Consider the following 101,181-nt stretch of genomic DNA (forward strand, 5'->3'; position numbering starts at 1 on the left):
GCCCGCTCCCACAGAAAAGCAGCTCTGCTTTCGCTCTGGATCTTGCCTCTGCTTTTAACACTCAAGCCGGCCGGGAGGCCGCTGTGCTCTTGCTTTTGATCTGCTTTTGATTTTGATCTGACTGCCCCATTCAGCCCGAGGCCGAACGCAGGTATTGCGGAGCGGGTAAACCGGCAGGACGCCGGTTTAGCCGCGCCGGGCCATGGATGGCCCGTCGCGGCGGCCCGCGGAGCAATGCCGGAGTGAGGGAACACCGAGCCTAGGCGAGGTGCCGACAGGCGGGGCAGAGCGTTTTGGTTACTTTTGCGCTTTTCAAAAGTGACCCGCTGTAAGAGCGGAACCATAGGCAGCCGTTACCGAAGAAACGGATATGTACACCGATCAGCCCTTGCCCCCCTCACTGATAATCTGCCGAATCGCCCCGACAAACGCCTCAGCCGGCTGCCCTCCACTCACCGCATACTGATCGTTAAACACGATCGTAGGCACAGAAGTCACCCCGCGAGACACCCACAACTGCTCCTGCTCCCGCACCTCGGCGGCATATTCATCCGAGGCCAGAATCGCTTCAGCCCGTACGCGATCCAACCCAACACCCTCGGCAATCCCCACCAACGTCCGGTGATCCGACGGGTCCTGCTGATCCGTAAAGTACGCCTTGAACAGCGCTTCCTTAAGGTTGTACTGCAACCCCTCAAGCCCCGCCCAATGCAACAAACGATGCGCATCAAACGTGTTGTAGATACGACTCTGCCCATCGGTGCGAAACGCAAACCCCAACGCCGCGCCCATGTCACGAATCCGCGCCCGGTTAGCCTGGGACTGCTCAGCCGTGGAGCCGTATTTCTCAGTGATGTGCTCAGTAATGTTCTGCCCTTCAGCAGCCATATTCGGGTTCAGTTCAAAAGGCTGGAAATGAATCTCGGCCTGCACCTCCGGGCCCAGTTGGTCCAGGGCTTCGGTCAAGCCACGCAGGCCGATAATGCACCAGGGGCAGGACACGTCGCTGACGAAATCGATCTTCAGGGGAGTACTCATGACTAGGCAACCTCGCTGGCATTAAACGCCGGAAAGGTCCCACGATACACCCCGTCAAGCCCTTACAAAACCTTCGCAGGTACCACCGGGTCGATCTGCGCCCAATGCGCCGCATCCTCACGATGCGCTTGCAAATAGGGCAAAACCGCCGCCAGCAACGGCGCCTTGAACGCCTCCTGAAACCGATGGGCCAGCCCCGGGATCAGCCGCAACTGGCTGCCCTGGATATGCGCCGCCAAGTGCACGCCATGCATCACCGGCAACAGCGGGTCGGCAGTGCCATGCACCACCAGGGTCGGCACCCGCAGCTGGTTGAGCAGCGCCACCCGGCTGGGCTCAGCGAGGATCGCCATGATCTGGCGCTTCACACCCTCGGGGTTGAACGCCCGGTCGTAAGACTGCGCCGCCTGCTGCAGCAACACCTTGCGATCATCCTTCACATAAGGACTGCCCAGCGCCGCCAGCAGGTCGGCCTGTTGTTCCAGGGCCACTTCACGATTGGGCGCGCTGCGCCGTGACAACAGTTGCACCAACGCCGCACTCGGTGCCGGCAGGCCTTCGGCGCCGGAGCTGGTCATGATCAGGGTCAGGCTTTCCACCCGTTGCGGTGCCATGGCCGCCAGGTGCTGGGCGATCATCCCGCCCATGCTCGCGCCCAGCACGTGGAATTGCTGGATGTGCAAGCCGTCCATCAAGCCCAACGCGTCGTCGGCCATGTCCGTCAGGGTGTAGGGCGCCGCCACCGGCAGGCCGAGTTTGTAGCGCAGGACTTCGAACGTCAGGTTGGCGCTGGCCGGTGCCTGGCGCCAGGTAGACAAGCCAACGTCACGGTTGTCATAGCGAATCACCCGAAAGCCCTGCTCACACAGGGCCACCACCACTTCGTCCGGCCAGTGAATCAACTGCCCGCCCAGGCCCATCACCAGCAACAAGGCCGGGTCGGAGGCGCGACCAATGCTCTGGTAGGCCAGGCTTACCTGTTCCAGATCGACCCGTTGGGTCGGCACATTTACATCACATCGAGAAGCCGCAAAGGACGGCAGGCCGAACAATAGAGCGGCCATGAAAAACAACACGCGCATGAAAAACACCGAAACGCAGAACCCCAGTAGAGCGCGAGTCTGATGAACTTTGTACAAGCGCGCTGCCACAGTTGCGTGACAATTTCGTGACTGCCGCTCAATGGTCGTCTCGATACCTCTCTATCAAAGCCTGCTCCCGCACTGCGGACAACTGGCCGAAGCCCAAGGGCAACTGAGTACCGAGCAACTCCTGCCGTTGCAGGCAGTTCTCAACCCGGTCACACCTCTAACGGCGCACGCCCCGCCGGGACGTGCTAACTGGCGTTGCTGCTGACCGACCGTGAAGGCCCCCCCGAACTTGAGCACGACGGTCGACAGGCATAACAACATGAGACAAACTCAACCGATCCGAATTTGTCACAAGTTATATTCATGGAGACCCCGTGCTCGAAATCCGCCATCTCAAGACACTGCACGCCTTGCGCGAAGCCGACAGCCTGGTGGAAGCCGCTGAGCGCTTGCACCTGACGCAATCGGCCCTGTCCCACCAGTTCAAGGAGCTTGAAGAACGCCTGGGCATGCAGTTATTCGTGCGCAAAACCAAGCCACTGCGCTTCACCAGCGCCGGCCTGCGCCTGCTGCAACTGGCGGACGCCACCCTGCCCTTGCTGCGCGGCGCCGAACGCGACATCGCACGCCTGGCCGGTGGCACGGCCGGGCGTTTGCACATGGCCATCGAGTGCCATAGCTGTTTCCAGTGGCTGATGCCCACCATCGACCAGTTCCGCGACGCCTGGCCAGAAGTGGAACTGGACCTGGCCTCCGGCTTCGCCTTCGCGCCGTTACCGGCCCTGGCCCGTGGCGACCTGGACTTGGTGGTGACGTCCGACCCGCTGGAACTGCCGGGCATCACCTATGTGCCGTTGTTCACCTACGAAGCCATGCTCGCCGTGGCCAATCAGCACCCGCTGGCGAACAAGCCGTACATCGTGCCCGAAGACCTGATCAGCGAAACCCTGATCACCTACCCGGTGGAGCGCGATCGCCTGGACATCTTCACCCGTTTCCTGGAACCGGCCGACGTGGAACCGGCCCAGGTACGCACCTCGGAACTGACGGTGATGATGATGCAGTTGGTGGCCAGCGGTCGCGGCGTGTGCGGCATGCCCCACTGGGCACTGCATGAATACAGCTCCCGGGGTTATGTGAAGGCCAAGCGGCTGGGGGAGAAAGGCTTGTTCGCCACGCTGTACGCCGGGATTCGCGCCGACATGCTGGATGCGCCGTACATGCGCGACTTTTTGCTGACGGCCAAGGACACCTCGTTTTCGACCCTGGATGGAGTCAGCGCCGTACGCTGATAAATAGCGGATACCTGTAGCGAGGGAGCTTGCTCCCGCTGGGCTGCGCAGCAGACCCAGAAATCTTGGGGCCGCTTCGCGCCCCAGCGGGAGCAAGCTCCCTCGCCACAGTTTCAGGCACCCGTTAGAGAGGAGCGATAGAACGGCAGAATCAAGTCCCGGGTCAGCGGCGCAAGCTGCAAATCGCCGTCGCCGGCCGGGTCGATCCAGCGCACTTCTTCAATCTCGGCAGCCGGTGTCACCGCCACGTCGATGTGCACCTGGAACAACTCGGCCTGCACCACAAACCCCGGCTCATTCGCCGCCGGGGCCGAAAACTGGCCCAGGTACACCGCTGCCGCCGGGTCAATCCGCAGGCCCAGTTCTTCGTGCAGCTCACGGACCAGAGCCTCGGCAGGTTGCTCACCGGCGTCGATTTTGCCGCCTGGCTGCATGAAGGCCTGGGTGCCGCGCTTGCGTACCAGCAGGGTCTGGCCGTCGCTGCCGATCAGCAGGGCGGCGGCGATGCGAATGGTGGAGGTCATGGAAAGGTTGCCTTGAATACAAAGGTGCAAGGATCCCATGAACCAGCCTCAACCCGAAAGCAGCGCTTCATCCGGCTCCTTGATAAACACGCTGTACTTCGCGCCTTCCATGGCCTCGAACGCAATCAGTTTGTCCACCAGCGGCAGGTTCAACACCTTGCCGGCGTTGAGCAGCAGCATGCCGTTGTCGGCGTTGAGGTTGCGCGCCAGCACCATGCCTTCGGCCAGTTCGCGGGTAGTCAGGACTTTCACCGTAGGATCGCCCAGGGTCACGTCGCTGAGGAACGCGGCGCAGGCCTGGATGAAGTCCTCCACCATCTCCGGGTCGTACAGGCGCCCGGCGTATTTGCGGATGTAGATCAGCGCTTCATCGCTGTTCATCTGCCGTTCAAGGATCAAGCCGCGTTGCAGTTCGATGAAATCCACTGCCAGCTTCAACAGCCGCGAGCCCTCCGGAATCGCATCGCCCTTGAGGTGGTCGGGAAAGCCAGTACCGTCCCAGCGTTCCTGGTGATGGCGGATCAAGCGTGCCGCGTCTTTCATCGGTTCCAGGGTCATCAGCAACGATTCGCTCTGGGTCGGATACGCCCGATAACGCTCACGGTCGGTGCTGTGCAGTAGGTCGCTGGGAGAGACCATCATGCTGTCGCTCCAGCTTAACTTGCCGATGTTGTAGAGCGCGGCGGCCATGGTCAGGTCGCGTGCGCTGGCCTCGTCCATGGGGTGGAACTTGCAGTACACGCGGATCAGTTCGATCAGTTGGCGGTTGGTCTGTTTTTCCTTGGGCAGCCGCAGGTTGGCCAGCAGCGAAAACACCTCGGTGCCGGTTACGTAGCTGCGTTTGAGTTCATCGTAGGCCAGGTCGAGCATGTCGGCGGTCTGCTGCAGCTCGGAGGTGCGCGCCACCACGCGTTTTTCCAGGGTGGCGTTGAGGGCTTTCAACTGGTCGTTCTGCTCCCGGATCAGTTGCTCAAGGCGCAGCCGCTCGCGCTCGGAATGCTGGTGCTCCAGAGACTGGCGTAGGGTCAGGAGCATTTCCTCGTCATTCCAGGGTTTGCTGATATAGCGGTGGATCTGCCCTTCATTGATCGCCTTGATCATCATGCTCATGTCGGCGTAGCCGGTCAGCAGGATGCGCGTGGTGGCCGGGTACAGCCGGTGGGTCTCGGCCAGCAGCATCGCGCCGTCCATGGCCGGCATGCGGGCGTCGGTCATGACCAGGTCGATGGGCCGCGCGGCCATGATTTCGAGGGCCTGGGCGCCACTGCCGGCCAGCAGCACGTCATAGGGTTGGCCTCGCAGCAAACGGCGCAGGCTATTGAGGATCGACTCTTCGTCGTCGACCAGCAAAATCGTGGGGGTGTAGGGGGCAGTCGTAGCAAGTTGCTCGTCCATGGCGACACCTCCTTTCAATGACACAAAATTGCACCATTGCGCGCCCGTCGTCATCAATCGCTGTACTTGCTGGAGCATTGAGCGCTAGATGAATGCGGGGGTACTGGCGTTGATTTGACGCCAACTGGCCGACTTATTCAAGGGAGCCAACTATGCTTGTGGCAAGAAGCCCATGACCGCCCCTGTTTACCGATGCACTTAAGGTAAGGAAGCCATATGCGCCAGAATATGCAGTTGAGCGCGTCCCGGAACCGCTCGTGAACCCGCGCTCCGCGAGGGCCAACCGGCGGATCCTGATCGTCGACGACACCGCGTCGATCCACGAAGACTTCCGCAAAATCCTCGAAGCCGACCCCAACGGCGGCCAATCCCTGGACAGCATCGAAGAGACCCTGTTCGGTACCGCCCCGGCCGCACGCCAGACGTTCCTGCTGGACTCGGCCTACCAAGGCCAGGAAGCGCTGGACCTGGTGACCAAGGCCTTGGCCGCCAACACTCCCTACGCCCTGGTCTTCATCGACATGCGCATGCCGCCGGGCTGGGACGGGCTGGAGACCATCGAGCAACTGTGGGCTGTGGACCCCCACCTGCAAATCGCCTTGTGCACGGCCTACTCCGACTATTCCTTCGAAGCCATCGAAGCGCGCCTCAAATACGACGACCAACTGCTGATCCTGAAAAAACCCTTCGACAACCTCGAAATCCGCCAGATGGCCAGTGCCCTGACCTGGAAATGGCAGCTTGCACAGGATGCTGCCCTCAAGCTGATGGGCCTGGAGCGTACGGTGGAGGAACGGGTGCAGGAACTGCTCAAGGTCTCGCACCTGCTGCAATACGACGCCCTCACCGACCTGCCCAACAGCACGCTGCTGGGGGACCGGCTGACCCAGGCCATCGCCGCTTGCCGGCGCCATGACACCCAATTGGCGGTGATGTTTATCGGCCTGGACCGCTTCAAGCGCATCAATAACGCTCTGGGCCACCCGGTGGGTGATGAAGTGCTCAAGCAAGTCAGCCAAAGCCTGGTAGCGACGGTGCGCGAGTCAGACTCGGTATTTCGCTACGGCTCCGACGAGTTCGTGCTGATCCTCAACGACGTTCATCATCCTCAGCAAACCCAGCACATCGCTGAAAAAATCCTCAAGGCCGTCAGTCACATCCGCTACGTCGCCGGCCACGACCTGAGCGTCACCGCCAGCCTGGGCATCAGCATTTACCCCAACGACAGCTTCAGCGCCGTGGAATTGATCAAGAAAGCCGAAACTGCCATGCACGCCGCCAAGGATCATGGTCCGAATGACTTCAGCTTTTTCATCGATGACATGAACCGCCGCGCCCAGGAACAGCAAAGCCTGGAGACCGCGATTCGGCTGGCCCTGCAACGCAACGAGTTTATGCTGCACTACCAGCCGAAACTGAACTTGAGCAGTGGGCAAATCGTCGGTGCGGAAGCCCTGATTCGCTGGTACCAGCCCGGTCACGGCTGGATCTACCCGTCGGTCTTTATCCCGGTGGCCGAGGACAGCGGCCTGATCGTGCTCCTGAGCCAATGGGTGCTGGGCCAGGCCTGCGAGCAAGCGCAAGCCTGGCAGGCAGCCGGCCTGGCTCCGATCTGTATTTCAGTGAACATCTCGGCCATCGATTTTCGCCAGCGGGATTTTATCGCCAACCTGGCCGCCATCCTCGAGCGCACCAACCTCGCGCCGGGCTTGCTGGAGCTGGAGATTACCGAAAGTGTGCTGATGCAAAACGTCGAAGACACCCTGGTGACCTTACGGGCGATCAAGTCCATGGGGGTACGCCTGGCGGTGGATGACTTCGGCACCGGCTATTCCAGCCTCAGCTACCTGCGGCGGTTTCCGATTGATGTGCTGAAAATCGATCAGTCGTTCATTCGTGGCTTGAGTAAAAACACCCAGGACGCGCAACTGATCAGCGCGATTATCAGCTTGGGTAAAAGCCTGGACCTGAACATCATTGCCGAAGGCGTGGAGACCGTTGAGCAACTGAACTTCCTCAAGGCCCACCAGTGTGAAGAAGGACAGGGCTTCCTGTTCAGCAAGGCGGTGGCCGCCGATGAATTCGCCCAGTTCATGCAAGCCGGGCGACGCACCCTGATGCCCAGCCAATAACCTTCTGCCCCAAGGAATCATCGCTTGAGCGACGCCACGCCACGCTACGTTCACCGGTCTTCACGGGCGCCCGGGCTCGCCACGCTGTTTTGGCTGGCGACCTGCCTGCCGGTGATGGCCGCGCCGCTGGACGAACCACTCAAGTCGCTGCCGCCAATACCGCAACTGGATCCGGCAACGGTGGAGCTGGGGCGCCAGTTGTTCAATGAAACACAACTGTCGGTCAACAACACCAAGTCCTGCGCCAGCTGCCATGACCTGCAAACCGGCGGCGTCGACAATCAGCCGTTTTCCCTGGGGTTCGACGGCAAGCCGGTGGCGCTCAACACCCCGACCGTGTTCAACGCCAGCCTGAACTTCAAGCAATTCTGGAACGCACGGGTCGACACCCTGGAGGCACAGGTCGAACAAGTGGTCACCAGCCCCATGGAAATGGGCAACGACTGGAAAACCGTGATTCAGACCTTGTCGGCACTTCCTCACTACCAGGCGACGTTCCGGCAGATTTACCCCGACGGCATCACGCCCGCCACTGTGCAAAATGCCCTGGCGACCTATGAACGTACCCTGCTCACCCCCAATTCGCGCTTCGACCAATACCTGCAAGGCAACACCGACATCCTCACCCTCAAGGAAAAATACGGCTACCAGCGCTTCAAGGAGTACGGCTGCATCGCCTGCCACCAGGGCGCCAATATCGGCGGCAACATGTACCAGAAATTCGGCGTGATGGATGACTACTTCAAGGCCCGTGGCAACCCCACCGAAGCCGACCTGGGACGCTACCTGCTGACCAAGGACGAGGAAGACCGCAACGTGTTCAAGGTGCCCAGCCTGCGCAATGTGGCGGTCACCGCCCCGTACTTTCACGACGCTTCGGCCAAGACCCTCGAAGAAGCCGTCGACGTGATGTTCAAGTACCAGCTGGGGCGCATTCCCTCGGCTGAAGACAAGACCTTGATCGTGCTGTTCCTGAAAACCCTGACCGGCGAATGGGCAGGCAAACCACTATGAGGCTCTCCCGCCGCGCCACCCAATTCATGCTCAGCGCCATGACCCTGATACTCGCCTCGACTTTGGTATTCCTGTACCTCAAGTCATCGAGCGACAAGACCAGCACCTACACCGAATCCCGCGACCTGATCCGCGAAATCAAGCAACTGAACTCACAATGGGACAGTGAAGTACTCAAGGCCCGGATTGCCCTGACCCACAACTACGACCCACTGGTCGCGCCCCTCACCGAGATGAACCGCCTGTGGGTCAGCCTTGAGCAGCGCGAATCGCAGCACCGTCACGAAGACCCCGCCCGCTGGCAGGCCGGCCAGGACGCCTATCGCCAGGCGATCGACGAAAAAGCCCGGCTGGTGGACCAGTTCAAGTCCCATAACGCCGTGCTGCGCAACTCCCTGGCCTTCCTGCCCACCGCCGAAGACGATATCCAGGCGCAGTTCCTGGCACTCACCAACGCCGACAAACTGCTCCAGCAAAGCATCGCCACCGACACCTACGACGTGCTCCTGAGCAGCCTCGAATTCGCCCAGGTGACCAGCGACGACAAGGCCGCCGACATTCTGGTGGGCCTGAACACGCTGGCGATCAATAAACTGAGCCTGCCCGAGTCGTTCCAGGTGCCGGTGGAAATTCTCAGCAATCACATTGCGCTGATCCTGCGGGAACAACCCTTGGTCAACGACCTGCTCGAACGCATCGCCGCCGTGCCGCTGGCCGAACGCCTGGACGACCTCACCAACCAGCTCAATCAGGACCAGACCGCGTCTGACCTGCTCGACCAGAAATACCATCGCTACCTGCTGGTGTTTTCCACCTTGCTGGTGGCACTGCTGCTGTACCTGGCGATTCGCCTGTTGCGCAGTTTCGCCGAGATCAACCGGGTCAACCGGGCCTTGCATGTGGTCAACGAAAGCCTTGAGCAACGTGTCGAGGAACGTACCCGGGAACTCAAGGATGCCCAAAGTGAGCTCATGGACAGCGCCCGCCAGGCCGGCATGGCGGAAATTGCGACCAACGTGCTGCACAACGTCGGCAACGTGCTCAACAGCGTGAATATCTCGGCCGAGCTGGTGACGCGCAAGCTGCGCACCAGCAAGGCGTTGGGGCTGGGCAAGGCCATGCAATTGATCAATGAACACCGCCGCGACCTGGGCACCTTCCTCACCGAGGATGAAAAAGGCAAGCTGCTGCCCGATTACCTGAACCAGTTGGTCGAAGCCATCGCCACTGAACAGCAGGGCCTCACCGAGGAACTGGCGCAACTGAGCAAAAGCGTCGACCACATCAAGGATATTGTTTCCACCCAGCAGTCCTACGCCGGCGCATCCACGCTGCTGGAGCCGGTGCATATCAGCGCGTTGATGGAAGATGCCCTGCGCATGAATTCCGGGGCCCTGAGCCGCCACCATGTGACGGTGGTCAAGGACTACCACGACGTCCCCGAGATCATGGCCGACAAGCATCGGTTGCTGCTGATCCTGGTGAACCTGATCAGCAACGCCAAGTACGCCATGTCCAACCTCACCGATCGCACCCGGAAAATGACCCTGACGGTAATGCCGTTGGACGACGGGACCTTGCAGATCAGCGTCAAGGACGAAGGCGAAGGCATACCCGCGGAAAACATGACGCGAATCTTCACCCACGGTTTTACCACCCGCAAGGAAGGCCACGGCTTTGGCCTGCACAGCTGCGCCCTGGCCGCCCTGGAAATGAAGGGCCGCCTCACCGCCCACAGCGACGGCCCGGGCAAAGGCGCGCTGTTCACCCTGCATATTCCACTGGAACCCGCACGGACATGAGCATGAATCAAGCACCCAACCGGCGCATTTTATTGATCGATGACACCCCGTCGATTCATGAAGACTTTCGCAAGATTCTGATGCCGCCCGTGGACGCGAACCTGGAACTGGACAAGATGGAAACGGCCCTGTTTGGCGCCAGCGTCAAACCCCAGGCCCAGGCTTTTGAACTGGATTCGGCCTACGGCGGAAAGGAAGGATTGCAGCTGCTGTGCCAGGCCACGCAACAAGAGCGCCCCTACGCCCTGGCCTTTGTCGACATGCGTATGCCCCAGGGCTGGGACGGCGCGCAAACCATCGAAGAATTATGGAAAGTCGACCCGCAACTGCAAGTGGTGGTGTGCACCGCCTACTCCGATTACTCCTGGGAAGAACTGCTGTTTCGCCTGCAGGCCCATGACCGTCTGCTGATCCTGAAAAAGCCTTTCGACAACATCGAAGTCCAACAGATGGCCAACACCCTCGCCGCCAAATGGGACATGGCCCGGCGTGCGTCCCTGCAAACCAGTCACCTGGAACATCTGGTGGAGCAACGCACCCAGGCGTTGACCTTGGCCAGCCAGGCGCTGCAGCTGGAAATCGATGAACGCAAGCAACTGGAAAGCCAATTGGTGCAGTCGGAAAAGCTCGCGTCCCTGGGCCAGCTCGCAGCGGGGGTGGCCCATGAAATCAACAACCCGGTGGGGTTCATCTCCTCCAACCTGAGCACCCTGGACGGCTACTTCAAACAGTTGCAGCAGATGCTCGACGCCTATCGGCAGGCCGAAGAAGCCCTCGCACCCGGCGAATGCCTGACGCAATTGCAAAGCCTGCGCAAGGCCTTGGACCTGGAGTTTCTCAAGGAGGACATCCCGATTCTGATTCTCGAATCCAAGGATGGTATTGGTCGCGTGGCGCAGATCGTCAAGGACCTGAAGGATTTCTCGCGGGTCGACAACGACGAGAAATGGCAGTGGGCAAACCTGCAACACGGCATCGACTCAACCCTGAACATCGTCGCCAGCGAACTCAAGTACAAGGCCGATGTGGTCAAGCATTTCCAGGTGCTGCCAGACATTGAATGCCTGGCCTCGCAGCTCAATCAGGTGGTGATGAACCTGGTGATCAACGCCGCCCAGGCGATGGGCCCGGAACGCGGCACCATCACCCTCAGCAATGGCGTGGAGGGCGACAAGGTCTGGCTGGAAGTGGCGGACACCGGCTGCGGAATCGCGCCGGAGAGCGTGCAGAAAATCTTCGATCCGTTCTTCACCACCAAGCCGGTGGGCGAAGGGACAGGGCTGGGGCTGTCACTGTCGTATGGGATTGTGAAGAAGCATCACGGGACTATTTCTGTGAACAGCGAAGTCGGCAAAGGCACGACGTTTCGGGTGGTGTTGCCGATTCGCCAGACGACAGATCCCCTGTAAAGGCAAACCTCTACAGGGGACAGGCTCAGGCTTCGGCGTTCTTCGGGCTCGAACCAAACGACGCAAACCGCTTGTTGAAGCCGGCGATGCGGCCTTCGGATTGGGTCTTGCGCTGCTGGCCGGTGTACACCGGGTGCGAGGCGCTGGACACGTCGAGGAGCACGTAAGGGTAGGTGTTGCCGTCGCTGTGTTTTTGCGTGCGGTCGGTGTCCACGGTGGAACCGATCAGGAAGAAAACGTCGGCGGCGGTGTCATGGAACAACACGGTGCGATAGTCGGGGTGGATACCAGGTTTCATAAGGCCTCCGGGGCGTCTGGGTGAACATCTAGTGTTATACAGTAACACAAATGACGCACCCAAACGAGAACCGATTGCAATAAGAATAGACCCCGAACTTCTATGCGGCTTCTTGGAAGTCCATTTCCGGTGGCTGTTGGGAGAAGCCCCGCGTCAGGAAACCCAGGTATACCAGGCCAATCGCCAACCAACTCAGGCCCAGGTAGATCGCCAGGTGATCCAGGCTGACCATCAACCACAAATCCGCCACCAGGCCTATGATCGGGAACACCAGGAACAACACCAGCTCCCGCAACCCGCGCTGCCGGGCGCCGATCCAGTAGTGGAAGATTACCGACAGGTTTACCAGGCTGAAAGCCAGGAACGCACCGAAGTTGATGAACGAGGTGGAGGTGGTGACGTCCAGTTTCAACGCCAGTAACGCCACCACCGCGCACAGCAGGATGCTGTTCACCGGCGTACCAAAGCGCGCATGCAAGGTGCCGAAGAACGACTTGGGCAATACCCCGTCGCGGCCCATCGCAAACAGCAACCGCGAACCACTGGCCTGGGCCGACAAACCCGAGGCGAACTGGCCGACGATCAGGCCGATCAGGAAGATCGACACGAACAGGTCGCCGCCAATGTTGCGGGCAATCTCGTAGGCTGCGGAATCCACGTCGGTAAATTCGAACGATGGATGGGCGATCTGCACGAAGTACGACACACCGACAAAGATCAGCCCGCCGATCAGGGTGATCAGCATGATCGCCCGGGGAATGGTGCGGCGAGGGTCGCGGGTTTCTTCGGTCAGGGTGCTGACCGCATCAAAGCCCAGGAACGAATAGCAGGCGATCGCCGCGCCGCTCATGATCAACGGCATTTGCATCTGGCCGTTGAAGAACGGAGTGACGGTCCACAGCGGCTTGCTCGCATCACCGCCGATGTAGTGGATGCACAGCGCGACGAAGGCGATCAGCACCAGGAACTGCACCAGCATCAGCAAGGCGTTGATGCCGTTGGCGAGTTTCAGGCCAATGATGTTGATCACGCTGGTGACCCCGATAAACGCCAGTACCCAGACCCATTGCGGCACCGCCGGGAAGGCCGAATGCAGGTAGGCTGCGCCGATCAGCCAGATGGCCATCGGCAGGAACAGGTAGTCGAGCAACACCGCCCACCCGGCGATAAACCCGAGCTTGGGGCTGATGGCCTTGCGCACGTAGCTGTAGGCGGAACCGGCCACCGGGAACGCCGAGGCCATACGGCCGTAGCTCATGGCGGTGAAGAACATCGCCACCAGCGCGGCCAGGTAAGCGGCCGGGACCATCCCGGCGGTGGATTGCGCCAGGATACCGAAGGTGCCCAGGACAATGATCGGTGTCATATAGGCGATGCCAAACAGCACCACCGACCCTAACGACAGGGTGCGTTGCAAACGAGCCATGAGCGATTCTCCGCGCGATTATTAGATTTATGGCAGAACTGAAGTCGGTGCAGCGAACGCAATAATTTTTATGGTTGAAGCAGCTTTTTGAACGGGTGCAACTTTTGTGGTGATTACACCTGTTGTGGCGAGGGAGCTTGCTCCCGCTGGGCTGCGCAGCGGCCCCAAAATCCTAGGGCCGCTTCGCGCCCCAGCGGGAGCAAGCTCCCTCGCCACAACAGCATCCTTGCCATAAGATCGAGGTCAGGGTTTCGGGATCAACAACTCCCGCGCCCCGTCCTCGCGCTCAATCACCTCCCCCGGCAATTTCAAGCGCTGGTCATCCAGGTAGCGATAGTCCTGTCGCGCCGCCGCCAGTTGCCCCAGGTCCAGTTCAACGCTGAACTGCCCTGCCTCGCGCCCGGCTTCAAACAGCAACGTGCCAAACGGGTCCACCAGCGCACTGCCACCGGCAAACATCAGGCCGTCATCACCCTCTTCCACCCGGTTGACCATCAGCGCAAACGCCTGGTTTTCCTGGGCGCGAGCCATGATCGCGGTGCGGTGGGTGGGGCCGTACGGGTCCATGTTGCCGTTGGTGACGATCAACACTTCAGCGCCCAACTGCGCCAGGGCGCGGGCGGTTTCCGGGAATTCGATGTCGTAGCAGATCAACAGGCCCACGCGCACGCCGTTCCACTCGCAGGTGGCGTAGCGGTCGCCCGCGGTGAACACGCCGCGGTCCGAGGCCCACAAGTGGGTCTTGCGATAACGCAGGGCGATGCCGTCCGGGGTGATCATCAAGGTGGTGTTATAGAACTGGCCGGCGTCGTTCTCGGCCATGCCGATGACAACCGCGATATTGCGCGCGCGCGCCGCCTGGATAATCGCCTGGACGGCGGGGCCTTCCACCGGCTCGGCCACATCGGCCACGGTGTCGGCGGTCGGGAAGCCCATCAGGTGGGTTTCCGGGAATACGACCAATTGGGTATCCGCCGCACACGCAGCAATTGCCGCCAACGCGCGCTCAAGGTTGTAAGCTGTGCCGTTATCGCGGCCTGCCAGCTGGGCAAATTCGACCTTCATGGTGATTCCTTGTTCTTTATCTGTGGCGCAGTATGCGCAGCCGCGAACACTCGGGAAATTACGCAGCCGGGTTAACCCTATGGGGGTAGATGCATGACATTGTCGCTGGAAGACATCGCCTGGCACCGTTCGGTGGGGCAAATGATAGACGCCCTGGACCAGCCGAATTTCTGGACGCAGCTGGTCCGGTTGCTGGACCAATATGTGCCGTTCGACAGTTGGGTGGTACTGCTGTTCAGCAGCGAGCACAAGCCCCTGGTGTTCGCCGAATGCCCGGGCCAGGACGGTGAGCCGGACCATCTGTTCCAGGATTACCTCAACGGTTTATACCTGCTCGACCCCTTCTACATCGCCAGCCGCGAGCACTCGCGCACCGGGCTGTTTCGCCTGGCAGAAGTGGCCCCGGAGCATTTCGAGCTGACCGAGTACTACCAGCGCTACTTCCGGTTGAACGTGGTGGCCGATGAAATCCAGTTCAACTGCCAGCAGCCGGACGGGCGAACCTTATGCCTGTCCCTGGGCTCCAAACAGCGCTTTGACCCGCAGCAGATTGCCCTGCTGTCGCTGATCCAGCCGTGGGTATTGAGCTTGCTGCGCCAACGCCTGCCCCATGAACTCAACCAGGTAAGCGCCCCGGAGCCGCCGATCCACAACGATGGCTGGGGCGCGCAACTCACCGCGCGGGAGCTGGATGTGGGCCGTTTGATGCTCAGTGGTTGCTCCAGCAAGGAAATCGCTCGTAAGCTGGAAATCTCTGTTGAAACCGTGAAAGTCCATAAAAAGCACATGTACAGCAAGCTAGGGATCAAATCCCAGTCGGAGCTGTTCTCGATTTTTCTGCAGGCGCAAAACGCCTGATCGAGCCCTGCAGGAGCGAGCTTGCTCGCGAAAAACGTCAATGCACCGCGGTCATCCAGACAACCCGCGCTATCGTTAACGACCTTCGCGAGCAAGCTTGCTGCTACAGGATAAAAACTAAGGAACCCTGTATGAGCCTGTCCTTGTTAAGCCGTTACGCGTTCTTTGCCGTCTGCGTCATTTTCACCCTCGCCAGCATGCCGTTTATCGAACACGAATGGCTGTGGCCGATCGCGATGGTCACCGGCATTCTCAGCCTGATCGGCATTTTCGACCTGCTGCAAAGCCCCCACGCGGTGCGCCGCAACTACCCGATCCTGGGCAATATCCGTTACCTGGTGGAAGGTATCCGTCCGGAAATCCGCCAATACCTGCTGGAATCCGACAGCGACGCCCTGCCCTTTTCCCGGGCCCAGCGCTCGCTGGTCTATTCCCGCGCCAAGAACGAAAGCGCCGACAAACCCTTCGGCACGCTGATCGACGTGTACCAGTCCGGCTTTGAGTTTATCGGCCACTCCATGCGCCCTGCGCCGTTGAGCGACCCCAGCGCGTTTCGCGTAATCGTCGGCGGCCCGCAGTGCACACAGCCGTACTCGGCCTCGGTGTTCAACATCTCGGCCATGAGCTTCGGCTCGTTGAGCGCCAACGCGATTCGCGCCCTCAACCAGGGTGCCAAGCTCGGCAATTTCGCCCACGACACTGGCGAAGGCAGCATCAGCCCGTATCACCGGGAAAACGGCGGCGACCTGACCTGGGAACTGGGCAGCGGCTACTTCGGTTGCCGCACCAGCGCCGGCCTTTTCGACCCGGAACGTTTCGCCGTGCAGGCGCAGAACCCGCAAGTGCGGATGATCGAAATCAAGATGAGCCAAGGCGCCAAACCGGGCCACGGCGGGATCCTGCCCAAGCACAAGGTCACCAAGGAAATCGCTGAGACCCGCGGCATCATGATGGGCGAAGACTGCATCTCGCCGTCGCGCCACAGTGCGTTTTCCACCCCGATCGAAATGATGCAGTTCATCGCCCAACTGCGAGAGCTGTCGGGCGGCAAACCGGTGGGCTTCAAGTTCTGCCTGGGCCACCCGTGGGAATTCATGGGCATCGCCAAGGCGATGCTCGAAACGGGCATCCTCCCGGACTTCATCGTGGTGGACGGCAAGGAAGGCGGCACCGGAGCCGCGCCCGTGGAGTTCACCGACCATATCGGCGTGCCGCTGCGCGAAGGCCTGCTGTTCGTGCACAACACCCTGGTGGGCTTGAACCTGCGGGACAAGATCAAACTCGGCGCCAGCGGCAAGATCGTCAGCGCGTTCGACATCGCCAGCGTTTTGGCCATCGGTGCCGACTGGGCCAACTCGGCGCGGGGTTTCATGTTCGCCATTGGCTGCATCCAGTCGCAAAGCTGCCACACCAACAAATGCCCGACCGGCGTGGCCACCCAGGACCCACTGCGCCAACGCGCACTGGTGGTGCCGGACAAGGCCCAGCGCGTGTTCAACTTCCACCGCAACACCCTGAAGGCACTGGCCGAAATGCTCGCCGCCGCCGGTCTCGATCACCCGTCGCAACTGTCGGCCAAGCACTTGGTGCGGCGCATGTCGGCCACCGAGATCAAGTTGTTCTCGCAGCTGCATGTGTTCCTCAAGCCAGGTGAGTTGCTCACCGGCGAAGTGAACGGCGAGTTTTATTCGCGCATGTGGCAGATGGCGCGGGCGGACAGTTTTGAGCCGAATGAAATAGCGGCGGCTTAATCCTTTTAACGGAACGATACGATGCTGAAAGTCATTGCCGAAGACTTCATCAAACCCGAACACCTCGACACCGTGCGCCCGTGGTACGCCAAACTGGTAGAGAAAACCCGCCAGGAACCGCTGTGCATTGCCTACGACCTGTTCGTCGACCAGAAAAACCCCGGGCACTTTATCTTTATCGAGCAATGGCCCGACCAGGCCGCGCTGGATGCGCACTGCCAGACGGAACACTTCACCCGTCTGGTGCCGCAGATCAACCAATATGAAGCCAAACCCTGCCGGGTTTTGCTGATGGACGCGTTCTAAACCATCCCCTTTCCCGCTGAACCGGACCACCGAACGGCATCGTTGAAACAAGGAGCTTCACCATGCCGTTACTGGATTTCACCGCCATCGCCACACAACTGCCGGACACCTGGAAATCCACCCGCCTGGGCCAGGTCGGCCCGGCGCGGATCAAGGTGTTGCGTATGGACGCGCAGGCCTATGAAGAAGAAACCCACGACTACAACGAAGGCCTATTGGTGATCGACGGCCGTTTGCGCCTGTCCATCGGCGAGGAGGCCATCGACGTCGGCGCCGGGCAGATGTACCTGGTGGAAGCCGGTATTGCCCACGCGGTGCTGCCTGGCAGCCACGGCACGCTGGTGATCATCGACGTTTAAACGAAGCGATGAGACATTCAGCAAAAAACTCAGCTTTGCAATTGCTTACAAATACCGCCAACCTGCGCCCGCCCGACGTACGGCTCGACTGAAGCCGTCGTCCACTTGTCATTACTAAACCCCTTGTTCAAGAGCCCGCTGCCATGTTGAACGGACGCGACCCGCGCATCGATTTTTTTCGGGGCCTGGCGTTGATCTTTATTTTCTGGGATCACGTGCCCCACAACCCTCTGGGCCAGATCACCCTGCGCAACTTCGGTTTCAGCGACGCGGCGGAAGTCTTCGTGTTCCTGGCCGGTTATGCAGCGGTGCTGGCCTACGGCAAGATCCTGCAGCGCGACGGTTATCTGATCGCCTGCGTGAAGATTTGGCGGCGCACCTGGGTGCTGTACGTGGTGCACATCTTCCTGCTGGCAATGCTGATGGGCATCGTGTTCTTCGCCAACAGCCATGTGGAAACCCGCGACCTCGTTGAAGAGATGGGCCTGACGCACTTCGTCACCCATCCCCAGCAAGCCCTGATGGATGAACTGCTGCTGCGCTTCAAGCCCAACCTGATGGACCCGCTGCCGCTGTACATCGTGCTGCTGGGCTGCCTGCCGCTGGTGTTGCCGTTACTCTTGCGCAAGACCTGGGCGGTGGTGGCTGTTTCGCTGGCGGTGTACTTGCTGGCCCCGCACCTGGGCTGGAACCTGGCGGCGATTGCCGACGGCGTGTGGTACTTCAATCCGGTGACCTGGCAGTTGCTGTTTGTGCTGGGCGGCGCGGCGGCGATTCATGCCGGGCAACCACGTCCCGTCGAAACCCGACGCCTGCTGCGTCAGCCGCTGTTCGTCGCTGCGGCGGCATATGCGCTGGTGGCGGGGGTTCTCACGCTCTCGTGGCGCTGGCCGGAAATCCACGATGCGCTGATGCCGTCGGCACTCAGTGACCTGTTGTACCCCATCAGCAAGACCGACCTGTCGCCGGTGCGTCTGCTGCATTTTCTGGCCCTGGCCTATGTCACTGCCAAGCTGTTACCCGGCCACGCCTGGACGCAAAACTGGCTGGCGCAGCAAACCTGCCGCATGGGCCGCTACTCCCTGGAGGTGTTCTGCCTGGGGGTGCTGCTGGCACCGCTGGCGGACATGATCAATGCGATCACCGGCGATGCCTTCGCCATGCAAATCTTCACCGCATTGGTAGGCGCCGGGCTGATGGCGCTGCTGGGGGCCTGGCTGGATTTGAACAAACGGCTCACCCAACCGGCACCTCCCGCCACCGCCTGAAAAACAAAAAGCCCCGAAAGGGGCTTTTTGTTGAGCGCAGGACTATCAGCTCGCCGTACGTGCTGCCGCTTGGGTCGGCTGCAACTTGAACACGTAGAACAACACCGTCAGCATCACCAGGAACGCCGGGCCGACATACAGCGCCACGCGGGTATCCGGGAAGTACGCCATCAAGCCCACCACCAGCACCAGAAACGCCAGCGCCAGATACGAACTGACCGGGTACAGCCACATGCGGTATTTGAGGCCGTCACGTTCGGCCTGGGTCAGGCTCTTGCGGAACTTGAGCTGGGCCAGGAGGATCATCAGCCAGGTCCAGATCGCGCCGAAGGTGGCGATCGACGTCACCCAGACGAAGACTTTTTCCGGGACCATGTAGTTGAGCAGCACGCCCAGCAACAGCACGAAGATCGACAGCAGCAGCGCCTTGCGTGGCACGCCATTGCTCGACGTGGTGCCGAATGTGGCCGGAGCCTGCCCGTTCTGCGCCAGGCTGTAGAGCATGCGCCCGGTGCTGAAGATGCCGCCGTTGCACGACGACAATGCCGCGGTGATCACCACGAAGTTGATGATGCCAGCGGCAGTCTTGATGCCGAGGCGCTCAAAGGTCATCACAAACGGGCTGCCCTGGGTGCCGATTTCGTTCCACGGGTAGATCGACAGGATCACGAACAGCGCACCGACGTAGAACAGCAGAATGCGCCAGAACACCGAACCGATGGCACTGGGGATAGTCTTCTGCGGGTTCTTCGCTTCACCGGCGGTGAGGCCGATCATCTCCACGCCCAGGTAGGCGAACATCACCATTTGCAGGGACATCAACACGCCTTGCACACCGTTGGGCATAAAGCCGCCGTGGGTCCACAGGTTGGAAATCCCCAGCGCCACGCCATCGTTGCCGAAACCGAAGGCAATGATGCCGACGCCGCCGATCACCATCGCAATGATGGTGACGATCTTGATCAGCGCGAACCAGAACTCGAACTCACCGAACGCCTTGACCGCGATCAGGTTGATGGTGCCCATGCTGACCAGCGCCGCGAGGGCCCAGATCCAGCGCGGCACATCGGGGAACCACACGCCCATGTAGACGGCGACGGCAGTGATTTCCGCGACACAGGTCACCAGCCACAGGAACCAGTAGTTCCAGCCGGTGAGAAAGCCGGCCAACGGGCCGAGGTAATCCTGGGCGTAGCGGCTGAAGGAGCCGGCCACCGGGTTATGCACAGCCATCTCGCCGAGGGCGCGCATGATCACCAGGATCGCCAGGCCGCCGATGATGTAGGACAGCATGATTGCCGGGCCGGCCATTTCAATGGCCTTGGCCGAACCGAGGAACAGGCCGACACCGATACAGGCGCCGAGGGCCATCAGGCGAATATGCCGTTCGCCAAGTTCGCGTTTCAGCGGACCGCCCTGAGCGGTCTCGCCTTGGGGCAGGTGATTGCCAGCGGGCATAGGGATACAACCTCGTCTTGTTATTGGATATGAGCCACCGAGTCCGGAGCGTCATGGCGGGTCTGCCATGGCGTACCGTTTCCGGTTCACCTTTTGGGTAAAACGGTCTGGCCGGGCCAGATCAGCGGGGGTGCAGTATAAAAAGCTAAACCCAGGGGTTTTCACTCTATAAACAGCAAGATTCAGCGAGAACTCTCGGCAAAAGCGCCTTTGGCGGAGGAGCATTACCTGGTTAGCGTAGGAATCATCGCCACCAAACGGCGGCGAGTATTGCACGGTAATGGTGCAGCGTCATGCCCCTACCTTTGGCGGATTTACGGGTGGGGGGAGGCTCTAGCTCAGTGCTTCCTGCCTACCTAAGCCCATTGTGGCGAGGGAGCTTGCTCCCGCTGGGCTGCGCAGCAGACCCAAAACCTGAGCATGCGATTTATCAGTCAGACCGAGGCGGGTTTTTTGGGATTGCTTCGCGCTCCAGCGGGAGCAAGCTCCCTTGCCACAGCAATCTCCCTCACCACAGCAATCCCCCTCACCACAGTGAGTTTCCAGGCACGGAAATACGTACTCAACAATTCTGGGATCAAAGCCTCTATCTGGCTGCTAGCGTCAATTCATCTGGAGCAACAAGGAATGCAATGGAATGCCAACACGCCCTCAATCCCATCGCCTGAGAACCGGCAGATTCAGCGAGCCCGGCAGGGCTTATCTGGTGACTGCGGTCGTACACAATCGTCATCCCCTGTTTGCCGACTTTCGTCTGGGTCGTCTGTTGGTAGCCGAGTTCAGGCGCGCACAAGAGCAAAAATGGGGGAACTCCATAGCCTGGGTCATCATGCCCGACCACTTTCATTGGCTGGTCCAGCTTGAGCAACGCAGCCTGCCCCAAATGATGCAGGCGGTTAAATCCCGCAGCACGCACACGATCAACCGGGCAAGGAATAGTACAGGCGCTTTTTGGCAGAACGGTTATCACGACAGGGGAATCAGGGACGGTGAAGACTTGCGCCACTTGGCTCGATACATCATCGCCAATCCCATCAGAGCGGGACTGGTTGAACGCGCCGGCGATTACCCTCTATGGGATGCCTGCTGGCTATGAGCCGGAATAGAAACCACTGTGGCGAGGGAGCTTGCTCCCGCTGGGCTGCGCAGCAGCCCCAAAGCCTGGGCATGCGGTTTATCAGTTAGACCGGGGTGGGTTCTTTTGGGAGTGCTTCGCACTCCAGCGGGAGCAAGCTCCCTCGCCACAGCAAGCTCCCTCGCCACAGCAAGCTCCCTCGCCACAGCAAGCTCCCTCGCCACAGCAAGCTCCCTCGCCACAGCAAGCCCCCTCACCACAGCAAGCCCCCTCGCCACAGCAAGCCCCCTCACCACAGCAAGCCCCCTCACCACAGCAAGCCCCCTCACCACAGCAAGCTCCCTCACCACAGCAAGCCCCCTCACCACAGCAAGCCCCCTCGCCACAGCAAGCCCCCTCACCACAACAAACTCCCTCACCACAAAAACAACCTCACACTCACAATTCCCCTCCCACTCGCCCACCACCGTCTAAGCTTCAACCAAGTCCGATCAATCTGCGTAAATGGATCAATCGACTATGGGCGCTTTATGGCAAAACGCTTCGACCAAGGCTGCGGTCTCCACCGATAGCCCGGATGAACAGCCATTGCCACAAAGCCCTCACCGCCGCAGACGACTGTGGTGGCGGCTGTTCTGGCTGGTGCTGTTGATTGCGCTGATCGCTTTGAGCTTTGCGGCCCTGCGGGAAATGCGCACTTCAAGGTTGCAGGCCAAAACGTTCACGGACATCGCCTCGACCCTCACCTACCAAATGCACTCGGGCCCCAGCGATGCGCGGGTTTACCCAGGCGCCGGGCCCTTCGACAAGCGCCTGGGCTACAGCGCCCTCGGTGAGTTCCTGCCCCGCCTGATCAAGCGTGACTACCTGATCCAGGCACAAGCGCGCTTTTCCCCCGACCTGATGGCCTACGCCCAGCGCGACCTGTTCGTGCCCTACCCGGAAAAAATCCAGGCCGGCCTGACCATCACCGATTGCCGCGCCGCACCGCTGTATCAGTTCACGTATCCACAACAGTTCTACCCAAGCTTTGCGGCGATCCCGCCGGTGGTGGTCAGCAGCCTGCTGTTTATCGAAGACCGCGACCTGCTGGACCCGAAAAACCCCCAACTCAACCCGGCCGTAGATTGGCCGCGTTTTGCCAAGGCCGCCTGGTCCCAGGTGGCGAAGCTCTTGCACCTGCCCGGCCAGACCGCTGGCGGCAGTACCCTGGCAACTCAGCTGGAAAAATACCGCCACTCGCCCGACGGCCTGACCCTGTCCGGCGGCGAGAAAATCCGCCAGATGATTTCTGCCAGCGTGCGCGCGTATCAGGATGGCCCGCAAACCCTTGCCGCTCGCCAGGACATCGTGCGCGACTACCTCAACAGCGTGCCCCTGTCGGCGGTACCCGGCCATGGCGAAGTGCACGGCATGGCCGAAGGCTTGCGCGTGTGGTACGGCGCCGACTTCAACCAGACAAACGCACTGCTCATCAGCACCGCCCCCCAACAACTGCCCCAAAAGGGCCTGGCGTTGCGCGAGGTGCTGTCGCTGATGATCGCCCAGCGCCGCCCTTCTCATTATTTGTCCAAGGGCCACAAGGAACTGGCGGACCTCACCGACAGCCACATCCGCCTGCTCGCACAAAACAACGTGATCGACCCGGCGCTGGCCAGCGCTGCCCTCGCCAGCAAAGTCACCTACCGTGACTGGCAGCAACAACCGACGATCCAGCCGATAGAAACCAACAAGGGCATCAGCGTCGCCCGCACGCGCTTGGCCGCCCTGCTCAACCAGCCGCTGTACGACCTCGACCGACTCGATCTCTCTGCCACGAGCACCTTGCAAGCCGACCTGCAAAGCCAGGCCAGCACTTACCTCAAGCAGCTCGCCGACCCCGCCTTTGCCGCGCAGATCGGTCTGCTCGGGCCCACGCTGCTGACGCCCGCCAGCACCGCTCAGGTTCGCTACAGTTTCAACCTCTACGAGATGACACCCGACGGCGCCCGCGTGCGCGTGCAAACCGACAGCACCGACCAGCCATTCGACATCAACGAAGGCAGCAAGCTGGAACTGGGTTCCACCGCCAAGCTGCGGGTGATGACCACCTACCTGCAAATCGTCAGCGAACTGCATGATAAATACGCTGCGACGCCTGCCGCCGAGCTGCGCAAAGTCCCGGTCGACGACACGGACCGCATCACCCGCTGGGCCCTCGACTACCTGGCCCAGAACAGCGACCGCAATCTGCCTGCCATGCTCGACGCAGCCCTCAATCGCCAATACTCGGCCAACACCGGCGAAGGTTTTTTCACCGGCGGCGGCATGCACCACTTTCACAACTTTCGCAGCCAGGACAACGGTCGCAATCCCACGTTGATCGAAGCCCTGCGCGAGTCGATCAACTTGCCGTTCATTCGCCTGATGCGCGACCTGGTGCGTTACACGACCTACCAAGGCCCGAACAACAGCGCCGAGTTGCTCAAGGACGACAACGACCCGCGCCGCCAGGAATACCTGGCCCAGTTTGCTGACCGCGAGGGCACCACGTTCCTGCTCAAGTTCTGGAAAAAGTACCGCAACAAAGATACCCAGGCGCGCCTCGATACCTTCCTCGACGGCATGCACCCCACGGCTATTCGCCTGGCCGCCGTACACCGCTACCTGCTGCCCAACGCCAGTCAGGCGAGTTTCAACAGCTTCGTCCGCTCGCACTTGAGCAGCGTCAAAAGCACTGAAAAGCTCACCGACGAGCGCCTCGAAAAGCTCTACCAGAATTACGGACCCGGCGCCTACGACCTGCCTGACCAAGGCTATATCGCCAAGGTTCACCCGCTGGATCTGTGGCTGATGGGCTACCTGCTGAACAACCCCGACGCCACCTTCACCCAGGCCACCGCCGCCAGTGAACACGAGCGCCAGGAGGTTTACAGCTGGCTGTTCAAGAGCCGCCACAAGAGCGCCCGCGACAGCCGTATCCGCACCATGCTGGAGATCGAAGCGTTCCTCGATATCCACCAGCGCTGGCAAAAAGTCGGCTATCCCTTCGACCACCTGGTGCCGTCGCTCGCCACCGCCATCGGCAGCTCCGGCGATCGCCCGGCAGCGCTGGCAGAGCTGGTGGGGATCATCCTCAATGATGGCGTGCGCCAACCCACCCTGCGCATCGACAGCCTGCGTTTTGCCGCCGACACACCGTACGAAACCCGCTTGGTCAATGACCCCGATCGCGGCAAACGCGTGATGCCTTCCGAGGTCGCGACAGCACTCAAGGGCGCACTGTCCCAAGTGGTGGATGCGGGCACCGCACGACGCGTTTCCGGCAGTTTCAAACTGGCTGACGGCACGCCGCTGGCCATGGGCGGCAAGACCGGTACAGGCGACAACCGGATCGAAGCCATCGGCGCCGGTGGGCGGATTCTCAGCTCCAAGGCGATCAACCGCACGGCGACCTTCGTGTTCTACATCGGCGAGCATCATTTCGGCACGTTGACCGCCTTCGTGCCGGGCGCTTCGGCCCAGGGTTTCAAGTTCACTTCGGCGTTGCCGGTGCAGGTACTCAAAGGCATGGCGCCGATTCTTACGCCCTATCTGCAACCGGGCAACAACAGTTTATGCAGCGTGCGCTGAAGGGGCTATCCATGCGCTTTTCACGTGCGGATTACTGAAGGATCCGCCGCCGTTTCCACCCACTTTTCAAACTTATCCGCAGCCGTGCCGGTGCATAGACTCAAGCCTTCTTTTTGAGCTCTACAGGTTGCCCCCATGGCCGATCTACCCGACCAGTCCCTGCACCACGCATTCATCCGGAACGCCTTGCCGAACTGGTTGAAAACCACCTCGCCACACCGACTTGCCGCCCTGAGGGCCGTCGCCGGCCAAGGTATTCGCCCTTACCCTCATGCCAGCGCCAGCCAGCATCTGGCACTCAAGCCCGCCATTGCCGAACACTGGCAACAGCACAACGAACTGGAGAAAAGATTCCAGCCGTTGACCGACGTGTACAGCTTCGCCGAGCCACTGCTGAAAAATGCCCTGATGCCTTACGGCGACATCAACGTCAACGCCACTTTCGTGCGCTTGTATGTGAACGCCAACGTCGGTTGGTGGGTGCATGATTTCAAGCAAGGCGTGCAAAGCAAGACCTTGTCGCTGCTGGACGCGGCACTGGCCAACTTCGCCGCCTCGGACACGTTCGTCGACCACGCCTTCCTGTCCGCCGAAGACCCGCTCGGCCAACGCGACGTGCTGACACTGCGCCATGGAACGACCGGCGCGGTACTGACCGCCGAGCAGTTCAAGCAGATCTGCCGCACCCTGGACCTGGGTGCTCGCTACCAGGCCAGCATCAGGCAGGCGTTGGGGTTCGATAACCCTGCGTTGACCCAGGCTCTGCGGCTGCAGGTGGCTGCCAGTCAGAAAGCGGCTCTTTTGACGGCAGCCCACCTGGCCCTGATCAACCGTGATATCGACACCGATGCCCACGGCGCCGTGCTGGACCTGATCGCCGATCGCACCGCGCTGCTGGAGGGCCTACCCCTTGAATGCCATTCCCTGAGCCTGATGAATACGGCATTGACCGGTGTCCTGCTGCTGTTCGTCCCTCAGCGGGACCGGCCTGTCGGACAGGTCGTGGTGTACATCCCCGAAGACCCCGAACACCCCTTGAAGCAATACCCTTCGCCCGACGCCTTCCTCAGCCACCTCACCCAAAAGCTACGAGACAAACAGCGCTACCAGACCTTCTTCAGCCGGTTCATCGCTCACGCCGAGCGCGGTGCGTTTTTTACCGGCCTCGATACCCGCTTGAGCCATGTGCGCTGGCACCAAACTGCACACACCGACCCACGCCCCAGCTGGCGCGACACGCCGATTAGCCAGCCCAACCTGCAATTCAGTGTGCAGGCCATCGGCGACGATCAGGTCAATCGCTCTGCTCTGGCGAGTGACAACGACCTGTGGAATTACCAATACCGCACCCGGCTGAACAAGATCGTCAACGACGCACGCGACATCGCCGTACCCACCGCCACCGCCGACCGCCACGCGCGATGGGCCTGGTGGGACAACCTGGAGAACATGCTCTCGGACATCTTCAATGCCGCCTTGCTGGTGTTCACCCCGTTCGTGCCACTGCTGGGTGAGGCGATGCTCGCCTATAGCCTTTACCAGATCACCGACGAGGTATTCGAAGGCATCGTCGACTGGGCGCAGGGCCGTGGGATCGAGGCTGCCGAGCAGGTGGTCGGGGTGGCTGACAGTGTGATTCAGTTCGCCCTGTTTGGGGCCTCCAGCCAATTGGGCAAACGCCTCAGCCCCTTCATCGAAGGGCTGCGCCGGGTGCAACGCGCCGATGGCAGCACCCGCCTGTGGCACCCGGACCTTGCGCCCTACGCCCTGAAAAACCTCGACTCGCCACCTGCCGCCACGGGCTTGCACAACCATCAAGGTAAGCAGTTGCTCGCACTGGACGGCGCGCATTTCGAGGTACAACAAGACCCCGACACCCGCGACCATCGCATCCTCCACCCGCAACGCCCCGACGCCTATCAACCCCAGGTGCGCTTCAACGGCGACGGCGCCTTTGTGCATGAGACCGAACAGCCCCGCACCTGGGACAGCATCACCCTGATGCGCCGCCTGGGGCCACGCACCGAAGCGTTCAACGATCATGACCTGGAGCGCATCCGTCGGATCAGCGGCACCGACGAAGACGTGTTGCGCGGTGTCTACGTGCAGAACCGACCGACCCCACCGTTGCTCGACGCCACCCTCAACCGCTACGAGGCGCACCGGGCCGCCGTTGAGACCGTACAGAAACTGCGCAGCGGCGCGCCGTTGCCTCTGGACGCAACGTCGGCCTGGTTCGAGCAGACCATCACCGAACTGCCGGGCTGGCCCCAGGACAAGGCACTGCAAGTGTTCGTGCGCTCGGACCTGACAGGCGATTCGCGCAAGTACGCCAACCCTGACGCCCCACCGGCAGACACCTTGCAAATCAGCGTGGCCGACGTAATGTCCGGCCGGTTGCCGGAGCGTGTACTGGGTTTTCTTGATGAGGCATCGATCAACCCGCTAGTGGGACGCGAAACGCCATCGGCGCAACGGCTCCAGGCGCTGCGCGATCAACTGGCGGACTATGTGGCCACCCAGACCCACGACGTCACCGGCTACATTTATCAAATACGCGAGCAAACCACAGACCCGCGCATACGCCAGTTACGCGAGCACATCGCGCCCCTGGACTTGCCGCTGGCGCGAGCGCTGGTCGAGGGCCACGCGTCGGGCCTGGAACGGCGCCAGCACGCCCGTGAATTGAGCTTCGCCCAGAACACCACTCACGCCTACACCGGTTTTTTCTCACCGTGGCCTGTGACCGAAGGCACCGAACGGCTGGTGCTCAACACCCTCAAGCGCCACAGTGATGGCTTCGGTGACGTGTACCTGCAAATCCGCGAGCAGACGCCGGAAGGTAGCGTGCGGTGTGAAGCTGGGCCTGTCGATGCGAGCCGTCGCCGGGTGCTGGTGAGGAAAAACAGCGGCGATTACGAGTTGTTCGACCAAGCCAGCCAGCGCCTGCACGGCCCAGACAGCCTGTACGAATGCCTGTTGCGGGCACTCTCCGACGATCAGCACAGCGTGCTCGGCTTCCGACCAGGCCAGGGTGCCGGGCTCAAACACTGGCTGATGGAAACCCTGGAGCCGCTGGCCGAACGCCGCCTGGCCCTGGCACAACCGCCGCTGCGCAGTATTGCCGACCGCCAGACCAACGCTTTGCTGGGCGGGCCCGCCTATAGCCGTTTGCGCCGCTCGCATCAGGCCATGGCCAATGTCCATACCCGAGAGGTGCTGGAACACCTGTTCCCGACGCTGGACGAGGCTCGTCGTGAGCGCTTCATCAATGACATCGGCCTCGGCGAGATCAACGACACTCTCAACCGCCTGGTGACCGAGCGACATGCCCTGCAAACAGAACTGGAAAGCTGGAAGCGGGTACCCAGTGCCTACCCCAAAAACAGCCTGATAGCCCGTGAAGAAAGAAGCCACAAGCACATCATCAGTCAGAGGCTCTACCGCTGTTGGGAAGATCGGCTTGCCGAACACGCCGATGACTGGGGCCAGGTACAAAACGGCGCCAGTCTGGACCTCGGCGGGCTGCAGCTGCCCGGCGAATTGCCGCGCCTTCAGAGCGGGTTCGAACACGTGACGCGCCTGGACCTGGCGCACAGCGAACTGCGTGATCACCACGGGCAGTTCTTGCAAGCATTCCCGTCATTGCGCTCCCTGGACATCAGCAACAATCACCTCACCCAACTCCCGGAAGCCGTCAGCACCATGCGTTTCATGCGCCACCTGAATCTGGGGCAAAACCAGATCGGCTTGCTGCCCGGCGATCAGATACGCCTGAAAAACCTGCGGCACCTGCGCAGCCTTAACCTGCACCACAACCCTTTGCAGGCCGTACCGGACTTGTCAAAAATGCCGCACTTGGAGCGGGTGTTCCTGGACCGCACGCCGATCACAATCTGGCCACGTGGGTTGTTTGCCCATCCGCGCAGCGCCGAGTTTGTGCTGGACCTGAGCCACACGCAGATCGACCACCTGCCGGAGTTTGCGCCCGGCAGCGACGAGGCCCTGACCATCGCCCGAACACGTCTGGACCGCAATAACCTGCGCAACGATCAACGCCAGCTGTATGAGCAATACCGAATGGCTGCCGGGCTGGACCCCAACCGCGCGTATGAACCCAAAGGTGAGGCCGCCCCCTGGCTGGAGCTGATCGAGGAACCCCAGCGCCAGGCCCATCAGCAGCTTTGGGATGAGGTCGAGCACGAACATGGCTCCCAGGGCTTGTTCGAGATTATCAAGGCGCTGGAGCCCCCGGAGTTCATTCAAACCGCCGAGGACGATCAAGCCTATGCGGCCAACCAGTTGCAACTGAGCCAGCACGTGTGGCGCCTGCTGCGGGCCGTGCACGCCGACAGCGAGTTACGTGACAAGCTGTTTAAGATGTCGAGCTTCCCTGGGTTGTGTGCCGATGGCAGCGCACAAATTTTCAACGACATGGGCATCGAAGTGCTGGCCAACGAAGCCGAGCGCTACGCGCTGTCGGCCAGCGAACGTGAAGGCAAACTGGTGACCCTGGCAAAGGGCAGCGCACGCTTGCGGCACTTGAATAAGGTAGCCGCGCAAGACATCGCGCACCGCCTGTTGCCGGTGAAGGATGGCGGCCTCGGCTTGCGCCTGCGCGCGCAGTTAGAGGATGGCTTGCCGGGCGAAGTCGACGACGTGGAAATCTACCTGAGTTACCAGACCACCCTGGCTTCGCGCCTGGATTTGCCGTGGCTGGCCGACCACATGCTGTACCGCATCACTGGCGACGTGCATCCGGCCCAGATCGAGCAGGCGTTCACCACGGTGCTCGAACTGGGTGAGGGCGACGGCCTGGTGAACCAGATGCTGCTGGAACCCTATTGGGAGCAATACCTGCACGACCGCCACCCGCAGGCGATGGAGGCTAATGCCCGACACTTCGACGAGCAGTGCGCACGCCTGGATGAACTGCAGGAAGCCCAGGCCAATGGCTTGCCCGACGAGCAGAAGGAAGCATTGAGGCTCACGCTGAAGGGCCTCGCCGATGCCCTGGATGTGCCGCCCGAGCGGGTATTTACCGGGCGGCCGATGGCAGACGAAACCTACAACCTGTTGCTCAATGAACTGGGCTACCGCGAGAAGCAATGGATGCGTGAGTTGACCCGCGAGGCTCTGGAACGACATGGCAAAGAGCGCAACCGCGTCCCGATCGAAGGCTGACATCCACACCCTGAAACGGGTGTGTCATGGCACACCCATCACCAGCACGCCGCTGCCATTTATCGGCCCCTCGACAGGCAGGGACCCCACTCGCTTGACCAACGTGAATGTCACTTCGTCACTCCCTGAACTGTTGGTAATGCGGGTCAGGAACGAGCCGTTGACTCGAACGGCAGCGCCGGCGCGGACAAGGGCCGTACCCACGTTCGGATTGCTCATCGTCAGCAAGTTGGCGTTGAACGAGGAAGGAGCACCTTTGTAAGTGATCGTGATTGGCGTCGTAATTCCCGGGTCCGGGCACCTGTAGGTGAGAGTGCGGTCTGTCCGAACGGTTGTGGTCAGCGGATCGGTACCTATCGCTCTCTGGTGCACGTTGCCGAAGTTGATCTCGATCGGGTTGTTATTGTTGATCGTGCACGATGACGGAGAGATGGTGAAGTTATTGTTGGCGGTGTAAGTGAGCATGAGGCTCGTGGAGCCGCCATTATAGTTGTTGGTTTGGTCGAGACGTAGTACGCCGAGGGTGTCACCTGTTCGAATATCGATAGGGTTCGTCGGGTTGTTGCGTATCAATATATAAGGAATGGCATCGATCGGTATGGCGGCCGTGTTGTTAGGCATGGTCGCAATTCGAATACCATTCGGAACAGGCGTATCTCGGTACGTTCCGTTTATGCGCAGGCCGGTGGTTTGGCTAACGAACTTCGGGCCCGGCGTCCAGGCCGTGCCGATCCTTGCTCCGGTTGCCCAATAATCCTGCCGTCCATCCGGGGTATTGCCGTCGGGTTCAAATCGGCATTCGATCCTCACCCCTGACAAAAGGATACGAGGCTGATTCACCTCGAGTCGGACATTCACCGGGACTTGCAGGTTTAAAGTCCCGCCAACGTTCACCCTTTGCCACGCGCCGCCATTTACACGGCAATCCGCCGCCTTGGCGGTTGTAGTCACGCCAACCAGGAGGAGAAGCACTATGGCTCCATATGCTCGTTTCATGTTGTTCTCTTTCTTCCTATGAATAACGGTTTGGCGCTATGGATAATCCAGCGTAAAAGTCGAGGTCACCCTGTAAGTACCGTGCCCGATGGTCTTGTCCCGCAGGGCATCCGGCTCTCCCCGCACGTAGGCCTTGAGCTCGATGACATTGTTGCCAGGGGTCAGGCTCTGTTCGTCACCGACCTTATTCACGGGTACAGGCTTATCGCTCAGCGTCTCCAGGCCGAGCCCGATACCTGAGGCACCACTTCCGCCATCCAGCGCGAACAAACCGGGCAGCGCACGGTTCTCTGCGCCGCCGAACAGGACGGTGACTGACTCGCTGATGGTGGTATTGCAGTCATCCAGGTGCAGCGTGAAGCGTTTGCCCACCGAGCGTGTGTTGATGTAGAGGTGCTTGCTGGTCAGGTCCCACAGTTCCAGGGTGATGGCTTCATCGCCCGGGCGGATGGTGCAGGCCTGTTCAACCAGGTTGCCCTTGAACCTCAGGTTGTCCGCCGCGTGCGCCGCGGCAGCCAGGCCGAAGGTCAGCAACAGGGCCAGCCCGTTATCAATAACTGCATGTCGCATAGACTCGACTCCTACTGGTATTCAGCCAACAGCGTGGCCACCGCCGTGAACCTGGTGGGGGCCAGGATTGAACCCGGCCGTTTGACGGGTACCACTTCCAACGTCGGCGGCGATGCCAGGCTTATGTCCAGTGGCGTGTTGAGTCGAAACGGCAGGTTGTTTTGATACAGCCGAATACCCAGATCAGGCGCAGTGGTCTGCACCGCCGAATTATCAAATGTCGTTTCTGTGCCCTTGATGCTCAACTTCAGCAGCCACGGCAACGTGGAAGCGCCACAGCGGATCGTGTAGCCGACGCCCTTGCGGTATTTCACGCCATCGACGCGCTTGGTGCCGACATCCCCGAAATCGACTTCAATCGTGCTGCCCGAATCAATCGTGCAGGGCGGCGGCTCGTTCAGCGTTCCGTTGAACGTCAGGTTGGCCGACGCACCGCTGCAAAGGCCAATGGAACACAAGGCGAGCAACGCTCGCTGCGGCCAACGTGTCATTGATCGTTCCTCTCTATTTGGGCTCGTCATTGGTACTCGATCACCAGGGTGGCGGCAGTCGCAAAGGCCCCTCCGGTCAGCGTGCTGCCCGCGCGTTTCACCGGCACCGCCTGCACGGCCGGAAAGGTTGGATGGGTAAACCTCAGGGGCGTATTCAGGGGCCAGTCAGCCCCATTGGCGAACAGCTTTATCCCGAGATCCGTCTTGGGCGTGGAGAGCACTTTGCTATCGAACGCCGCCCCCGCACCCTTGAGTTCCAGGGTCATCGCGTTGCTGAAAACAGGCGGGTCACACCTGACGGTATAAGGCACCTCCCGACGATAATTGACGCCATCAATTCGTGACGTGAGCAGGTCGTTGCCAAACGGCACATTCAGCGTGCTCCCACTGTTAATCACGCACGGCGGCGGCGCGATGATGACCGCGCGGATGGTCAGGTTGGTATCGGCCTGCACATCCAGGCTGACAGCCCATAGCAGGCCCGCACCGATAAAAATGGCCCACGGGCCGGTTAACCTGCTCATTGCTCTGCCCTTACTCATAGTTGAGCCTGAAATCCACCACGGCCCGAAATGCCCCGCTGGTCAAGGGTGCGGAGGTGCGCGTGGGCTGGACATTCCAGGTTTGAGTGCTGGCGCCCAAGGGCAAGAACAAAGGTTCGCCCCGTGAGCCCAGCTGTACATCCCGCCCCACGGCATCGGTCAAGCGCAGGCCCATCCCGGTGATGCCTTGCACCTTGACCAGCCGTGGATCATCGGCATCGGCGGGCGCAACAAACGTGACTGACAGCACAGGTTGATGTGCGCTCCATGTGAGATTTCCCGTGCGCGCATTCGCGATACTGCCGGCGGTGCGCTGGCAATCCTTGAATTGCAGTTGAAATGGCTTGGATGTCGCCTGGTCGCCGGGCCGTTGCAACTGGCCGGCCGATACGGCGCCCAAATCAATCGTTTGATGCAGGGAGTTCATTTCCAGGCTGCAAGGCATTTCGTGCATGGACCCGCGAATATTGAGCATCCCGACCATGCCCTCCAGATCCTCGTCATCCGCGGCGTGCGCCTGCCCCATCAAGGCCGGTAACAGGCAGCCCAAGACCTTCACTTTGTGCAACTTCATGATGTTCTCCGGCAGAAGGCACTACTGATTGGGCGCTGATGCTTGCGCATTCACTTTGCAGGTCTCGCCGCTGCAACTGAACGCCAGCAGCGGGCGTCCGCCGTAGTCATTCACGTAGGCCAGGTAAGGTGTCGTGCCCAGCTCCCTGGCCGTCGGGCCAAGGGTCTGCACGCCTTTGGGCGGGACCATCAGGGGCTCGAAGCCCGGTATGGTCTTGCCGTCCTTGCTGCTACGCGCGTCCACCAGGGTCACGTAGTAAGGCGTCGGGTTATTCACCCGATAACGGTCGCCTTCGCGGGTAAGGGTCAGCTTTTCCTGCCACGGGTTGGACAAGTCTTGCTGGGTGGGCGTAATCGCTTGCGGCCGGTAGAACAGTTTGATCCGGGTTTGCAGCGCAATTTGCAGGGTGTTGGCCTTGTCGCTGCGCGGCGGAATTTCCCGCAAGTTGAAGTAGTAGACCGTCTCCCGATCCTGCGGCAGCAACTTGGCCGCGGGTAATGCCTGTACTTTTACCTGGCTTTGTTTTCCTGGCTCCAGCCGTTGAACAGGCGGCAGTACGATCAAGGGCGTGGTGATTTTTTTGCCGGCTTCATCCTCGATCCAACCCTGGGCCAAATACGGCAGCTGGGTATTGTTGTTGGTAATGTTCACGCTGGTGGCGTCTTTGCCGCCATCAAAAATCACTCGGGTCCGGTCCAGGCCAACAGCGGCGTTGGCATTCAGGCTCAAACCCAGTACCAGCAGTGCAAAAGCCTGTTGAGTGAGGCGTATGTTCAGCTTCATGAGGACGTGTTCTCCCTATCGGTTTGCTTGCCGGTCAGCGCTGCTGGCTCGGGCACGGATTGATCAGTGGCTACCAACTGGCAGCGCAGTTGCAGGGCATCGCTCAACCCGTCAATTGGCAAAATGACGGGTAGCGTGAGGGTGCAACGCTCGGAACCACCCCAACTGACGGTCATCTGCTCGCCAGCCTGGATACCGCTGAGGTAGACGTCCCCGCCATCGTTCACGACCCCGGTGTCCTGCAGCTTCAGGTTTTTTACCGTCGCGCCGAAGGGCGGTGAGCTGCCATCCGGCAGGCGAAGCACAGCCATGGCTTTCTTGCCGGAAATCACTTCCAGGGTTCGATAACCGATAGCCCCTTCGGTGAGAGTCAGTTGCGTGACGGATTGGGTGGCTTCGACATCGCTCGGCAAGCTCTCCAGGTCAACACTGGCCGCCGTCCGCTGGTAGCTGCTGATGTCGGAGATCACCGCCTTGCCGAAGGCGTTGCTGCGGGTAGGAGTGCCGTAACCGCGCACAGGCACATCGGGCACACCGCCGGTGTCGATCATCAGACGGGTGCCGCCCGTACTATTGGTGCGATGCAGGGCCCCACCGTACGGCGTAAGCGTGCCACCGCCGCGAACGGACGCCCCCAGGGTTCGGTTATTACCTTGCTGCTGACTGGCGCTGAGATCGATGTCTGCCAGATCACCGATGTGGCTCAGATAACCACTGGCGGAGTTGTCGCTGGCACTCAGTTGGTAGCTGTTACGCGCATCGATGCGATCAGCGTAGCGCGTTGCAAAACTGTTCTCGCCGGCGGCTCGATTCGCATCCATCGACAATGTGCCGGTCGGCCCCAACGGCAGGCTGACCGTCAGCGACATACCGTTATCCTTATATTGGTAATCTTGGGTGCGATATAAATTCACCGACAGGTTCATGTTTCTAACGGTGCCGATATTGAAGTAACGCGATGCAGACACGTTCCAGCGCTGAGTGTCCGGTCGATTCCAGTAGGTTTGTTTGTTGTAACTGGCATAGACAGTGGCGCCCAGATCACGAAACTGTTTATTAACCGTTACCGTAAAAAGTGCCTTGTTGCCGCCAATCGGTTGCCAGTGTTCAATGAACTCACCGTTCTGGTCGTACACGCCGCGTCCGCCGAGTTCACCATTCAAACCGTAATGCAGGGCATCCAGGTATTGGCTCATGCTCAAGAAGTTCTTTTCGGAAAAACGATAACCGGCGAACGTCACCTGGCTGTCGTACTCTTCAAAGTTCTTGGAGTATTGAAGGCGGTAGGATTTGCCCGTGAGTGTCTCGTTCCACAGGTGTGCGCGGGACTCTGTCACATCCAGAGAAAGCGCCCCGAACGCCAGCAGATCACGCCCCACCCCGACCGACCATGCACGGTAGTTGTTATCCAAAATACCGCCGCCCAACAGCGACCAACCGTTGCTGATACCCCGGGAGAACTCGCCGGTGCCGAAAAACGCGCCGTCTTCGTGATACTGAAGATTCGACGGCTGCCCAGCCGACAGCTTGTAGCGAACCTGCCCGGGGCGCGTCAGGTAGGGAACGCCTGCCGTATCAAGCTGGAATTTTTGTACCGAACCGTCCTGCTCTTCCACCCGCACATCCAGCGTGCCGGACACTGCGTCATTAAGATCCTGGATGCGAAACGGTCCTGCTGCGACCAGCGTTTCATACAGCACACGCCCTTGCTGGCTGATGACGACCTTTGCATTGGTTTTGGCAACCCCGACCACTTCCGGTGCGTAACCCCGCAAGTTGGGTGGCAGCTGGCTTTCATCCGACTTCAGCGCGGCACCGGTAAAGCGAAAGCTGTCAAACAGGTCCGAATAGAGGTAGTCCTCGCCCACCACCAAGCGCGCTTTAAGCGCAGGAAGCGCACGGTAAGCGTAGTAACGACTCCACTCCAGTTTTTGCCGGTTTGCCGCCGACTCGCGGTCTTTCTCGACACGGCCCTGCCAATCAGCCCGCAGCCGCCAGGCCCCGGCATTCGCTCCGACGGTTCCGTTACCACTGACGTCATTGCGCATACCGTCATGCCGTCGGTAGCTCGATTGCGCTGTCATGTTGTAATCAATCAGCAGCCCCGGCACCCCCTCGTCCCAACGCGAAGGCGGGTCCCAGTTGATGGCGCTGTACTCCAGATAAGCCTGGGGAAGACTGATGTTCACCGTGGCAGAGGCCAGGTCCGCACTGACCTCCATGCCAGGCAAGCCTTCGATATCCAGGCACTGCCCGTCTTTCCACCACCTGAGTTTGGCTGTTTCGGACGCTTTCAGGCCCAACTGTTCCACCAACTCCCGCGATAAACAGGCCTGACTTCCCTTGGGGTCATTATCCGGAGGGTAGAACGCCACTGATTGCTCAGAGATGGGCTGTGTATTTATCTGCACGAGCATCGAGTAGTTGCCGGGCAGAATAAAGCCACTGCGTGCAAACTGGGACAAGTCAATATTAGTGCGATCATTTAGATCAAGAACGTCGGTATTAAACTCAATATCCCCGGCACCCAGTGCAGTTCCCGCCAGTGATATCAACCCGCCAAAGAGGCTGGGGCGCAGCGTATTCATGACTTTCGACGTATTCAACATACACGCAACTCAATCTTCAAAAGTATTCCAACTTGAACCGCACTGCGGCACGGTGAGCTCCAGCCAAGAGCGGCACGCCGTTACCGACCAGGCGAAGCGTATAGTTAAGGATCATGTCACCCTCAACTACCGGGTACAGCGCTACTGGCGCACCCGGTGAACACGCCCGGCCATCAATATCCTGAATATCGAAGGCAACTCCCTGAGAACCACCAAAGGCTGCAAAGGAGCGTCCTGCTCTATCGGGAGAGCCGTCAAACGTCACTCGCAGGTGCTGCCAATCAGGCAGGCTTTCACCCGGGCGTGACGGGTCGGGGCGACTCAGCGAGCAATTGACCAGCCGCAACTGGAAGGGCCGTATTTGTCCCGCCCCGTCCCGCAAGAGCCGGCCTATGGGTTCGGGGTCCATCTCAATGGTTTGATCGGCACTGGCTGCTTCCAGCCCGCAGGCTGAGTCAACAACTTCTCCTCCCAGCGTGACGACTCCATCGCCTTGCGCTGAGGACTGCGCGAAAACCCAAGGGCTGATGAACATCGTCAATGAAGAGGTAATAGCGAGACTTATGAATGTTTTCACCTGGACCTCCCGCCAGCTTCCCCCCGCCACCTTGAGAGTGGCGGGGGAAAAACTTACTGATAAGCCAAAGTGAAATTGGTGACTGCGCTGAAATCACCAGGAACGATGTCGCCTGTCGCCTGGCCTTGAACAAAGGCGCCGAACTCCAGCGTGTTATTACCGGAGGCAATAGCCTGCGGGGTGGTTGGAGTACCCAACACAATAGGTCGACCGCCATGGGTCATCATGATGCCCACGCCGCCCGCGCCGCCCACTGTGCCGATCCCACCCGGAACAACGGTCGACGGCGCGCCGGTGAAGGTAGTGGTCACCGTGTTATCGGTGAGGCCGGACAGATCGCAGCCTTCAAGTTCAATCAGCACACGTCGGGCTTCAGACTTGCCACCCGATTGCAGTTGATGCTTGGCGATCGCGCCAAGGCGAACGGTCTGATCTACGGAGTCAGGCTTGATAGAGCAAGCACCCGAATGTACCGACCCCAAAAACGTGACCGTTCCGTCCGCTGCTTGGGCAACAGACATCGAACCTGCCAACAGGCCGACAGTTAACAGTGCAGTTTTCATTTTAGATTTCATTTGCAGACGCTCACGTATAGTCAATATCACAACGGAGTCCTGTCGCAGCTGTGCGCAGGACTTATTAAGTGCCCGAACGATTCCCTGATCACGTTGGAATGTTTGATTTTTTCCAACTACTTGCATTGCAATTCAGGAACTCGTTCAACGCCGGGCAATTATCCGTTGCGAATTTGAATAAGAAAGCCATCCGATTCGCTGAATTGAGTAGCCTGGTTACACCAAGACACATAGGAAGATTATGGCACTTTGCCAAAACTTTAAATGTGTCCGTAAGAATCGGACTACATGCTGAGAATGGAAATAGTTTAAGAAGGGATAAGTCCGTAAGAATAGGATTACGAACTCTAAAAAACAATAGTAACTACTGGGCCAAACCCACTAACTAATTTAAAAATGAGTCCACTGGATTGGCTTGCGCACGCAGGCGAACAAAACACTCGCGGCTTGGAGGCCGCTGCGCAGCGTCGACCGCTCGTCTGCCGGGCTTGCCCTCAACATAAGATATATCTTACGTTGTATCTAAACCAGACGAGAGCATCCCAATGAGAGACCATCATCCCCACCGAGACCACGGTGACGACCGCGACGGCTTCGAAAAACGCCCTGGCCGCGACCGCGGTGGCCGAGGCCCACGGGTCTTCGCCCCCGGCGACCTGAAACTGCTGCTGCCGGCGCTGATCGCCGAACAGCCGTGCCACGGCTATGACCTGATCCGCCGGATCGAAGCCCTGTTCGACGGCGCCTACACCCCAAGCCCCGGCGTGATCTACCCCACGCTGACCTTTCTCGAAGAAAGCGAATTGATTGCCGGCGATGCCGAAGACGGAAAAAAACGCTACACAATCACCGACGCCGGTCGTCTCTTCTTAAGCGAACAAGCAGTTGCCCTCGAAGGCATTCGCCTGCGCATGGATGTGAGCAAACGTTCGCTGCGCGGCCAGGACCGTCCGCCAGAAATCCACGAGGCGGTACATAACCTGCGCCATGCCTTGCATTCGCACCACGGGCGCTGGAGCCCGGAAGAAATCGTTCGTGTTGCGGCGCTGCTCAACAGCACCGCCCAAGCCATTGCCGACGGGAAAGCTCAATGAATACCCAAGCCATTCACCGCGTGACCCACGAAATCAAACGCCGCCGCCTCGAAGTTCTGCGCGTGGTCGACATCACCCCGCGCATGCGCCGCATCACCCTGGGCGGGCCGGAACTGGCGGGCTTTATCAGCCTGGGCAGTGACGACCACATCAAGCTGCTGTTCCCGCAGAACGCCGCCGAACAAGCGGCACTGGACAGCCCCGACTTCAACCTGCGCGGCGATGGCCCGCAACCCGCCATGCGCGACTACACCCCACGCCGGTACGACCTGGCCATTGGCGAGCTGGACATCGACTTCGTGCTGCACGGCGATGGCCCTGCCTCCACCTGGGCCGAGCAGGCCAAGGTCGGCCAGCACCTGCACATCGGCGGGCCGCGTGGCTCGATGATCGTGCCGGATATCTTCGACAGCTACCTGTTGATCGGCGATGAAACCGCGATCCCGGCCATCGCCCGGCGCCTGGATGAATTGCCGGCGGGGCGCAAGGTATTGGCGGTGATCGAGATCGACAATGCGGCAGAGCGGCAACCGCTATACAGCGCTGCCGAGGTAGAAGTGATCTGGGTGGTGCGCGGCCAGGATGACCTGCTCGAGACGGTGCAGAACCTGACGCTGCCGGGCGGTTCGCTGTACAGCTTCGTCGCTACCGAGAGCAAACTGTCGCGCCAGGTGCGGCGGGTGCTGCTGGACACGCACAACGTCAATGAGGCGTTCCTCAAGGCCGTCGGTTACTGGCAACAGTGATCCGTGCAGGAGCGAGCTTGCTTGCGAAGAACCTGAGAGCGCCGCGTTAAACCAGACACGCTGCGTTATCGTTAACGTCCTTCGCGAGCAAGCTTGCTCCTACTGATTTTATCCAGCCCCACCACCACCAAAGCAACCAGCACAAACCCCGCCAGAATCCCCCCGGCATTGATGAACACCTGTGGATAACCCAGGGTGTCCACGTCGATGAACGGGTACTGATACAACCCCCACACATACCCGCGCAACAACACATAAGCGAAGTACACCAACGGGTAAATCACCCACAGCCCGATGTGCTTGAGCCGCAGGCTGCCCTTGGGTACGCACCACCACCAATACGCGACAAACACCAACGGCATCACGTCGTGCAGCAGTTCGTCCGCCACAAACTGCACCCCCGCAGGTTGCCACATGTGCCGCAGCAACAGGCTATAGGCGAGGCTGACCACGACAATGCTCACGGCGATCCCGCTGCTGACCACGGGCCTGAGGAAAAATCGACTCGCGCAAGATGGCCGTTGCACCCACGCATGGGTCAACACCACCGCCACCAGGGTGTTGGTGAGCACGGTGAAGAAGCTGAAGAAATTCACCAGGCCCGGCAACAGGCTCGCGCCATCGACCCAGCGGTAGTAGAAAATGATGTACTGCTGCAGCGCCAGGCCAGCCCAGCCGCCGAGGGCTGCCAGGCCGATAAGGTGACGTTTCACCTCAGTCCTCGACCGGTCGCTTGGTGCGCATCAACTTCACGTACAAGCCCTCGACCTTCTCCCGCGCCCACGGCGTCTTGCGCAGGAACGACAGGCTCGACTTGATGCTCGGGTCACTGGAAAAACAGCGGATATTGATGCGCTCGGCCAGGCCTTCCCATTGGTAATGCGCCACCAGCGCGGTGAGGACCTGTTCCAGGGTGACGCCGTGCAGTGGGTCTTTGTTTGTCGCGGTCATGCCGGGCCTTTTGCGAAAAGAAGAAAACGAAGCCGCGCACCTTAGCGGACGGGCCGTGCGGGTGGAAGCGCTGCCTTCACTATAGGCCACTGTTCGATCGTTCCCACGCTCTGCGTGGGAATGCCGAATTGGACGCTCTGCGTCCCGCGGTCGACGCAAATTTTAGCCCTGCGCAACGGTGACGCAGAGCGTCACGGGATGCATTTCCACGCGGAGCGTGGGAACGATCAGCGTGGGAGTGATCGAGCGGGGTTTGGGAAAGTTCCCCTTGGCAGAGAAAAAAGTGATGTTATATTGTAACGATAACTATCAAAGGGTATCGAATCCCTTACCGTTTTCAGCCTTCTCTTTTTTTGCCGTTTGCCAAGGAACGACCGATGTCCCTCTCTTCTCTCTGGCGCCTCTCCCCGCTGGCCGCCGCCCTGTTGATCACCTCCCAGGCCAACGCCCTGGAGCTGCAACCCCAAGTCATCACCGGCAACCCGTTGGGCAGCGAAACCCTCGCCTCGCCCACCACCGTGCTCGAAGGCGATGACCTGACCCTGCAACAAAAAGGCAGCCTGGGTGAAACCCTGAACAAGCAGCCCGGCGTGTCGTCGTCGTACTTCGGCCCGGGGGCCAGCCGGCCGATCATTCGTGGCCAGGATGGTGACCGTATTCGCGTTCTGCGCAACGGAGTCGGCGCGCTGGATGCCTCGTCGCTGTCCTATGACCACGCGGTGCCGCTGGACCCGGTCAACATCGACCGCGTCGAAATCGTGCGCGGCCCGGCCGCCCTGCTTTACGGCGGCAGCGCCATCGGCGGCGTGGTGAACACCTTCGACAACCGCATCCCCACCGAAGCCATCGAAGGCATTCACGGGGCCGGTGAATTGCGCTACGGCGGCGCCGACACCACCCGCAGCAGCGCCGGCAAACTGGAATCCGGCAACGGCACTTTCGCCTTGCACCTGGACGCCAGCGCGCGGGAATTCAACGACCTGAAAATCCCCGGCTTTGCCCGCAGCCGTCATGCACCGCAAAGCGAAGACGGTGAAGGCAAGAACGGTCGCCTCGGCAACAGCGACGGGCGCCAGGACGGTGGTGCAGTCGGCGGTTCCTACACGTGGGACGACGGCTACGCCGGGCTGTCCTACAGCAACTACGACAGCAACTACGGCTCCCCGGCCGAGCAGGACGTGCGCATCCGCATGAAGCAGGATCACTACGCCTTTGCGTCCGAGATCCGCAACCTGCAAGGCCCGTTCACCTCGGTCAAACTCGACGCCGGTTATACCGACTACAAGCACATGGAGATCGAAGGCGGCGAAACCGGCACCACCTTCAAGAACAAGGGCTATGAAGCGCGTGTTGAAGCGCGACACCTGCCGATCGGGCCATTCAACGGCGTGGTGGGCGCACAGGTCAGCCGCAACGAATTCTCGGCGCTGGGTGAAGAAGCCTTCGTTCCGCAAACCGACACCAATGCCGGCGCGCTGTTTATCCTCGAAGAAATGCAGGCCACCGAACGCCTCAAGCTGAGCCTCGGCGGGCGTCTGGAACACACCAACGTCGACCCGGACGGCAAAGGCAACGCGCGCTTTGCCAATGCCAACAAGTCTGCCGACTTCACCGCCGGCAGCCTGTCGTCCGGCGCGGTGTACACCCTCACCCCGATCTGGTCGCTGGCCGCCACCTTGGGCTACACCGAACGCGCACCGACGTTCTACGAGCTGTATGCCAACGGCGCCCACGTTGCCACCGGCACCTATGAACTGGGCGACGCCAACCTGTCGAAAGAAAAAGCGGTGTCCAGCGACCTGGCGCTGCGCTTTGACAACGGCACTCACAAGGGCAGCTTCGGCGTGTTCTACAGCCACTTCTCCAACTACATCGGCCTGCTGGGCAGCGGTCGCACCTTGAATGACGAAGGCGAGGAAGATGCCGGCGGCATTCCTGAGTACAAATACTCAGGCGTACGCGCGCGTTTCGCGGGCTTTGAAGCCCAGGATCACATCAAGCTGGGGGAAGGTGCCTACGGCAAGTTCGCGTTGGAACTGTCCGGCGACTACACCCGCGCGACCAACCTGGACACGGGTGAAGCCTTGCCACGGATTGCGCCGTTGCGTTTGAACAGCGGTTTGTTGTGGGAACTGGACCGCTGGCAGGCGCGGATCGATGTCGAGCACGCGGCGGGCCAGGGGCGTGTGCCGGATAACGAAAGCGGGACCGACGGCTACACCACCTTGGGCGCCAGTGCCGGCTACCGCTTCAATGTAGGTGGCAGCCAGTGGCTGGCGTTTGTTAACGGTGAGAACCTGACAAACCAGACCGTGCGCTATGCCAGCTCGATTCTGCGGGACATCGCCCCGGCGCCGGGGCGAAGTGTGCAGGTCGGTCTGCGTACCACCTTTTAAAAGCTGATTGAAACCTCTGTGGCGAGGGAGCTTGCTCCCGCTGGAGTGCGTAGCGCTCCCACTATTTTKGGGCCGCTGCGCAGCCCAGCGGGAGCAAGCTCCCTCGCCACAATAAGCACCTTTGCTACAGTCCCGGTGTTAACGCTTAACTAGTACCGCGCATCCACGGGTTTACCCCCCTTCGGCCAATCCTTCACCTTGTCCGGGAAATCCGGACGAGGTTGTTGGGAGAAGTACGCCGCCACATCCACCGCCTCCTGATCCGACAAACCACCCTGGCCCAACGGGAATTTCTCGTGGAAGCCAATCGGCATGTTGCGTTTCACGAACGCCGCCGCCGTGTACAGCCGCGCCATCCCCGCCCCGATATTGAACGATTGCTCGCCCCACAATGGCGGGTACACCAACTCGCCATCCGCTCGCGCCAACCCTTGGCCATTGTCGCCATGGCACACCGCGCACTGCTTGGCATAGACCTGCTTGCCATTCTCCATGTCCGGCTTGATCGCAGGATCGACCTTGCCCACGCCACGCCCGGCGACTTTATCTTCGGGCTGGGTGTTGTTTTTCATCCAGTCGAAGTACGCCACCATCGCCTGCATATCCGCCGATTCCGGCGGCAGTGGCTTGCCATTCATCGAGCGACGGAAGCAGCCGTTGATCCGCTCCTCCAGGCTCACCACCTTGCCGGCCCGCGGCGCATAGCTCGGGAAGAACGCCGAGACACCCACAAACGGCGAACCGTCCGCCACGGTGCCTGCGTTGAGATGGCAACTGGTGCAGTTCAACGCATTGCCCACGTTGTTCGGCAGCAGCGCCTTGGTCTGCAGGTGCAGGCGCATGCCATGCACCACTTGATCGGCATTCGGCGCCGCCAGCAGCTCAGCCAGGCGCGGGGTTTCGAACGCTGACGAATCGGTGGTGACCGGGTTGAGCTGACCGCGCATTTTCTTCACTTGGGCAGCGCTGATGGGCGTACCTTCGTTGCCCCAGCTGCTGCGCACAAAGCTGAGGATTTCAGCGATTTCCTGATCCGCCAACCGGGCAAACCCGGGCATGGTGTAGACCCGTGGATGAGTCGCCGTTTCAGCGGTCTCCCACCCCGTGAGGGTGATGTGCAGCAGTGAAGTCGGGTTGCTGGATGCCACGCCCGGGTTGCCGGCCAACTGCGGAAACAGCCCTTTCACCCCGCCGCCGTCGCTGCGGTGGCAGTCACTGCAAAACTGCATGTAGCCCAGGCCACCCCGGCTGGTGAACAGGTCCTTGGGCGGTGCAACAGGTTCGTGGGCTACGGCCGGCATCGGCAGGTCATCCTTGCCCGGCGGCAGGGATTTCAAATAGGTCGCGATGGCCGTCAAGTCAGCGTCAGTGAAATGCTGGGTACTGTGATGAATCACATCGGCCATGTTGCCCGAGACCGTGGCAAAGCGGTTCTGCCCGGTCTTGAGCAATTGCACGGTGTCGTCCACCGTCCACAGGTTGCGCAAGCTCAAGGCGCGCCAGTGCTCGACAGTCTCCCCAGCCAGGTAATGCCGACCGCTGCGGCCCGCATCGCTCATGGCTTTTTCCTGGAAGGCAATGCCGCGCGGGGTGTGACAGGAACCGCAGTGGCCCAGGCCCTGGACCAGGTAGGCGCCGCGGTTAAGCACTTCATCCTTTGCCGGGTCAGGCGCAAACGGCTGCTTGTCGAGGAACGCAAAGTTCCACAACGCCAGGCCCCAACGCTGGTTGAACGGGAAGCCCATCTCCGCTTCCAGATTGGGTTTTTTCACCGCTTCCACGCCCTGTATCAGGTAAGCGAACAAGGCGCGCATGTCGACCTCGCTCATCTTCGCGTAGGACGGGTACGGCATCGCCGGGTACAGGTTCTGCCCCGCGGGCGTCACACCTTCTCGCATCACCCGGTCGAACTGCTCAAAGGTGTACTGGCCGATGCCGGTGTCGCGGTCCGGCGTGATGTTGCTCGAATAGATCGTGCCCATTGGCGTGCTCAACTCAAGCCCGCCGGCCATTTGCGCGCCTTGCTTGGCGGTGTGGCAGGCGATGCAGTCACCCAGTTGGGCAACGTATTTGCCCTGTTCGATCAGCGTGGGGTCGGCTTCGTTGGCGTGCAGGGGAAGGGACAGACACAGCACCACCCCCACAAGGCCCAGACGTGACAGGGGAAAAATCATCGCACTATTCCTTTAATAACCCGGCCTGGGGCGGTCCCCTCGGCGCAGGTCTGCAATCGTTTTTATTGGGTCATCAGGCAGATAACCGGGGCATGGTCAGCCCCAGCTTCGTTGTAGCGGATTTTTTGCGCGTGGCCCTTGATGTAGATCAGACGGCATGTTCTACAGTGGAACTGAAATTGACTAATTGACGCGGGCATCGATGTCGGCGAGGAGAGCAAGGATGCGTTATTCACCCTTTGTGGGGCGCATTGGCGGCGAATCCGTCAGTGCCTGGGATATTCACTACGCCGCCGCCGAAGCTCAACTGCGTGGCGAAGACGTGATTGTGCTCAGTGTCGGCGACCCGGACTTCGCCACACACAGCGCGATCTGTGAAACCGCCGTGGACGCCCTGCGCGCTGGCGACACCCACTACACCCATGTGCTCGGCCGCCCAAAACTGCGGGAGGCCATCGCCGCACGGCAGAGCCTGCTGCAAGGGATTGCGGTGCACGCCGACAATATCGCCCTGGTCGCCGGCGCGCAGAATGGCCTGTTCGCGGCCTGCTTGTGCCTGTTCAGCCACGGCGATGAAGTGCTGGTGCCGGAGCCGATGTACCTGACCTACGAAGCCTGTGTCCATGCGTCGGGGGCACGCATTACCACCGTCGAACAACCAGCCGCCAACGGCTTTCGCCTGACCCGCACCGCGCTCCAAGCCGCGATTACCGACAAGACCCGGGGCATCGCCCTCGCTACACCGTGCAACCCCACCGGCAACGTCTACTGCCGCGAAGAGCTGGAAGCCGTCGCCGAAGTGGCACGCGAGCACAACCTTTGGGTGATTTGCGATGAGGTGTATGGGCAGCTCATTTATGACGATCAACACCTGAGCATCAGCGCTTTGCCGGGCATGGCCGAACGGACGGTGGTGCTCAACAGCCTGTCGAAAAGCCACGCCATGACCGGCTGGCGGGTAGGCTGGGTGGCGGGCCCGCCCACCTTGATCAGCCATCTGGAAAACTTGCTGTTGTGCATGATTTATGGCCTGCCAGGGTTTATCCAGGCGGCGGCGATCAAGGCACTGGAACTGGATGAGGCCGTGGTCAGCGATGCCCGCGCGGTGTATCGGCGCCGGCGTGATCTGGTGGTGAACGAGTTGAGTGCAATCAGCGAGCTGGACTGCCGAATCCCCCAGGCGGGCATGTTCATGCTGGTGGACGTACGCCGCACCGGGCTCACCGGCCGGGAATTCGCCTGGCAACTGTATCGCCAGACCGGCGTATCGGTGCTTGATGCCCAGGCCTTTGGCGCCAGCGCCGAAGGGTTTGTAAGGGTTTCGTTTACCGTCGCCGATGACACCCTCAAGGAAGCTTGCCGGCGCATTGCCGGCTTCGTCGAGGGGCTTGGGGCCAACGCCGTGCCTTTACGTGATCGCCGATAACGGGCATAAAACGCCTTTTGCCCCGTTCGAAGGACTGCCATGTCTCAAGGATTGACCTATCGCCAGGCCCACCTGGACGACCTGCACACCCTGTGCGTGCTGGGCCAGCCGCTGAACCGCCTGCACCACCAGGAGCGGCCCGATATCTACCGTGACGCCACCGATCAGGTGGAGCGCGACCAGTCCCATTGGCGGCCCTGCCTGACCAGCCGGGTTCAGGCGGTATTTCTTGCCGAGCAGCACGGCGTTGGTGTTGGATTTATCACCGCGCAAATCATCGAGACCGCCAGCCCGTTGTTGCAGCCGCTACGTGTTGCCAGGATCGGCTCGATCTGCGTGCTGGAGGCCCAGCGTGGCCAGGGCATTGGCCGTGAACTGATGGCGCTCGCCGAGCGCTGGGCCATCCGCCAGGGCGCCGGTGATCTGCGCCTGACCGTCTGGGCCTTCAACGAACCGGCGCAGCGGCTGTACGAGGAATTGGGCTACGAAAAACGCGCCTTCGAAATGGGCAAGCGCCTCGGTTAAATCAACCGTTGGTAAGATGCCCCTTGATGACCTGTACGTATTTCTGTACGTTTCAGCCATTAAGCGAGGACTCAATTATGGAAACTATCAACTACACCAATGCACGCGCCCATCTCTCGGACACGATGGATCGGGTAAACGAAGATCGTGCCCCTCTGTTGGTGACCCGGCAAAAAGGTGAACCGGTGGTCATGATCTCTCTCTCAGAGTTCAACGCTCTTGAAGAGACGGCCTATCTGCTGCGCTCTCCCAACAACGCGGAACGCTTGATCAAATCGATCAACAGCCTGCGAGCCGGAAAGGCCAAGCCGAGGCAGTTGATTGAAGAATGAAAATACTCTTTACGCCTGAAGGCTGGGACGACTACCTCTGGTTTCAACAAAACGACAAGGCTGGGCTCAAACGCATCAACTTACTGATCAAATCGATCCAGCGTGATCCTTTTGACGGCGTTGGCAAACCAGAACCACTCAAACATAACCTCAGTGGTTTCTGGTCCCGGCGAATCACAGCGGAACATCGTCTGGTGTACGGGATTGAGGATGGTGAAATACAGATCCTCATGTGTCGCTATCACTATTGACGCCATTTACCGTCAGGATCCTGCCTTGACCTGATCCCCCTCCCCGCTGAAAATGCGCGACGCTTTTCCCGTCTCCCCGTTTACTGAAGTAGTGAAATTTCAATGTCTGATTCCCGTACCGAAGAATCCGTAGTCGCCTTGCAGTCCAAAGCTGAATACGAAAACGCCATCAATCTTTCACAGCACGTGCCGGCGGCCAAGACCATCAGTGAAATGGTGCTGGACGCGTTCCACACCTCCAAGGAAAGCGACCAGATCCGCGAGCTGCGCGTGGCCATCCGCCAGGCCCACGATGCCTTCGACGATGACAAGGCCTACGACCTGATGGGCGAGCTCAAGCAGCTCAAGGACGCCGAAGCCGCCGACAACGCCGCCCTGGAAGACCTCAACACCAAGTTCTCCATCAGCCGCATCCTGTCCAGCTTCAAGGACGACCCGGAGTTCCAGGAGCTGGTCTACGGCCTGGCCCTCAAGGTGCTGAACCAGACCCACCAGGCCATCAGCAACCCGAGCGCCGGCAAAGGCAAGGCTTCACGGCCGAAGAAGGAAGCGGAAGTGTTCGCCATCAGCAAGGACGGCATCAGCGTCACCCTGCCGATGCGTTCGCCGCGTTCCAAGCCGAGCGTCGACCGTGAAGCGTTTGAGTTCCTTGGTTTCAGCTTTGTCGGTGAAGGTGATGAGGCTGAACTGGAAGTTGAAACCTTTGTGGATAACTCGGGCGCCGAACAGCCGCTGACGCGTAAAAGCATCATCACTGCGCTGCAGCAGCAGACTGCATTTGATGGCTACAGCATCGCCCAGCAGTAAAATCGGGTGGCCCCCTGTAGGAGCGAGCTTGCTCGCGAAAAACGTCAACGAAAACGCAGCGCGTCTGGTTTGACGCGGCGCTCTCAAGTTTTTCGCGAGCAAGCTCGCTGCTACAAGGAACTGAACACCTCGCGAAACCGCTGCATCTCATCAGCATTCCCCACGGTGACCCGCACCCACTGCGGCCAGTTTTGCCACACCCGCCCGATCTTCACGCCCTGCCCGCCCAACCGTTCGATGACCTGCTCCGCCGGCCGCCCCACATCAATCATGAAGCAGTTGCTGTGAGACGCCGTGCACGTGAATCCCCGTGCGCTCAACCAGGCCACCGTTTCATCCCGCAACCTGGTATTAAGCGCCTTGCGTGCAGGCACCAGTTGCGCATCCGCAAGGCTGGCGCGGCCGGCGAGCAAGCTGGCGGCCGCCGGCACGTTATCCCCACCAAACACCGCCAGTTGCTCCAGCAGCGCCGGATGACCGATCGCCAGCCCCAGGCGCGCGCCAGCCAAGCCGTAGATTTTCGAGAACGTACGCAGCACCAGCAAGTCGTCATGCTCCTTGACCCACGCCACGCAACTGGGGGCATCGCTGAACTCGATGTAAGCCTCGTCCACCAGCAAAATGCTGCCTTTGGGTTTGTTCGCCAGCGCCTGCTCGATGGCCTTGGTGGGTGTGAGGGTACCGGTGGGATTGTTCGGGTTGCAGAGGTAGATCAGGCCAGGCTGACGGTCAACGGCGAGCATCGCGGGGAGGTCATGGGCGTGGTCGGCGGTGAGGTCTACTTCGTGCACCGGGGCCTTACGCGACTCGGCGGCTTGGCGCGGTACTTCGTAGGATGGCGTGGCCATCACCAGGCTGCGGGTTTCGCTGGTAAACGCCAGCACCGCGTAACGCAACGCGGCCATGGAGCCAGCGAACACCGCCACATGCTCGTCCGAAATCCCTTGCTGTTGGGCAAACGCTTCGGCCAGGGCGTACATGTCCGGATAAGGGTAGCGCCCCGAGGCCGCAATACCGCGCTGCATCGCCTGCCGCGCGGCCGGCGAAGGACCGTAGGGGCTTTCGTTGTAGTTGAGCAGCACCTCGGGCGCCGCCACCGCGGGGCTTGCTTCAGCCCAGTCCAGGCGCCCCAGCAACGGCAAGGCCGCGCCCAGTGCGATCAGGGAACGACGACTCACGTTGACCATGATGACTTCTCCTTGTCGGCTCGCAGCTTCAGGTGCGGAATTCGCGCCCGCTCCTACAGTTGGGTATGACGAGGAAAACATCCGGTGATTTACCCGCCCAACAAAAAGCCCCGCACTTCTTACCGAAGGCGGGGCTTTTGCGTTTCTGGCTAGTTGGAATGAAAACGCCGGTTCAACGCAATCCGCTTGGCCTCCACTGCCCGCAGGTGTTGGTGGTGACGCCGCCACAACACCAGCACGATGATCAGCACCAGCAACGCCAGGCCACCGCCCCACAGCAAATACGGCATCGCCGTGATCAACAACGGCGCGTCCCCACCGCGACGCAAGCTGGTCACTTCTTCGGAACTGACGCTCAGCGCCGGGTTGCCGAAGGTTTGCAGGCTGTAGTTGGCGATGGCGGCGATTTGCGCATCGTTCAGGTCGCCGCCCAGGGCCGGCATGTTCACTGCGCCATCGGCACCTTTACGGTCGATGCCCGCAATGATTGCCATCACCAGGTTGTTGGCCTGGTTGCCGTTGAGCGCGGTGTTGAGGCTCAGGGACGGGTAGAACTTGTCAGCCGAGCCCTGCCCATCGCGACCGTGGCAGCTGGAGCAGGCCGAGTTGTAGAGGCGTGCGCCATCCAGGCCAGTGGCATCGGCCAGTGAGGCTTGATCGCCCTGGCCGGTTTCCAAGGCGCTCATGTCCACCGGCTTGACGTCGCGCACCACCCGCTCGGTCTGCCCGGGATCGCGGATCGGCGGCACGCTGCGCAGGTAGGCGGCCATGGCGTGCAGGTCGCTGTCGCTGAGGAAACGGAAGCTGTTTTCCACCGCTTCGGCCATACCGCCTGCCGCTTGGGCCTTGTCGGCGAGGTGACCGTTTTTCAGGAAGTTGACCAGGTCGTCCTCGCTCCAGTCGCCGAGGCCACTGACCTTGTCGGAGGTGATGTTGGGCGCAACCCAGCCCCCCAGTTTGGCGCCGGCCAGGTACTGGCTGTTGTCCTCGGCCATCAGGGCATTACGCGGGGTGTGGCAGGCGCCGCAGTGGGCGAGGTTGTCCACCAGGTACTGGCCGCGGCTGGTCTGTTCGATGGCGCCGGGCTTGGGCACAAAACCCTGGCTGTCGAGGAACACCAGGTTCCAGCCGAACATCAGTTGGCGGATGTTGAACGGGAACGCCAGGTGGGTTTCCGGCACCGGCTGGTCCACGGCTTTGACGCCCTGTTGCAGGTACACGTACAAGGCGTGGATGTCGTCATCACTCATGCCCTGGTACGAGGTGTAAGGCATCGCCGGGTACAGGTGCTGGCCCTTGGCGTTGATGCCTTTGCGCAAGGCGTCCGCCAGTTGCTGCTCGGTGTAGTCGCCGATGCCGTAGGCCTTGGACGGGGTGATGTTGCTGGAGATGATCTTGCCCATGGGCGAGTCGATCACATACCCACCGGCCAGCGGCGCGCCGCCATGCTCGGCGGTGCGGTGACAGGCTTCGCAATCGCCGGCACGGGCGACATAGGCGCCCTTCTCGATCAGCGCATCCGTATCTTCAGCGGCAAACACCGGCAACGCGGTGAGCAGCAAGGCCAGCAGCGGAAATTTAAGCAATCCCATGACCTAGAACTCCCGCGCAATGATGTCGGCCATACGGATACTCAGCGCCACGCCGGCCAGGGTCGGGTTGATGGTGCCGGAAGCCGGGATCACCCCGGTGGTGGCGAGGAACAGGTTGGCGTGGTCGTGGGTGCGGCACTCGTGGTTGACCACCGAGTCCTTGGGGTTGGCGCCCATGATCACGGTGCCCATCAGGTGGTCGCGGTTCTGGTAGCCGGTGTTGTCTTCCACCACCGTGCCACCCATCAGCTGCACAAAGTGCGCATAGTCTTCGGTGACACCGGCCTTGGCCGCCTTCACGTAATCGCCCACCTCGTAGTTGACCACCAGCATCGGAATGCCCAGGGCGTCCTTGCGCGTGCGACTCGGGCGCACGGTGTTGGTCGAAAGCGGCAGGGTTTCGTAGACGGTGGAGACATCAACCCAGCGCGCCGCGTCGTGGCGGATGCGCTCGTCCAGTTCCTTGCCGTACACGCCTTGGGCGATCAGGCGCTTGGCCACGGCAATGTTCGGCACGTTGTTGGAGATCGAGTGTTTGACCGACGCCCGTTCCTTGCGGAACTCACCGTCGCGCCGATTGAATATCCCGCCCTGCTGCACCGCCCCGCGTCCTGGCCACAACGGCTCGTCGGCGATAAATTGCAGCCCTTGGCCAGTGTGGTCCATCAGGTTGCGACCGACCTGGTCGGAGGAGTTGGCGACCTCGGAAATCAGCAGCAGCTTGGGGGTTTCCAGACCGTGGGCGGCAACGATGAAGTACTTGGCGGTGAGCCGCACATCGGCGCCGGTGGAGCTGCGGTAATGGATGGCGACGATCTTGTCGTCCGCGCCTTTTTCCAGCTTGTAGGCGGTGGCGTCGGTGATCAGCTTGGCGCCGGCCTGTTCCGCATGGCGGGCGTGCACGTCGCCGCTGTACATCGCACCGATGGGGCAGACCGGCATGCAGTTGTTGTTGCCGCTGCACGCCGGGCGCCCGTCGTAGGGTTCGGTGGCACGGCCGTTGGGCTCATGGATAAAGTGATAACCGGCCGGGGCCATGCGTTCACGCAGGCGCTGGAACAGGTAGGTATCGCCTTCAGGCGCCATCGGATAGGGGCTTGAGCGCGGCGGGAAAGCGCCGCCGCCCTGCCCGCTCTGGTCCTGGGTGTCGCTGCCGCACACGCCCAGGGCAATTTCCGCACGTACGTAATAGGGTTCCAGTTCGCTGTATTCCAGCGGCCAGTCACGACCTACGCCGTAGAGCGTCTTGAGCTTCATATCGTTGGGCAAGTAACGCCAGCACGCCGCCGCCCAGTGCCAGGTAGTGCCGCCCACCAGTTTCAACATGCCGGGGCGAAACTCGAAAGAACCGGTGTTCTCGATGTATTGCTCATCATAAGAATGATGGGCCCACGGCTCATTCGGATACGGTGAGTTGTAATTGCCCTTGTTCGACGAATTACGGAAGTTCTCGACTATCTTCCAGCGGGGAATATGTTCACCCGCTTCCAGAATAATCACCGACTTGCCGAGTTTGGCCAATTCAAATGCTGCGTTACTGCCTAATGCGCCGGAGCCAACCACAATGACATCGGCGTCAAAATCCTGATTCATATAAGTGCCTTGTCTTAGTCGTTGGCCAGCGTGGCCGGGGGATTAACCCAGTAATTGGTTTTTCCCCGGGAGTACGTCGGGATCACCGTGGCGTCCGCGGTCGGCTGGTAGGCCAGCGCGCCGGTGAAGGTCACCAGCCGCGTGCCGTCGGTGGCGCGCAGGGACACCGGCGTGCCGGTGTAGCCCAGGTACCAGGCCGAAACGATTTTCTGCGTCGTATCCTTGATCGCCGGGTCGCGGTAGAACGGGCTGCCGGACAACTGGCCGACGCTGCGCAGGTGATGCTGGCCAACCTTCCCCCACAAGGCTTTCATCTTCTGGGGGAACTCGGGGTCGTTCTGGGTGCACTGGGCCAGGATGCGCAAGGACAAGGCGGCATCCAGGCTCGGGCGTTCGAGGAGGAACATCGACAATTGGCGGAAGGATTCGATGTCGTCGCTGGCGGCACTGCTGACTTCCTGCGCTAACGCAACACCGGCCCACAGCGGGGCAAACAGGCCGGCACCGGTCAAGGCTGCGCCTGAGTACAGGAGTTTTCTTCGGGTTATCACGGGGTATCTCCTCATGAGTCGAACAACTATCGGCGCAGAGGCCAAGTTCGACTTCACTGCAAAAGGCTGAGTACTTCGTTCACGGAGGTTGAACGGACTTTAAGAGCCCTTTTTATAACTGCCAGGAGAACGCCAAGCTGTCATGCAGCTTGTTAATTATGGATATGAGCAATAACGCGACCGTCTATAACAGCCGCTTAAACACCGTACAGCAATTTATCCCGCAATAATATGAAACATCCCCTTGGCTACTCGCTCAGTTGTGCAGGTAATCCGCGAGAGGATACTTCGCGCACAAGGTTTGGGCCTGCAAACGCAGGGATTCCTGAGCATTGGGATCAAGGGTGAACTTGTGCTCGTTGAGGGGCGTGACGGCATCGAGTACCCGGCACACCAGCTCGACGACCTGACGGCATCCGGGAGCGTCGATGTAGCGTTGCGCCATTGAGCCGGTGCCGATACACAGCCCGCCAGCGACGAATGACGGTCGCGTCTCCCCCGGTGCGCGATGTTTATCCACGATGATGCCGCACTGCTCCAGGGCCGCCTGGGCGATGGAACCGGTGATGCCACCACGCAAGCGGATCAGCACCGAGTGGTTTTCACTGCGTCCGCCTACCACCTCGTAGTCGCAGGCCTGAAACGCATTGGCCAGTTCGTCGGCAGTCGTGCGCACCCGCGCCATCCAGGCGTCGAAATCCGCTGACATGGCGTAGCCGAACGCCGCCGCCTTTGCCGCGATCATGTTGAAGGCCGGTGCGCCCTGCATTCGTGGAAATACGGCTTGGTCGAGGAGACGACTGAAGGTGGCTTTAAGGCCGGGCACCTTGGTTTCAGCGTCGCGACCGGAAAGAATCAGACCGCCGCGAGGGCCGCCAAGCTGCTGGTGGGTGCACAGCGTGGTGACATGAGCCGCGTCGATCGGGCTCGGATGACGCCCGGTAGCGACCAGGCCGGCGATGCTCGAAATGTCCGCCAGCAGGATCGCCCCGGCTTCGTCGGCAATCCCGCGGAACCGCTCGAAATCGATGACGTGCGAGTAAGCCGTCGCCCCGCAGATGATCACGCGCGGGCGATGGGCCAGCGCCAGTGTGCGCACCTGTTCGTAGTCGATAACGCCTTTGGAGGTGGTGCCGTATCTGAGCGCCTTGTAGTACGCCCCGGTGAACGCGACAGGGCTGCCATGGCTCAGGTGCCCGCCGTGATCGGTGGCCATGCCGAGCACCGTGTCTCCCGGCTCCAGCAAGGCCGCCAGCACCTGGTAGATCGCAGTCGACCCCGAGTGTGATTGCACGCCGGCGTAGTGCGCACCGAACAGCTCACACGCTCGGCGGACAGCCAGGGCTTCGACCCGGTCGGCGTTCTCGCACCCGGCGTGATGGCGCCAGCCAAGGGCGCCCTCGGCGGTCACATTGACCAGCAGTGAGGCGGACGCCGCCAGGATGTGCGGTTTCACTGCACAGGACGAAGCGGCCAATGACAAGGTTTGGTGTTGGCGCATGACTTCCGCATCCAGCAGCCCCGCCAGCTCCGCGTCCTCTGCACGTAGATCCGCCAGCCCTCGTTGCAGCAGGCCGGCCTGGTGGGTAAGTGGTTGCGTGTTGACTGTCATAGTCTTGGGTTCCTTCCCTGAAAATCGACTTCGCCTTTCCATTCAGCGCAGGGCAATTAAGCAGAAAAATGAACATTTTCCAAATTAAATGATTCTTTTTGGCTGCACGCAGGGGGACAAGAGGCGGTATTTCCTGGCTGGGTGATGGCCAATCGCCAAAAAACTGATGACGGTCTTTATTCTTGTAGCGGGCGCATGCAACACTTCGCGCCGCGGCGAAGCACGCGACCCAGCGCAACATGGACGCTCTGTGTAAAACATAAGGAAGTGGTGGGCATTTGATTCACAGAAAAGAACGCACCGAGTATTTGAAGAGCAATATCAAATACCTGATCAAAAGCCGCGGAGAAACGCAGCTGTCGTTGTGCAACTCGGCCGGCCTGACCAGAACCACGATCTACAACATTCTGGAAGGCAAGGTCGTCAACGTTCAGCAGTCCACCATCCGCAAGATCTCGGATTTCTTTGGCGTGTCCTATGAAGAAATCGAGACCCTCGACTTTGAAGAAAAAGAGATCATCGACAGCAGTATTTCCCCCCAGGGAAATATGAACCCCGCCGCCGTGCCGATCATCAAGCAAAGCCAGGTCATGGCAAGCATGGACAAGCGCATCGGCGAACTGGCCACGCTGTACCCGCTGACTTACTACTTCGGCACTTCCTATAACTTGATCGCTGTGCTGCTGGAGCATGAAATTGCCGGCGTCAACGAGCCGGGGGATTTGTTGATCGTGCAGAAAGGCACGTCGAGCGACGACAAGGAAAAGTTGGTCTACGACAGAGTCAGCAAAAAACTATTTATCACGGATGAAGCGTGTATCAGCTCGGATCGTATCTGTGTGGTGGGAGATATCATCGAGGAGCGCTTCAATGACAACGTATGAGAACGAAGTCGAGAACAGTAAATATAAATTACTGGGTTTTGAGAATGACAAGAGCCTGGCGGTGATCATGGTGATCGCCACGGGCAAGATCATTCGGATAAAGCTGAGCGAAGTGCTGAACAGCGAAATCATGGACAATTTAAATAAAATGGAAGTCAAGAACATGTACAAGAAGTTCTATTCGCAAGGCGGAGCGCTCACCGCGTATGACATCAACGACCGCAACGAGAACTCATGGATGATTTATATCATCCTGAACCTGCTGCTCTTTACGTTCTATATCTTCACCAGCATTGCAGCGACCAAACCTATTTACCTGGAATCGCTGGGCATCATCGTCACACCCGGCACGTTTCTCTACCCGCTGACGTTTCTGATCGTGGACTTGCTCAACGAACAATTCGGCCTCCGGCTGGCGAGAAGGGCCATCCTGTTTGCGTTTGCCAGTAACGCGATGATCATCATCCTGCTCTACGGCTCGACCTTCCTCCCCGGCTTGCCAGGCTGGAAACTCGATGGGCCGTATAACGACGTGATCATCCAGGTGTCGTCGGTGCTGATCGCCTCCTCGGTTTCGTTCCTGGTGTCGGAGAACATCAACTCGTACTTGCTGTGCAAGATCAAAGAGCTGACCAACTCCAAGTACCTGTTCCTGCGCATTTTCCTGAGTACGTTCTTCGCGGTGATTATCGACAGTTTCCTGTTCTGCTTCATCGCGTTCTACGGCGCCATGCAGACCAGCGACATCCTGAACATGATCTACGTGCAGATCGCGATCAAGGTCTGCTTTGCCTTCATCAACATCCTGCCGGCCTATGGCGCCCGCTCGCTGTTCAAACGCTACATCACGGGCGATACCCAGACCCAACCACACGCCAGCTGATGATCGTTCCCACGCTCTGCGTGGGAACGATCAACATCACGCCAGTTTGCTTTTCAGGCTCTGCATGACGGCTGCCTTGTTCTCCAGGTAGTCGTTCAGACCACGTGCGCGAAGGTTGCACGCGTCGCAGTTGCCACAGCCCGTGCCGATAATGCCGTTGTAGCAGGTCAGGGTCTGGTTGCGGATCAAGTCCAGCTGGTTGTGATGGTCCGCCAGGGCCCAGGTCTCGGCCTTGTTCAGCCACATCAGCGGGGTTTCCAGGCGCACGTCGTATTCCATGCCCAGCTGCAACGCTTTATTCAGTGCCTTGACGAACTCGTCACGGCAATCGGGATAGCCGGAGAAGTCGGTTTCACACACGCCGGTGATCACGGTTTCCGCCTTGACCTGATAGGCGTAGATCGCCGCCAAGGTTAAGAACAGAATGTTCCTGCCCGGCACGAAGGTGCTCGGCAAACTCTCGCCTGAGCTGTTCACCGTAGGTACCGGGATGTTGTCGCGGGTCAGGCTGCTGATGGCCAGCTCGTTCAACAACGAGACATCCATCACCTTGTGAACGGTGGCACCCAGCTGTTTTGCGAGCTTCTGTGCGACTTCGATTTCCGCCACATGCCGCTGGCCATAATCGAAGGTAATGCAGTGCACCTCGTCATACAGCGGCAGTGCCTGGATCAGGCAGGTTGTCGAGTCCTGCCCACCACTGAATACGATAACGGCTTTTTTCTTCATCATTCTGCTTCCTGCATTTATCACATGTGTAGGAGCAAGGGGGACGCCTAGTTCTTGCTCGCGAAAAACGTCAATGATAACGCAGCGTATCTGGTTTAACGCGGCGCCTTCTGGTTTTTCGCGAGCAAGCTCGCGCCTACAAAAAAGCCCCGCGCTTCTCACGAAGGCGGGGCTTTTTCTACTTCATCCACTCAGTGGGCGTACGTCAGCAGCAACTCTTTCGGCACCTGGAAATCCAGGGACATCATCACGCTCAAGGCGGTGATGGTGAAGATCGAGAAGACGAACAGCTTGCGTGCCCAGACGGTGTCATCCACCGCCTTGTAGCCGGTCCAGGCCATGTACAACCAGTACATGCCCATGGCGGCGGCAACGGCGAGGTAGCTCATGCCGGCGTAGCCACTGAAGGTCAACATCAAGGTCGCCACGAGGAAGGCCAGGATGTAGAGCAGGATGTGTTTCTTGGCAACCTTGATGCCACGCTTGACCGGCAGAACCGGAATCGAGGCAGCCAGGTAGTCATTGAAGCGGAAGATCGCGATGGCATAGGAGTGCGGCATCTGCCACAGGCTGAACATCACCAGTAGCACCAGCGCGGCCATGTCGAAGCTATTGGTCACAGCCACATAACCAATCACCGGCGGCATCGCCCCCGACAGACTGCCCACCAGCGTGCCGTGAACCGACTTGCGCTTGAGGTACAGGCTGTAGAAGCCAACGTAGATGACAAAACCGATAACGGCAAACAGCGCCGCCAGCGGGTTGGCCACCTTGTACAACAACACCACGCCGGCGATACCCAAAACGGTCGCGAAGATCAGTGCCAGCTTCAGGGAGATAAGGCCCTGGACCAGCACACGATTCTTGGTGCGTTCCATCTTGATGTCGATATCGCGGTCGATACAGTTGTTGAATACACAACCGGAAGCTACCACCAGGGACGTGCCGATCATCGCTGCCAGGAAAATGGCCAGATCGACATGCCCCTTGGAGGCCAGGAAGAAACCGCCTGCCACAGAAAGCACGTTACCGAAAATGATCCCCGGTTTGGTGATTTGGATAAAGTGCTTAAGCGACATCGGGTCTTACCTCACTTCGCCATCATGAACGTATGGATGCTGAACATGATCCATACCGACAGGCCAACCAGCAGGAGGATCACCAAGCCTGCAAACACGAACGCAATCACGTTATCGCGCTGAGCCTTCGAGCGGTCCAGGTGCAGGAAGTACACCAGGTGAACCAGAACCTGAATCACCGCGAACGCCAGGACAATCATCAAGGTGATCGACTTCGGCAAGGTCGGGTACATCACCAGGCCGAACGGGATCAGCGTCAGGATGACCGACAGGATGAAGCCGATGGCGTACGACTTGACGCTGCCGTGGCTGTCATCGTGGCTGTCATGGGAATGTGCATTAGCCATTACAGAGTCCCCATCAGGTAGACAACGGTGAAGACGCAGATCCAGACCACGTCCAGGAAGTGCCAGAACAGGCTCAGGCAGCTCAGGCGAGTCTTGTTGGTGTTGGTCAGGCCATGCTTGTTGACCTGATACATCATGGTCGCCATCCAGATCAGACCGGCAGTCACGTGCAGACCGTGGGTCCCTACCAGCGTGAAGAACGCCGACAGGAAGCCGCTACGGTGCGGGCCGTAACCTTCGGAGATCAGCAGGTGGAACTCGTTGACCTCCATGCCGATGAAGCCCAGGCCGAACAGGAAGGTCAGTGCCAACCAGCTCAGGACGCCTTTCTTGCTGCCCTTGTAGAAGGCCAGCATGGCGAAGCCGTAGGTGATCGAGCTGAACAACAGCAAGGCGGTTTCGCCGAGCACGTAGGGCAGTTCGAAGATGTCGTGGCCCGACGGGCCACCCGCTACGTTGTTTACCAGTACCGCGTACACCGCGAAGATCGACGCAAACAAGATGCAGTCGGTCATCAGGTAGAGCCAGAAACCGAAGACGGTCATTGGCCCCGAGTCGTGGTGATGGTCATCGTGCCCATGGTCATCGACATGGGCGTGTCCAGCATTGGTCACTAAGTTCGACATGGTTTAAGCCTGTTCCAACGAGGTTTCAACACGGTTGGCCGGGATCTTCTTCTCGGCAACCAGGCGAGCGTGTTGCTCGGCTTCGATGCGTTCGATCACGTCGACCGGCACCATGTAGCCTTGGTCATCACGGGCAGCGTGAACGATGAAGTAGCCGATGGTGCCCACCAGGCTGACGATGGCCAGCCACCAGATGTGCCAGATCATCGCGAAACCGAACACGGTCAACAGCGCGCCCATCACAACGCCGGTAGCGGTGTTGTTAGGCATGTGGATCGGCTCGTAATGCGTTGGCTTCTGGTACGCAGTACCGTCTTCCTTGGCTTCAGTGAACGGATCGATGCTGTCGGCCTTCGGCAGTACGGCAAAGTTGTAGAACGGCGGTGGCGACGAGGTCGACCATTCCAGGGTGTGAGCATTCCATGGGTCGCCGGATTCGCACATGTTCTGCTTGCGATCACGCACGCTGACATACAACTGAATCAACTGGCAGGCGATACCGACAGCGATCATCACCGCACCGAACATGGCAACGTACAGGTACGGTACCCACTCAGGGTTGGTGGTGGCGTTCAGACGACGGGTCATGCCCATGAAGCCCAGAGCATAGAGCGGCATGAATGCGACGAAGAAGCCCGAGATCCAGAACCAGAATGCAGCCTTGCCCCAGCCTTCGTGCAGCTTGAAGCCGAACGCTTTCGGGAAGTAGAAGCTGAAACCTGCGATGTAGCCGAATACTGCGCCGCCGATGATCACGTTATGGAAGTGAGCAATTACGAACAGGCTGTTGTGCAGTACGAAGTCAGCACCCGGGATGGCCAGCAGTACGCCGGTCATGCCGCCGATCGCGAAGGTCACCATGAAGCCCAGGGTCCACAGAACCTGGCTGGTGATACGCAGACGACCGTGATAGATGGTGAATAGCCAGTTAAATAGCTTCACCCCCGTCGGGATAGAAATCAGCATCGTCGCCAGTCCGAAGAACGCGTTGACGCTGGCCCCCGAACCCATGGTGAAGAAGTGGTGCAGCCAAACCATGAAGCCCAGTACCGAGATCGCGCCCGAGGCGTAGATCATCGAGTGGTGACCGAACAGGCGCTTGCCCGAGAAGGTCGAGATCACTTCAGAGAAGATACCGAACGCTGGCAGGATCAGGATGTACACCTCAGGGTGACCCCATGCCCAGAACAGGTTCACGTACATCATTGGATTGCCACCAAGTTCATTGGTGAAAATGTGGAAATCCAGGTAACGGTCAAGCGACAGCAACGCCATGGTTGCAGCCAGGATCGGGAACGATGCAACGATCAGTACGTTGGCCCAGGTGCAGGTCCAGGTGAAGATCGGCATGTCCATCAGCTTCATGCCAGGGGCGCGCATTTTCAAGACGGTGGCCAGGAAGTTGACCCCCGTCAGTGTCGTCCCGAGTCCTGATAACTGTAGCGCCCAGATGTAGTAATCCACACCCACGCCCGGACTGTAGGCCAGGCCCGACAACGGCGGATACGCAACCCAACCGGTCTTGGCGAATTCGCCGACGCCCAGGGACAGGTTGATCAGTACCACGCCGGACACCAGCAGCCAGAAGCTCAGAGAGTTCAGGAACGGGAACGCAACGTCACGCGCACCGATCTGCAGCGGCAAGGCAAGGTTCATCAGGCCGGTGAAGAAAGGCATCGCCATGAAGATGATCATGATCACACCGTGAGCGGTGAAGATCTGGTCATAGTGTTCAGGGGGCAGGTAGCCAGGCGAACCCTCGGTGGCCATGGCCAACTGGGTACGCATCATGATGGCGTCGGCAAAACCACGCAGCAGCATGACCATGGCAACGATGACGTACATGACACCGATTTTCTTGTGGTCGACCGAAGTCAGCCACTCGGTCCACAGGTAGGTCCACTTCTTGAAGTAAGTGATACCTGCAAACAGTGCCAGACCACCCAGCGCGATCATGGCGATGGTCACCATCACGATCGGCTCGTGGAACGGGACCGCATCCCAACTTAATTTACCAAACATCGTTTACTCCTCTGCCCCAGCAGTTGAATGCGAGCCCGTGTCAGAACCTTCAACCGCGGCCACTTCTTTCTTCTCGTGCTTGACCGGCTTGCCTGGCTTCATACCTTCGTACTTGTCGACGATTTTCTGAAACAGGTCCGGCTCGTACGTGGAGTACAGGGCGACTGGGTTGTTCTGGCTTGGTTTGGCAAGGGCATCGTATTCAGCTTGATCAAGCTGTTTAGGTGCGGCCTTGACTTCGGCTACCCAGGCGTTGAAATCTTCCTGGCTCGTCGAGATCGCTTTGAATTTCATGCCGGTGAAGCCAGCACCGCTGTAGTTAGCGGAGATGCCTTCCATTTCAGCTTTCTCGTTCGCGATCAGGTGCAGGCGAGTCTGCATGCCTGCCATCGCGTAGATCTGGCCACCCAGTGCAGGGATGAAGAACGAGTTCATCACGGCGTCGGAGGTGATCCGGAAGTTAAGCGGGGTGTTCTCCGGGAACCGGATCTGGTTCACAGTGGCGATACCCAGGTCCGGGTAGATGAACAGCCACTTCCAGTCCAGCGCGACCACTTCGATGTTGATCGGCTTGACGTCGGAGTCCAGCGGACGGTAAGGGTCCAGCTCATGGGTCGACTTATAGGTGATGTAACCCAGGGCGATGATGATGAGGATCGGCACCAGCCACACCGCGATTTCGATCTTGGTGGAGTGCGACCACTTCGGCGCGTAGGTCGCGCTGGTGTTCGACGCGCGGTATTTCCAGGCGAAAGCGAACGTCATGATGATCACGGGCACCACGACCAACAGCATCAGCAGGGTGGCGGTGATGATCAGGTTGCGTTGATCCAGACCGACCTGACCTTTAGGGTCGAGCAAGGTCCACTTGCAGCCTCCCAGCATTAACATCATGCCGAGCAGCGGCAAAAAGCCTAGTAATCGGGGGTACCTGTTTTTACTCATCTCACGACCTCTAAAGCAGCTTGCGCAATGCAGTTGGGTTTTGATCGCCAACACTTCACCCTGCCAAGGGTTGGCATTTCTCTTCGATTGAATAAGGGCCTGCCCGTCGCACCTTGCGCGAATCGACACGTCCCGGGCTAGCGGTGAGTTCTTATTCGAATTCGTTGGTCAAAGGCCTTGTTACAGACCAATTCCATTTGGTGCGGATAGTTGAAAGGCTGCCGGCACCTGGGGTCGCATGAAACGTTACATCCGCTTCTCGACCGCCCTAGTTTGCTCAGGGGTGAGCAGCACCGGACATTCAGTGCGGGCGATTGTAGTTAGCTAGCGATGTATAAACCATGTCTTATCCAGAAATAATTTTTATCGTTTCCAGCAATAATCCTTCACCATTATTGCAAAGGTCCGCGATCGTATCGCGTTTGATTCTCGACAAAAACCACAAAAATTGCCGTGTTATTGGGCGTTCTGCCACATTCCCTACAGGCTGTAAGGGCATCGAAAACTGATCCAAGTCCCCTAAAAACAAGGCATTCGGACATCAGGCAATGTCGCGTACCTCACGCTGCTCGCGGCGCCGGCCAAACGACGAACTGACAGCCACAAAACGCCGCCTTGTGCAAATTTATGCCGCGTTTACTGGCGTGAGAATCGTCCTGCGACAGCTCCCGTGTGACAACATGTCGCACGCTGCGCACACCCAAACTTGCCCCGCGTCACGGTCCCTTCACAAAATGCCTACAAACAAAAACGCCCCGGCCTTCTTTATTAGGAAGGCCCGGGCGTTTGATTGTTTACGGCTCAGGCTTTGTTCTGGCGATTCCGGTAAATGCCCAGTGGCACCAGGATCACCGTCAGCACAAAGGCCACCAGCGCCCACTGCGCCAGGGACAGGCCGAGGATTGGCGGGTAAGGCGTCTCGCAGAAACCGTCGACCTGGAAACCCAGGGGGAACACTGAAGCCAGCGGCAAGCCATCGACAATCGGTTGCAGCACATCGATGCCGCAGCTGACCTTCGGAAAGAACTGGATGTACACGTGATAGCCGGCGGCGGCGACACCCCCGAGGGCGCTGAGTGTCACCAGTGCTTCAAACAGCGTGACGCTGCGGGTGGTGCGCATGGCGGCACCGATGAAGGCGAAGATCGCGATCAGCAGCAAGGCATAACGTTGCAGGATGCACAGCGGGCACGGCGCCTCGCCCAACACCACCTGCATGTACAGCGCCCCGCCGATCAGCGCCAGGCAGATAATGCCCAGCAGTACCAGAAAGCGTCGCTCCCTGCCCAAACGCAATTCGTCGATCATCCCCGTTTCCCTTTAGCCAATGTTGGTTGTGCCAATGGCCGCAAGTTTACACGCGGACGGTGAAAGTTGAGCAGTTGGCGTGAGGAGGTTTAAACAGGAGGCATTAACAGGAGATTAATGCCCCCTGTAGGAGCGAGCTTGCTCGCGAAAAACGTCAACGATAACGCGTACATTCTGGATATACGCGATGCCCTTGCGTTCTTCGCGAGCAAGCTCGCTCCTACAGGGAGGGTGGGTTATTCCAGAGCCGACGCCGGCCCAAAGAACTCATACCGGCTCTGCTGCTCCGGCACACCCAAAGCCTTCAAGTGACGCTTGATCGCCGCCATGAAGCCTTTAGGCCCCAGGAAGTACGCATCCACATCACGCTCTTGCGGCAACCACGCCGCCAGTTGCTCCTGGCTCAGCATGCCGACCGTGTCTGCCGCTGGGCTCACGCCATCATCTTCGGCGTAGCAATAGAAGCGCTTGAGCTGCGGGTGCTGCGCGGCCAAGCCATCCACCCACTCACGGAACGCATGCACGCCGCCATTACGCGCACAGTGGATAAAGTGAATCGGACGTTCGGTGGCCAGGGCCGCTTCCAGCATCGGCAGGGTTGGCGTGATGCCTACGCCACCACTGATCAGCACCAGGGGCTTGTCGCTGGCCGCCAACGTGAACTCCCCCGATGGCGGAAACAGATCGATGGTCGCGCCGACCTGAAACTGGTCATGCAGGTAGTTCGACACCCGGCCACCGGCCTCGCGCTTGACGCTGATGCGGTACTGGCCAGAGTCGCCACGCGCCGACAGGGAATAGTTGCGGCGTACTTCCTCGCCCTCCAGCACCAGCTTCATGCCGATGTATTGCCCGGGCTCGGCGGCCAGGATCGGGCCGTTATCCACAGGCGCGAAGTAGAACGAGATGATTTCCGCGCTTTCCTCCACCCGCTTGACCAAGGTGAAAAGCCGCGCACCACGCCAGCCGCCCGGCGCCTCTTCCTTCTCTTTATAGATAGCCGCTTCGGCACCGATCAGGATGTCGGCCAGTTGGCCATAGGCAGCGCCCCAGGCGCTCATCACTTCAGGGGTGGCGATTTCACTGCCCAGCACTTCGGAAATCGCCCGCAGCAGGCAGGCGCCCACAATCGGGTAGTGCTCCGGCAGGATCTGCAAAGCAACGTGCTTGTTGATGATCTTCGCCACCAGGTCGCCCAACTGATCCAGCTGGTCGATATGCCGGGCATACATCAGCACGCCATTGGCCAGGGCCCGAGGCTGGTCGCCACTGGCCTGGTGGGCCTGGTTGAACAGCGGGCGAACTTCCGGGTACTCGGACAGCATCATCCGGTAGAAATGGGTGATCAGGGCTTCGCCGCCACTTTCCAGCAGGGGCACGGTGGATTTGACGATGGCACGGTCTTGGGCACTAAGCATGGCAGACTCCTGAGTCTTCTTACTGATTACCCTTTGTTACTCAGTATTCATGCCAACTAATAAAACCTTATAAATCAGTAATTTGAATTTAATGTAGTCAGTATGACCTCCTACACACTATAGTCACTATGACTACAAGGAGTCATTATGACTGCGAAGCCGCTGCTCACCACCCTGCTGCCCCTGGTCGCCGACCTGTCCCGCGAACTGCCCGAAGGCGAGCGCTATCGGCGCCTGCTCCAGGCCATGCGCGCCCTGTTGCCCTGCGACGCGGCCGCCCTGCTGCGCCTCGACGGCGAATGGCTGGTGCCGCTGGCGGTGGATGGCTTGAGCACCGACACCCTCGGCCGGCGCTTCAAGGTCAGCGAACATCCACGCTTTGGTGTGCTGCTGAGCAGCCCCGGCCCCACCCGCTTTGACAGCGACAGCGAACTGCCCGACCCCTATGACGGTTTGGTAGACGGCCTGCACGGGCACCTGGAAGTCCACGACTGCATGGGCTGCCCGCTGTTCGTCGACGACCAGCCCTGGGGCCTGCTGACCCTCGACGCCCTCGACACCGAGCGTTTCGAACGGGTGGAACTGGACGCCCTGCAAGCCTTCGCCAGCCTCGCCGCCGCAACGGTGAATGTTGCCGAACGCATCGAACGCCTGGCGCTGCGGGCCGAAGACGAACACCAGCGGGCCGAAATCTACCGCCAGGCCAGCGGCCAGCAGCATAAGGAGATGATCGGCCAGAGCAAGACCCACAAACGCCTGGTGGAAGAAATCAACCTGGTGGGCGGCAGCGATTTGACCGTACTGATCACCGGCGAGACCGGCGTCGGCAAAGAGCTGGTCGCCCAGGCGATCCACGCCGCCTCATCCCGCGCCGAGAAACCGCTGATCAGCCTCAACTGCGCCGCCCTGCCGGAAACCCTGGTGGAAAGCGAGCTGTTCGGGCATGTGCGCGGGGCGTTTACCGGCGCGCTGAACGAACGCCGGGGCAAGTTCGAGCTGGCGAATGGCGGCACGCTGTTTCTCGATGAGGTGGGTGAGTTGTCCCTCACCGTGCAGGCCAAGCTGCTGCGGGTGCTGCAAAGCGGCCAGTTGCAGCGCCTCGGGTCTGACAAGGAGCATCAGGTGGATGTGCGCCTGATCGCCGCAACAAACCGCGATTTGGCCGAAGAAGTGCGCAGCGGTCGTTATCGTGCCGACTTCTATCACCGCTTGAGTGTGTACCCGCTGCAAGTCCCTGCCTTGCGCGAGCGCGGTCGCGATGTGCTGTTGCTGGCGGGATTTTTCCTTGAACAGAACCGTTCACGCATGGGCCTGGGCAGCCTGCGCCTGACCAGCGATGCCCAGGCGGCACTGCTGGCTTATACATGGCCGGGGAATGTGCGCGAACTGGAACACTTGATCGGCCGCAGCGCCTTGAAAGCGCTGGGCAACTGCCGGGAACGGCCAAAGATTCTCAGCCTTAGCGCGGCGGACCTGGACTTGCCGAACGCCACCGTGCCACCGCTCGAAGAGCAGCCCGACCCCGTGCCGGACGTCACCGGCGACCTGCGCCTGGCCACCGAGAACTACCAGCGCCAGGTCATCAGCGCCTGTCTGGAACGCCACCAGCACAACTGGGCCAGCGCCGCTCGCGAGCTGGGCCTGGACCGGGCCAACCTGGGACGGATGGCCAAGCGCCTGGGCCTGAAGTAGCGAACGGTGATTCCCAGGCAAAGGAGATCAAATGTGGGAGCTGTCGAGCTTTAGCGAGGCTGCGATGGCATCACCGCAGTGCACCTGCAAAACCGCAGCGCCTGCATCGCAGCCTCGCTTGGGCTCGACAGCTCCCACACTAGACCTGCTTCGCCTTGTAGATTGGATTGATTGGCGCGCCAGCCTTGGGTTTGCGAAACACCAACACATTCCCCAGCATCACCAGCACCAACCCCACCAACGCCGGCGCTGTCCACTGATAGCCCTCGGCAAACGCCGAGACGTTCAACGCCACCACCGGGAACAGCACGGTGCAATATGCCGCCCGCTCCGGCCCCATGCGGCCGACCAGGGTCAGGTAGGCGGTAAACCCAATCACCGAACCCGGGATCACCAGGTACAGCAACGAACCGACGTAGCGGCTGTTCCATTCCATGTCGAACGGAATGCCCTGCACCGCGCAGTACATCGCCAGCATCGACGCACCATAGGCCATGCCCCAGGCATTGGTGGTCAGCGGCTTGAGCCCAGCCTTCTGTTGCAAGCTCGAGAGCATGTTGCCTGCCGAAAAACACAGGGTGCCGAGCAGCGCCAAACCCAGGCCGAGCAAGGTTTGCGGGCTGGCGGTGTGCCCCACCAGTTCCGGCCAGAACAACAGCCCCAGGCCCAGCAACCCGAGGCCGCCGCCCATCAACACATTACGTGCGACCTTCTGGCCGAAAAACACCCGGGCGTTCAGCGCGTTCCACAACGTCGCGGTGGAGAACACCACCGCCACCAGCCCGCTGGGAATCCACTGGCTGGCCGTCAGGAAGCACATGAAGTTGACGCAAAACAGGCACAGCCCCTGGGCCAGGCAGATCAAATGCCCACGGCGGTTCATCACCTGCAGCTTGCGACTGAGCAGCAGCATCACGAACAGCACCAGCGCCGCCAGGCCAAAGCGATAGATGATGGACACCGGAATCGCTACCACGCCCAGTTGCCATTTGAGGGCAATCCAGGTGGTGCCCCAGATCAGTACGGTGAGTAAATACAGGAAAAGGTTCATGGCGGGCTCCGAAGGTTGAGCCACAGTTTCGCCCCGGGCGACACAAAGCCTCTTGCACATTCTTGCGCTTTTGTCGGCTGCAGGGATCACAGGAATCGCCGCTGGGCGTAGGATGCAAGCTGTCAGAGAGTACGAATATGCCGCCACTGGAAACCCTGCAAGTCTTTCAATCCCTCAACCGCTCGCCCAACGCTCGCCTCGAGCTGTGCGCCGAGCTCGGTGACGGCTTGTCTGCAGCCTTGTGGAGCAACCATCACGACGCCCAGGATTACGAAGCTCCCGACCATCACACCCTGTCCTGCTACATCGGCGGCGGCACCGGCACCTTTCGCCGCGACCAGCCCGGCACCAAGGGCGGCCCGGACAAGCTGTGCATCCTGCCGGCCGATCATCAGTCGGCGTGGGTGATCAACGGCGAGATCCGCCTGGCCCATGTGTATTTCAGCCCGGAGCAATTCGCCCTGGGCTGCGTGACATTGCTGGACCGTGAACCCCGCGAGTTGCAGTTGCGTGAGAGCACGTTTCTCGACGACGCGCAGCAGGCCCGGCGCTTTCACCAGTTGATCAGCCTGAACTGGAAAGAGCCCGGCGAGCGCCTGCTGACCAGCAGCCTGGCCCATGAAATGCTCAGCCATACCTTGCTCAGCCAGGTGGGAATGCGTGAGGGTTTGCGCTTGAAAGGCGGGCTGGCCGCCCATCAGCGTCGGCAATTGGTGGAGCACATCGACCAGCAACTGGCCGAGCCAATCAGCCTGGGACAGTTGGCAGGCTTGTGCGCCTTGTCGGAGTACCACTTCGCGCGGATGTTTCGCGAGAGCTTTGGCCTGCCGCCCCACCAGTACCTACTGGCGCGGCGCCTGGCCCGCGCCCGGGAGTTGTTGCGTGGCGGGTCATTGCCGCTGGGAGAGATTGCGTTGGCGTGCGGATTTTCCAGCGCCAGCCACTTTACCAACCGGTTCCGCCAGGCGATGGGCGCGACGCCCGGGGAATACCGGCAAGCGTTCCTGCCTTGAAATGCAATCAGCCTGACTGCACGGGACCAATGTGGGAGCGGGCTTGCTCGCGAAGGCGGTGTGACAGTCAACACATGTACTGACTGATCTACCGCATTCGCGAGCAAGCCCGCTCCCACATTTGATCTTCGGTGCTCAATAGTCCGTGCTGTTGGCCAGCGCCGTGGCCAGACGGTTTTCCAATGCCTTGACCCGCGCACCTGCGACCACGTAATTGTTGGTCACCATCGAAAACACCAACTTGCGTCCCTTGGCATCGGTGACATAACCGGTCAACGACGACACGCCGCTCATGGAGCCGGTCTTGCCGTGCAGGTTGTTTTCCGCCGCCGTGCCCCGCAGGCGATAGCGCAGGCTCCCGCCCGCCATCCGAACCGGATTACCGGCAACCGGCAAGGCGTTGTACCAGGCGTCGAACCAGGGCTGTTTGCTTGCGGCCAGCAGCACGTCCGTCAGGTTCTGCGACGACACCAGGTTACGTCGGGACAACCCCGATCCGTCCACTTGGTTCAACGTGCTCGTATCAATCCCCTGGCGCGTCAAAAAACCCGCTACTGCGGCCACACCAGCAGGTGCCGTACCGGCATTCACCGTCTTGCGGCCCATGGTCTTGAGCAGTGCTTCAGACATGTTGTTGTTGGAAAGCTTGAGCAGCGGCGTGATCAGCTCCTGCAACGGCGCTGACTCATGCATCGCGAGCACTGTCGCCGTGGTCGGCGTCACACCTCCGATCATCCGACGCCCTTGCACGGCAATTCCCTGCTGCGCCAATGCCTGCCCAAACAGATTGGCCACCAGTTGCGTCGGCTCCCACACGCTGACCAATTGCCGACTCTGCTTGCCCGGCGCCAATGCGCCACTGAGGCGCAACAGGTTGGTGCCATGCTGGCGATTGATCCCGTAGCTGTTGCCCGCGCCGCTGATGGCACGGTTGCCGATCTGCACGTAATCGGTCGCCGGGCTGATATCCACAGTTACCGGACGCCCTGCCGTAACCGGCGCCTTGGCCGTGACCAGCAGGGAGCCCGCATCAAAGTCGTCATTGGGCGACACCGTCAGTGCCGAAATCTGCGCGCCGTAGTAGGTGCTCTCATCGTCCTGGGACCAATCGGTGCCCAGACGCTCGGCGTCGAAGAATGTGTCATCGAACACCAGGTCGCCCTGCACTTGCTGGATGCCCTGCTGCGCCAGACTGGCCGCCAACGCCTGGTAATCCGCCCACTGGATCGTCGGGTCGCCCAGGCCGCGCAGGTAGAGATTGCCGTTAAGCACCGCGCCCTGGCGGGTGCCGTCGCTCAACAGTTGCGTGGAAAACCGATACTGCGGCCCCAGCACATCCATCGCCGCCGCAGTGGTCAGCAACTTGAGGCTGGAAGCCGGAGTCAGCCGTGTGCGTGGGTTGTGTTGATAGAGCGTGTTGCCGCTGCGGGCATCGCGCACCATCAGCGACACGCTGGCACCGTGCAGCGCCGGGTCGGCCAGCAACTGGTCGAGGGTGTCGCTGGTGGAATTTTTCGGCGCCGTGGCGCAACCGCCCAGCAACACGCTCAAGCCCAGCAGCAGTCCGCCGGTGTGTATCCATCGTCCCAACTGCATCGGTATCGAGTTCCCGCAAAGTCATTAATGGCGGCCACGCTAGCAGCTCGACAACCGTATGGCGAGGTAGCCGGCTACCGCACCCTACGGTGTAGCCGAATTTAGAACGTCAGGGTGCTGGACACCGACACCTGCCGCGCATCGCCGATGGACACGAACTGGGTGTTCACGGCGGAGGTGTAATAGGTACGGTCAAACAGGTTCTTCACGTTGAGCTGGAACTTGACCTTCTGCCCCTCGATTTTGGTGTCATAGGTGGCAAACGCATCGGCCACGGTATAGCCCGGCAAGTCGAAACTGTTGGCCGCATCGCCCGAGCGCTCGCCGACATACCTTGCTCCGGCGCCGACCCGCAGCTGGTCACCGCCCAAGATGCTACCGAAGTCATACACCGCCGAAAGCGAGCCGGTGTTCTTCGCGACGTTTTGCAGGCGGTTGCCCTTCAGGTCCGGGTCTTCGGTGACGACAGCATCGGTGTAGGCATAGCTGCCGATCACGCTCCAGTTGTCCGTCAGCTGACCGCTGGCATCCAGTTCCAGCCCGCGGGAGCGCACCTTCCCGGCAACGCTGTAAACCGCAGCCAGCCCGTCACCCACCTGAACCAGCACGTTGCGTTTTTCGATGTTGAACACAGCGGCGCTGGCTGTAATGCGTCCCGGCATATCGAGTTTGGTGCCCAGTTCCCAGGACTTCGACTGCTCCGGCTCCAGGCTGCCATCCAACACGCTTTTGTTAGCCAGTGGCGCGATGGTGGAGTTAGGCTTGAACGACTCGGTGTAGCTGCCATAGAACGACAGCTCGTCGGTGTAGCGGTACACCAGGCCGACCCGTGGTACCCATTTCTGGCCATTGCCGTCGGTGTTGGCGGTGAACGGGACGCCTTTGCCGGCGTATTGGTCGTACATCTGATAACGCGCGCCGCCCACCAGGATCCACTGGTCGGTGAGGTGAATTGCATCCTGCATAAACAGCGAATCGCTGCGCAGCAGGTCGGTCTGGTTACTGTCCGGCGCGCTGACTTTGCTGCCCGCCACTTCATTGCCATAGACCGGATCGTTGTAGTTGAAGGTGCCACGGGGCGACTGGCGGATCAGGTCGGCCCGGTAGATCTTGCGGTACTCGTCGTCCAGGCCAAAGGTCAGGTCGTGCTGCATGCCGGCGACGTTTACCTTGCCTTCAAGGCTGGCGGTGGCGAAACGGTCCGTGGTCAGCGCGCCCTGGGTGCCGTCCATGCTGCGGGTCAGGGTGCCGTTGGTGTTGACCTTGACCACACGCACCTGGCTGGCGTCGTAGGTCTCGCGGTTCCAGCTGTAGCCGAAGTGGGCCTTCCAGTCGTCATTCAGGTCGTGGTCGGCCTCGAAGCGGTACAGGTCGGAGCGGCCTTCCATATTGTTGAAGGGCTCGTCCAGGCGGCGAGTCGACGGGATATTAAGCGGGTGGTTGGTCTTGGGATCGATCGCTGTCCCTCGGTCAAACGGCGAGAGAAACTCGCGATGCTCGTAGGCAAACAACAGCTTGGTGTTCTCGCCGTACCAAGCCAGCGACGGGGCGATCAGGCTCTCGCGGTGGGTACCGTAGTTGCGCCAGTAATCTTCGTCTTCATGGTCAACGATCAGGCGATACGCCAACCCGCTGTCACCGATCGGGCCCGTGGTGTCGAGGTTGCCGCCGCTGCCGTTCTTGCCATCACCAAAGGTCGAGCCGCGCGCCGTCAGCGAGGTGGATTGAATCAGCTCGGGTTTCTTGCTCACGATGTTGACCACGCCACCCGGATCCTGGATGCCGTACAGCAACGACGACGGGCCCTTGAGCACTTCGACGCGCTCGGCGGTGGAGTTCATCGCGCGGCCCTGCACCAGCGGCATGCCGTCCTGCATGATCGAACCGTTTCGGTTGTCACCAAAACCACGCAACATCACCGCGTCCTGGGTGCTGCCCAACGTGTTGGCCTGGGTAATGCCGCTGACGTTAGCCAGGGCATCGTCGAGGTTGCGCGGCTGTTGATCGCGAATCACCTGGGCCGGCACGACGTTGACGGTTTGTGGGGTTTCCAGCAGCAGGCCGTGGGAACGCATCACCGAACTGGTGGGCGGCGGCTGATAGCTGGTGGTATCCGAAACCTGGGCGGCACCGCTGATGGTGGTGGCGCCGAGGTTCAGCGCGCCGTCGGTGGGCAACGGTTCCAGGGCCAGGGTGCGGGCGTCGATCTGGCGGAAGGTGAAGCCCGAATTACCCAGCAAGCGCTGCATGGCCTGAGTCGCGCTCATCTGCCCGGTGATCGCCGGGGCCTTGATCGCATAGGGTGCTTCGTCGGTGTAGACCACGCTGATGCCGGTCACCCGGGTGAAATCACTCAAGGCCTGGGGCAGCGGCTTGGCGGCCAGGGCAAAGTTGAACAACATGCTCTGCTGCTGCGCCTCAGCCGCCTGCGCCACGCCCAGGGGCAGCAGCGCCAGCCCCGAAACCGCCAATACCGAGGCTCCCAGCCAATGTTTAACCGAACCCGCCGACGTTGCCCTGGACTTCATGCTTGAGAACCCGTGTGTAAAAAGCGCTGTTAATGCGAATTAATCGCAGTTTCAAGCACTACACGGATCGCCGACAGGTTTACCTCACCTATAACTGAAAATATTTCTGGAAAACACACCGCCCCCTGTAGGAGCGAGCTTGCTCGCGAAGGTCGTTAACGATAACGCTGGGAACCTGACACCCAACTGCGCTCTCTGGTTTTTCGCGAGCAAGCTCGCTCCTACAGGATTTGGGGTTGGATGCGGAACCCGAAGCGTGGGAAGTGCACATGCACGCTGCCGCCGCGTTCGTCGGTGCGCCGCAGAATCAGCTCTTCACTCCCGGTAAACAGCAGTTCCCCGGCCACCGGATCAACGCCGTAATCGGTCGCAGAGATAGTCACCTGCTGGCCCGCCTTGAAGCCGTTCGGGTCGACGAATAACTCTTCAGGCAAGGCGGCCGGTGCCGCGTTGCGGGCCACCTCCAACGCCTGTTCCGAACTCATGTCGCTGGAGGTGCCATGGCCAAAACCGAACACCCGGCCCAGCCAGGCCGAAACGGCCGGATAAGCGTCCACCAACGGCGCCGTCACCGGCGTGGCCTTGAGGAACCAGAGTGGATGGGCCAGGGAGAAGTCGGCAATCGACGGCTCGCCAAACAGGAAATCCCCCGATTCGCGCTGCAACTGTTGCTCCAGCCGCGCCATGATCGCCGGCCATTGGTGGCGTGCCAGTTCCGCCGGGATGCGGGTCGCTGAACCACCGCTGAACAAGGCAGTGCGGTCAGCGATGAACGCCTTGATCGCTTCCGGCGGCAGCTTGGCGAAACGCACGGCCACCGACTCCGGCTGAAACACCAGGCTGACGGCATGGGCGAACACCACCGAGTCGGCCCAGGCGGCGAAGGTGCGGGTGATCGCTTCCTGGCCGAGCGGGAACAGTGCCGGCGTGGATTTCTCCTGCTCAAAGCGCCGGGCAATCAACGCGGTATCGCAATAGATGTCCGCGCCCACCTGCAAAACCGGCGTCTTGCGATAGCCGCCGGTGAGCGCGGTCAGGTCAGGCTTGGGCATCACTGGCGAGATGTGCACCGAGCGCCAGGACAAGCCTTTGAAGCCCAGCAGCAGGCGCGCTTTTTCGGCGAACGGGGATGTCGGGTAATGGTGAAGAATCAACTCGGACATGCTGGACTCCGCTAAACAAGTGGATGCTCAGCTTAGCGCGCCCAACCGCTGATTGGCGTGATGGGAACCCATCAGTCAGCGTGATGGGCCTGTAGCCGCCAGGCATTCCTTGGCGCTTTTCTTGAGTTTCTTGATCAGCCGTTCCTGGCGCAGCGCCTCGCCCTTGCTCGCACACGCTTCGGTATACACCAGCTCCACGGCGGGGCTTGAGAGAAAAAACCGTGCACCTTTGCCGCTCTGGTGCATGGCGAAGCGGCGCACCGGGTCGTTGCTGATCCCGCAATAGAGCGAGCCATTGGCGGCACGTACCAGGTAGACAAACCACGGTTTGGCTTCGACAGGCACACATTCAGAAGCGCTATTCACAATCCGTTCCGACACCACAAGAGAAGAACACGCATCTTATCAATGCCTCCACGTCCTGTGGCGAGGGGGCTTGTCCCCCGTTAGGCCGCGAAGCGGCCATAAATCAGCAATCGCGGTATTTCTGAAAGACCTCAATTGTCTTTCTGGGGCTGCTTCGCAGCCCAACGGGGGACAAGCCCCCTCGCCACAGGTCAAGCCCCCTCGCCACGGGCCTGGAACGCTTTGAGCCCTTTCAAGGCCTGGGCGCGTACGGCGTTTCTCACCAGCGGCGTCCAGCCCAGCAACAGCCCTTTGGTGCCCAACGCCTGGCGCGACCAGCGCCACAGGTCAAAGTGGTCGTGATGCTCGCAGATCTTGCCGTCACGAAACACAAAGCGCGCCCGGATATCGTTGACCACGGTGTTGCCGGTGGCGCTGAACAGGTAGGTCGCTACCCAATGGGCGCTGCCGGTGATTTCATCGCTGCGCACACTGTCGAAGGTCAGGGAAAAGTCCTTGGCCCGGGTGGTCAGCATGCGCCACATGTCGCCGGCATCACGGCCACGCAGCTCGCCGAACGCCGGGTCGCTGAACACCACGTCGTCGGTGTAGCAGGCGCTCATCGCCTCGGCATCCAGGCGCTGGAAGGCGCTGTAGAACTCGGTGATCAGGGCGTTATGGGCGTCGCTCATGGGCAGGTTCCACAAAAGGGGTTGGGATGGCCGGTACGATAATCCCCAAGGCCCGGGAACACTACTGGCATCAACGCCAGGAATATCTCACCCCACAGGTTTCAGGGAACCATTCCGCTGCTGCGAGCATAGGCGAACAAGTCGACATCGGTGGAGATGCACAGCCGATTCATCGCGGTGCTCTTCTGCTTGCTGATGGTCGATATGCTGCGATTGACCCGGGCGGCAATCTGGCTGACCGTCATCCCGCTGGCCAGCATCCGCACCACTTCCCGCTCCTTGCCGGACAGTTGCGGGGTTTGTGACTGGTCACCCGTGCCGGCCTGAACCAGCTGCGCCCGCAAGCACTCACTGACAAAGGTCTTGCCCTCACTGACCACCTTGATCGCCGTGGGCAGCTCACGGGCGGAGGCGCTCTTGGCGACAATGGCTTTGGCGCCCTCGGCGAACGAGGCGCGCAGCGTTGCGATATTGGCAAACATCGTCACCAGGATGACCGGTAACCCGGGATACTGGCGCCGCAACAAACCCAGTAGTACATAGCCGTCTGCCTGCTGCCCGCCCGGCATGGCGAAATCCGTCACCAGCACGTCGCAGGGAGTGCTGCCCAGTACCCTTAGCAGCTCATCGGGCCCATTGGCCTCCCCAACTACTTTGCACTTGCCGTTGGCCTCGATAACCACCTTTTGCCCTATACGCACAATAGGATGATCGTCAGCAATTATTACGCGAAGCATATAAACCCATGAGTGATGGCAAAATGATCTTCGCAAAATAACCCCGTAAGCCCTGTGCAACAACTGCCCACCGGAGAGCGGTTTTTACTTGAGCCCCGTGTTATTAAGTAGATGATTTTTTGCCCACAATAAAAAAGGAAACAACTTACAAACTAACACTACTCAAATAAGTAACACCTCCTACAAGATCGCTGGAAGTGTCATAAATCTGTCAAATAGCGCAGATACACCATCAGGTCCTGGTCGAACTGTTTCAGCGCCCGCCAGTTGCGCCGAATGCCTTGATCACGCACCTGCTCGATCAGTCGCGCAGCCCGGCGATCAAGGTCTGTGCTGCCAAAAAATGCCAGGCTTCCCGTCAGGCGGTGCAGGCAATCGATCATCGCGTGGCGGTCGAGGATACGGCAGGCATTCACCAGGCCTGCGTAATCTGCCTCGGCCTCCAGCACCAGGGTGCCTAACATCTGGTTCAGCACCTGTTCATCACCAAATGTCTTGACCAGCTCGGCGCGGGTGGGCCACGCCGCCCCAGGGAGTGAGCCGGAGCGCGGGCTCGCACATGCGCCCAGCGGCTTAGGCAGCCACTGCTCGAGCACCTCGCGCAATTGCTCCAGGGTCAGCGGCTTGAGCAGCCAGGCATCCATGCCGGCTTCCAGGCATCGCCGGGCATCATCTGTTGAGAGCTTGGCGGTCAAGGCAATGATTGGCACACGCGGGCGATTGTGCGCGGCCTCGCGACGCCTGATCTCGCGGGTCATGCTGTAGCCGTCCAGCAGCGGCATGCGGCAATCGCTGATCACCAGATCGAAATGCCGAATGGCGATGGCCGTCAACGCGGCCTGTCCGTTGCACACCAACTCGTGATCGACTTCGAATTTTTGCAGGAACCAGCCCATGAGGGCGCGGTAGGCCTGATGGTCCTCGACGATCAGTACGCTCAAATGCTTCCAATGAGCAGGGGGACTGCGCCATGGCACCGTTTGCTGCTTTGGGCCGTCGTCAGCAAATACGCTTGGCGTCATGGCCACCTCGATATCGGTGCCGACTTACCAGGTTTATCGGCTGACCCTGGCAGGTCGTCAGTTGAGGGCGCGCACAGCGGGAATTTTCAACCCACCTAAGTGGCGCCCATTACCGATTCAAACTACCCATATGAGTGTCATGTTTACGATACAAGAACTACGAAAAAGGCAGTTTTTCCTACACCACAGTACGCCAATTCCCACTTGACGTATGTCAGCCCGAACACAACTGGATTGTCGTAATTCTTGTATTTCCCCTCCTCCCCACCAGCGCTAAATTGCGCCCCACCCCAAGAGGGCAACCCCGCCACTTCACCTGGCGGTCACACATCGACACTGACTGAACCCGAACCGCGCCAGCCTTTATTCGCTGGGTCGCTGCGGTGAGTCGCATCCGTCAGTTACCACACCGAGACAACACAACATGAACAAGCACCTGATTGCACTGACCGGCGCGCTGTTGATCACTGGCACTTCATCGGTTTTTGCCGCCAGCACCGTCGACCTCACCGTCAAGGGCATCATTACGCCGAATGCCTGTAACCCGACCCTGTCCAGCGGCGGCATCATCGACCACGGCAAGATGTCGGCCAAGGATCTGAACACCGACAAGATCACCCCGCTCCCGCAGCAAACGCTGCAACTGATCGTGAACTGCGATGCAGCGACTCCCTTCGCCCTGAAGGCCACCGACAACCGACGTGAGTCGGGAACAGGTAGTTACTTCGGCCTCGGCACCAACAATGGCAAATCCCTGGGCGCCTACAGCCTGAACATGATTGCCCCGGTGGCCGACAACGAGACCGTGCAAGCCATTGCGTCGTTCGATGGCGGTACCACCTGGGAGCGTTACACCAGCTTTGAAGACCAACTGATGCTCTCCGTGTCCACAGTAGGCGACACCACCCCACGCCCGACCGAAGAGCTGATCACCGACATCCAGTACAGCGGCTACATCAACCGCACCGACGGCCTGGACCTGAGCGGACAAGTCGACATCGACGGCTCGGCCACCATTGAAGTGGTTTACCTGTAAACACTCCCCACCCGCTCTTGAAAATGCATAGGTCAAACAGCTGATGAATTCCTCGCCCGTTGTCTTTCTCGCCACCCTGCTGCTTGTCCCGGCCGTATTCGCCGCCAGCAGTACCGACCTCGCCGTCAAGGGCACCATCACGCCCAATGCCTGCGACCCCACGATCTCCGGTGGAGGTGTAGTGGATTACGGAAAGATGACGGCCAAGGATTTATCCGCTGACAAACCCACCTCGCTGCCGCGCCAGACACTGCAACTGCGCATCGAGTGCAACCACGAGACGCTGCTGGCGTTCAGCACCATCGATAACCGCGCCGGAACTGCAGCGATCAACGAGAACTGGCACGGCTTGGGCATGACGCCCGACGACGAAAAACTGGGCAGTACCGGGTTCGGTCTCTACAACGCCGTGGCCGACGGCGTCCCCGCCAAGACACTGGTCTCAGGCGATGGTGGCGTCACCTGGCACCCTTCGGTATTCCTCGGCCACACGTCCCTTACCGCCATCGGCGCTGCCGGCAACAGCCTGGTACCGATTGCCGTGACCCGGTTCACCGCCGACCTGAGTCTGTACACCATGATCGACAGTGCCGACCGCCTGACTGTACTGGATGAGATCCCTCTGGACGGCCACGCCACCTTGCAAATGAAGTACCTGTAATCCACGTCATCCGGATTCAATCCAAAGGAACCTTGCAGCCATGAACAACACGCTTAACGCCTTGATCGCCACGCTACTGCTGGGCACTTGCGCGCAAGCTCTCGCAGCATCCACGGTAGACCTCACCATCACCGGGACAATCACCCCCAATGCCTGTACGCCGAGCCTGTCTGGAAGCGGAGTGGTCGACTACGGCAAGCTGTCGGCCAAGGACCTGAACCTGACCACACAGACCCCCTTGCCGATGACCACCTTGCAGATGGTTATCGAGTGCGACGGTGCCACGCTGTTTGCAATCAAAGGCACCGACAATCGTGCAGGCTCCGCCTCCGGCCCCTCCGCTCGTACGTACGGCCTGGGGTTGATCAACAACGACCAGAAGCTGGGCAATTACATGGTTGCACTGGCAAACCCCGTCACCGAGGCCGGCGCGACTCAAGTTCTGGAATCGATCGACAACGGCGCCACATGGCGAGACGGGTCCACCGGAATCCCCCCGTCTTCGCTAGCAGCCTTTGGTGATCGCTCATCGGGCGTCTGGCTACCGATCCCGATCGCCAAGGTGACCACTGACGTGAATATCTGGGGTTTTATCGCCCGCGCCGACAGCCTGGACTTGAGCGACGAACATAAAATCGACGGCTCCGCCACGTTCGAAGTCAAGTACCTGTAACCCAAGCCATGGACGTGCATCACGGCGACGTCGCATCCAGGCGACGTCGCCCTTCATACCGACCGCACTGAAGACCGAATGATGAACAAACACCTACGCCTTTTCGCGACGCTGTTATTGCTCAACACCGGCTCCACAGTATTCGCCGACACCGCCACCGACATGACCGTCTCGGGCCTGGTCACTCCCAGTTCCTGCACTGCCACCCTGTCCGGCAACGGTGTGATCGACCACGGCAAGATCGCCGCCCATGGCCTGAACCCAGGCACGCCCACCGCCCTACCTACTCAATGGCTGGACCTGGAAATCCACTGCACTGCCCCCATGCTGTTTGCCTTGGTGGGCATCGATGATCGAGCAGACTCATCACCTGCGCCCGGCACTGCGTTTGGCTTGGGCAAGAACACCCACGCTCCCGACGAGCACCTGGGCTCGGTCTCGCTGGCGTTCGAAAATGCCCTGGCCGACACCCAGCCGATGCAATCAATGGCCTCGACCAACCAGGGCGCCACCTGGACCGCGCAAGAGGCGATTCACCCCAGGGCCTTGATGGCTTTTTCCCGGCCAGGTCGCCCGCTGCCCGAACACATCGTGGAACTGACCACCCGCATCCGCGCCAACACCGTTATCAACCCGGCACACCGTTTGACCCTCAAACACGAGGTGCCGCTCGATGGCTCATTGGTCCTGGATTTGCGTTACCTGTAACCGCCCTGCACTCAATCAGGATGCACCTCATGAAAACGTACTCAACCTTATGCCGGATCCTCGGCAGCCTCGGCGCTCTTGCCTGGCTGTTGAGCACCCAGGCCCGGGCCGATGGCATGGTGCCCGACACCTCGGTGGTGATTGTCTATGAAGAAGAAGGTGAAGCGTCGGTGTCGGTGACCAACACCGACAACAAGCTCGCGCTGCTGCACGTCACCCTCGAAGACCTGCCCGAAGACCTCGAGCCGCTGCTGTTTGTGACCCCTCCCCTGGCGCGGGTCGAAGCGGATAAAAGCCAGCTGGTGCGGTTTATCCTGCAGAACCAGAAACCCCTGCAAACCCAGCGCCTGAAACGGGTGATCTTCGAAGGCATGCCCAAGGACCGCACGCCTGCCGAGGCCGGGCATGCACGAGTAGGCGTGACGGTACGCCAGAACCTGCCGGTGATTCTTCATCCCAAGGGCTTGGCGCCAAATCGCACCCCGTGGAAGGGCCTGACCTGGTCCCTGGACAATGGCCAGTTACGGGTATTGAACGACAGCAAATACGTGGTGCGCATGGCGCAGGAACTGCAATTGTTGCCGGGCAATGACAAGGCCGTACTGCCTCGAACCTACATCCTGCCTGGTGAAACCCTGAGCGTGCCGGCTCCGGACAAGGTCGCCACCTCGGTACGCATGCAACCGGCGACGGTTTATGGCTTTGCGGTGGCGGCATTCGAAGCGCCGATCAATACCGCTACCCAACGCTGAAACCACCACGCACCTATAACGAAGTGACTGCCCAGACCGTCACCGGGAAGACCGCCTGCACAGGCCATCTTCCATAACCCGAGTGCCTTCTCGTGAACACAGTAACTCCCGACCGTGACGGCAAAGCCGTGGGCGGTTTTTCTCCACACCTGCGTCCCAGACAATTGGCCTGGATCGCCCTGAAACCAGCGTTGGTCCTATTGTTTACGTCCTCGTGGGCCGAGGCTGCGCCCGCCGGACAATCCTTTGACCCGCAAACTCTGCAGCAGCGAGGCATCGACCCTGAACTGGCGTACTTGCTGCTGGATGCGCCGCGTTATACCAGCGGCGTTCATGCCGTGAGCCTGAACGTCAATGGTCAACGGCGCGGCCGGGTGGATGTGCGCTTCGACAGCCAGGGCACGCTGTGCTTCGATCGGCCATTGCTGGACACCGCGAACCTGGTGGTGCCTGCACCGCTGGCAAGCACGGGCTGCCATGACTTTCTTGGCGAATACCCGCAAACCGTCATCGAACAAGACCCAGCAAGCCTCAGCGTTTCATTATTAGTACCCACCGAGGCATTGCGCCCGCGAAAACGCGAGCTGTCTGGCTACCAAACGGGTGGTTTTGCCGGCCTGCTCAACTACGACGTGACCGGGCTCTACAACCGCTACGGTGACGACAGCAGCCGTTTCGGTTCGGCCAATACGGAAGTCGGCTTTAACGCCGGCGACTGGATCGTGCGCAGCCGCCAAGTGCAAACCTGGCAAGAACAGCGCTCGCGTACCACCCACCTGGAAGCCTACGCCCAGCGCACCTTTGCTGCGCAGCAGGCGGTGTTGCAGGCCGGGCAAGTGACGCTCTACAACCCGGTGCTGTCCACTGCTCAGATCACCGGGGTTCAAGTGTTCACCGAACAGGCCCTGCAGGATCAGGCACAAGGCGCGACCATCGCCGGCATCGCCAACAGCCCGGCCCAGGTTGAGGTTCGGCAGAACGGCGCGTTGATTCATTCAACCGTCGTGCCTGCGGGGCCGTTCTCACTGACGGATGTGCGGCGCCTGAATACGCGCTCGGATGTCGAGGTAACCGTCAAGGAAAGCACCGGCGAACAGCGCCGGTTCACGGTGCCCGCCGCGATGCTCGGCAGCGGGCTGGCGGCTCCGGGTTACTCGGTAGGCGCCGGGCGTGTGCGCAATATCGGCCAAACTGAAGGTGACGATCCATGGGTGGTCAGTGCCGGGTGGAGCGGCGCGTTGAACCCGCTGGTCAGCGTGGGTGCCGGCGCCTTGATGGCGGAGGATTACCGCTCCACCGGCGCCAGCCTGGGCTGGTTGCCGTGGGCGGACGGCCAACTGCAACTGGCCGCTCAACTGGCCGACGCCAGCGGCCGGGAAAACGTGCGTGGGCTACAGACCGACCTGTCGTTGTCCCAACGCCTGGGCCAGCAATGGTCGATCACCGCGGGTACCTCCCACCGCACGCCGGGTTACCGCGAGTTGGAAGACACTGCCTATGACTACCGTGAGGACGACAACGGTCGGCGCTCGCGCTACCGCGACCAGCAAAGCCTGTCCCTGGGATGGGCGCACCCGTGGCTCGGCGCATTCAACGCGGGAGTTTCACGCACCAGCACCTTCAACGGCGATAACAGTAGCCGGGCCCTGGCCTCCTGGGGCACCAGTGTACGGGGCGTGTCGGTGTCGGCCAGTGCGGAATGGCAAGTCAGCGGCCGTCAAAATGACGACAACGCGGTGTACCTGACCCTCAGCGTGCCCCTGGGAGAAACCCGCAGGGGCCGGACCTGGATGCGTAATTCCGGGGGTGAACACCGCATCGGCGTGGGCTTGAGTGAACAGGTCAACGACCAACTGAGTTACCGGGTCAGCGCCGAACATGACAGCCGCGACCAGCAAGTGGAGTCCACGCTGGGAGTGTCCTATCTGCCGCGCTACAGCCAGCTCGACCTCAACTACAGCCGCTCCGACGCCGAGCGCTCGAGTTACCAGGGCGGTGCCCGTGGCGCCATCGTCGCCCACGGCGACGGCCTGACCTTTTCACCTTATCCGGTACGCGACACCTTCGCACTGGTATCGGTGGGGGACATGGCCGGGATCAAGCTCAGCACACCCAGTGGCCCGGTGTGGACCGACGGGCTGGGCCAGGCGGTGGTCTCGCAAGTAGCCGCCTACGGGCGTAGCGCAGTGGAGGTGCAAACCCGTTCGCTGCCGCGCAATGCCGACATCAGCAATGGTCTGGCGGTCATTTCCGCTGGGCGAGGCGCCGTGGACAGGGTTGAGTTCGGCGTGGCCGTTACCCGCCGGGCATTGTTGACAGTTACTACGCCACAGGGGCAACCACTGCCGCGTGGAGCCACGGTGAGCACGGCCGATGGCGAGTTTGTAACGCTGGTGCAGGAAGGCAGCCAAGTGTTCCTGCCCAACGTATCGGATCCGCGCCGCCTGTGGGTCAAGGGCCTCGGCATCAAGCGCTGTGAACTGCACTTCAGCCTGGAACAAAAAACCGATCCCCAAGTGTATTTCGAGACCGTTGCGGCTCAGTGCCTGACGCCATGAGGAACCTGCGATGAAGCACTTACCACGTATCTGCGTGCTGGCCCTGCTTGGCTCCCACCAGGCCCAGGCACTGGCGGACGATTGCCAGTTGTCCCTGAGCGAGTCACACCTGGACTTCGGCCTGATGAACCGGGTCATCCACAGTCCTGCCAGCCGTGAAATCCAGTTGGGGGAGCGGTACCTGAGCCTGAATCTCAACTGCGCACAGCCCGCGGACATGAGCATTTTTTACCGAGCACTGGCCGCCGTCGGCAGCGAACGTTTTCGTTTCAGTGACCGTGGCAGCTATGCCGTGCAGGCAAGCGATGGCGTGCTCGACGGGCAGGCGGTGGAGTTGGGTTTGATCTCCGGCCCGGGGCAACCACCTGGCACCCGCGCCACCCTGCTGGACTGGCTCGCGGACCAGGCGATCGCGCCGTTACGCGACGGCTTGCCGGCTCGTGGCAGCAGCTTTTCGGTACAACTGCGGGTCAGTGCCTGGGCGTTGGGAGATGCCACCCAAGTGCGCGACGCCGTGACCTGGGAAGCTTCCGGATTGTTTGACGCGGTGGCCACCGGCCGCGCACGGGAGATGACCCTGAACGCCCATTTCGCCCCGGCGGCCTGCGAAATCAACCTGTCCAACGGCGGCGTAATCGACTATGGCCGCATGTGGGCCAAAAGCCTGAATGCCGACCGCGACACGGCGCTGGCTTCCCGCAACCTGACCCTGGGCATTGGCTGTGACGGCCCCACGCAATTCGCCCTGCTGATGCACGACAACCGCAAAGGCTCCGCCACGGGCGGCACCGACGAGACAGCCTACGGCCTGGGCGTGGACAACAGCCGCAACAAGATCGGCCGCTACTTTCTGTATTTCGACCCTTTCGATATGCAGGCCGATACCCTGCCCACCCTCTATCGCACCGACTCCACCACTGGCGGTGTGGCCTGGAGCAGTTCCAACGCGTACCCGATCCCCATTGGCCAAAACAGCTGGCTGGGCTTCACCGACATCCCGGGCAGCCACACGGGGCCTTCGGCCATCACCCATTTGAGTGGCCAAGTGAGTGTCAGGGCGATTCTGGCGCCCACCAATAACCTGGACCTGAGCACCGACGTACTGCTCGACGGCTCAGGCACGATCGAAATCAAATACCTCTAGAGGACTTTTCCATGAAGCGCTTCCTGATTCCGCTCGCGACAGTATCGACACTGGGTTTGAGCACCGTGGCACTGGGTGCCTCCACCATCAACCTGACCGTCGAGGGCTTGCTCTCCCCGACCGCCTGCACACCGCTGCTATCGAGTAATGGCCTGATCGACTACGGCAAGATTTCCCAGAAAGACTTGAACCTTGATCGCGGCACCCGCCTGCCGATCCAGTACCTGGACGTGACCGTCGACTGCAACGGCAACAGTCGCTTTGCCCTGCGCATGCGCGATAACCGAGACGGCACGGCGAACGTCAACAGCGAGATTTTCTACGGCCTGGGCCTGGATAAAAGTGGCAACAAGATCGGGCTCTATTCCCTGAGCTTCGACCCGACGCAAACCGAGGCCAGCCCTTTGCTGGAAGTCTATGGCACCGAATCCACCACTGGCGGATTGGCCTGGCGCAGCGCCAACAGCAACCCGATTGATATCGGCGCGCGCAGCTACCTGGGGTTTACTGATCAAGCCGGGAGCACCACAGGGCCGGCGGCCATCAAGTTTCTCAGCAGTCGGGTGAAGATTGAGACGGTGATCGCCGCCAAGCAGAACCTGGACCTGAGCAGCGAGATCACCATGGATGGCTCCAGTACCCTGGAGGTCATCTACCTCTAGATTTTTCACTGGTGACGCCGACATACAGGGCACGCCCTGCGCCCAGGCCGGCAATGATCGCGCCCAGGCCGATCACCGCGAAAATCCAGCCGGTGGCGTTCCAGCCGCCTGTCCAGTCATGCACCAGCCCTACCGCGAACGGCCCCATGGACGCCAGGGTATAGCCGATACCCTGGGCCATGCTCGACAGGTTGGCGGCCACATGGGAGTCCCGTGAACGCAGCACGATCAAGGTCAGCGCCAGGCTGAACGTGCCGCCCTGGCCCAGGCCCAGCAGAATCGCCCAGCCCCACAAACCGTCCAGCGGTGCATAGAGGCAACCGAACAGCCCACCCAGCGTCAGCACCATCACCACCACAATGGCCAGGCGCTGGTCCTTGCCGCGGGTAGCCAGCCAGGGAGCAGCCAGGGAACTGGCCAACTGCACAATCACCGAACCAGAAAGTACCAGGCCCGCCTGGGTCGCGGTCAGGCCACGGCCGATCAGGATCGACGGCAACCAGCCAAACACGATGTAGGCCAGTGACGATTGCAGGCCCATGTACAAGGTCACCTGCCAGGCCAGCGGGTCACGCAGCAGACCTTTCACCCGATAGGCAACCTGGTGGGCGCCGTGCTTCTGGCCGACTTGTGGCAGCCAGAACAGCGCCGCGACCAGCGCAGGGAGAATCCAGAAACCCAGGCCGATATTCCAGCTGTCGCCGAAGTAATGGCTGAGCGGCACCGTGGCGCCGGCCGCCAGCGCGGCGCCCAGGCACAACGCCATGGTGTACACGCCGGTCATGGTGCCGGCCTGTTTGGCGAAGTCGCGTTTGACGATACCGGGCAACAGCACACCGATGATGCCGATGCTCGCGCCCGCCAGCAGGCTGCCGGCGAACAGCCCGGCTTCACCGAATGAACTGCGCAGGATGATCCCGCAGGCCAGGGTCAGCAGAATCCCCAGCACCACGCGCTCGGCGCCAAAGCGCCGGGCCAGGATCGGAGCCAGCGGCGCGAACAGGCCCAGGCACAACACCGGCAGCGTCGTCAGCAACCCGGCCTTGGCGGCCGAGAGACCCAGGCTATGGGAAACCTCAGCGAGCAGCGGCGCCATGCTCGACAGCGCCGGGCGCAGGTTCAACGCCACCAGGATCAGGCCCAGCAGCAACAGCCACGGGCGGCTCACCACCGGCGGGCTGTGCTGGACTTCATCGTCATCGGCTTCGGCGTCGATCAGCAGTTCTTCAAGGGCGTTTTCTGAACGGGACATGGGGATCTCGGATTCAAGGTTCATTGATCAACTGCCGGGAAAGCGCCTTGGCACGTTCCGGGTCCTGTTGTTCCACGGCATCGAGCAAGGCGCCGTGCAGGTCGAACACCGCTTGCCTGCGCGGCTGGATGTTCAGGGTCTGGCGCAGTTGCGCGCCGACGATGCTGGAAAAGTACTGGTAAAGCTCGCTCAAGGCCGGGTTGTGAGCCGCATCCACCAGACGTTTGTGGAACACCAGGTCGCAGCTGATGTAGTGCTCAAGATCACCGTGGTAATGGTCGCCGCTGGATTTCAGTGCCGCGCGCAAGGCGATCAGGTCTTCATCGGTGCGGCGCAAGGCAGCCAGGCCAATGGCCTCGACTTCAAGAATCTGCCGCGTCTCCTGGGCCTGGACCAGGGTGCAATGGGACAAGGCTTTCATCGCGCCCAACGGGTCGGTCATGGAACGCAAATAGCTGCCGTCGCCCTGGCGGATCTCGATCAATCCGGAGAACGCCAATACGCGCATGGCTTCGCGCACAGTGTTACGGCTGATCCCCAACTCTGCAGACAACTCGGGCTCGGTGGGCAGGCGTTCGCCGATGGCCCACACGCCTTGGGTGATGCGCTGGCGCAACTGTTCGAGGGCTTGGTCGACCAGGGAGCGTTTGATCAGAGGAGCGATGTCTGTCATGGGTTTCGTCCTTTCATCCAATCATAGGATGAATTTTCCTACAGCCTATTCGGAGTTGCCTACAAAGGCAACGCACTAGGGTTCTTGAGGAGGAAAAGGAGCAGTATTTTCGATTGGTAAAATTACCCTCAGAGGGTAATTATTGGACTCAGGTGTCTTATGGAAAAGTACACACCTCATTACGATTTGGCGGTGATAAAGGCGGATGTCAGGCGGCTTGGAAAGCAAGCATTTACTCAAAGCGCACGCCGTTGCGGCGAGGATCTTGATTTAAGCATCGAACAAATGCAGGCGGTCATTTTCGAGTTGAAAAACACGATGTTGTACAAGTCGATGACCACTCATGACGACCATCGAGTTTGGCAAGATGTGTATCACATTCACTCACATGATCTGGAGATCTACATCAAGGTGACCTACCGCACGGATGGTAAACCTCCGGTGATCTCCTTCAAGGAGAAAAACCCATGAAAACAGAGCAATGCTTCAGCTGCGGCAGGCATGACGGAATGCATCACTTCTCAGGACGTAGCGAAACATCGGAAGTCAAAGGTTTGCATCGCCGTATAGACGATCTGTCTGGATGGGAGTGCCAGGCATGTGGAGAGGTGATCCTGGACCCCGAAGACGCGGAACGCTATTCAGACCACTGCGATGAAATAGTCCACAGTTTCAGGCAAATGGTCGGCACCGAGATGAAGCGCATACGCCGCAAACTGCACCTTTCACAAAAAGAAACGGTACAACTGCTATCGGGTGGCGGCCACAACGCCTTATCTCGTTACGAGCGCGGTGAGGTATTGCCCCCCAAGTCCCTGGTAGTCCTGATGCGTTTGCTTGAGCGTCACCCCCACTTGCTGGTCGAAGCAAAAATCCTGAGTGAAGGCGCAGATCTTCGTAACTCCGTGCATACGGTACATAAAGAACACGAGACCCTGACCACAACTTGATTGAGGGCAAAAATAAACCCGGCACCAGGCCGGGTTTATTGTTTCAAGCATTACCCATGGATCAATGCAGAATCTGGCTCAAGAACAACTTGGTCCGATCATTCTGCGGGTTGTCGAAGAAGTCATTCGGCGCCGCCTGTTCAACGATCTCGCCCTTGTCCATAAAGATCACACGGTTGGCCACGGTGCGCGCAAAGCCCATTTCGTGGGTTACGCAGAGCATGGTCATGCCGTCTTCCGCCAGGCCGATCATGGTGTCCAGCACCTCTTTCACCATCTCTGGATCGAGTGCCGAGGTCGGCTCATCGAACAACATGATTTTCGGCTTCATGCACAACGCACGGGCAATCGCCACGCGCTGTTGCTGACCGCCGGAAAGTTGGCCCGGAAACTTGTGGGCCTGCTCCGGAATACGCACGCGCTCCAGGTAGTGCATGGCAATTTCTTCAGCCTTGCGCTTGGGCATCTTGCGGACCCACATCGGTGCCAGCGTGCAGTTCTGCAGGATGGTCAGGTGCGGGAACAGATTGAAGTGCTGGAACACCATGCCGACTTCACGGCGGATCGCTTCGATCTGCTTGAGGTCATTGGTCAGTTCCACACCATCGACCACGATGCGGCCCTGCTGGTGCTCTTCCAGACGGTTGAGGCAGCGGATGGTGGTGGACTTGCCGGAACCCGACGGGCCGCACAGCACGATACGCTCGCCCTGCTTGACGTTCAGGTTGATGTCTTTCAACACGTGGAACTGGCCGTACCACTTGTTGACGCCCTGCATCTGAATAATGCCTTCAGGGCTCACAGGCTGTTTGATCGCTTCACTCATCACAAAACTCCTAACGCTTGTGGCCTGTGTCCAGCTTGTGTTCCAAATGAATGGAATAGCGGGACATACCAAAACAGAAAATCCAGAACACCAGGGCGGCGAACACGTAGCCTTCAGTGGCCATGCCCAACCATTTCGGGTCGGCGGCGGCTTGCTTGACGCTGTTGAGCAGGTCGAACAGGCCGATGATGATCACAAGGCTGGTGTCCTTGAACAACGCGATAAACGTGTTGACGATGCCCGGGATCACCATCTTCAGCGCCTGGGGCAAAATCACCAGGCCCATGCTGCGCCAGTAACCCAGGCCCATCGCGGCGGCGGCTTCGTACTGCCCCTTGGGAATCGCCTGCAAACCACCGCGCACCACTTCGGCCACGTAGGCCGACTGGAACAGGATCACGCCGATCAAGGCCCGCAGCAGTTTGTCGATGCCCATGCCTTCCGGCAGGAACAACGGCAACATCACCGACGACATGAACAACACCGTGATCAACGGCACACCGCGCCAGAACTCGATGAAGGTCACGCACACCACACGAATCGCCGGCATGTTCGAACGCCGACCCAGCGCCAGCACAATTCCCAGCGGCAAGGCCCCGGCAATGCCGACGGTAGCGATCACCAGGGTCAGCATCAAGCCGCCCCATTGGCTGGTGGCCACGTTGGTCATGCCGAAGATCCCGCCGTGGAGCAGGAAGTAGGCAACGATCGGGTACACCACCAAAAAGCTCAGGCCGTAGACCGCCTTGCGGGTGAAGCGCGAGATGAACAACGGCGCCACGCCAACGATGGCCAGCCACACGGTCAGGTCCACGCGCCAGCGCAGGTCGCCGGGGTAGTAGCCGTACATGAACTGCCCGAAACGCTGTTGGATAAACACCCAGCAGGCGCCTTCCTTGGTGCAGTCGGCGCGGGTAGTGCCCACCCAGTTGGCATCGAAGATCGCCCAGCTGAGGATCGGCGGCACTATCAGGTAGATCAGGTAGAACGCCAGCAACGTCAGCAGGGTGTTGAGCCAGCTGGAAAACAGGTTGGCACGCATCCACGCCATCGGCCCGAAGACCTTGTTGGGTGGTGGCATGTCAGGTTTGAAAATATGAGAAGTCATGCTGGTTTCCTCACCGCTCGATCAGCGCAATGCGCTTGTTGTACCAGTTCATCAGCAGGGAAATGCTGATGCTGATCGCCAGGTACACGCTCATGGTGATGGCAATGACTTCGATGGCCTGGCCGGTCTGGTTGAGCACCGTGCCGGCAAACAGCGAAACCATTTCCGGGTAACCGATACCGGCGGCCAGTGACGAGTTTTTCGCCAGGTTGAGGTATTGGCTGGTCAGCGGCGGGATGATCACGCGCAGGGCTTGCGGGATGATCACTTTGCGCAGGGTCGGACCGTTGCGCAGTCCGAGGGAGCGCGCCGCTTCGGTCTGGCCGTGGCTGACGGACTTGATGCCCGAACGCACGATCTCGGCGATGAACGCCGCGGTGTACACGGTCAAGGCCAGGGTCAGCGCCAGCAACTCGGGAATCAACACCCAGCCGCCAACAAAGTTGAAGCCTTGCAGCTTCGGCATTTCCCAGTGCAGCGGCGCGCCGAAAACCAGTGCGCACAGTGCCGGGATCACCACCAACAGTGCCAGGCCGACCCAGAATTTATGGAACGGAACACCGGTGGCTTCAAAGCGTTTGTTGGCCCAACGGGTCATCATTACTATGGCGATAATCGCCACTACAACGCTGATCACAAACGGCCAGAAGCCGTCCGCCGCCAACGCGGCAGGCATGTTCAGGCCACGGCTGCTGACGAAGAAGGTGTCGCCGAAGTTGTGGCTGTTACGCGGCCCCGGCATCGTCAGGAATACCGCGAAGTACCAGAACAGGATTTGCAGCAGCGGCGGAATGTTGCGGAACACTTCCACATACACGGTCGCCAGCTTGTTGATCATCCAGTTGGGCGACAAGCGCGCCACGCCGATGATGAACCCGAGGATGGTCGCCAGGACCACACCGATCACGGTCACCAGCAAGGTGTTGAGCAGACCGATCACAAAGACCCGGGCATAGCTGTCCGATTCGGTGTAGTCGATCAGGTGCTGAGCGATGCCGAAGCCGGCACTGCGCTCAAGAAAGTCGAAACCCGAGGTAATGCCCCGGTGTTGAAGGTTAGTTTGCGTGTTGTTGAACAGGTACCAGCCCAACGAGACCACCGCCACAATCGTGATGATCTGGAATAGCCACGCACGCACTTTTGGATCACTGAAGCTGAGCTTCTGTTTTGGTGCGCCGATTTGATTTTGCATTAAGTGCCCCAGGAATAATGGAACAGAACATCACCCGGCGGTTGGCCCACCGGGTGATAGAACCATCAGCGATCAGCGCACAGGTGGTGCGTATTGAATGCCGCCGTTGTTCCACAGCGCGTTCAGGCCACGGTCGATTTCCAGCGGAGTGCTTTTGCCGAGGTTTTTCTCGAACACTTCACCGTAGTTACCCACTTGCTTGACGATCTGTACGACCCAGTCCTTCTTCACTTTCAGGTCTTTGCCGTATTCGCCATCAGCACCCAGCAGACGGGCTACGTCCGGGTTCTTGGTGGATTTGGCTTCAGCTTCGACGTTTTTCGAAGTGATGCCGGCTTCTTCAGCGTTGAGCATGGCGTAGCCAACCCAGCGCACGATGGCCAGCCACTCGTCGTCGCCGTTACGCACAACAGGACCCAGAGGTTCCTTGGAGATGGTTTCCGGCAACACCACGTAGTCCTTCGGCGAGGCCAACTTGCTGCGCTGGGCAAACAGTTGGGACTTGTCGGAGGTCAGTACGTCGCAACGCCCGGATTCCAGCGACTTGGCGCTTTCATCGGAGGTGTCGAACGTGATCGGGGTGTACTTCAGGTTGTTGGCGCGGAAGTAGTCGGAAACGTTCAGCTCGGTGGTGGTACCGGCCTGGATGCAGATGGTTGCACCGTCCAGTTCCTTGGCACTTTTAACGCCCAGCTTGTTGTTCACCAGGAAGCCAACACCGTCGTAGTAGGTGATGAAGCCCGGGAATTTCAGGCCCATGCCGGCATCGCGAGAGCTGGTCATGGTGGTGTTACGCGACAGGATGTCGACTTCGCCAGACTGAAGCGCGGTGAAACGCTCCTTGGCATTCAACTGGCTGAATTTGACCTTGGTTGCGTCGCCGAATACGGCAGCGGCAACAGCACGGCATACGTCAGCGTCGATCCCGAGGATCTTGCCACTGGCGTCCGGCACCGAGAAGCCTGGCAGACCGTCGCTCACGCCACACTGCACAAAGCCTTTCTTCTGCACGGCATCCAGAGTGGCGCCAGCCTGGGCGAAACCACTGACACCCAATACGGCAGCCGCGGTCACGATGGCCAGGGTGGATTTCAATACCTTCATTCAAACCTCCAGTTTTGCTCTTGTTGTGTCGGAGCTCAAACCCCACCGCACCCTTATGAGGCGACATCGACCCGTGTTGGCTTTTTTTGGGGTCAAACAGCATGAGGTTTTTGCTTTAAGTCCAGTTGCTATCCCCCAGGCGTCAGTCACTGATAGTGTTACCGCCTGGGGTGAGCCTTGACATCGGGTTTCTCATAGCAAGCCCCGTACCAGACTGGTGGCTGAGTCGTTTCAGCCCATGGTCAAGAGCAAAAGATTCAACCTTGCGACATTCTCTTAACAGATCAACTCGTCGCGCACCGTTCCGACGCACTCAATCGGAGCGCACGCACATTTATGGAGCAGACATGACCGAACCCTTGATTCTTCAGCCCGCCAAGCCCGCAGACGCCTGCGTAATCTGGTTGCATGGCCTGGGTGCCGATCGCTACGACTTCCTGCCGGTGGCCGAAGCCCTACAGGAAAAACTCCTGTCTACGCGCTTTGTGCTGCCCCAGGCGCCGACACGCCCGGTGACCATTAATGGCGGCTATGAGATGCCCAGCTGGTACGACATCAAGGCCATGAGCCCGGCGCGCTCGATCAGCGTTGAGGAACTGGAAGCCTCGGCAAAAATGGTCACTGACCTGATCAAGGAACAAAAAAGCAGCGGGATAGACGCCTCGCGGATTTTCCTCGCCGGTTTTTCCCAGGGCGGCGCCGTGGTGTTCCACACCGCTTTCCTGAAATGGCAGGGCGCATTGGGTGGCGTGGTTGCCCTCTCCACCTACGCTCCCACCTTTGGCGACGAACTTGAATTGTCGGCCAGCCAGCAACGAATTCCGGTGCTGTGCCTGCACGGCCAATACGACGACGTGGTGCAGAACGCCATGGGTCGCAGCGCCTATGAGCATTTGAAGTCGCGCGGTGTCACCGTTGCATGGCAGGAATACCCAATGGGCCACGAAGTGTTACCCCAGGAGATACACGATATTGGTGACTGGTTGGCCGCCCGCCTGGGCTGAAAACCACACATTATGTAGCCGTATGACCAACGCACTACGCCGCGCCCGATTCTTGCATTACACTGGCCGGCGTACATTCCTTAACCAATTGATGAGATGACCGTGCTCAAAGCACTCAAAAAGATGTTCGGTAAAAGCGAGGCTGAGCAGCTCGCGCCAGGTTCCAGTGCCCCCGCCCACGTTCAAGGCAGCCGCAATGACGGCCAGCAGCCTGGCCGGACCGCACCTGTAGCCTCGCCAAAAAAAGAGCCGGTGACCACACCCGCCACGGTTAACGTCGCTGAAGAGCCAGCCGCCGACCAACCACGCCAGGAGCCACGCCAGGAAAAACCGCGTCGCGAACGCGCGCCGAAACCTGTGGTTATTCCCTGGAAACTGGAAGACTTCGCCGTCGAGCCCCAGGAAGGCAAAACCCGCTTTCATGATTTCAAGCTCGCCCCGGAACTGATGCACGCCATCCAGGACCTGGGTTTCCCGTACTGCACGCCGATCCAGGCGCAGGTATTGGGCTTCACCCTCGCTGGCAAAGACGCCATCGGTCGCGCACAGACCGGTACCGGCAAGACCGCAGCGTTTCTGATCTCGATCATCACCCAACTGCTGGAAACCCCGCCGCCGAAAGAGCGCTACATGGGTGAGCCACGCGCCCTGATCATCGCCCCGACTCGGGAGTTGGTGGTACAGATCGCCAAGGACGCCGCCGACCTGACCAAATACACCGGCCTCAACGTAATGACGTTTGTCGGTGGTATGGACTTCGACAAGCAGCTCAAGCACCTGGAAGCGCGTCACTGCGACATCCTGGTAGCCACACCGGGTCGCTTGCTCGACTTCAACCAGCGCGGCGACGTGCACCTGGACATGGTCGAAGTGATGGTGCTGGACGAAGCCGACCGCATGCTCGACATGGGTTTCATCCCGCAAGTGCGTCAGATCATCCGCCAGACTCCGCCGAAAAACGAACGCCAGACCCTGCTGTTCTCCGCGACCTTCACCGAAGACGTGATGAACCTCGCCAAGCAGTGGACCACTGACCCGTCCATCGTCGAGATCGAGGCACTCAACGTTGCCAGCGAGAACGTCGAACAGCACATCTATGCCGTGGCCGGCGCCGACAAATACAAGCTGCTCTACAACCTGATCAACGACAACGGTTGGGAGCGGGTCATGGTGTTTGCCAACCGCAAGGACGAAGTGCGGCGCATCGAAGAACGCCTGGTGCGTGATGGCGTGAATGCTGCGCAACTGTCAGGCGACGTGCCGCAGCACAAGCGCATCAAGACCCTGGAAGGTTTCCGCGAAGGCAAGATTCGCGTGCTGGTGGCCACCGACGTGGCCGGGCGCGGGATTCACATCGATGGCATCAGCCACGTGATCAACTTCACCCTGCCGGAAGTGCCGGACGACTACGTGCACCGGATTGGCCGTACCGGCCGTGCGGGCGCTGCGGGCGTGTCCATCAGCTTTGCCGGTGAAGACGATTCGTATCAGTTGCCGTCGATTGAAACCTTGCTGGGCCGCAAGATCAGCTGCGAAACGCCGCCGACGCATTTGTTGCGCCCTGTAGAGCGCAAACGCCCGTAAGGACTACGCCGCATTCTGTAGGAGCGAGCTTGCTCGCGAAAAACGTTAACGATAACGCGTGCATCCTGGATAAACGCGGTGCCACAGAGTTTTTCGCGAGCAAGCTCGCTCCTACAGGAGAGCCCACATGAACCAGGCCGACTACCTCATCATCGGCGGTGGCATCGCTGGCGCATCCGCCGGCTACTGGCTGTCACAACATGCCCGCGTCATTGTGCTGGAGCGCGAGTCGATGCCGGGCTACCACTCCACCGGCCGCTCCGCCGCCCTCTACATCGCGGCGTACGGCACGCCACAGGTACGCGCCCTCACCCTCGGCAGCCGCGCCTTCTTTGATCACCCGCCCACAGGCTTTGCCGAACACCCGTTGCTCACACCCCGCGGTGAAGTGTTGGTGGACTTGATCGGCGATCCCGATGAGCTGCAGCGCCAGTACCTGAGCGCCAAGGCCCTGGTACCGGAAACGCGACTGCTCGACGTCGAAGAGTCGATGGCCATGATGCCCATCCTGCGCCGGGAAAAAGTCCATGGCGGGATCTACGACCCGACCGTCTGTGACATCGACACCGATGCGCTGTACCAGGGCTACCTGCGCGGCATTCGGCGCAATGGCGGTGAAATCCACACCGACAACGACGTGCAGAAACTGACCCGCGACGTTCAGGGGGTGTGGCAGGTACGCACCGCGCAACAGCATTTCAGCGCCCCGGTGATCATCAACGCCGCCGGCGCGTGGGCCGATCACATCGGTGAGTTGGCCGGCGCACAGAAAATCGGCCTGCAACCCAAACGTCGCAGCGCCTTCGTCTTCGCCCCGCCCGCCGAATTGAACATTCACGCATGGCCGGAGCTGGCGGCCCTCGACGGTTCGTTCTATATGAAACCCGATGCGGGCATGTTCCTCGGCTCACCGGCCAATGCCGACCCGGTAGAGCCCCACGATGTGCAGCCGGAAGAGCTGGACATCGCCACGGGCATCTATCACATCGAGGAAGCCACCACCCTGAGCATCCGCCGCCCCGCACGGACCTGGGCCGGGCTGCGCAGTTTCGTCAGCGATGGTGATCTGGTCTGCGGGTTCGATCCACAGGTGGAGGGTTTGTTCTGGATTGCGGCTCAGGGCGGCTACGGGATCCAGACGTCTCCGGCGATGGGCCAGGCCAGTGCGGCGCTGGTGCGCGGCAAGCCGTTGCCGGATGCATTGGCGGCGTTCGGGTTGACCGAAGCGATGCTGTCGCCCCACCGGCTGCAAGCCTCGACCTGACCTGTGTGGCGAGGGGCTTGCTGTGGCGAGGGAGCTTGCTCCCGCTGGAGTGCGCAGCGCTCCCACTTTTTTTGGGGCCGCTTCGCAGCCCAGCGGGAGCAAGCTCCCTCGCCACACGTTATTTCCAGCGGTCAGCGGCAGCGTGATCGCTGTCGCGCCCTTCTACCCAGCGCGGCCCTTCACTGGTGTTTTCCTTCTTCCAGAACGGCGCCCGCGTCTTCAGGTAGTCCATCATGAACGCACAGGCATCGAACGCCGCCTGGCGATGGGCACTGGCCGCCGCAACGAACACAATCGGCTCACCCGGCTCCAGGCCGCCGATGCGGTGCAGCACTTCCAGCTTGAGCAGCGGCCAGCGTTGTTCGGCCTCCACGGCGATTTTGCCGAGGGCTTTTTCAGTCATGCCCGGATAGTGTTCGAGGAACATTCCGGCCACATCCAGGCCATCATTGAAGTCGCGCACATAGCCAATAAAACTCACCACCGCACCCACGCCCACATTGGCCGCATGCATCGCGTTGACTTCAGCACCGGGGTCAAATGCCTCGGCCTGCACCCGAATCGCCATGATCAGCCTCCGGTCACGGGCGGGAAGAACGCCACTTCATCGCCGTCAACGAGGGGCTCGTCCAGCGAGCACAGCTCCTCGTTGCGGGCGCACATCAAGCCAGTTTCGTTGAGTACTTCAAAACCGGGGTCGCCCGCCAATGCCTGGCGTACGGCTTCGATCGTGGCGAACTCACCTTCAACCTCCAGCGAGTCCAGGTCCACGGCTTCGCGGTAGCGCGCAAAAAACAGTACGGTAATGCTCATGCCTGGTCCGCCTTGAAATGCCCGCTCTTGCCGCCGAGTTTTTCCAGCAGCCGAATGTTTTCGATGGTCATGCCACGGTCCACGGCCTTGCACATGTCGTAGATCGTCAGGGCGGCGACACTGGCCGCGGTCAGCGCTTCCATCTCCACGCCAGTCTGGCCGGAGAGTTTGCAACGGGCGACGATGTGCACCGCGTCCAGGCCATCGGCGCTGAGTTCAACCTTGACCCCGGTGAGCATCAAAGGGTGGCACAGGGGAATCAGATCACTGGTTTTTTTCGCGGCCTGGATCCCGGCGATACGGGCTACGGCAAACACGTCGCCTTTGGGGTGGGCGCCGTCGACAATCATTTTCAGGGTCTCGGGCAACATGCGCACCCGCGCTTCGGCCACCGCTTCACGGAACGTCACGGTTTTTTCAGTGACGTCGACCATGTGGGCGCGACCTTGGGAATCGAGATGAGTCAGCACAGGGATACTCCTGATCAGGAGCCCCGATTGTAAACCCTGCAGGAGCGAGCTTGCTCGCGAAAAACCAGAGAACAACGCGGGGCACCCGATGCCCCGCGTTTTCGTTGACGTCCTTCGCGAGCAAGCTCGCTCCTACAGGAATGGTTACAGGTGAGATTCGGCGTATTCAGCCAGAATCGAGCGAGGTACCCCTTGCAGCGCGATGTGCACGCCGTTCGGGAAGTCTTTGAAGCGTTCCGTCAGGTAAGTCAGGCCGGAGCTGGTCGCGGACAGGTAAGGGGTGTCGATCTGTGCCAGGTTACCCAGGCACACCACTTTGGAACCGGCGCCCGCACGGGTGATGATGGTTTTCATCTGGTGCGGCGTCAGGTTCTGGCATTCATCGATCAAAATCAGGCTTTGCTGGAAGCTGCGACCTCGAATGTAGTTGAGGGATTTGAACTGCAACGGCACTTTGCTGAGGATGTAGTCGACGCTGCCATGGGTATTTTCGTCATCCATGTGCAAGGCTTCGAGGTTGTCGGTGATCGCCCCCAGCCACGGCTCCATTTTTTCCGCTTCGGTGCCTGGCAGGAAACCGATTTCCTGGTCCAGGCCCTGCACGCTGCGGGTGGCGATGATGCGGCGATAGCGCTTGGTAACCATGGTCTGTTCGATGGCGGCAGCCAGGGCGAGGATTGTTTTCCCCGAGCCTGCGGCGCCGGTCAGGTTGACCAGGTGGATGTCCGGATCAAGCAAGGCATACAGCGCCAGGCTCTGGTAGATATCACGCGGTTTCAGGCCCCAGGCTTCCTGGTGCAACAGCGGTTCCTGATGCAGGTCGAGGATCAGCAGCTTGTCGACCTGGATCTCTTTGATCCAGCCCACAAAACCCTGTTCGTCGATGATGAATTCGTTGATGTGCACAGCCGGCAGGTTGTCGATCAGCTGTACCTGGTGCCAGGTGCGGCCATGGTCCTGACGGGTTTCAACCTTGCTGACGCGATCCCAGAACGAGCCGGTCATGGTGTGATAACCACGAGACAGCATCGACACGTCGTCGACCAGTTGGTCGGTACTGTAGTCCTCGGCAGCGATCCCACACGCTCGTGCCTTGAGGCGCATATTGATGTCTTTGGTCACCAGCACCAGGCGCAGGTCCTTGTCGCGCGCGTGCAGGTCGATCAATTGGTTGATGATTTTGTTGTCGTTCAGATGCTCCGGCAGCAGGCTGTTGGGCTCGCCGCGCTTGTTCATCAGAATCGACAGCAAGCCCTTGGGCCCGCTTTTGCCACGCTGGATCGGTACGCCCACCTCGACATCGTCGGGGGAGGCTTCGCCGAGGGTCTTGTCGATCAGGCGGATGGCCTGGCGGCATTCGGCGGCAACGCTGTGGTGCCCGCTTTTGAGTTTGTCGAGTTCCTCAAGCACGATCATCGGGATGGCGACGTGGTGTTCTTCGAAGTTAAGCAGTGCGTTTGGATCGTGAATCAGTACATTGGTATCAAGCACATAAAGGATTGGCTGGTCGGAAGAAGGGTTACGTCCATGATCATCCATACTCGGTCACCTTTGTGGGAGCCAGTCGACGCAATACCACGACAGTGCTGCGCCTCGATTCGACCGTCGAACGCACGTGAGGGGCGTCAAGTGCGGTGCACACAAGAGGTGTCTTGGAAGACGCCACCTGTGTTGCAGGTTTCGGCTGTCTGTCTTCGTAATACCGCAAAACACATGACAGGAAAAAGCACTTTGACGCTTTTTTGAAGTTTATTTTTCAGGATGACGAATAGCACTAGGCGAGCCGGCATTGCACCGTTAAAGTCGGAAGTCCGCCTGTATCGAAATATCTCCCAAATTCTCCCCTAAAAAACCTCAGCCCCAACAGGGCCGGGCTTTTTGTGCTTTTTCAGCGAAACGCTTCGCGGCAATCCTGCCAGCCGAGTCCACTTTCTGCCGTGGCGTGTAAAAGCCAGGGTAATGCGATGCGCGCCTTGTCCTGGGTGTCGTGGAATACGATCACCCCGCGCCGCCACAGCAGCATCAGCGTGAGCACGCGGTTGGCCGACTCATCAGCCTTGAGCTTGCCGGGTTCGTCTTCCGAGTCGATGTCCCACAACGCCACTTGCAGCCCTTGTGCCTGGAAGAAGCCTTGGCTGTCGGAGCGGCGCTGGCCGTAGGGTGGGCGGAACAGTGGCAGGTAGTTTTCCGGCATCAGGTTTTGGGCCAGGGAAGCGCTGCGGGTGATGGACGACTGCCAGTCGACCCAGTGGCTATGGGAGCGGTATTGCCAGCCCTGGGTGCCGACGCACTGGCCTTGGTACAGCGCCTGCACATCGGTGGCCGAGCTTTTCTCGACGCGGGTTTGCAGGCTGTTGCCGAGCACGAAGAAAAGGCCGTGCATTTTCTGTTTGCGCAGGTAGTCGGTGAGCCAGTCGGTGTTGCCGCTCACGGGGGACGGGCCGCTGTCGAAGGTCAGCAGGAACATCCGGTCGTTGAGTTCGTCGCCGTTGCGTTCGTGATCGCCGAAGCGTGCGATTTCGCTGCTGATCTGGGGGAACAGGGCGGCCTTGCGCAACTGTTCATCCAGGTAGCGTTCGTGGAATGTGCGGCTGGGGCCGGCCCAGCCTATATAGAAGGAGTCGTCGCTCACTTCGAACTTGGTGGCTTGTTCGCGCAGGTCGTCCATGTTTTCCACCAGGTAGCAGAAGGAGGCGTCCTGTTCGCAGCTTTGTTGGGCGAAGGTGTAGTTCTCCAACAGGCGTTGCCACAGTTGGCGGCGCAGGTCGTCGATGGCGGCCAGGTTGATGATCTTCAGGCCCAGGCGCTGCTTGAGGGCGGGCTCGTCGAGGGATTCGCTGGCCAGCAGGGTGTGGGCGAACATCAGGATTTCTGCGCGTGAGGCGACGTCGAACAGGGCGGGGTTGCTGAGGCGTTCGGGCCAGGTGCCGCGGTCCAGGGTCGCGACGTCCACCGGGGCGGCTTGGGCGCCCAGGCAGATGAGCCAGGCTGACAGTAAAAGCGCAATTCGCACGGAGGGTCTCCCTTTCCAGAGTCGTCGGGCACTATAGCCGATCACATTGGGTTGGTTTGTGTGCATATCCGTTGCTGCGGTAACGGCCACTTATGGTTCCGCTCTTACAGCGGCTCACTTTTGAACAGCGCAAAAGTAAGCAAAACGCTCTTGCCCCACCACTCGGCACCTCGCTTGGGCTCGGTGTGCCCTCACTCCGGCTTTGGACCGTGGGCCGCCGCGATGGGCCATCCTTGGCCCAGCGCGGCTAACCCGGCGTCCTGCCGGGTTACCCACGCTCCAAAGCCTGCGTTCGGCCAGCGTGGTTTAACGGGGCGCCTAAGATCAAGATCAAAAGCAGATC

The 101,181-nt window shown here is 60.3% G+C and carries 90 protein-coding genes and 3 pseudogenes; 40 read left to right on the forward strand and 53 right to left on the reverse strand.

Annotated elements, in window-relative coordinates; genetic code table 11:
- Positions 1 to 381: 381 nt before the first annotated feature.
- Both AU074_RS16520 and AU074_RS16525 read right to left on the reverse strand, forming a co-directional pair.
- Entirely contained in the window at positions 382 to 1,038 is a 657-nt protein-coding gene (locus tag AU074_RS16520; protein ID WP_076015615.1) for a DsbA family oxidoreductase, read from the reverse strand.
- A gap of 62 nt (positions 1,039 to 1,100) precedes the next feature.
- Positions 1,101 to 2,120: an alpha/beta fold hydrolase gene (locus AU074_RS16525; RefSeq protein ID WP_076015616.1), complete on the reverse strand. Its 1,020-nt coding sequence runs from the start codon at positions 2,118 to 2,120 to the stop codon at positions 1,101 to 1,103.
- Between the two features lie 383 nt (positions 2,121 to 2,503).
- Here AU074_RS16525 and metR point away from each other — a divergent pair, with 383 nt between their 5' ends.
- Positions 2,504 to 3,421 carry a transcriptional regulator MetR gene (metR, locus tag AU074_RS16530; protein ID WP_017480097.1) on the forward strand — a complete coding sequence of 306 codons (918 nt, stop codon included), beginning with the start codon at positions 2,504 to 2,506 and terminating at the stop codon, positions 3,419 to 3,421.
- A 113-nt stretch (positions 3,422 to 3,534) separates the two neighbouring features.
- On the opposite strand, the gene AU074_RS16535 is transcribed toward metR, so the two are convergent.
- Together AU074_RS16535 and AU074_RS16540 are read right to left on the reverse strand one after the other, a co-directional pair.
- Positions 3,535 to 3,945, reverse strand: coding sequence for an NUDIX domain-containing protein (locus AU074_RS16535; RefSeq protein WP_076015617.1), 411 nt, complete (start codon positions 3,943 to 3,945; stop codon positions 3,535 to 3,537).
- Positions 3,946 to 3,993: 48 nt separating this feature from the next.
- Positions 3,994 to 5,340, reverse strand: coding sequence for an HD domain-containing phosphohydrolase (locus tag AU074_RS16540; protein ID WP_076015618.1), 1,347 nt, complete (start codon positions 5,338 to 5,340; stop codon positions 3,994 to 3,996).
- 257 nt (positions 5,341 to 5,597) lie between these two features.
- Here AU074_RS16540 and AU074_RS16545 point away from each other — a divergent pair, with 257 nt between their 5' ends.
- The 6 genes and pseudogenes from AU074_RS16545 to AU074_RS34885 all read left to right on the forward strand — a co-directional run.
- On the forward strand, positions 5,598 to 7,472 hold the full coding sequence (locus AU074_RS16545; protein ID WP_076015619.1) for a bifunctional diguanylate cyclase/phosphodiesterase: 1,875 nt from the start codon (positions 5,598 to 5,600) through the stop codon (positions 7,470 to 7,472).
- An 84-nt stretch (positions 7,473 to 7,556) separates the two neighbouring features.
- The gene (locus tag AU074_RS16550; protein WP_076015695.1) at positions 7,557 to 8,486 is read left to right on the forward strand and encodes a cytochrome-c peroxidase; all 930 of its coding nucleotides are present in this window, start codon (positions 7,557 to 7,559) and stop codon (positions 8,484 to 8,486) included.
- Positions 8,483 to 10,288 carry a DAHL domain-containing protein gene (locus AU074_RS16555; RefSeq protein ID WP_076015620.1) on the forward strand — a complete coding sequence of 602 codons (1,806 nt, stop codon included), beginning with the start codon at positions 8,483 to 8,485 and terminating at the stop codon, positions 10,286 to 10,288. The genes AU074_RS16550 and AU074_RS16555 overlap by 4 nt, the downstream gene beginning before the upstream one ends.
- 116 nt (positions 10,289 to 10,404) lie before the next feature.
- Positions 10,405 to 10,728: pseudogene (locus AU074_RS34875) on the forward strand (response regulator transcription factor); the annotation flags it as partial.
- Between the two features lie 156 nt (positions 10,729 to 10,884).
- Positions 10,885 to 10,968 (forward strand): annotated as a pseudogene (locus AU074_RS34880) (hypothetical protein); the annotation flags it as partial.
- Between the two features lie 402 nt (positions 10,969 to 11,370).
- Positions 11,371 to 11,697, forward strand: a pseudogene (locus AU074_RS34885) (sensor histidine kinase); the annotation flags it as partial.
- A gap of 25 nt (positions 11,698 to 11,722) precedes the next feature.
- Here AU074_RS34885 and AU074_RS16565 read toward each other — a convergent pair.
- From AU074_RS16565 to AU074_RS16575, 3 genes are all read right to left on the reverse strand, one after another.
- Positions 11,723 to 11,995, reverse strand: coding sequence for a type B 50S ribosomal protein L31 (locus AU074_RS16565; RefSeq protein ID WP_076015621.1), 273 nt, complete (start codon positions 11,993 to 11,995; stop codon positions 11,723 to 11,725).
- A 100-nt stretch (positions 11,996 to 12,095) separates the two neighbouring features.
- Positions 12,096 to 13,421, reverse strand: a complete 1,326-nt coding sequence (locus AU074_RS16570) for an APC family permease (RefSeq protein WP_076015622.1) — start codon at positions 13,419 to 13,421, stop codon at positions 12,096 to 12,098.
- Between the two features lie 243 nt (positions 13,422 to 13,664).
- Positions 13,665 to 14,486, reverse strand: coding sequence for a carbon-nitrogen hydrolase family protein (locus tag AU074_RS16575; RefSeq protein WP_076015623.1), 822 nt, complete (start codon positions 14,484 to 14,486; stop codon positions 13,665 to 13,667).
- A 93-nt stretch (positions 14,487 to 14,579) separates the two neighbouring features.
- On the opposite strand from AU074_RS16575, the gene AU074_RS16580 reads away from it, so the two are divergent.
- From AU074_RS16580 to AU074_RS16600, 5 genes are all read left to right on the forward strand, one after another.
- Complete coding sequence (locus AU074_RS16580; protein WP_076015624.1) at positions 14,580 to 15,344, forward strand: LuxR C-terminal-related transcriptional regulator; 765 nt, start codon at positions 14,580 to 14,582, stop codon at positions 15,342 to 15,344.
- Positions 15,345 to 15,475: 131 nt separating this feature from the next.
- A complete protein-coding gene (locus AU074_RS16585) occupies positions 15,476 to 17,095 on the forward strand; it encodes an FMN-binding glutamate synthase family protein (protein ID WP_076015625.1) in 1,620 nt (539 codons plus the stop codon).
- 21 nt (positions 17,096 to 17,116) lie between these two features.
- Positions 17,117 to 17,401: a putative quinol monooxygenase gene (locus AU074_RS16590; RefSeq protein WP_076015626.1), complete on the forward strand. Its 285-nt coding sequence runs from the start codon at positions 17,117 to 17,119 to the stop codon at positions 17,399 to 17,401.
- A 62-nt stretch (positions 17,402 to 17,463) separates the two neighbouring features.
- The gene (locus AU074_RS16595; protein WP_076015627.1) at positions 17,464 to 17,760 is read left to right on the forward strand and encodes a cupin domain-containing protein; all 297 of its coding nucleotides are present in this window, start codon (positions 17,464 to 17,466) and stop codon (positions 17,758 to 17,760) included.
- Between the two features lie 143 nt (positions 17,761 to 17,903).
- Positions 17,904 to 19,028, forward strand: coding sequence for an OpgC family protein (locus AU074_RS16600; protein WP_076015628.1), 1,125 nt, complete (start codon positions 17,904 to 17,906; stop codon positions 19,026 to 19,028).
- Positions 19,029 to 19,073: 45 nt separating this feature from the next.
- On the opposite strand, the gene AU074_RS16605 is transcribed toward AU074_RS16600, so the two are convergent.
- Positions 19,074 to 20,486, reverse strand: a complete 1,413-nt coding sequence (locus AU074_RS16605; RefSeq protein WP_076015629.1) for an amino acid permease — start codon at positions 20,484 to 20,486, stop codon at positions 19,074 to 19,076.
- A 637-nt stretch (positions 20,487 to 21,123) separates the two neighbouring features.
- Here AU074_RS16605 and AU074_RS16610 point away from each other — a divergent pair.
- Positions 21,124 to 21,582, forward strand: coding sequence for a transposase (locus AU074_RS16610; RefSeq protein WP_076015630.1), 459 nt, complete (start codon positions 21,124 to 21,126; stop codon positions 21,580 to 21,582).
- Here AU074_RS16610 and AU074_RS16615 read toward each other — a convergent pair.
- Positions 21,552 to 22,025 carry a hypothetical protein gene (locus AU074_RS16615; protein WP_143503596.1) on the reverse strand — a complete coding sequence of 158 codons (474 nt, stop codon included), beginning with the start codon at positions 22,023 to 22,025 and terminating at the stop codon, positions 21,552 to 21,554. The genes AU074_RS16610 and AU074_RS16615 overlap by 31 nt on opposite strands.
- A gap of 55 nt (positions 22,026 to 22,080) precedes the next feature.
- On the opposite strand from AU074_RS16615, the gene AU074_RS16620 reads away from it, so the two are divergent.
- Both AU074_RS16620 and AU074_RS16625 read left to right on the forward strand, forming a co-directional pair.
- Positions 22,081 to 25,173: a transglycosylase domain-containing protein gene (locus AU074_RS16620; protein WP_076015632.1), complete on the forward strand. Its 3,093-nt coding sequence runs from the start codon at positions 22,081 to 22,083 to the stop codon at positions 25,171 to 25,173.
- Between the two features lie 135 nt (positions 25,174 to 25,308).
- Positions 25,309 to 30,357, forward strand: a complete 5,049-nt coding sequence (locus tag AU074_RS16625; RefSeq protein WP_076015633.1) for an NEL-type E3 ubiquitin ligase domain-containing protein — start codon at positions 25,309 to 25,311, stop codon at positions 30,355 to 30,357.
- 24 nt (positions 30,358 to 30,381) lie between these two features.
- On the opposite strand, the gene AU074_RS16630 is transcribed toward AU074_RS16625, so the two are convergent.
- The 9 genes from AU074_RS16630 to AU074_RS16670 are packed head-to-tail and all read right to left on the reverse strand — an operon-like array spanning position 30,382 to position 38,062.
- Positions 30,382 to 31,353, reverse strand: coding sequence for a fimbrial protein (locus AU074_RS16630; RefSeq protein WP_076015634.1), 972 nt, complete (start codon positions 31,351 to 31,353; stop codon positions 30,382 to 30,384).
- 36 nt (positions 31,354 to 31,389) lie between these two features.
- The gene (locus tag AU074_RS16635; RefSeq protein ID WP_076015635.1) at positions 31,390 to 31,923 is read right to left on the reverse strand and encodes a fimbrial protein; all 534 of its coding nucleotides are present in this window, start codon (positions 31,921 to 31,923) and stop codon (positions 31,390 to 31,392) included.
- 11 nt (positions 31,924 to 31,934) lie between these two features.
- Positions 31,935 to 32,414 carry a fimbrial protein gene (locus AU074_RS16640; RefSeq protein WP_076015636.1) on the reverse strand — a complete coding sequence of 160 codons (480 nt, stop codon included), beginning with the start codon at positions 32,412 to 32,414 and terminating at the stop codon, positions 31,935 to 31,937.
- Between the two features lie 26 nt (positions 32,415 to 32,440).
- Positions 32,441 to 32,938, reverse strand: a complete 498-nt coding sequence (locus AU074_RS16645; RefSeq protein ID WP_076015637.1) for a fimbrial protein — start codon at positions 32,936 to 32,938, stop codon at positions 32,441 to 32,443.
- A 10-nt stretch (positions 32,939 to 32,948) separates the two neighbouring features.
- Complete coding sequence (locus AU074_RS16650) at positions 32,949 to 33,530, reverse strand: fimbrial protein (RefSeq protein ID WP_076015638.1); 582 nt, start codon at positions 33,528 to 33,530, stop codon at positions 32,949 to 32,951.
- Positions 33,531 to 33,551: 21 nt separating this feature from the next.
- On the reverse strand, positions 33,552 to 34,313 hold the full coding sequence (locus AU074_RS16655; RefSeq protein ID WP_076015639.1) for a fimbria/pilus periplasmic chaperone: 762 nt from the start codon (positions 34,311 to 34,313) through the stop codon (positions 33,552 to 33,554).
- Positions 34,310 to 36,922 carry an outer membrane usher protein gene (locus AU074_RS16660; RefSeq protein ID WP_159442636.1) on the reverse strand — a complete coding sequence of 871 codons (2,613 nt, stop codon included), beginning with the start codon at positions 36,920 to 36,922 and terminating at the stop codon, positions 34,310 to 34,312. Before AU074_RS16660 ends, AU074_RS16655 begins: the two co-directional genes overlap by 4 nt.
- Positions 36,923 to 36,938: 16 nt before the next feature.
- Complete coding sequence (locus tag AU074_RS16665) at positions 36,939 to 37,499, reverse strand: fimbrial protein (RefSeq protein WP_076015640.1); 561 nt, start codon at positions 37,497 to 37,499, stop codon at positions 36,939 to 36,941.
- Positions 37,500 to 37,552: 53 nt separating this feature from the next.
- A complete protein-coding gene (locus tag AU074_RS16670) occupies positions 37,553 to 38,062 on the reverse strand; it encodes a fimbrial protein (RefSeq protein WP_076015641.1) in 510 nt (169 codons plus the stop codon).
- Between the two features lie 557 nt (positions 38,063 to 38,619).
- Between AU074_RS16670 and AU074_RS16675 the strand changes: the two genes are divergently transcribed.
- Both AU074_RS16675 and AU074_RS16680 read left to right on the forward strand, forming a co-directional pair.
- Positions 38,620 to 39,168: a PadR family transcriptional regulator gene (locus AU074_RS16675; protein WP_076015642.1), complete on the forward strand. Its 549-nt coding sequence runs from the start codon at positions 38,620 to 38,622 to the stop codon at positions 39,166 to 39,168.
- A complete protein-coding gene (locus AU074_RS16680) occupies positions 39,165 to 39,914 on the forward strand; it encodes a siderophore-interacting protein (RefSeq protein WP_076015643.1) in 750 nt (249 codons plus the stop codon). Before AU074_RS16675 ends, AU074_RS16680 begins: the two co-directional genes overlap by 4 nt.
- 71 nt (positions 39,915 to 39,985) lie before the next feature.
- Here the strand turns inward: AU074_RS16680 and AU074_RS16685 are convergent, their stop codons facing one another.
- Both AU074_RS16685 and AU074_RS16690 read right to left on the reverse strand, forming a co-directional pair.
- Positions 39,986 to 40,627, reverse strand: coding sequence for a Pr6Pr family membrane protein (locus tag AU074_RS16685; RefSeq protein WP_076015644.1), 642 nt, complete (start codon positions 40,625 to 40,627; stop codon positions 39,986 to 39,988).
- 1 nt (position 40,628) lies between these two features.
- Positions 40,629 to 40,865 (reverse strand): VF530 family DNA-binding protein, encoded by a 237-nt coding sequence (locus AU074_RS16690; protein WP_003216406.1) that lies wholly within the window; start codon positions 40,863 to 40,865, stop codon positions 40,629 to 40,631.
- Between the two features lie 377 nt (positions 40,866 to 41,242).
- Here AU074_RS16690 and AU074_RS16695 point away from each other — a divergent pair, with 377 nt between their 5' ends.
- Positions 41,243 to 43,261: a TonB-dependent receptor gene (locus tag AU074_RS16695; protein WP_076015645.1), complete on the forward strand. Its 2,019-nt coding sequence runs from the start codon at positions 41,243 to 41,245 to the stop codon at positions 43,259 to 43,261.
- Between the two features lie 149 nt (positions 43,262 to 43,410).
- Here AU074_RS16695 and AU074_RS16700 read toward each other — a convergent pair whose 3' ends face one another.
- Positions 43,411 to 45,435 carry a c-type cytochrome gene (locus tag AU074_RS16700; RefSeq protein ID WP_076015646.1) on the reverse strand — a complete coding sequence of 675 codons (2,025 nt, stop codon included), beginning with the start codon at positions 45,433 to 45,435 and terminating at the stop codon, positions 43,411 to 43,413.
- A 223-nt stretch (positions 45,436 to 45,658) separates the two neighbouring features.
- Between AU074_RS16700 and AU074_RS16705 the strand changes: the two genes are divergently transcribed.
- From AU074_RS16705 to AU074_RS16725, 5 genes are all read left to right on the forward strand, one after another.
- Complete coding sequence (locus tag AU074_RS16705) at positions 45,659 to 46,861, forward strand: pyridoxal phosphate-dependent aminotransferase (RefSeq protein ID WP_076015647.1); 1,203 nt, start codon at positions 45,659 to 45,661, stop codon at positions 46,859 to 46,861.
- A gap of 39 nt (positions 46,862 to 46,900) precedes the next feature.
- A complete protein-coding gene (locus tag AU074_RS16710) occupies positions 46,901 to 47,386 on the forward strand; it encodes an N-acetyltransferase (RefSeq protein WP_076015648.1) in 486 nt (161 codons plus the stop codon).
- 77 nt (positions 47,387 to 47,463) lie between these two features.
- Complete coding sequence (locus AU074_RS16715; RefSeq protein ID WP_076015649.1) at positions 47,464 to 47,718, forward strand: type II toxin-antitoxin system prevent-host-death family antitoxin; 255 nt, start codon at positions 47,464 to 47,466, stop codon at positions 47,716 to 47,718.
- Entirely contained in the window at positions 47,715 to 47,969 is a 255-nt protein-coding gene (locus tag AU074_RS16720) for a Txe/YoeB family addiction module toxin (RefSeq protein WP_076015650.1), read from the forward strand. Before AU074_RS16715 ends, AU074_RS16720 begins: the two co-directional genes overlap by 4 nt.
- Before the next feature lie 102 nt (positions 47,970 to 48,071).
- Positions 48,072 to 48,776 (forward strand): hypothetical protein, encoded by a 705-nt coding sequence (locus AU074_RS16725; RefSeq protein ID WP_076015651.1) that lies wholly within the window; start codon positions 48,072 to 48,074, stop codon positions 48,774 to 48,776.
- Positions 48,777 to 48,886: 110 nt separating this feature from the next.
- Here the strand turns inward: AU074_RS16725 and AU074_RS16730 are convergent, their stop codons facing one another.
- The 5 genes from AU074_RS16730 to glyA all read right to left on the reverse strand — a co-directional run bounded on the left by AU074_RS16730 (position 48,887) and on the right by glyA (position 55,311).
- Positions 48,887 to 49,963 carry a pyridoxal phosphate-dependent aminotransferase gene (locus AU074_RS16730; protein WP_076015652.1) on the reverse strand — a complete coding sequence of 359 codons (1,077 nt, stop codon included), beginning with the start codon at positions 49,961 to 49,963 and terminating at the stop codon, positions 48,887 to 48,889.
- A 149-nt stretch (positions 49,964 to 50,112) separates the two neighbouring features.
- A complete protein-coding gene (locus AU074_RS16735) occupies positions 50,113 to 51,555 on the reverse strand; it encodes a cytochrome c (RefSeq protein WP_076015653.1) in 1,443 nt (480 codons plus the stop codon).
- A gap of 3 nt (positions 51,556 to 51,558) precedes the next feature.
- The gene (locus tag AU074_RS16740) at positions 51,559 to 53,148 is read right to left on the reverse strand and encodes a GMC family oxidoreductase (RefSeq protein WP_076015654.1); all 1,590 of its coding nucleotides are present in this window, start codon (positions 53,146 to 53,148) and stop codon (positions 51,559 to 51,561) included.
- A gap of 14 nt (positions 53,149 to 53,162) precedes the next feature.
- Positions 53,163 to 53,699, reverse strand: a complete 537-nt coding sequence (locus AU074_RS16745) for a sugar dehydrogenase complex small subunit (RefSeq protein WP_173860387.1) — start codon at positions 53,697 to 53,699, stop codon at positions 53,163 to 53,165.
- 256 nt (positions 53,700 to 53,955) lie between these two features.
- On the reverse strand, positions 53,956 to 55,311 hold the full coding sequence (glyA, locus tag AU074_RS16750) for a serine hydroxymethyltransferase (RefSeq protein WP_076015656.1): 1,356 nt from the start codon (positions 55,309 to 55,311) through the stop codon (positions 53,956 to 53,958).
- Between the two features lie 278 nt (positions 55,312 to 55,589).
- Here glyA and AU074_RS16755 point away from each other — a divergent pair, with 278 nt between their 5' ends.
- Together AU074_RS16755 and AU074_RS16760 are read left to right on the forward strand one after the other, a co-directional pair.
- The gene (locus AU074_RS16755; RefSeq protein ID WP_173860388.1) at positions 55,590 to 56,195 is read left to right on the forward strand and encodes a helix-turn-helix transcriptional regulator; all 606 of its coding nucleotides are present in this window, start codon (positions 55,590 to 55,592) and stop codon (positions 56,193 to 56,195) included.
- Positions 56,182 to 57,078, forward strand: coding sequence for a queuosine precursor transporter (locus tag AU074_RS16760; protein WP_076015657.1), 897 nt, complete (start codon positions 56,182 to 56,184; stop codon positions 57,076 to 57,078). Before AU074_RS16755 ends, AU074_RS16760 begins: the two co-directional genes overlap by 14 nt.
- A 36-nt stretch (positions 57,079 to 57,114) precedes the next feature.
- Here the strand turns inward: AU074_RS16760 and queC are convergent, their stop codons facing one another.
- From queC to hmpA, 8 genes are all read right to left on the reverse strand, one after another.
- Positions 57,115 to 57,807 carry a 7-cyano-7-deazaguanine synthase QueC gene (gene queC, locus AU074_RS16765; RefSeq protein WP_076015658.1) on the reverse strand — a complete coding sequence of 231 codons (693 nt, stop codon included), beginning with the start codon at positions 57,805 to 57,807 and terminating at the stop codon, positions 57,115 to 57,117.
- A 191-nt stretch (positions 57,808 to 57,998) separates the two neighbouring features.
- Positions 57,999 to 58,886 carry a heme o synthase gene (gene cyoE / locus AU074_RS16770; protein ID WP_017480052.1) on the reverse strand — a complete coding sequence of 296 codons (888 nt, stop codon included), beginning with the start codon at positions 58,884 to 58,886 and terminating at the stop codon, positions 57,999 to 58,001.
- Between the two features lie 11 nt (positions 58,887 to 58,897).
- Complete coding sequence (gene cyoD / locus AU074_RS16775) at positions 58,898 to 59,233, reverse strand: cytochrome o ubiquinol oxidase subunit IV (protein WP_003216374.1); 336 nt, start codon at positions 59,231 to 59,233, stop codon at positions 58,898 to 58,900.
- Positions 59,233 to 59,859, reverse strand: coding sequence for a cytochrome o ubiquinol oxidase subunit III (locus AU074_RS16780; RefSeq protein ID WP_008435616.1), 627 nt, complete (start codon positions 59,857 to 59,859; stop codon positions 59,233 to 59,235). The genes cyoD and AU074_RS16780 overlap by 1 nt, the downstream gene beginning before the upstream one ends.
- A gap of 3 nt (positions 59,860 to 59,862) precedes the next feature.
- A complete protein-coding gene (gene cyoB / locus AU074_RS16785) occupies positions 59,863 to 61,881 on the reverse strand; it encodes a cytochrome o ubiquinol oxidase subunit I (RefSeq protein WP_076015659.1) in 2,019 nt (672 codons plus the stop codon).
- A 3-nt stretch (positions 61,882 to 61,884) separates the two neighbouring features.
- A complete protein-coding gene (cyoA, locus tag AU074_RS16790) occupies positions 61,885 to 62,826 on the reverse strand; it encodes a ubiquinol oxidase subunit II (protein ID WP_076015660.1) in 942 nt (313 codons plus the stop codon).
- 801 nt (positions 62,827 to 63,627) lie between these two features.
- Positions 63,628 to 64,134, reverse strand: a complete 507-nt coding sequence (locus AU074_RS16800; RefSeq protein ID WP_076015661.1) for a disulfide bond formation protein B — start codon at positions 64,132 to 64,134, stop codon at positions 63,628 to 63,630.
- A 236-nt stretch (positions 64,135 to 64,370) separates the two neighbouring features.
- Complete coding sequence (gene hmpA, locus AU074_RS16805; RefSeq protein ID WP_076015662.1) at positions 64,371 to 65,552, reverse strand: NO-inducible flavohemoprotein; 1,182 nt, start codon at positions 65,550 to 65,552, stop codon at positions 64,371 to 64,373.
- Positions 65,553 to 65,699: 147 nt separating this feature from the next.
- On the opposite strand from hmpA, the gene norR reads away from it, so the two are divergent.
- Positions 65,700 to 67,244 carry a nitric oxide reductase transcriptional regulator NorR gene (norR, locus tag AU074_RS16810; RefSeq protein ID WP_076015663.1) on the forward strand — a complete coding sequence of 515 codons (1,545 nt, stop codon included), beginning with the start codon at positions 65,700 to 65,702 and terminating at the stop codon, positions 67,242 to 67,244.
- 139 nt (positions 67,245 to 67,383) lie between these two features.
- Here norR and AU074_RS16815 read toward each other — a convergent pair whose 3' ends face one another.
- Entirely contained in the window at positions 67,384 to 68,295 is a 912-nt protein-coding gene (locus AU074_RS16815) for a DMT family transporter (protein WP_076015664.1), read from the reverse strand.
- A gap of 137 nt (positions 68,296 to 68,432) precedes the next feature.
- Between AU074_RS16815 and AU074_RS16820 the strand changes: the two genes are divergently transcribed.
- Complete coding sequence (locus AU074_RS16820) at positions 68,433 to 69,308, forward strand: helix-turn-helix domain-containing protein (RefSeq protein ID WP_076015665.1); 876 nt, start codon at positions 68,433 to 68,435, stop codon at positions 69,306 to 69,308.
- Between the two features lie 135 nt (positions 69,309 to 69,443).
- Here AU074_RS16820 and dacB read toward each other — a convergent pair whose 3' ends face one another.
- The 7 genes from dacB to AU074_RS16855 form a co-directional block, all read right to left on the reverse strand.
- On the reverse strand, positions 69,444 to 70,904 hold the full coding sequence (gene dacB, locus AU074_RS16825) for a D-alanyl-D-alanine carboxypeptidase/D-alanyl-D-alanine-endopeptidase (protein WP_076015666.1): 1,461 nt from the start codon (positions 70,902 to 70,904) through the stop codon (positions 69,444 to 69,446).
- A 101-nt stretch (positions 70,905 to 71,005) separates the two neighbouring features.
- Positions 71,006 to 73,432 carry a TonB-dependent receptor gene (locus AU074_RS16830; RefSeq protein WP_076015667.1) on the reverse strand — a complete coding sequence of 809 codons (2,427 nt, stop codon included), beginning with the start codon at positions 73,430 to 73,432 and terminating at the stop codon, positions 71,006 to 71,008.
- A 221-nt stretch (positions 73,433 to 73,653) separates the two neighbouring features.
- On the reverse strand, positions 73,654 to 74,595 hold the full coding sequence (locus tag AU074_RS16835) for a glutathione S-transferase family protein (RefSeq protein ID WP_076015668.1): 942 nt from the start codon (positions 74,593 to 74,595) through the stop codon (positions 73,654 to 73,656).
- A 75-nt stretch (positions 74,596 to 74,670) separates the two neighbouring features.
- On the reverse strand, positions 74,671 to 74,961 hold the full coding sequence (locus tag AU074_RS16840; RefSeq protein ID WP_256576921.1) for a GIY-YIG nuclease family protein: 291 nt from the start codon (positions 74,959 to 74,961) through the stop codon (positions 74,671 to 74,673).
- A 191-nt stretch (positions 74,962 to 75,152) separates the two neighbouring features.
- The gene (locus AU074_RS16845) at positions 75,153 to 75,632 is read right to left on the reverse strand and encodes a nuclear transport factor 2 family protein (RefSeq protein WP_076015670.1); all 480 of its coding nucleotides are present in this window, start codon (positions 75,630 to 75,632) and stop codon (positions 75,153 to 75,155) included.
- A gap of 101 nt (positions 75,633 to 75,733) precedes the next feature.
- Positions 75,734 to 76,369 (reverse strand): response regulator transcription factor, encoded by a 636-nt coding sequence (locus AU074_RS16850; protein WP_076015671.1) that lies wholly within the window; start codon positions 76,367 to 76,369, stop codon positions 75,734 to 75,736.
- 200 nt (positions 76,370 to 76,569) lie between these two features.
- Entirely contained in the window at positions 76,570 to 77,391 is an 822-nt protein-coding gene (locus AU074_RS16855; RefSeq protein ID WP_076015672.1) for a response regulator, read from the reverse strand.
- A gap of 424 nt (positions 77,392 to 77,815) precedes the next feature.
- Here AU074_RS16855 and AU074_RS16860 point away from each other — a divergent pair, with 424 nt between their 5' ends.
- From AU074_RS16860 to AU074_RS16895, 8 genes are all read left to right on the forward strand, one after another.
- Positions 77,816 to 78,427, forward strand: coding sequence for a DUF1120 domain-containing protein (locus AU074_RS16860; RefSeq protein WP_076015673.1), 612 nt, complete (start codon positions 77,816 to 77,818; stop codon positions 78,425 to 78,427).
- Between the two features lie 43 nt (positions 78,428 to 78,470).
- The gene (locus AU074_RS16865; protein ID WP_076015674.1) at positions 78,471 to 79,088 is read left to right on the forward strand and encodes a DUF1120 domain-containing protein; all 618 of its coding nucleotides are present in this window, start codon (positions 78,471 to 78,473) and stop codon (positions 79,086 to 79,088) included.
- Positions 79,089 to 79,128: 40 nt separating this feature from the next.
- Positions 79,129 to 79,761 carry a DUF1120 domain-containing protein gene (locus AU074_RS16870; RefSeq protein WP_076015675.1) on the forward strand — a complete coding sequence of 211 codons (633 nt, stop codon included), beginning with the start codon at positions 79,129 to 79,131 and terminating at the stop codon, positions 79,759 to 79,761.
- Positions 79,762 to 79,842: 81 nt separating this feature from the next.
- Positions 79,843 to 80,469 (forward strand): DUF1120 domain-containing protein, encoded by a 627-nt coding sequence (locus AU074_RS16875; RefSeq protein ID WP_256576922.1) that lies wholly within the window; start codon positions 79,843 to 79,845, stop codon positions 80,467 to 80,469.
- A 29-nt stretch (positions 80,470 to 80,498) separates the two neighbouring features.
- Positions 80,499 to 81,221, forward strand: a complete 723-nt coding sequence (locus AU074_RS16880) for a fimbria/pilus chaperone family protein (protein ID WP_076015677.1) — start codon at positions 80,499 to 80,501, stop codon at positions 81,219 to 81,221.
- Positions 81,222 to 81,313: 92 nt separating this feature from the next.
- Positions 81,314 to 83,779, forward strand: a complete 2,466-nt coding sequence (locus AU074_RS16885) for a fimbria/pilus outer membrane usher protein (protein WP_076015678.1) — start codon at positions 81,314 to 81,316, stop codon at positions 83,777 to 83,779.
- 10 nt (positions 83,780 to 83,789) lie between these two features.
- Positions 83,790 to 84,923: a DUF1120 domain-containing protein gene (locus tag AU074_RS16890; RefSeq protein WP_076015679.1), complete on the forward strand. Its 1,134-nt coding sequence runs from the start codon at positions 83,790 to 83,792 to the stop codon at positions 84,921 to 84,923.
- Positions 84,924 to 84,934: 11 nt separating this feature from the next.
- On the forward strand, positions 84,935 to 85,585 hold the full coding sequence (locus tag AU074_RS16895) for a DUF1120 domain-containing protein (protein WP_076015680.1): 651 nt from the start codon (positions 84,935 to 84,937) through the stop codon (positions 85,583 to 85,585).
- Here AU074_RS16895 and AU074_RS16900 read toward each other — a convergent pair.
- Positions 85,572 to 86,861, reverse strand: a complete 1,290-nt coding sequence (locus AU074_RS16900) for a CynX/NimT family MFS transporter (protein ID WP_076015681.1) — start codon at positions 86,859 to 86,861, stop codon at positions 85,572 to 85,574. The two genes, AU074_RS16895 and AU074_RS16900, sit on opposite strands and share 14 nt — an antisense overlap.
- A complete protein-coding gene (locus AU074_RS16905; RefSeq protein WP_076015682.1) occupies positions 86,851 to 87,510 on the reverse strand; it encodes a FadR/GntR family transcriptional regulator in 660 nt (219 codons plus the stop codon). The genes AU074_RS16900 and AU074_RS16905 overlap by 11 nt, the downstream gene beginning before the upstream one ends.
- A 159-nt stretch (positions 87,511 to 87,669) precedes the next feature.
- Between AU074_RS16905 and AU074_RS16910 the strand changes: the two genes are divergently transcribed.
- Positions 87,670 to 87,981, forward strand: coding sequence for a type II toxin-antitoxin system MqsR family toxin (locus AU074_RS16910; RefSeq protein ID WP_003216329.1), 312 nt, complete (start codon positions 87,670 to 87,672; stop codon positions 87,979 to 87,981).
- Complete coding sequence (locus tag AU074_RS16915; RefSeq protein WP_003216327.1) at positions 87,978 to 88,460, forward strand: type II toxin-antitoxin system MqsA family antitoxin; 483 nt, start codon at positions 87,978 to 87,980, stop codon at positions 88,458 to 88,460. The genes AU074_RS16910 and AU074_RS16915 overlap by 4 nt, the downstream gene beginning before the upstream one ends.
- A 61-nt stretch (positions 88,461 to 88,521) precedes the next feature.
- Here AU074_RS16915 and AU074_RS16920 read toward each other — a convergent pair whose 3' ends face one another.
- From AU074_RS16920 to AU074_RS16935, 4 genes are all read right to left on the reverse strand, one after another.
- Positions 88,522 to 89,286, reverse strand: coding sequence for an amino acid ABC transporter ATP-binding protein (locus tag AU074_RS16920; protein ID WP_003171943.1), 765 nt, complete (start codon positions 89,284 to 89,286; stop codon positions 88,522 to 88,524).
- A gap of 10 nt (positions 89,287 to 89,296) precedes the next feature.
- The gene (locus AU074_RS16925; RefSeq protein WP_076015683.1) at positions 89,297 to 90,394 is read right to left on the reverse strand and encodes an amino acid ABC transporter permease; all 1,098 of its coding nucleotides are present in this window, start codon (positions 90,392 to 90,394) and stop codon (positions 89,297 to 89,299) included.
- A gap of 10 nt (positions 90,395 to 90,404) precedes the next feature.
- Positions 90,405 to 91,586 (reverse strand): amino acid ABC transporter permease, encoded by a 1,182-nt coding sequence (locus AU074_RS16930; protein WP_076015684.1) that lies wholly within the window; start codon positions 91,584 to 91,586, stop codon positions 90,405 to 90,407.
- A 72-nt stretch (positions 91,587 to 91,658) separates the two neighbouring features.
- Complete coding sequence (locus tag AU074_RS16935) at positions 91,659 to 92,690, reverse strand: amino acid ABC transporter substrate-binding protein (RefSeq protein ID WP_076015685.1); 1,032 nt, start codon at positions 92,688 to 92,690, stop codon at positions 91,659 to 91,661.
- Between the two features lie 347 nt (positions 92,691 to 93,037).
- On the opposite strand from AU074_RS16935, the gene AU074_RS16940 reads away from it, so the two are divergent.
- The 3 genes from AU074_RS16940 to AU074_RS16950 all read left to right on the forward strand — a co-directional run bounded on the left by AU074_RS16940 (position 93,038) and on the right by AU074_RS16950 (position 96,542).
- Positions 93,038 to 93,694, forward strand: coding sequence for an alpha/beta hydrolase (locus AU074_RS16940; RefSeq protein ID WP_076015686.1), 657 nt, complete (start codon positions 93,038 to 93,040; stop codon positions 93,692 to 93,694).
- A gap of 96 nt (positions 93,695 to 93,790) precedes the next feature.
- Positions 93,791 to 95,278, forward strand: a complete 1,488-nt coding sequence (gene rhlB, locus AU074_RS16945) for an ATP-dependent RNA helicase RhlB (RefSeq protein WP_076015687.1) — start codon at positions 93,791 to 93,793, stop codon at positions 95,276 to 95,278.
- A gap of 127 nt (positions 95,279 to 95,405) precedes the next feature.
- Complete coding sequence (locus AU074_RS16950) at positions 95,406 to 96,542, forward strand: FAD-binding oxidoreductase (protein WP_076015688.1); 1,137 nt, start codon at positions 95,406 to 95,408, stop codon at positions 96,540 to 96,542.
- Positions 96,543 to 96,660: 118 nt separating this feature from the next.
- Here AU074_RS16950 and moaE read toward each other — a convergent pair whose 3' ends face one another.
- From moaE to AU074_RS16975, 5 genes are all read right to left on the reverse strand, one after another.
- The gene (gene moaE / locus AU074_RS16955) at positions 96,661 to 97,110 is read right to left on the reverse strand and encodes a molybdopterin synthase catalytic subunit MoaE (protein WP_076015689.1); all 450 of its coding nucleotides are present in this window, start codon (positions 97,108 to 97,110) and stop codon (positions 96,661 to 96,663) included.
- Between the two features lie 2 nt (positions 97,111 to 97,112).
- A complete protein-coding gene (gene moaD / locus AU074_RS16960; RefSeq protein ID WP_076015690.1) occupies positions 97,113 to 97,355 on the reverse strand; it encodes a molybdopterin converting factor subunit 1 in 243 nt (80 codons plus the stop codon).
- Positions 97,352 to 97,825 carry a cyclic pyranopterin monophosphate synthase MoaC gene (moaC, locus tag AU074_RS16965; RefSeq protein WP_076015691.1) on the reverse strand — a complete coding sequence of 158 codons (474 nt, stop codon included), beginning with the start codon at positions 97,823 to 97,825 and terminating at the stop codon, positions 97,352 to 97,354. The genes moaD and moaC overlap by 4 nt, the downstream gene beginning before the upstream one ends.
- 144 nt (positions 97,826 to 97,969) lie before the next feature.
- A complete protein-coding gene (locus AU074_RS16970; RefSeq protein WP_076015692.1) occupies positions 97,970 to 99,364 on the reverse strand; it encodes a PhoH family protein in 1,395 nt (464 codons plus the stop codon).
- 349 nt (positions 99,365 to 99,713) lie between these two features.
- A complete protein-coding gene (locus AU074_RS16975; RefSeq protein WP_076015693.1) occupies positions 99,714 to 100,838 on the reverse strand; it encodes a polysaccharide deacetylase family protein in 1,125 nt (374 codons plus the stop codon).
- Positions 100,839 to 101,181: the final 343 nt, after the last annotated feature.

The organism is Pseudomonas sp. ATCC PTA-122608 (genome assembly GCF_001952855.1).
In the GTDB taxonomy this organism is placed as follows: Bacteria; Pseudomonadota; Gammaproteobacteria; order Pseudomonadales; family Pseudomonadaceae; genus Aquipseudomonas.

What these genes read in the sequence shown, in the direction of transcription:
- AU074_RS16520 (WP_076015615.1), bottom strand. Translation starts at nt 1,038, where the DNA reads ATGAGTACTCCCCTGAAGATCGATTTCGTCAGCGACGTGTCCTGCCCC.
- AU074_RS16525 (WP_076015616.1), bottom strand. Translation starts at nt 2,120, where the DNA reads ATGCGCGTGTTGTTTTTCATGGCCGCTCTATTGTTCGGCCTGCCGTCC.
- AU074_RS16535 (WP_076015617.1), bottom strand. Translation starts at nt 3,945, where the DNA reads ATGACCTCCACCATTCGCATCGCCGCCGCCCTGCTGATCGGCAGCGAC.
- AU074_RS16540 (WP_076015618.1), bottom strand. Translation starts at nt 5,340, where the DNA reads ATGGACGAGCAACTTGCTACGACTGCCCCCTACACCCCCACGATTTTG.
- AU074_RS16555 (WP_076015620.1), top strand. Translation starts at nt 8,483, where the DNA reads ATGAGGCTCTCCCGCCGCGCCACCCAATTCATGCTCAGCGCCATGACC.
- AU074_RS16565 (WP_076015621.1), bottom strand. Translation starts at nt 11,995, where the DNA reads ATGAAACCTGGTATCCACCCCGACTATCGCACCGTGTTGTTCCATGAC.
- AU074_RS16570 (WP_076015622.1), bottom strand. Translation starts at nt 13,421, where the DNA reads ATGGCTCGTTTGCAACGCACCCTGTCGTTAGGGTCGGTGGTGCTGTTT.
- AU074_RS16575 (WP_076015623.1), bottom strand. Translation starts at nt 14,486, where the DNA reads ATGAAGGTCGAATTTGCCCAGCTGGCAGGCCGCGATAACGGCACAGCT.
- AU074_RS16580 (WP_076015624.1), top strand. Translation starts at nt 14,580, where the DNA reads ATGACATTGTCGCTGGAAGACATCGCCTGGCACCGTTCGGTGGGGCAA.
- AU074_RS16585 (WP_076015625.1), top strand. Translation starts at nt 15,476, where the DNA reads ATGAGCCTGTCCTTGTTAAGCCGTTACGCGTTCTTTGCCGTCTGCGTC.
- AU074_RS16590 (WP_076015626.1), top strand. Translation starts at nt 17,117, where the DNA reads ATGCTGAAAGTCATTGCCGAAGACTTCATCAAACCCGAACACCTCGAC.
- AU074_RS16595 (WP_076015627.1), top strand. Translation starts at nt 17,464, where the DNA reads ATGCCGTTACTGGATTTCACCGCCATCGCCACACAACTGCCGGACACC.
- AU074_RS16600 (WP_076015628.1), top strand. Translation starts at nt 17,904, where the DNA reads ATGTTGAACGGACGCGACCCGCGCATCGATTTTTTTCGGGGCCTGGCG.
- AU074_RS16605 (WP_076015629.1), bottom strand. Translation starts at nt 20,486, where the DNA reads ATGCCCGCTGGCAATCACCTGCCCCAAGGCGAGACCGCTCAGGGCGGT.
- AU074_RS16610 (WP_076015630.1), top strand. Translation starts at nt 21,124, where the DNA reads ATGCCAACACGCCCTCAATCCCATCGCCTGAGAACCGGCAGATTCAGC.
- AU074_RS16620 (WP_076015632.1), top strand. Translation starts at nt 22,081, where the DNA reads ATGGGCGCTTTATGGCAAAACGCTTCGACCAAGGCTGCGGTCTCCACC.
- AU074_RS16625 (WP_076015633.1), top strand. Translation starts at nt 25,309, where the DNA reads ATGGCCGATCTACCCGACCAGTCCCTGCACCACGCATTCATCCGGAAC.
- AU074_RS16630 (WP_076015634.1), bottom strand. Translation starts at nt 31,353, where the DNA reads ATGAAACGAGCATATGGAGCCATAGTGCTTCTCCTCCTGGTTGGCGTG.
- AU074_RS16635 (WP_076015635.1), bottom strand. Translation starts at nt 31,923, where the DNA reads ATGCGACATGCAGTTATTGATAACGGGCTGGCCCTGTTGCTGACCTTC.
- AU074_RS16640 (WP_076015636.1), bottom strand. Translation starts at nt 32,414, where the DNA reads ATGACACGTTGGCCGCAGCGAGCGTTGCTCGCCTTGTGTTCCATTGGC.
- AU074_RS16645 (WP_076015637.1), bottom strand. Translation starts at nt 32,938, where the DNA reads ATGAGCAGGTTAACCGGCCCGTGGGCCATTTTTATCGGTGCGGGCCTG.
- AU074_RS16650 (WP_076015638.1), bottom strand. Translation starts at nt 33,530, where the DNA reads ATGAAGTTGCACAAAGTGAAGGTCTTGGGCTGCCTGTTACCGGCCTTG.
- AU074_RS16655 (WP_076015639.1), bottom strand. Translation starts at nt 34,313, where the DNA reads ATGAAGCTGAACATACGCCTCACTCAACAGGCTTTTGCACTGCTGGTA.
- AU074_RS16660 (WP_159442636.1), bottom strand. Translation starts at nt 36,922, where the DNA reads ATGTTGAATACGTCGAAAGTCATGAATACGCTGCGCCCCAGCCTCTTT.
- AU074_RS16670 (WP_076015641.1), bottom strand. Translation starts at nt 38,062, where the DNA reads ATGAAAACTGCACTGTTAACTGTCGGCCTGTTGGCAGGTTCGATGTCT.
- AU074_RS16675 (WP_076015642.1), top strand. Translation starts at nt 38,620, where the DNA reads ATGAGAGACCATCATCCCCACCGAGACCACGGTGACGACCGCGACGGC.
- AU074_RS16680 (WP_076015643.1), top strand. Translation starts at nt 39,165, where the DNA reads ATGAATACCCAAGCCATTCACCGCGTGACCCACGAAATCAAACGCCGC.
- AU074_RS16690 (WP_003216406.1), bottom strand. Translation starts at nt 40,865, where the DNA reads ATGACCGCGACAAACAAAGACCCACTGCACGGCGTCACCCTGGAACAG.
- AU074_RS16695 (WP_076015645.1), top strand. Translation starts at nt 41,243, where the DNA reads ATGTCCCTCTCTTCTCTCTGGCGCCTCTCCCCGCTGGCCGCCGCCCTG.
- AU074_RS16700 (WP_076015646.1), bottom strand. Translation starts at nt 45,435, where the DNA reads ATGATTTTTCCCCTGTCACGTCTGGGCCTTGTGGGGGTGGTGCTGTGT.
- AU074_RS16705 (WP_076015647.1), top strand. Translation starts at nt 45,659, where the DNA reads ATGCGTTATTCACCCTTTGTGGGGCGCATTGGCGGCGAATCCGTCAGT.
- AU074_RS16710 (WP_076015648.1), top strand. Translation starts at nt 46,901, where the DNA reads ATGTCTCAAGGATTGACCTATCGCCAGGCCCACCTGGACGACCTGCAC.
- AU074_RS16715 (WP_076015649.1), top strand. Translation starts at nt 47,464, where the DNA reads ATGGAAACTATCAACTACACCAATGCACGCGCCCATCTCTCGGACACG.
- AU074_RS16720 (WP_076015650.1), top strand. Translation starts at nt 47,715, where the DNA reads ATGAAAATACTCTTTACGCCTGAAGGCTGGGACGACTACCTCTGGTTT.
- AU074_RS16725 (WP_076015651.1), top strand. Translation starts at nt 48,072, where the DNA reads ATGTCTGATTCCCGTACCGAAGAATCCGTAGTCGCCTTGCAGTCCAAA.
- AU074_RS16730 (WP_076015652.1), bottom strand. Translation starts at nt 49,963, where the DNA reads ATGGTCAACGTGAGTCGTCGTTCCCTGATCGCACTGGGCGCGGCCTTG.
- AU074_RS16735 (WP_076015653.1), bottom strand. Translation starts at nt 51,555, where the DNA reads ATGGGATTGCTTAAATTTCCGCTGCTGGCCTTGCTGCTCACCGCGTTG.
- AU074_RS16740 (WP_076015654.1), bottom strand. Translation starts at nt 53,148, where the DNA reads ATGAATCAGGATTTTGACGCCGATGTCATTGTGGTTGGCTCCGGCGCA.
- glyA (WP_076015656.1), bottom strand. Translation starts at nt 55,311, where the DNA reads ATGACAGTCAACACGCAACCACTTACCCACCAGGCCGGCCTGCTGCAA.
- AU074_RS16760 (WP_076015657.1), top strand. Translation starts at nt 56,182, where the DNA reads ATGACAACGTATGAGAACGAAGTCGAGAACAGTAAATATAAATTACTG.
- queC (WP_076015658.1), bottom strand. Translation starts at nt 57,807, where the DNA reads ATGAAGAAAAAAGCCGTTATCGTATTCAGTGGTGGGCAGGACTCGACA.
- cyoE (WP_017480052.1), bottom strand. Translation starts at nt 58,886, where the DNA reads ATGTCGCTTAAGCACTTTATCCAAATCACCAAACCGGGGATCATTTTC.
- cyoD (WP_003216374.1), bottom strand. Translation starts at nt 59,233, where the DNA reads ATGGCTAATGCACATTCCCATGACAGCCACGATGACAGCCACGGCAGC.
- AU074_RS16780 (WP_008435616.1), bottom strand. Translation starts at nt 59,859, where the DNA reads ATGTCGAACTTAGTGACCAATGCTGGACACGCCCATGTCGATGACCAT.
- cyoB (WP_076015659.1), bottom strand. Translation starts at nt 61,881, where the DNA reads ATGTTTGGTAAATTAAGTTGGGATGCGGTCCCGTTCCACGAGCCGATC.
- cyoA (WP_076015660.1), bottom strand. Translation starts at nt 62,826, where the DNA reads ATGAGTAAAAACAGGTACCCCCGATTACTAGGCTTTTTGCCGCTGCTC.
- AU074_RS16800 (WP_076015661.1), bottom strand. Translation starts at nt 64,134, where the DNA reads ATGATCGACGAATTGCGTTTGGGCAGGGAGCGACGCTTTCTGGTACTG.
- hmpA (WP_076015662.1), bottom strand. Translation starts at nt 65,552, where the DNA reads ATGCTTAGTGCCCAAGACCGTGCCATCGTCAAATCCACCGTGCCCCTG.
- norR (WP_076015663.1), top strand. Translation starts at nt 65,700, where the DNA reads ATGACTGCGAAGCCGCTGCTCACCACCCTGCTGCCCCTGGTCGCCGAC.
- AU074_RS16815 (WP_076015664.1), bottom strand. Translation starts at nt 68,295, where the DNA reads ATGAACCTTTTCCTGTATTTACTCACCGTACTGATCTGGGGCACCACC.
- AU074_RS16820 (WP_076015665.1), top strand. Translation starts at nt 68,433, where the DNA reads ATGCCGCCACTGGAAACCCTGCAAGTCTTTCAATCCCTCAACCGCTCG.
- dacB (WP_076015666.1), bottom strand. Translation starts at nt 70,904, where the DNA reads ATGCAGTTGGGACGATGGATACACACCGGCGGACTGCTGCTGGGCTTG.
- AU074_RS16830 (WP_076015667.1), bottom strand. Translation starts at nt 73,432, where the DNA reads ATGAAGTCCAGGGCAACGTCGGCGGGTTCGGTTAAACATTGGCTGGGA.
- AU074_RS16835 (WP_076015668.1), bottom strand. Translation starts at nt 74,595, where the DNA reads ATGTCCGAGTTGATTCTTCACCATTACCCGACATCCCCGTTCGCCGAA.
- AU074_RS16845 (WP_076015670.1), bottom strand. Translation starts at nt 75,632, where the DNA reads ATGAGCGACGCCCATAACGCCCTGATCACCGAGTTCTACAGCGCCTTC.
- AU074_RS16850 (WP_076015671.1), bottom strand. Translation starts at nt 76,369, where the DNA reads ATGCTTCGCGTAATAATTGCTGACGATCATCCTATTGTGCGTATAGGG.
- AU074_RS16855 (WP_076015672.1), bottom strand. Translation starts at nt 77,391, where the DNA reads ATGACGCCAAGCGTATTTGCTGACGACGGCCCAAAGCAGCAAACGGTG.
- AU074_RS16860 (WP_076015673.1), top strand. Translation starts at nt 77,816, where the DNA reads ATGAACAAGCACCTGATTGCACTGACCGGCGCGCTGTTGATCACTGGC.
- AU074_RS16865 (WP_076015674.1), top strand. Translation starts at nt 78,471, where the DNA reads ATGAATTCCTCGCCCGTTGTCTTTCTCGCCACCCTGCTGCTTGTCCCG.
- AU074_RS16870 (WP_076015675.1), top strand. Translation starts at nt 79,129, where the DNA reads ATGAACAACACGCTTAACGCCTTGATCGCCACGCTACTGCTGGGCACT.
- AU074_RS16875 (WP_256576922.1), top strand. Translation starts at nt 79,843, where the DNA reads ATGAACAAACACCTACGCCTTTTCGCGACGCTGTTATTGCTCAACACC.
- AU074_RS16880 (WP_076015677.1), top strand. Translation starts at nt 80,499, where the DNA reads ATGAAAACGTACTCAACCTTATGCCGGATCCTCGGCAGCCTCGGCGCT.
- AU074_RS16890 (WP_076015679.1), top strand. Translation starts at nt 83,790, where the DNA reads ATGAAGCACTTACCACGTATCTGCGTGCTGGCCCTGCTTGGCTCCCAC.
- AU074_RS16895 (WP_076015680.1), top strand. Translation starts at nt 84,935, where the DNA reads ATGAAGCGCTTCCTGATTCCGCTCGCGACAGTATCGACACTGGGTTTG.
- AU074_RS16900 (WP_076015681.1), bottom strand. Translation starts at nt 86,861, where the DNA reads ATGAACCTTGAATCCGAGATCCCCATGTCCCGTTCAGAAAACGCCCTT.
- AU074_RS16905 (WP_076015682.1), bottom strand. Translation starts at nt 87,510, where the DNA reads ATGACAGACATCGCTCCTCTGATCAAACGCTCCCTGGTCGACCAAGCC.
- AU074_RS16910 (WP_003216329.1), top strand. Translation starts at nt 87,670, where the DNA reads ATGGAAAAGTACACACCTCATTACGATTTGGCGGTGATAAAGGCGGAT.
- AU074_RS16915 (WP_003216327.1), top strand. Translation starts at nt 87,978, where the DNA reads ATGAAAACAGAGCAATGCTTCAGCTGCGGCAGGCATGACGGAATGCAT.
- AU074_RS16920 (WP_003171943.1), bottom strand. Translation starts at nt 89,286, where the DNA reads ATGAGTGAAGCGATCAAACAGCCTGTGAGCCCTGAAGGCATTATTCAG.
- AU074_RS16925 (WP_076015683.1), bottom strand. Translation starts at nt 90,394, where the DNA reads ATGACTTCTCATATTTTCAAACCTGACATGCCACCACCCAACAAGGTC.
- AU074_RS16930 (WP_076015684.1), bottom strand. Translation starts at nt 91,586, where the DNA reads ATGCAAAATCAAATCGGCGCACCAAAACAGAAGCTCAGCTTCAGTGAT.
- AU074_RS16935 (WP_076015685.1), bottom strand. Translation starts at nt 92,690, where the DNA reads ATGAAGGTATTGAAATCCACCCTGGCCATCGTGACCGCGGCTGCCGTA.
- AU074_RS16940 (WP_076015686.1), top strand. Translation starts at nt 93,038, where the DNA reads ATGACCGAACCCTTGATTCTTCAGCCCGCCAAGCCCGCAGACGCCTGC.
- rhlB (WP_076015687.1), top strand. Translation starts at nt 93,791, where the DNA reads ATGACCGTGCTCAAAGCACTCAAAAAGATGTTCGGTAAAAGCGAGGCT.
- AU074_RS16950 (WP_076015688.1), top strand. Translation starts at nt 95,406, where the DNA reads ATGAACCAGGCCGACTACCTCATCATCGGCGGTGGCATCGCTGGCGCA.
- moaE (WP_076015689.1), bottom strand. Translation starts at nt 97,110, where the DNA reads ATGGCGATTCGGGTGCAGGCCGAGGCATTTGACCCCGGTGCTGAAGTC.
- moaD (WP_076015690.1), bottom strand. Translation starts at nt 97,355, where the DNA reads ATGAGCATTACCGTACTGTTTTTTGCGCGCTACCGCGAAGCCGTGGAC.
- AU074_RS16970 (WP_076015692.1), bottom strand. Translation starts at nt 99,364, where the DNA reads ATGGATGATCATGGACGTAACCCTTCTTCCGACCAGCCAATCCTTTAT.